This is a genomic window from Sphingobium boeckii (assembly GCF_014199215.1).
Lineage (GTDB): Bacteria > Pseudomonadota > Alphaproteobacteria > Sphingomonadales > Sphingomonadaceae > Sphingobium_A > Sphingobium_A boeckii.
In genome coordinates, this window is the sequence record NZ_JACIJC010000005.1 from 512,796 (window position 1) to 603,200 (window position 90,405).

86 protein-coding genes and 5 tRNA genes (1 of these 91 cut by a window edge) are annotated in these 90,405 nt (G+C 62.0%); 26 read left to right on the forward strand and 65 right to left on the reverse strand.

The window, feature by feature from the left end; all coding sequences use genetic code 11:
• From FHS49_RS17000 to FHS49_RS17040, 9 genes are all read right to left on the reverse strand, one after another.
• A protein-coding gene (locus FHS49_RS17000; RefSeq protein WP_246350886.1) for a TonB-dependent receptor crosses the window boundary here: on the reverse strand, positions 1-1,790 show its 5' portion. Its footprint begins 592 nt before the window's first position; the window shows 1,790 of its 2,382 coding nt (coding positions 1-1,790); the start codon lies at positions 1,788-1,790; its stop codon lies off the left edge, out of view.
• 16 nt (positions 1,791-1,806) lie between these two features.
• The gene (locus FHS49_RS17005) at positions 1,807-2,211 is read right to left on the reverse strand and encodes a DUF2946 family protein (protein ID WP_184020837.1); all 405 of its coding nucleotides are present in this window, start codon (positions 2,209-2,211) and stop codon (positions 1,807-1,809) included.
• Between the two features lie 49 nt (positions 2,212-2,260).
• Positions 2,261-3,070, reverse strand: a complete 810-nt coding sequence (locus FHS49_RS17010) for a class I SAM-dependent methyltransferase (protein ID WP_184020839.1) — start codon at positions 3,068-3,070, stop codon at positions 2,261-2,263.
• A 59-nt stretch (positions 3,071-3,129) separates the two neighbouring features.
• Positions 3,130-4,452, reverse strand: a complete 1,323-nt coding sequence (locus FHS49_RS17015) for a cytochrome P450 (RefSeq protein WP_184020841.1) — start codon at positions 4,450-4,452, stop codon at positions 3,130-3,132.
• Between the two features lie 91 nt (positions 4,453-4,543).
• Positions 4,544-5,896, reverse strand: coding sequence for a metal-dependent hydrolase family protein (locus FHS49_RS17020; protein ID WP_184020843.1), 1,353 nt, complete (start codon positions 5,894-5,896; stop codon positions 4,544-4,546).
• A gap of 110 nt (positions 5,897-6,006) precedes the next feature.
• Positions 6,007-6,083, reverse strand: a tRNA-Met gene (locus FHS49_RS17025).
• Positions 6,084-6,143: 60 nt separating this feature from the next.
• Complete coding sequence (locus tag FHS49_RS17030; protein ID WP_184021269.1) at positions 6,144-6,662, reverse strand: 2'-5' RNA ligase family protein; 519 nt, start codon at positions 6,660-6,662, stop codon at positions 6,144-6,146.
• Entirely contained in the window at positions 6,659-8,572 is a 1,914-nt protein-coding gene (locus tag FHS49_RS17035) for a potassium transporter Kup (protein ID WP_246350969.1), read from the reverse strand. Before FHS49_RS17035 ends, FHS49_RS17030 begins: the two co-directional genes overlap by 4 nt.
• A 141-nt stretch (positions 8,573-8,713) precedes the next feature.
• Positions 8,714-9,154, reverse strand: a complete 441-nt coding sequence (locus FHS49_RS17040) for an Lrp/AsnC family transcriptional regulator (protein ID WP_425502710.1) — start codon at positions 9,152-9,154, stop codon at positions 8,714-8,716.
• Positions 9,155-9,286: 132 nt separating this feature from the next.
• Between FHS49_RS17040 and ald the strand changes: the two genes are divergently transcribed.
• Complete coding sequence (ald, locus tag FHS49_RS17045; RefSeq protein ID WP_184020849.1) at positions 9,287-10,384, forward strand: alanine dehydrogenase; 1,098 nt, start codon at positions 9,287-9,289, stop codon at positions 10,382-10,384.
• Here the strand turns inward: ald and FHS49_RS17050 are convergent.
• The 22 genes from FHS49_RS17050 to FHS49_RS17155 form a co-directional block, all read right to left on the reverse strand.
• A complete protein-coding gene (locus FHS49_RS17050; protein WP_184020851.1) occupies positions 10,381-11,052 on the reverse strand; it encodes a tetratricopeptide repeat protein in 672 nt (223 codons plus the stop codon). The genes ald and FHS49_RS17050 overlap by 4 nt on opposite strands.
• The gene (locus tag FHS49_RS17055) at positions 11,052-11,432 is read right to left on the reverse strand and encodes a cytochrome c-type biogenesis protein (RefSeq protein WP_246350891.1); all 381 of its coding nucleotides are present in this window, start codon (positions 11,430-11,432) and stop codon (positions 11,052-11,054) included. Before FHS49_RS17055 ends, FHS49_RS17050 begins: the two co-directional genes overlap by 1 nt.
• A gap of 47 nt (positions 11,433-11,479) precedes the next feature.
• The gene (locus FHS49_RS17060) at positions 11,480-12,031 is read right to left on the reverse strand and encodes a DsbE family thiol:disulfide interchange protein (RefSeq protein ID WP_184020854.1); all 552 of its coding nucleotides are present in this window, start codon (positions 12,029-12,031) and stop codon (positions 11,480-11,482) included.
• Positions 12,024-13,949: a heme lyase CcmF/NrfE family subunit gene (locus FHS49_RS17065; protein ID WP_184020856.1), complete on the reverse strand. Its 1,926-nt coding sequence runs from the start codon at positions 13,947-13,949 to the stop codon at positions 12,024-12,026. The genes FHS49_RS17060 and FHS49_RS17065 overlap by 8 nt, the downstream gene beginning before the upstream one ends.
• Positions 13,946-14,377 (reverse strand): cytochrome c maturation protein CcmE, encoded by a 432-nt coding sequence (gene ccmE / locus FHS49_RS19700; RefSeq protein WP_184020858.1) that lies wholly within the window; start codon positions 14,375-14,377, stop codon positions 13,946-13,948. Before ccmE ends, FHS49_RS17065 begins: the two co-directional genes overlap by 4 nt.
• On the reverse strand, positions 14,374-14,616 hold the full coding sequence (locus tag FHS49_RS19705) for a hypothetical protein (protein WP_184021299.1): 243 nt from the start codon (positions 14,614-14,616) through the stop codon (positions 14,374-14,376). The genes ccmE and FHS49_RS19705 overlap by 4 nt, the downstream gene beginning before the upstream one ends.
• Positions 14,613-15,329, reverse strand: a complete 717-nt coding sequence (ccmC, locus tag FHS49_RS17080; RefSeq protein WP_184020866.1) for a heme ABC transporter permease CcmC — start codon at positions 15,327-15,329, stop codon at positions 14,613-14,615. Before ccmC ends, FHS49_RS19705 begins: the two co-directional genes overlap by 4 nt.
• 130 nt (positions 15,330-15,459) lie before the next feature.
• Positions 15,460-16,482: a phosphatase PAP2 family protein gene (locus tag FHS49_RS17085; RefSeq protein WP_184020868.1), complete on the reverse strand. Its 1,023-nt coding sequence runs from the start codon at positions 16,480-16,482 to the stop codon at positions 15,460-15,462.
• Positions 16,483-16,571: 89 nt separating this feature from the next.
• Positions 16,572-17,621 carry a Glu/Leu/Phe/Val dehydrogenase dimerization domain-containing protein gene (locus FHS49_RS17090; protein ID WP_184020870.1) on the reverse strand — a complete coding sequence of 350 codons (1,050 nt, stop codon included), beginning with the start codon at positions 17,619-17,621 and terminating at the stop codon, positions 16,572-16,574.
• A gap of 90 nt (positions 17,622-17,711) precedes the next feature.
• Positions 17,712-17,788: transfer RNA gene (locus FHS49_RS17095), tRNA-His, on the reverse strand.
• An 88-nt stretch (positions 17,789-17,876) separates the two neighbouring features.
• Positions 17,877-18,596 (reverse strand): type II secretion system protein N, encoded by a 720-nt coding sequence (gene gspN, locus FHS49_RS17100; protein ID WP_184020872.1) that lies wholly within the window; start codon positions 18,594-18,596, stop codon positions 17,877-17,879.
• Entirely contained in the window at positions 18,593-19,075 is a 483-nt protein-coding gene (gene gspM, locus FHS49_RS17105) for a type II secretion system protein GspM (protein WP_184020874.1), read from the reverse strand. The genes gspN and gspM overlap by 4 nt, the downstream gene beginning before the upstream one ends.
• The gene (gene gspL / locus FHS49_RS17110) at positions 19,072-20,178 is read right to left on the reverse strand and encodes a type II secretion system protein GspL (protein ID WP_184020927.1); all 1,107 of its coding nucleotides are present in this window, start codon (positions 20,176-20,178) and stop codon (positions 19,072-19,074) included. The genes gspM and gspL overlap by 4 nt, the downstream gene beginning before the upstream one ends.
• Positions 20,175-21,152, reverse strand: coding sequence for a type II secretion system minor pseudopilin GspK (gene gspK, locus FHS49_RS17115; protein ID WP_184020930.1), 978 nt, complete (start codon positions 21,150-21,152; stop codon positions 20,175-20,177). The genes gspL and gspK overlap by 4 nt, the downstream gene beginning before the upstream one ends.
• On the reverse strand, positions 21,149-21,856 hold the full coding sequence (gspJ, locus tag FHS49_RS17120; protein ID WP_343053010.1) for a type II secretion system minor pseudopilin GspJ: 708 nt from the start codon (positions 21,854-21,856) through the stop codon (positions 21,149-21,151). The genes gspK and gspJ overlap by 4 nt, the downstream gene beginning before the upstream one ends.
• The gene (gspI, locus tag FHS49_RS17125) at positions 21,853-22,296 is read right to left on the reverse strand and encodes a type II secretion system minor pseudopilin GspI (RefSeq protein WP_343053011.1); all 444 of its coding nucleotides are present in this window, start codon (positions 22,294-22,296) and stop codon (positions 21,853-21,855) included. Before gspI ends, gspJ begins: the two co-directional genes overlap by 4 nt.
• The gene (locus FHS49_RS17130) at positions 22,283-22,813 is read right to left on the reverse strand and encodes a GspH/FimT family pseudopilin (RefSeq protein WP_184020933.1); all 531 of its coding nucleotides are present in this window, start codon (positions 22,811-22,813) and stop codon (positions 22,283-22,285) included. The genes gspI and FHS49_RS17130 overlap by 14 nt, the downstream gene beginning before the upstream one ends.
• On the reverse strand, positions 22,788-23,171 hold the full coding sequence (gene gspG, locus FHS49_RS17135) for a type II secretion system major pseudopilin GspG (protein ID WP_246350894.1): 384 nt from the start codon (positions 23,169-23,171) through the stop codon (positions 22,788-22,790). The genes FHS49_RS17130 and gspG overlap by 26 nt, the downstream gene beginning before the upstream one ends.
• 146 nt (positions 23,172-23,317) lie before the next feature.
• Positions 23,318-24,544: a type II secretion system inner membrane protein GspF gene (gspF, locus tag FHS49_RS17140; protein ID WP_184020939.1), complete on the reverse strand. Its 1,227-nt coding sequence runs from the start codon at positions 24,542-24,544 to the stop codon at positions 23,318-23,320.
• The gene (gene gspE, locus FHS49_RS17145; protein ID WP_184021280.1) at positions 24,537-26,042 is read right to left on the reverse strand and encodes a type II secretion system ATPase GspE; all 1,506 of its coding nucleotides are present in this window, start codon (positions 26,040-26,042) and stop codon (positions 24,537-24,539) included. The genes gspF and gspE overlap by 8 nt, the downstream gene beginning before the upstream one ends.
• Before the next feature lie 47 nt (positions 26,043-26,089).
• The gene (gspD, locus tag FHS49_RS17150; RefSeq protein WP_184021283.1) at positions 26,090-28,330 is read right to left on the reverse strand and encodes a type II secretion system secretin GspD; all 2,241 of its coding nucleotides are present in this window, start codon (positions 28,328-28,330) and stop codon (positions 26,090-26,092) included.
• Positions 28,330-29,127 carry a type II secretion system protein N gene (locus FHS49_RS17155; RefSeq protein WP_343053012.1) on the reverse strand — a complete coding sequence of 266 codons (798 nt, stop codon included), beginning with the start codon at positions 29,125-29,127 and terminating at the stop codon, positions 28,330-28,332. Before FHS49_RS17155 ends, gspD begins: the two co-directional genes overlap by 1 nt.
• 208 nt (positions 29,128-29,335) lie before the next feature.
• Between FHS49_RS17155 and FHS49_RS17160 the strand changes: the two genes are divergently transcribed.
• A complete protein-coding gene (locus FHS49_RS17160) occupies positions 29,336-29,986 on the forward strand; it encodes a prolyl hydroxylase family protein (protein ID WP_184020945.1) in 651 nt (216 codons plus the stop codon).
• Between the two features lie 59 nt (positions 29,987-30,045).
• Here FHS49_RS17160 and FHS49_RS17165 read toward each other — a convergent pair whose 3' ends face one another.
• The 9 genes from FHS49_RS17165 to FHS49_RS17205 form a co-directional block, all read right to left on the reverse strand.
• Positions 30,046-32,721, reverse strand: a complete 2,676-nt coding sequence (locus FHS49_RS17165; protein WP_184020947.1) for a TonB-dependent receptor domain-containing protein — start codon at positions 32,719-32,721, stop codon at positions 30,046-30,048.
• Positions 32,722-32,797: 76 nt separating this feature from the next.
• Positions 32,798-34,273 carry a hypothetical protein gene (locus FHS49_RS17170; protein ID WP_343053013.1) on the reverse strand — a complete coding sequence of 492 codons (1,476 nt, stop codon included), beginning with the start codon at positions 34,271-34,273 and terminating at the stop codon, positions 32,798-32,800.
• A gap of 299 nt (positions 34,274-34,572) precedes the next feature.
• Complete coding sequence (gene mdoH, locus FHS49_RS17175; protein WP_343053014.1) at positions 34,573-36,468, reverse strand: glucans biosynthesis glucosyltransferase MdoH; 1,896 nt, start codon at positions 36,466-36,468, stop codon at positions 34,573-34,575.
• A gap of 154 nt (positions 36,469-36,622) precedes the next feature.
• The gene (locus tag FHS49_RS17180; protein WP_184020953.1) at positions 36,623-38,143 is read right to left on the reverse strand and encodes an OpgD/OpgG family glucan biosynthesis protein; all 1,521 of its coding nucleotides are present in this window, start codon (positions 38,141-38,143) and stop codon (positions 36,623-36,625) included.
• A gap of 109 nt (positions 38,144-38,252) precedes the next feature.
• Entirely contained in the window at positions 38,253-38,669 is a 417-nt protein-coding gene (locus tag FHS49_RS17185) for a DUF2147 domain-containing protein (RefSeq protein WP_184020956.1), read from the reverse strand.
• 67 nt (positions 38,670-38,736) lie between these two features.
• Positions 38,737-38,811, reverse strand: a tRNA-Val gene (locus FHS49_RS17190).
• A 228-nt stretch (positions 38,812-39,039) separates the two neighbouring features.
• Positions 39,040-39,312 (reverse strand): HU family DNA-binding protein, encoded by a 273-nt coding sequence (locus tag FHS49_RS17195; protein ID WP_184020959.1) that lies wholly within the window; start codon positions 39,310-39,312, stop codon positions 39,040-39,042.
• Positions 39,313-39,465: 153 nt separating this feature from the next.
• Positions 39,466-41,871, reverse strand: a complete 2,406-nt coding sequence (lon, locus tag FHS49_RS17200) for an endopeptidase La (RefSeq protein ID WP_184020962.1) — start codon at positions 41,869-41,871, stop codon at positions 39,466-39,468.
• Positions 41,872-42,006: 135 nt separating this feature from the next.
• On the reverse strand, positions 42,007-42,933 hold the full coding sequence (locus FHS49_RS17205) for a hypothetical protein (RefSeq protein WP_184020964.1): 927 nt from the start codon (positions 42,931-42,933) through the stop codon (positions 42,007-42,009).
• Between the two features lie 228 nt (positions 42,934-43,161).
• Between FHS49_RS17205 and FHS49_RS17210 the strand changes: the two genes are divergently transcribed.
• A complete protein-coding gene (locus FHS49_RS17210) occupies positions 43,162-43,896 on the forward strand; it encodes a hypothetical protein (protein WP_184020966.1) in 735 nt (244 codons plus the stop codon).
• Between the two features lie 42 nt (positions 43,897-43,938).
• Here FHS49_RS17210 and clpX read toward each other — a convergent pair whose 3' ends face one another.
• From clpX to FHS49_RS17235, 5 genes are all read right to left on the reverse strand, one after another.
• Positions 43,939-45,210 carry an ATP-dependent Clp protease ATP-binding subunit ClpX gene (gene clpX, locus FHS49_RS17215; RefSeq protein WP_184020968.1) on the reverse strand — a complete coding sequence of 424 codons (1,272 nt, stop codon included), beginning with the start codon at positions 45,208-45,210 and terminating at the stop codon, positions 43,939-43,941.
• Positions 45,211-45,308: 98 nt separating this feature from the next.
• Positions 45,309-45,977, reverse strand: a complete 669-nt coding sequence (clpP, locus tag FHS49_RS17220) for an ATP-dependent Clp endopeptidase proteolytic subunit ClpP (RefSeq protein WP_184020970.1) — start codon at positions 45,975-45,977, stop codon at positions 45,309-45,311.
• Between the two features lie 121 nt (positions 45,978-46,098).
• Positions 46,099-47,076: a glycosyltransferase family 2 protein gene (locus FHS49_RS17225; RefSeq protein ID WP_184020973.1), complete on the reverse strand. Its 978-nt coding sequence runs from the start codon at positions 47,074-47,076 to the stop codon at positions 46,099-46,101.
• The gene (tig, locus tag FHS49_RS17230) at positions 47,077-48,651 is read right to left on the reverse strand and encodes a trigger factor (protein WP_184020975.1); all 1,575 of its coding nucleotides are present in this window, start codon (positions 48,649-48,651) and stop codon (positions 47,077-47,079) included.
• Between the two features lie 68 nt (positions 48,652-48,719).
• A tRNA-Leu gene (locus FHS49_RS17235) sits at positions 48,720-48,804 on the reverse strand.
• Positions 48,805-48,915: 111 nt separating this feature from the next.
• Between FHS49_RS17235 and FHS49_RS17240 the strand changes: the two genes are divergently transcribed.
• Positions 48,916-49,074: a hypothetical protein gene (locus FHS49_RS17240; protein ID WP_184020977.1), complete on the forward strand. Its 159-nt coding sequence runs from the start codon at positions 48,916-48,918 to the stop codon at positions 49,072-49,074.
• 3 nt (positions 49,075-49,077) lie between these two features.
• Here FHS49_RS17240 and gatB read toward each other — a convergent pair whose 3' ends face one another.
• From gatB to FHS49_RS17265, 5 genes are all read right to left on the reverse strand, one after another.
• Positions 49,078-50,562, reverse strand: coding sequence for an Asp-tRNA(Asn)/Glu-tRNA(Gln) amidotransferase subunit GatB (gatB, locus tag FHS49_RS17245; protein WP_184020979.1), 1,485 nt, complete (start codon positions 50,560-50,562; stop codon positions 49,078-49,080).
• Between the two features lie 25 nt (positions 50,563-50,587).
• Positions 50,588-51,154 carry a serine O-acetyltransferase gene (locus FHS49_RS19920; protein ID WP_343053015.1) on the reverse strand — a complete coding sequence of 189 codons (567 nt, stop codon included), beginning with the start codon at positions 51,152-51,154 and terminating at the stop codon, positions 50,588-50,590.
• On the reverse strand, positions 51,135-52,622 hold the full coding sequence (gene gatA / locus FHS49_RS17255) for an Asp-tRNA(Asn)/Glu-tRNA(Gln) amidotransferase subunit GatA (protein ID WP_184020981.1): 1,488 nt from the start codon (positions 52,620-52,622) through the stop codon (positions 51,135-51,137). Before gatA ends, FHS49_RS19920 begins: the two co-directional genes overlap by 20 nt.
• A gap of 121 nt (positions 52,623-52,743) precedes the next feature.
• Complete coding sequence (gene gatC, locus FHS49_RS17260; protein WP_184020983.1) at positions 52,744-53,031, reverse strand: Asp-tRNA(Asn)/Glu-tRNA(Gln) amidotransferase subunit GatC; 288 nt, start codon at positions 53,029-53,031, stop codon at positions 52,744-52,746.
• Positions 53,032-53,106: 75 nt separating this feature from the next.
• Complete coding sequence (locus tag FHS49_RS17265) at positions 53,107-54,897, reverse strand: DUF4153 domain-containing protein (protein ID WP_184020985.1); 1,791 nt, start codon at positions 54,895-54,897, stop codon at positions 53,107-53,109.
• Between the two features lie 144 nt (positions 54,898-55,041).
• Here FHS49_RS17265 and FHS49_RS17270 point away from each other — a divergent pair, with 144 nt between their 5' ends.
• The 3 genes from FHS49_RS17270 (at position 55,042) to FHS49_RS17280 (ending at position 57,009) form a co-directional block, all read left to right on the forward strand.
• Positions 55,042-56,154 (forward strand): DUF3089 domain-containing protein, encoded by a 1,113-nt coding sequence (locus FHS49_RS17270; RefSeq protein WP_184020988.1) that lies wholly within the window; start codon positions 55,042-55,044, stop codon positions 56,152-56,154.
• A gap of 118 nt (positions 56,155-56,272) precedes the next feature.
• On the forward strand, positions 56,273-56,731 hold the full coding sequence (ruvX, locus tag FHS49_RS17275) for a Holliday junction resolvase RuvX (protein WP_184020991.1): 459 nt from the start codon (positions 56,273-56,275) through the stop codon (positions 56,729-56,731).
• A complete protein-coding gene (locus FHS49_RS17280; protein WP_184020994.1) occupies positions 56,731-57,009 on the forward strand; it encodes a DUF1294 domain-containing protein in 279 nt (92 codons plus the stop codon). The genes ruvX and FHS49_RS17280 overlap by 1 nt, the downstream gene beginning before the upstream one ends.
• Here the strand turns inward: FHS49_RS17280 and FHS49_RS17285 are convergent.
• A complete protein-coding gene (locus tag FHS49_RS17285; protein WP_184020997.1) occupies positions 57,006-57,248 on the reverse strand; it encodes a DUF6894 family protein in 243 nt (80 codons plus the stop codon). The two genes, FHS49_RS17280 and FHS49_RS17285, sit on opposite strands and share 4 nt — an antisense overlap.
• A gap of 150 nt (positions 57,249-57,398) precedes the next feature.
• Here FHS49_RS17285 and FHS49_RS17290 point away from each other — a divergent pair, with 150 nt between their 5' ends.
• Entirely contained in the window at positions 57,399-58,388 is a 990-nt protein-coding gene (locus FHS49_RS17290) for an aspartate carbamoyltransferase catalytic subunit (RefSeq protein ID WP_184021000.1), read from the forward strand.
• Entirely contained in the window at positions 58,385-59,608 is a 1,224-nt protein-coding gene (locus FHS49_RS17295) for a dihydroorotase (protein ID WP_184021012.1), read from the forward strand. The genes FHS49_RS17290 and FHS49_RS17295 overlap by 4 nt, the downstream gene beginning before the upstream one ends.
• A 36-nt stretch (positions 59,609-59,644) precedes the next feature.
• Here the strand turns inward: FHS49_RS17295 and FHS49_RS17300 are convergent, their stop codons facing one another.
• The 3 genes from FHS49_RS17300 to FHS49_RS17310 are packed head-to-tail and all read right to left on the reverse strand — an operon-like array spanning position 59,645 to position 62,356.
• Complete coding sequence (locus tag FHS49_RS17300; RefSeq protein ID WP_184021014.1) at positions 59,645-60,964, reverse strand: SPOR domain-containing protein; 1,320 nt, start codon at positions 60,962-60,964, stop codon at positions 59,645-59,647.
• Positions 60,965-60,996: 32 nt separating this feature from the next.
• A complete protein-coding gene (locus FHS49_RS17305) occupies positions 60,997-61,617 on the reverse strand; it encodes a hypothetical protein (protein WP_184021016.1) in 621 nt (206 codons plus the stop codon).
• Between the two features lie 16 nt (positions 61,618-61,633).
• Entirely contained in the window at positions 61,634-62,356 is a 723-nt protein-coding gene (locus tag FHS49_RS17310) for a ParA family protein (RefSeq protein ID WP_184021018.1), read from the reverse strand.
• Between the two features lie 198 nt (positions 62,357-62,554).
• On the opposite strand from FHS49_RS17310, the gene FHS49_RS17315 reads away from it, so the two are divergent.
• Entirely contained in the window at positions 62,555-63,562 is a 1,008-nt protein-coding gene (locus FHS49_RS17315; protein WP_246350897.1) for an SPOR domain-containing protein, read from the forward strand.
• Here FHS49_RS17315 and serB read toward each other — a convergent pair.
• Complete coding sequence (gene serB / locus FHS49_RS17320) at positions 63,552-64,430, reverse strand: phosphoserine phosphatase SerB (protein WP_184021021.1); 879 nt, start codon at positions 64,428-64,430, stop codon at positions 63,552-63,554. The two genes, FHS49_RS17315 and serB, sit on opposite strands and share 11 nt — an antisense overlap.
• On the opposite strand from serB, the gene miaA reads away from it, so the two are divergent.
• The 9 genes from miaA (at position 64,423) to FHS49_RS17365 (ending at position 74,770) form a co-directional block, all read left to right on the forward strand.
• Positions 64,423-65,373 (forward strand): tRNA (adenosine(37)-N6)-dimethylallyltransferase MiaA, encoded by a 951-nt coding sequence (gene miaA / locus FHS49_RS17325; RefSeq protein WP_184021024.1) that lies wholly within the window; start codon positions 64,423-64,425, stop codon positions 65,371-65,373. The two genes, serB and miaA, sit on opposite strands and share 8 nt — an antisense overlap.
• Positions 65,374-65,452: 79 nt before the next feature.
• Positions 65,453-67,201, forward strand: a complete 1,749-nt coding sequence (locus FHS49_RS17330; RefSeq protein WP_184021027.1) for an acetolactate synthase 3 large subunit — start codon at positions 65,453-65,455, stop codon at positions 67,199-67,201.
• A 65-nt stretch (positions 67,202-67,266) separates the two neighbouring features.
• Entirely contained in the window at positions 67,267-67,782 is a 516-nt protein-coding gene (gene ilvN / locus FHS49_RS17335; protein ID WP_184021041.1) for an acetolactate synthase small subunit, read from the forward strand.
• Positions 67,783-67,905: 123 nt separating this feature from the next.
• Positions 67,906-68,925: a ketol-acid reductoisomerase gene (ilvC, locus tag FHS49_RS17340; protein WP_184021044.1), complete on the forward strand. Its 1,020-nt coding sequence runs from the start codon at positions 67,906-67,908 to the stop codon at positions 68,923-68,925.
• The gene (locus FHS49_RS17345) at positions 68,883-70,064 is read left to right on the forward strand and encodes an 8-amino-7-oxononanoate synthase (RefSeq protein WP_184021047.1); all 1,182 of its coding nucleotides are present in this window, start codon (positions 68,883-68,885) and stop codon (positions 70,062-70,064) included. The genes ilvC and FHS49_RS17345 overlap by 43 nt, the downstream gene beginning before the upstream one ends.
• The gene (gene bioD / locus FHS49_RS17350) at positions 70,061-70,768 is read left to right on the forward strand and encodes an ATP-dependent dethiobiotin synthetase BioD (protein ID WP_184021050.1); all 708 of its coding nucleotides are present in this window, start codon (positions 70,061-70,063) and stop codon (positions 70,766-70,768) included. Before FHS49_RS17345 ends, bioD begins: the two co-directional genes overlap by 4 nt.
• Positions 70,765-72,009 (forward strand): adenosylmethionine--8-amino-7-oxononanoate transaminase, encoded by a 1,245-nt coding sequence (locus FHS49_RS17355; RefSeq protein WP_184021055.1) that lies wholly within the window; start codon positions 70,765-70,767, stop codon positions 72,007-72,009. The genes bioD and FHS49_RS17355 overlap by 4 nt, the downstream gene beginning before the upstream one ends.
• Before the next feature lie 239 nt (positions 72,010-72,248).
• Complete coding sequence (leuA, locus tag FHS49_RS17360; protein ID WP_184021058.1) at positions 72,249-73,913, forward strand: 2-isopropylmalate synthase; 1,665 nt, start codon at positions 72,249-72,251, stop codon at positions 73,911-73,913.
• A 119-nt stretch (positions 73,914-74,032) separates the two neighbouring features.
• Positions 74,033-74,770, forward strand: a complete 738-nt coding sequence (locus FHS49_RS17365; RefSeq protein WP_184021061.1) for a hypothetical protein — start codon at positions 74,033-74,035, stop codon at positions 74,768-74,770.
• Positions 74,771-74,837: 67 nt separating this feature from the next.
• On the opposite strand, the gene mutL is transcribed toward FHS49_RS17365, so the two are convergent.
• Positions 74,838-76,598, reverse strand: coding sequence for a DNA mismatch repair endonuclease MutL (gene mutL / locus FHS49_RS17370; RefSeq protein WP_184021064.1), 1,761 nt, complete (start codon positions 76,596-76,598; stop codon positions 74,838-74,840).
• A 151-nt stretch (positions 76,599-76,749) separates the two neighbouring features.
• Between mutL and FHS49_RS17375 the strand changes: the two genes are divergently transcribed.
• From FHS49_RS17375 to FHS49_RS17400, 6 genes are all read left to right on the forward strand, one after another.
• Positions 76,750-77,799, forward strand: coding sequence for a rod shape-determining protein (locus FHS49_RS17375; RefSeq protein WP_184021066.1), 1,050 nt, complete (start codon positions 76,750-76,752; stop codon positions 77,797-77,799).
• A 15-nt stretch (positions 77,800-77,814) separates the two neighbouring features.
• The gene (locus FHS49_RS17380) at positions 77,815-78,699 is read left to right on the forward strand and encodes a rod shape-determining protein MreC (protein ID WP_184021069.1); all 885 of its coding nucleotides are present in this window, start codon (positions 77,815-77,817) and stop codon (positions 78,697-78,699) included.
• Positions 78,696-79,208 (forward strand): rod shape-determining protein MreD, encoded by a 513-nt coding sequence (gene mreD / locus FHS49_RS17385; protein ID WP_184021072.1) that lies wholly within the window; start codon positions 78,696-78,698, stop codon positions 79,206-79,208. Before FHS49_RS17380 ends, mreD begins: the two co-directional genes overlap by 4 nt.
• The gene (gene mrdA, locus FHS49_RS17390) at positions 79,205-81,205 is read left to right on the forward strand and encodes a penicillin-binding protein 2 (RefSeq protein WP_343053016.1); all 2,001 of its coding nucleotides are present in this window, start codon (positions 79,205-79,207) and stop codon (positions 81,203-81,205) included. The genes mreD and mrdA overlap by 4 nt, the downstream gene beginning before the upstream one ends.
• Positions 81,202-82,317 (forward strand): rod shape-determining protein RodA, encoded by a 1,116-nt coding sequence (gene rodA / locus FHS49_RS17395; protein ID WP_184021075.1) that lies wholly within the window; start codon positions 81,202-81,204, stop codon positions 82,315-82,317. The genes mrdA and rodA overlap by 4 nt, the downstream gene beginning before the upstream one ends.
• Positions 82,318-82,406: 89 nt before the next feature.
• Positions 82,407-82,482: transfer RNA gene (locus tag FHS49_RS17400), tRNA-Lys, on the forward strand.
• Positions 82,483-82,862: 380 nt separating this feature from the next.
• Here FHS49_RS17400 and FHS49_RS17405 read toward each other — a convergent pair.
• The 6 genes from FHS49_RS17405 to trbG form a co-directional block, all read right to left on the reverse strand.
• On the reverse strand, positions 82,863-84,077 hold the full coding sequence (locus tag FHS49_RS17405) for a type II toxin-antitoxin system HipA family toxin (protein ID WP_246350900.1): 1,215 nt from the start codon (positions 84,075-84,077) through the stop codon (positions 82,863-82,865).
• Between the two features lie 38 nt (positions 84,078-84,115).
• Positions 84,116-84,433, reverse strand: coding sequence for a helix-turn-helix domain-containing protein (locus FHS49_RS17410; protein WP_184021081.1), 318 nt, complete (start codon positions 84,431-84,433; stop codon positions 84,116-84,118).
• A gap of 278 nt (positions 84,434-84,711) precedes the next feature.
• Complete coding sequence (locus FHS49_RS17415; protein ID WP_184021083.1) at positions 84,712-84,903, reverse strand: helix-turn-helix transcriptional regulator; 192 nt, start codon at positions 84,901-84,903, stop codon at positions 84,712-84,714.
• On the reverse strand, positions 84,900-85,157 hold the full coding sequence (locus FHS49_RS17420) for a DUF2274 domain-containing protein (RefSeq protein ID WP_184021086.1): 258 nt from the start codon (positions 85,155-85,157) through the stop codon (positions 84,900-84,902). The genes FHS49_RS17415 and FHS49_RS17420 overlap by 4 nt, the downstream gene beginning before the upstream one ends.
• A 9-nt stretch (positions 85,158-85,166) precedes the next feature.
• On the reverse strand, positions 85,167-86,378 hold the full coding sequence (locus FHS49_RS17425) for a TraB/TrbI/VirB10 family type IV secretion system protein (protein WP_184021089.1): 1,212 nt from the start codon (positions 86,376-86,378) through the stop codon (positions 85,167-85,169).
• Positions 86,375-87,229 carry a P-type conjugative transfer protein TrbG gene (gene trbG / locus FHS49_RS17430; RefSeq protein ID WP_343053017.1) on the reverse strand — a complete coding sequence of 285 codons (855 nt, stop codon included), beginning with the start codon at positions 87,227-87,229 and terminating at the stop codon, positions 86,375-86,377. The genes FHS49_RS17425 and trbG overlap by 4 nt, the downstream gene beginning before the upstream one ends.
• Between trbG and FHS49_RS19715 the strand changes: the two genes are divergently transcribed.
• Complete coding sequence (locus FHS49_RS19715) at positions 87,123-87,347, forward strand: hypothetical protein (protein WP_246350978.1); 225 nt, start codon at positions 87,123-87,125, stop codon at positions 87,345-87,347. The two genes, trbG and FHS49_RS19715, sit on opposite strands and share 107 nt — an antisense overlap.
• Here FHS49_RS19715 and trbF read toward each other — a convergent pair.
• The 3 genes from trbF to trbJ form a co-directional block, all read right to left on the reverse strand.
• The gene (gene trbF, locus FHS49_RS17435; RefSeq protein WP_184021096.1) at positions 87,337-88,143 is read right to left on the reverse strand and encodes a conjugal transfer protein TrbF; all 807 of its coding nucleotides are present in this window, start codon (positions 88,141-88,143) and stop codon (positions 87,337-87,339) included. The two genes, FHS49_RS19715 and trbF, sit on opposite strands and share 11 nt — an antisense overlap.
• Before the next feature lie 4 nt (positions 88,144-88,147).
• Positions 88,148-89,458 (reverse strand): P-type conjugative transfer protein TrbL, encoded by a 1,311-nt coding sequence (trbL, locus tag FHS49_RS17440; RefSeq protein WP_184021099.1) that lies wholly within the window; start codon positions 89,456-89,458, stop codon positions 88,148-88,150.
• Between the two features lie 120 nt (positions 89,459-89,578).
• On the reverse strand, positions 89,579-90,253 hold the full coding sequence (gene trbJ, locus FHS49_RS17445) for a P-type conjugative transfer protein TrbJ (RefSeq protein ID WP_184021297.1): 675 nt from the start codon (positions 90,251-90,253) through the stop codon (positions 89,579-89,581).
• Between the last annotated feature and the right edge of the window lie 152 nt (positions 90,254-90,405).

Genomic DNA, 90,405 nt, shown 5'->3' on the forward strand with positions numbered 1-90,405 from the left:
GAATGCCCCTTGGTCAGCCGGTAGCTGGTATTGACGATGGATTGCAGCAGGATCGACGAGACCGGGGTCACTGCAGTGGTATATTGGGCATAAAGCGTCAGCCCCGGCGTGACATCATAGGTCGTGCCCATGCGCCAGGAAAAGGGCTGATAGGTGGGCGCGCCGCGCGTGACCACGCCACCCGCATTCAGATTGGTGATCAAGCGCGTCAGATCGATATGATCATAGCGCGCGCCCCCCACGATCAGCCAGCGCGGCGTGATGTTCAGCGCATCCTCGGCAAAGATTGAAGCGGTCTTGAGCCGTGAGTCATAGATGACATTGGTGGTGGTATAGGCGCTGTTCCCCGTCGGAAAGAGGCCGACCGTCGGATTGAACGGATCCACTGCGGCGACCGCACCCACCGGGCTTTGCTGCCGCGGATTGATGAAGTCCGTGTCATTATATTCGCCGCCCAGGCTGAAACGGTTGCGTAGCCCGCTGATCACGCTGTCATTGGCGATCACGAGCCGCTCATTCCAGAATCGATGATCATGATAGATGCGCTGGACCGAGCGGGCGAAGCTGCCTTCGGGAAAAGCGGCCGTCGGGGCGACGAAATTCTGGTCCCCGCTCAAAACGAAATCACGTTTTGCCCGATACCAGGTAAAATCATTGGTAACCGACCAGCCGCCGCCCATGGCATAGTCGATCCGCGCGCGCAGCGTGGTTTCGTGCGCACCGGAATATGCTCCTTCGGGATTGTAATTGCTGTGTCTCAGCGCCTTGTCGATCACCAGGCTGTTGGTCGCGTTTTGCAGCGCGCCGCTGGGGTTGCGGGCCACTGCCGCGGAGACCAAAGGTACGCCCTGATAGGATGAGTCATAGCGGTCGTCATAATGATCGACCGCGAGCAGGATCGACACGGTGGATGCAGGCTTGAACAACAGGCTGGCCGTCAGCCCCGCAGACCGGGTCTCATTGTCATCGACATCATAAAGGCTGTCCGAATGCAGATAGCTTGCGTCGGCGCGGAGCGCGACGGTGTCCGAGAGCTTGAGGTTCACACCGCCGGCGGCGGTCAGCGTGTTGAAACTGCCATAAGCCAGCCGCCCATCCAGATGATCACCCTCCAGGCTCGGCTTGCGCGTCACCTTGTTGATCACGCCCGCCAATGCGCCTTCGCCGTAAAGCACCGATGCCGGCCCCTTGATCACTTCGATCCGGTCGAAATGCCAGGTGTTGGTGTCCCGCTGCACCACGGTCGATGTGGATATGCGCACGCCATCCTGCAGGATCGAGACCGCCCCGCCCGAAAATCCCCGCAGCGAAACAACCGCGGGATTGCCCGGCACATTGCCGGAGACCGCGCCGACCACCGCGTTGAATGCCTCGCGGGCCGTCCGCAGCCCCTGGATCTGCAGATCTGCCTGAGTCAGTGTTTCGACGGTCGCCGGTGTCTCGCGGATGGTCAGGGCGAGGCGGCTGCCCGTCTGCGTCCTGGTGTCGAGCTTGAGCTGATCGCGCTGCGCAGTGACGATGATGGCATCGGCATCCCCGTCTTCGGCCGCGACCGGCGTTGCAATGATGAGTGCAGACATGGCCGTCGTGGCCAGAGCAATTTTGAACATGGCATTCCCTTTGGATGGGCGCGCCGTCGCGCCCGGATCATCGGGCGACGGCGAAGACTGGCGATAGGGGTGAGCGATCATGCGGATGGCGGCGATGAAGGCGCCGCCATCCGCAATCGCGGGCGTGGAGAAGATCTGATCCGGCGTGGCGCGACACCAGGCGATGCGCGTCAGCGGCAACCAGCGCCGCGGCGGATCAGGCGGTCGCGGGAGGTCCGCGTAAAGGAGGTCGCAGCCGGGTGTCGTGTGAGCGGCTGGGTCGCAGGACGACCCGAAAGGCGATCAACCCGATGAAAGCGAGCGCCAGAGCGAGCTGGATCGGATCGGCGGCGGCAAGGCTGGGCGTCCAGAGTCCCGCAAAAGCGCAGGGCTGATCGGCCTGCTTCTGCTCGGCCGGCGGGTCCGTCTCGCCCGCCATGCCGGGGATGGACACGGCCACGGTCTGCAGGCCCATGCCGGTGCAGATCTGGACGGTCATGACGCCGCCGGATACCAACGGCATGAAGCCTGCCGGCATGAGCAGCTTCATCATCAACGCCATCGCCACCAGCCAGGAGGCCAGCAGCCGATGCCGAAGGATTTGGTGGCGAAACGAATTCACGCGCCGCCCCTAACCGGATCGAACATGAATGTCATCCGTGATCGTCGGATCAGGCCTGCACGATCACCTTGAGATAGGTCGCCGGAATGACCGTGCTATTCGCACCGCCCTGATTTTGCGCTTCAAACAAGGCCGCAAGTTCATCCCGAAGTTGGTCGGCCAGCCCCTTTTGCGCCGCCGCCTCGAACGCGTTCATGGTCGGCCCATAATAAAGGCGGAATGTATCGAGCAGATCGGTCGGCGGGCCGGGATGGCGAAAGACATAGCTTGCGCGCTCGCAACCGACATTTTCGGCCGCAACCCCCGCCAAACCGAAACGCTCCCGCACCACATCCTCCATCCCCCAGGTGACGGGGCTGATGAAGCCTTCGGGCGGCGGCGGGGTATAGGCCGCGCTGATTTTCAGGATCTGGGCGACCAATGTGGGATCGCCGGGGATCCAATTGCCCATCACGATGCGCCCACCCGGGCGCGTTACCCGCACCATTTCGCGCGCGACATCGTGGGGACGCGGGGCGAACATCGCGCCGAAGATGCTGACCACGCGATCGAAGCTGTCGTCGGGCACCTGTTCGAGATGGGAGGCGTCACCTTCCTGAAAGCGCAGGTTGGCGAGGCCAGCCTGGGCCGCGCGGGCATTGCCGGCCGCGACCAGATTGGCCGCGATATCGATGCCGGTGACATTGGCACCGCGCCGCGCTGCGGGCACCGCGGTCGTCCCATCGCCGCACCCCAGATCGAGCACATCCATGCCCGCGCCGATCCCCAGATCATCGATCAGCGCTTCTCCGCTTTCGCGCATCGTTGCTGCGATCTGCGTGAAATCGCCCTTTTCCCACAATGCCTTGTTCGGGTTCATCTGCGGTCTCCTTCAGCCGGCGCCAGTCTAGCATATTCAGGCGGAATCTCCACATGGGCTCATTCGGCAATCGGATCGAACTCCAGATGCAAATTGCGCAGCGCGCGCAGGATATAGGTCGGCTCATATTCGAAGCTGGGCTGTCCGGCTGCACCATGATGCGCTGGCGAGAGGCGGATATTGTCGAGCCGTGCCAGCAGCCGCTCGATGCTCACGCTCACCTCCCTGCGCGCGAGTGGCGCGCCGATGCAGGTGTGCGCCCCGCGCCCGAAAGCGAGATGCTCTTTCGCGCGCGGACGGTCCATGTTGAACACGCCGGGATCCTCGAAGCGGCGCGGGTCGCGGTTCGCCGCCATGTGAGACAGGAGGATGGTCGTCCCCGCCTTGATCTCCAAGCCGCCCAGCATGGTGGTCTTCTGGCACAGCCGCCCGCCGCTCTTCACCGAACCGTCAAAGCGCAGCAATTCCTCGATAAAGGCCGGAATGCGTTTGGGGTTCGCGCGCAGATCCACCTGAATGTCGGGTCGGGTCGCAATTACGCGGAAGGCATTGGCGAGCAGCCGATTGGTGGTATCCTGTCCCGCACCAAATAGGAACGCGCCTAAAGCCGTGAGATCGACCAAAGTGGGGCGTGACCCATCAGGGAATTTCGCCAGGGCCAATCGGGTCAAGATGTCGCCCTCCCCCGTCGCGCCGGCGAACATCCGCGTCACGGGCCGCAGCAACGGGTGATGCACCAGCCGGCGCTTGGCGATGTAGCCGAATAAGGTCTTGCCGATCGAGACGAGCGGGTTTTTCATCATGTCCTCGGGGGTCGCGCCGATCACCGCGGGCACGGCGTCCTTCAACAGATCGCGAAACTGTCGCCGCCCCTTTTGCGGGATGCCGAGCAAATCGGCGATGATCAGCGTGGCATAAGGCCCACCATATTGCTGGACCAGATTGACCCGGCCATCGCCGATGAACTCGTCGATCAGCGCATCGGCGGTGTCGCGCAGCGGCGTCTCCATCGCTTTCAGCCTGCCCGGCGTGAAGAGCGGCGCGATGATCGAGCGCAGATTGGAATGGCGCACGCCCTGCTCGGTCACCACCTGATCGGCAAATGGCATCTTGGGCCGCGCGGCTTCCAGTTGCGCGGTGATATCATCGCTGGTGACCTCGAAGGGCACGCCCGGGATCGGTCCCGTTACGGCATTGATGCTCGAGAAATGCTCGGTATCGAGCATCACCTGCACCGTCTCCTCATAGCCCGTGACTGCCACGACATTACGATGCGGCAATCGCGTCACCGGCCCCTGACCACGCAGGAAATCGAAATAGGCGTGCGGATCATCGACCAGCGCTACATCCGCATAGAAATCGGCCGTTTGATAGTCCGTCATGCCAAGATCCCATAGTTTATGATACACGATGGATCATAAACTATGGGATTGGTTTCATTTGTCAACGCGCGCCCTCTCGCGGGGCGGCGGGTCAGTCCGCCGGAAAAGCCTGGCGCTTGCCCGCGGCCTTGTGAACCACCCCGTGGCGCATGACGAAATCCACGGTCTCCATGCGAGTCACATCGTCCAGCGGACTGGCGCTGATCGCGATGATATCGGCATCCTTGCCCGTCTCGATCGTCCCGATCGCCGATTCCCGCCCCAGCGCTTCCGCGGCATTGACCGTTGCCGCCTTGAGCGCGGCGGCCGGCGTCATCCCGGCCTTTACCATCAGCGCGAACTCCCGCGCATTCTCGCCATGTTTGGATACTCCGGTATCGGTGCCGAAAGCGATCTTGACGCCCGCGGCGATCGCCTTGGAATGGCTGGCGAATGCGGCCGCCGCCGCTTCCTCCGCTTTGGGGATCACGGCGGGCGGGAGCAATCCGGCGCGTGCCTGCTCGAGCGCGGCGCGCGGGGCGAGCATAGTGGGCACCAGCCAGGTGCCGTTCGCCTTGAACAACTGGATCGCTTCATCGTCGATGAAGGAGCCGTGATCGACGGTGTCGACATGCGCCTTGATCGCCGCCTTGGTGCCGGCAGCGGCGTGGCTGTGCGTCGCCACCTTGCGGCCGAGGCCGTGCGCGGTGTCAATGATCGCCGACATTTCCTCGTCGGTCATCGCGCGGCCAAGTCCACCCGAGATATTCGACAGCACGCCGCCCGTGGACATATATTTGATCACTTGCGCACCGAGCGCCACCTGCTGGCGCACCGCGCGGCGGCAGTCATCGGGGCCGTCGCAGGTGTTGATCTGATGCTGATGAAGTGCCTCGGCGAAGGATTCAGCCATCCCGTTCGTCCCATCGGCATGGCCGCCCGAAACGGAAATGCCGCTGCCCGCATTGATGATCGTCGGCCCGGCCACATCGCCGCGCTCCACGCCTTCACGCAGCGCCCGCATCCCGCGCGGACTGCCGCCGAGATCGCGCACGGTCGTGAAACCCGCGTCCAGCGTTATGCGCGCGTTGGACACGGCGAACAGCATATCGTCCGCGTCATCGCGGTTGAGCGCCGTCAGCCGGTCCCGCATCGGATCGCCGCCAATGCCCCAGAGATGGACGTGCATATCGACCAGGCCCGGCATCACGAACTGGTCCTTGAGATCGATCACATGGGCGCCCGCCTCCGCGTCGACATAGCCGTCGCGCACCGCGGTAATCTTGTCGCCGCGGATGATGATCGTGCTGGGGCCGCGTGGCGCCTTGCCAGGTTGTGCGAGCAGTGCGCCGGCATGGATCACGGTCAGCTTCTGGCCGGCCTCCGGCGTTGCGGGCACCGTGGTCTGTGCGCAGAGCGATGTCGCACTGAGCATGGCAAAGGTAATGGCGGCAAATCGGCGCATGAATGGCTCCCTTTTTTCGGTTGCGACAAGACTATGCGCACCGCCAAAAGACCGCCACTGATTTCGCCAGGCCTTTAACAGCCCCAGATTTTCCGCAAATTTCAGGGATATGGTAGCGGAGGAGGGACTTGAACCCCCGACACCCGGATTATGATTCCGGTGCTCTAACCAGCTGAGCTACTCCGCCCCAAGGGGCCGCGGCATCTGTGCCGCGAAGGCGCGCGTATAAGCAGCGGTGCGATTCCGGTCAACCAAAAGCATGACGCGAAAGCGCTTCCCATGGCCCGCCACGATAATACCAGGCGGCCAGCCCGCGGATCGCCAACGGGCGCGGCGTAAAACCAGCCTGCAGATCGCGTTGCAGGGCACGGGCGTCTTCCGGCGTCACCTTGTTCTGGATCGTGACATGCGGCCGCCAGCCCGCCTGATCCTGCGGCGTGAGTAGAGTCGAAAAGCGCGCAGCCAAATCGGCGCGGATATCCTCCAGCGCGGGGGATTCAATTCTGAACGCCGTGCCTCGGCCCAGGTTCATGAGGCCGGCGATGCGGGCGACGGGCGCTGGAATGCCGCGCGTCGCCCGCGCGAGGCACGCGCGCAATTCGCCTTCGATCGAGGGCGGCAAATGATGAAACAGCGTCAGATGGGCGGGGATCACATTGCGCTCAGGCGGAAAATGCGCGCGCCGCAAGCCATCGAGCCACGCCAGATCAGCAGCCGCAAAGATCGCGGATACGATGATCGGCGCAGGGACGGACGGCGTGACTATATCTCGACCTGACTGCCCAGTTCGACCACGCGATTCGTCGGCAGCTTGAAGAAATCCATCGCGCTTTCCGCATTGCGCATCATCCAGGCGAACAGCCGTTCGCGCCACAAGGCCATGCCGGGCCGCTCGGAGGGCAACAGCGTCTGCCGCGCGAGGAAGAAGCTGGTGTCCATCATCTTGAACTCCGCGCCGCATCCGGTGACGAGCTTGAGCGCGGCGGGCACATCGGGCTCCTGCATGAAGCCGAATTTGATCACGAGACGATGGAAACCCTGCCCCAGATCCTCCAGCATACAGCGTCGCTCGATCTCCACATAAGGGACGTCCGCAATCTTCACAGTGAGCAGGATCACGCGATCGTGCAGCACCTTATTGTGCTTGAGGTTATGCAGCAGCGCATGGGGTACGCCATCGGCGGTGGAGGTCATGAATACCGCGGTGCCCGGTACGCGCGTGGCCGAACTGGCCGCGGAGGTGATGAACACCTTGATCGGCATCGCCGCCTCGCGCAGTCGCTCGATCATCAGCTTGCGGCCCTTGGCCCAGGTGGTGAGCATGGTGAAGGCAAACAGGCCGACCAGCAGCGGGAACCACCCGCCATCGGGCACCTTGGTAAGATTGGCGGCGAAATAGGCCAGATCGACGATGAAGAACACCGTGATCGCCAGCGCCGCGACGAAGCGATTCCAATGCCACAGGCTGAACAGGACCACCGCGAGCAGGCAGGTATCGATGAACATCGCGCCAGTCACCGCAATGCCGTAAGCGGCCGCAAGATTGCTGGACGATCCGAAGAACAAGACCAGCAGGATCACCATCACGCACAAGGCCCAGTTGATCGCAGGGATATAGATCTGCCCCGCCGCGCTCGCGCTGGTGTGCAAGATGCGCAGGCGCGGCATGAAGCCGAGCTGGATCGCCTGCTGCGTCAGCGAGAAAGCGCCGGAAATCACGGCCTGGCTGGCGATGATCGTGGCCATCATGGCGAGCAGAACCAGCGGCAGACGAAAGGCTTCGGGTGCGAGCAGGAAGAAGGGATTCTTGATCGCTTCCGCAGCGCCTGCGGGCTCCAGCGACAGGATCATCGCCCCCTGCCCCAGATAATTCAGCATCAGGCCGGGCAATACGAAATATAGCCAGGAAACACGGATCGGGTTGCGCCCGAAATGCCCCATATCGGCATAAAGCGCCTCGGCCCCGGTCACAGCGAGCACGACCGAGCCGAGCGCCAGAAAACCCGCCAAAGGATCATCGGCGAAGAAGGTGAAGGCATAATAGGGATTGAGCGACCACAGCACCGTGGGATTGCCGATGATGTGCATCACGCCGAGCACGGCGAGCACCAAGAAGTAGATGACCATCACCGGGCCGAAAAGCTGGCCGACCTTGGCGGTGCCGCGCGCCTGGATCCAGAAGAGTCCGATCAGGATCGTGACGGAAATGGGCAAGACCAGCGGGCCGAATCGCGGATCAACAGTGGTCAGGCCTTCCGAAGCCGACAGCACCGACATCGCCGGTGTGATCATGCTGTCACCGTAAAAAAGCGCGGTGGCGAACACCCCGAGCATCACGATGGGCGTGGACCAGCGCTTGCCCTCCGTCTGTCGGTTGATCAGCGCCAACAGCGCCAGGCTGCCGCCTTCGCCCTTGTTATCGGCGCGCATGATGATCGACACATATTTGATCGAAACCACGATCATCATCGACCAGAAGATCAGGCTCAACACGCCATAGATATGGAGTTGATCGGGATCGAGCGGGTGATGACCGGTAAAGGTTTCGCGGAAGGCGTAGATCGGGCTGGTGCCGATATCGCCGAAAACGATGCCGATCGCCGCCACCGCCAGCTTCGCCAGAGGTTGATCATTATGCGGCTGGGAAAGCTCGCTCGCCTCCCCGTCCGTTGCCATGTCCGTAGATGATGAGGTCATCGAGCTTTCAATTCGCTCGGTGCGTCAGAAAAATGGCCATCAAGACCCACTCTCGCTCGCCCGGAATGGGCGTGGGCGGCGCACTACCACTGTCCGTGCTGCACAGCAATATGCAGCGGATCAATCACCCGAGGCCAGCGTGCGTATCGTGAACTGGGTGACCAGACGATGAACGCCAGGCAAGGCGGACAGGATTTCGCGATGAACCCGCTCGTAACTGTCATCCTCGCGCACCAGAACCTTGAGCAGATAATCGGAAACGCCGCTCATCAGATGCGCCTCGACCACTTCGGTGGTGCGCGGCAATGCAGCTTCGAATGCCATCATCGTCGCCTGGCGCTGATCAACGAGCGTCACCGATACGAAGACGGTGGAAGGATTGCCCTTGGCCTCGCGCGACAAGCGGGCACCATAGCCCAGGATCAGACCAGCATCCTGCAGCGCGCGGGTGCGTCGGTGCGTTGCCGAGGGCGACAGCCCCACCAGCGCACCCAGTTGCTCGCTCGTCATCGCGGAATCACGGGACAATTGAGCAAGAATTTTGCGATCAATCGGATCTATTTGCATGATTTTCCTGATATCACGCCAATTATGAAAAACAATCCCGCTCGGCGCGCGTCCCGGGGCGATATTTGCAAGCACTTCCCGCGCCTTTTGCGATAGTATCCGTTGCAACGATCTATGGAGAAAATCATGCGCGTCGGTGTTCCCAAGGAAATCAAGAATCACGAATATCGCGTCGGATTGACCCCGCCGTCGGTGTCCGAACTCGTGGCTGCCGGTCATGACCTGATCATTCAGGCCGGTGCCGGCAGCGGCATCGATTTTTCCGATGCCGATTATGTCACCGCCGGTGCACGCATCGTCGGCACCGCCGCCGAAGTCTTTGCGGAGGCGGACATGATCGTGAAGGTGAAGGAGCCCCAGCCCGTCGAGATCGCGATGCTGGAGCCCCGGCATGTGCTGTTCACCTACCTTCATCTCGCCCCCGATCCCGAGCAGGCCGCGGGACTGATGAAATCAGGCGCGACCTGCATCGCCTATGAAACGGTGACGGCGCGCGATGGCTCGCTGCCTTTGCTCAAGCCCATGTCCGAAGTGGCGGGGCGCATGTCGATCCAGGTCGGCGCGCATTATCTGGAAAAGGAACAGGGCGGCCGCGGCGTGCTGCTCGGCGGCGTTCCTGGCGTGGCACCGGCCAAGGTCGCGATCCTCGGCGGCGGCGTTTCGGGCGTGAATGCCGCGCAAATGGCAGTCGGGATGCGGGCGGACGTCACGATCTACGACATTTCGAACCAGCGCCTTGCCGAACTGGACATGTTCTTCTCAAGCCAGATCAAGACGGCCTATGCCTCCAAGGCGGCCATCGCCGCCGCTGTCGCCAATGCACACCTTGTGATCGGCGCCGTGCTGGTGCCGGGTGCCGCCGCGCCCAAATTGGTGACGCGCGATATGCTCAAGACGATGAAGCGCGGTTCGGTGCTGGTGGATATCGCGATCGACCAGGGTGGATGCTTTGAAACCTCGCACGCCACCACGCATGACGATCCCGTATTCACCGTGGACGGCATCATCCATTATTGCGTGGCCAACATGCCCGGCGCGGTGGCGCGCACCTCCGCCTTCGCGCTGAACAACGCCACACTGCCCTTCGCGCTCCGCCTCGCCAATCTGGGTGCAGAGGCGGCGATGCAGGCCGATCCGCATCTGGCGGCGGGGCTCAACGTGTCTGGTGGCAAGATTCGCCATCGGGCTGTGGCGGAAGCGCTCGGCTTGCCGTTCGAAGGCTAGGGTCTGAGAGCCGGTTCCGGGGTGGCGGGGCCGGTAACCGGCAAGGGCGGCAATCCCATCTCCGTCCTGAGCCGCGAGACGCGCTGCTCGAGATCGGCGTGCCAGGGCGCGTCTCTGGGCGTTGCCGCAAGCTGATCGGTCCACACTTGCAGCGCCTTGTCCGGCTGCCCTGCTTGCAATAGCGACAGGCCAAGATAGAAAGGCGGCCCCGGATGTTGCGGCTGGAGCTTCAGCGCGCGCTCGAACGCGAACTGCGCCGCGGGGGACATGATGCCGTTGCCGTGATTGAGCAAGGCGCTGCCAAGCCCGGTCCAGAGCGTCGCGTTGTTCGGATATTCCTTCACCGCGCCACGCATCACATTGACCGCATCGCGTGTGGAGCCATAGCGTGCGTAGGCATCCGCGGTATCCAGCCACTGCGCTTCGCCGCTGAAACGTCCGGTCATGTTTTTGCGTTGCTCGACCAAGGCTGGATCGACCTCGGCATTCTTGGATTTCTGCGCGATCGGGCTGCCCGCCTGCGCCGGATGCCCTTGCCAGGCATATCCCGACAACCCGAGCAGTAGCGCCGCGCCCACCAATTCATAACTTTCACGCGGCAAGCGCCCGATCTTCCATAGCGCGCCAGCGGCGACCAGCGCCATCGCCACGATGATCAGCCAGCCCATCAGGATTTCCTCTTGCGGAAACGTCCGCGCGCAAGCAGCCAGCCGAGTCCTATCAGGATGATCGGTGCGAACCAGAGCGGCCATGTGCGCGCCGATAATGGCGGATCATAGCTGACCCATTCGCCATAACGCTCGATCATCCAGGCGCGGATCTGATCCGGGCTTTCCCCCGCCGCGATCCGGGCGCGCACCATCGATCGCATGTCGCCCGCAATCTCGGCATCGCTGTCCGCAATCGCCTGCCCCTGGCAGACCACGCAGCGCAAAGTCTCCATCAGCGCCAGCGCCTTGGCCTCCTGCGCGGGATCGGCCAGTTGCGTGTTGGCATATTTCGCCGCAGGCATCAGCGAATCTGCGCGCAGCGCCCCGGGCATAGCCATCGCTGCGAGTAACAACAGCACGGAGGCGCGGAGGAAAGGCCCTACAGTCATTGTGCTTCGCGCAATTTCTGGAGGATATTGGGAATATCCTCAGGGCGGATATCGCCGATATGCTGATGCCGGATCACGCCCTGGCCGTCGATCACGAAGGTCTCCGGCACGCCGGACGAGCCCATGGCGAGTTGCACGGCGCTATCCACATCGGAGCCGATGCGCTGATAGGGATTGCCATATTGCTGGAGGAAGGCGGCGATGTCCTCGGGCCGGTCGCGGATCGCGATCGCATCGATCGGCACGCCCTGGCGGGCCAGTTGCTCCAAGATCGGTGCTTCCGCCTTGCAGGGAATGCACCAGCTTGCGAAGATGTTGAGCAGCCGCGGCTGACCTTGCGCGAAGTCCCCGTTGGTCAGAGGCTGCTGGCCCGGCAGCGCTGCGGGCAAAGCGAATTGCGGCAGCGGCTTGCCCACCATCTTGGAATCCACCACGCGCTCGGCCGGATTGAACAGCCCGTGCATCACCACGCCGAAAAACAAGGCGAACAGCGCGAGCGGCACCCACAATATCAGGCGGCTGACCTTTTTGGGCTGTGGCTCAGCCATAGAGCTTCCTGTCCAGTAATTTGCGCTCGCGGCGCATATGGCCGATCAGCGAGAGCAATCCGCCCAGCGCGATCAACACGCCGCCGAGCCAGATCAACGTCACCCAGGGCTTCCACCACAGACGCAATTGCCACCGACCCTGCTCATCCGCTTTGCCCAATACGGTGTAGAGCTGGCCATCGAACACCGTTTTGATCGCGGCCTCGCTCGTCTCGGTCGGCGGCGAAGGGAACATGCGCGCTTCGGGCTTCAGGATGAAGGGTTTGCCATCGCCGCGGGTCACGGTGAGCGTCGCTTCAAGCGCGGTCCAATTCGGTCCGGCGATCGGCGCGACGCCATCCAGCCGCACCGCGAACGGCCCGACATGCTCAGTCTCGCCCAATCTGGCGGCCACCAGCGTTTCCTTGGTAAAGGCGCTTTCGCACGCCATGCCCGCAAGGCTGACCGCAATGCCCAGATGCGCGATCACCATGCCATAGGTGAACAACGGCGTCCGGCGCAGATTGCGCTTCCACAGCGGCGCCACGCTGGCCGCGCCGACGCCCAATGCGAGCACGAGGCCGAGCAACGGAAAGATTCCGATCCCCGGTGCCATCGCCAGCACGGCGGCCAATGCGAGCGCCGTGATCAGAATGGGCAGCGCCAGCCGCTTCGCGAGTGGTTTGAGCGTATCGCGTCGCCATTTGAGCAATGGCCCCACCGCCATGATCGCAACCAGGATCAGCGCCAATGGCCCAGCGGCGGCATTGAAATAGGGCGGGCCGACCGAGAGCTTGTCCCCCGTCACCGCTTCCACGCCCAGCGGATAGAGTGTGCCGATCAGCACGATGCCAAGAATGGCCGACAGCAGCAGATTGTTCGCCACCAATGCCCCCTCGCGGCTGACCGCTTCGAAGGTGGAACCTTCACGCACGGTGCCCACGCGAAAGCCGTAAAGCGCCATGGCACCGCCGATATAGATGACGAGCAGGGCCAGAATGAAGCTGCCGCGCGTCGGATCGACCGCGAACGCGTGGACCGAGGTCAGGATCCCCGATCGGACAAGGAAGGTGCCGACCATCGACATGGAGAAAGCGACCACGGCAAGCATCACCGTCCAGGCGCGGAGCCCGTCGCGCGTGGCCAGCACCGTCACCGAATGCAGCAGAGCGGTGGCCGCCAGCCAGGGCATGAGCGAGGCATTCTCCACGGGATCCCAGAACCACCAGCCGCCCCAGCCGAGTTCGTAATAGGCCCAATAGCTGCCCGCGGTGATGCCGAGCGTCAGGAACACCCAGGATATCAGCACCCAGGGCCGCATCGCGCGCGCGAAATCGGCACCCACATCGCGGGTTACCAAAGCGCCGACGGCAAAGGAGAAGGCGATCGAAAGCCCGACATAGCCGAAATAGAGCGTGGGCGGATGGAAGGCGAGCCCCGGATCCTGCAACAGCGGGTTCAAGCCCTGCCCCTGCGCCGGCGCGGGATCGAGCCGGGTGAAGGGATTGGAGGAAAAAAGCAGGAAGGCATAGAAGCCGATGCCGATGAAGGCCTGCGCCGCCAGCGTGGCCATCAGCGTGCGTTCGTCCAGCCGCCGTTCGAACAGCGCGACCGCTGCACCCGCAAAGGCCAGCACCGCCACCCAGAGCAGCATCGAACCCTCGTGATTGCCCCAGGTGCCTGCGAATTTATAAAGCCAGGGCTTGTCCGAATGGCTGTTCAGCGCGACCAGCTCGACCGACATATCGGAGCGCAGGAACAGCCAGATGAGCATGACGAAGGCGATGGCCGTGAGCAATCCTTGCACCACCGCGACCGGCCGCACGGCCCCAAGCAGCACGTCGCGTCCGCCCGTAAGCCCCGCCACGCCCAGCCCAAGCTGAAGCAGCGCGAGCGCGAACGCGAGCCACAAAGCGGCCAGTCCGGCTTCTGCGATCATTCAACCTTGCCCGTCTTGTGCTTGTCGCCTTCAAGCTGCGGCGGCATATAACGCTCGTCATGCTTGGCGAGGATATTGTCGGCGATGAAGGTGCCGCCGGCGTCGAACCGCCCCTCGGCCACAACGCCCGAATTTTCCTTGAACAGATCGGGCACGATGCCCTTGAACACCACCGGCACGGTATCCGCGCCATCGGCCACCACGAAACGGATCGTGACGCCATCGGGCTGACGAACGATGGATTTATCGGCCACCATCCCGCCCAGGCGCACCGCCTTGCCCGGCTCGATCCGCGTGCGCTTCACGTCCGCGGGCGAATAGAAATAGGCGGCCTGATCCTTCAAGGCGGACATGGCGAGCAACGCGGCACCGATGATCGCGACCAATGCGACGACGCCGAGGGTCAGCCTTTGATGCTTGGCTTTCACGCGCCTTTTCCCAAGCCAGAAGACTCCCCCATCCCGTTCGTGTCGAGCGCAGTCGAAACACCTTCGGATGTGGCGCCACTTCCCTCGACTTCGCTCGGGACAAACGGAGAAGAAGGGCGCTTCAATGCGGAGGCAAGCGCCTCGGCTTTCCGCATCGAAATGAACGCCCACAAAGTCACGCCCGCCGTGCCGATCACGGTGAGCGCATAGGCGGCGATGATGAAGGGCCAATGGTTCATGACGCGGCCATACGTTTCAGCCGCGCATCCACTTTGATCTCGGCCAGGCTGGCGCGCATCCGCATCAGCACGATCGCGCCGAACAGCAGGGTGAAGCCCAACGTCGTGAAGCCCAAAGGCCAGAGGATCGCATTGTCGATGCTGGAGCCTTGCAGCGTGATGCTCGGCCTCTGGTGCAATGAATTCCACCACACCACCGAACGGTTGATGATGGGGATGTTGACTGCACCGACCAGTCCGAAGATCGCGGTGACGCGGCTCACGCTGCCGCGTTCGTCGCTGGCATTGGCTAGCGCGATATAGCCGAAATACAGGAACAGCAGGACCAGCATCGAGGTCATGCGGCCATCCCATTCCCACCAGGTGCCCCAGGTCGGGCGGCCCCAGATGGAGCCGGTCGCCAGGCACAAGGCCGTGAACAGCGCACCGGGCAGGGCGATGGCGCGTGCAGCGATGCCCGAAAGCGGATGCCGCCACACGAACTGCATCAGGCTGGCGATGGCGAGCCCGGTCCAGCCCCCCATGCCCAGCCACGCGGCGGGCACATGGACATACAAGATCCGCACGCTCTGCCCCTGGAGATAATCGGCGGGGCTGAAATACAGGCCGGCGATCGCCCCGATCACGATCAGCAACAGCCCGCCCCACGCCAGCCAAGGCGTCAACGGTTTGGCAATGCCAAGAAAACGGGCCGGATTGGCGAAACCGTGCATCGGAGAAACGCGCTGACCTTCACTGGATTGGGCGGAAAAACCCGCCGGTCGTTACCGGCGCGCGCCTTCTGCCATCATCACCCGCTGTTGGGCAAGCGATTCAACCGGATCGCGCGTCTCCGGCCGCGATCTAGGTTGCGCGCCCCGCGATTCCGGGCTCGGGCGCATCCACCGACTTCGATCGCCCAAACCACATTTCGGCTCCACGCCAGCATAGCCCGGCAATGGCGATCGCAACCAGTCCGTCCACGGCGTAATGATAGCCGAAATGCACCGATCCGATGCACGTCAGAACGGTGAAAACGATCGCGGGCCAGAACCAGCGTGTCCGCCGTGCCGCCAAAACATAGATCATCGCGGTGGCGACGTGCATGGACGGCATCGCCGAAATGCCGCCGCCTTCTTCGGCAATCCGCTTGCCCAGCATATCGGCGAGATAGTCCTGCGTCTGGAAAACAGGGCCTTCCGGATAAAGCGCGAGCGCCGACCGCAATTCGGCAAAGCGTCCGGACAGCGCCGGATCGAACAGATGAGCGAAAACCGGCCCGGCGGCGGGGGTGACGTAAGCCAGCAATATACCGCCGACCAGCCAGGTAAGATTGAGCGCCAAAAAGAACGTGCCGGCTGCGCGTCGCGTCGCATAAATCGCCATGAATGCCTGTACGAAAACCAGTGATACGCCCCAGACAGCAGTATAGAAAAATTCCAGCCCCAGCGATCCTATGGGACCGATCGCCGCATGAGTGAGTCGCCAAGGGTCACCGCCGAAGATCGCGGCATCGAACCGTGTGTAAAATCCGTCCCACGTAAAGGACACCAGCGGCGCGATCGAAGTCTTGGCTGCCGTGAAGGCAGCGAAGAAGAGGGGCTGGATCAAGGTTGGAAGCAGCAACATTTCCGCGTGCCGCGATAACTGTGACACAATCACACGGCCCGGGCTCCTTACGCCACCAACCGCCATCGTGATCAACGCCAGCGCCATCCAGATCACAATCGAAAAGATCGACACGCCGATCGCCGGAATTACATAACCCGCTGGGAGGCCGGAGCCGTCAATATCGGCGGCGTTGGTGAGCACCAATGCCAGCGCCGTCGTGATTCCAAACACAGTCACGCTGGGCGCAATTGTGCGGCCGATCGATATCTCCTCCATGAGCAGATCATAGGAGACAAAAACCTATATTTGGAACGATCTCGTAATTAAATCGTATCCGAAATGAGTATATTAGAATTCGAAGGACGTTAAACCCGTCCGATCAGCCGTTTGGCGATCGCGTCGGCAACGTCCGACGCGGGATCGCCGCTTGCCGCGCTTTCATCCCACACCTGGTTCAGTCTTTCGGGGATGCGCTGAATGCGTTGCTCGACTTCGGCGCGGTCGCCCTGCCCCAGATACTCCAGCGCGACATTGATGATGCCGCCAGCATTGATGACATAATCGGGTGCATAAAGAATCCCGCGCGTCTGAAGCCGCCAGCCATCTTCGCGGGTTTCAAGCTGATTGTTCGCGCCACCTGCAACGACACTGGTCCTGAGCGCCGCGATGGAATCAGCCGTTAATATTGCACCTAGGGCGTTGGGGCTGACGATATCGGCCTCGATTGCGAGGATATCATTGCTATCGACCACCTGCGCGCCCAATTCGGTCGCCAGCGCCTTGGCGCGCTCGATGTTCAAATCGGCCAGCGTCAGTTTCGCGCCATCCGCCGCCAGAAGGCGCGCCAGGCCGCCGCCGACGCTGCCGACACCCTGAACTGCGATATGCACGCCGCTCATGTCCGACTTGCCCAGACCACGCAACGCCGCGGCTTTGACCCCTAGATAGACGCCATAGGCTGTCGACGGGCCAGGATCGCCACCCGCGCTGCCCTGCGCCACGGGCAGGCCCGACACATGTCTGGTGGATTTCGAGATCGCGACCATATCGGCGTCGCTCATCCCGACATCCTCGGCCGTGACATAGCGGCCACCCAGCGAATCGATCGCCGCGCCGAATGCGGCCAAAAGCGCCGGCGTTTTCTCCACGTCCGCGCCCGCCAGGATCACCCCCTTGCCGCCGCCCATGGCCAATCCGGCCATTGCGTTCTTGAAGCTCATCCCCCTCGAAAGGCGCAGCGCATCCGTGATCGCTTTGCTACTGTCGCTATAATGCCAGTAACGCACGCCCCCCGCTGCCGGACCCAGATGCGTGCTGTGCACCGCGATCACCGCGGTGAGCTGGCTTTTCGGGTCGCGAAACAGATGGACGCCCTCATGGTCGTCAAAATCAGGATATTCCCAAACCGAGGTCATGGCCGCTCCATTCGCGAAGAATATTATTACCAAAATAGATAATATAGTTTCAAGCGCGATTTCACCAGCGGAAATATGCAAGAGAGAAAGTGGGGCGACCGACGGGACTTGAACCCGCAACTTCCGGCATCACAAGCCGGTGCTCTAACCAATTGAACTACGATCGCCATGGGCCGCTCTGGGCCGGGCGCGCTCATAAGGCGCGCTGGGGGGCAGCGTCAAGCGCTGGGTTGGCCTGGGCCGTAATGCTGTGCCTTAAAACCGCCCTTTGAGCGAAAATTGATAACCCTGTGGTGTCTCCCTGAAACCCGCGCCGGCCAGCTTTGCACCCATGGCCGGATCAGCCGGACGCGCCATGAAATCCAGCGTGTAGCGGCCATCTTCGAACATTCTAAGTGCCAGCTTCTCCATGCCGGACTGACTCTGCAGCGGCAGTAGCAGCGCCCCACCGTCGCATCGGGCATTGCCGCTCAGCCCCTGCGCCAGATTGAGCCCGGCGATCTCACCGGCGAGCATCGCGCGGACCTGTCCATTCGCCTGAGTGCATTGGCCATCGACGAAGCGCAGGCTCACGTCGCTCAGGTCAAGCGTTTCCAGCGGAAGTGGCGCAAAGGCGGCCGCCACGGGAATCGCCCCCGTCATATCGTCCAGGCCGAAGCTGTTGCGCGTCACGCCGATCGCTCCCTGGATGCGGCCCGGCGCACTGCCGGCGCTGGCGATGTTCACCCGAGCCCGCGCCACAAGCAACTGGACGGGAGACAGGCCAGCCTTGAGATCGCCGACCGGCGCATCGCCCACCCGCACCTCGGCGAGCCTTCCGCTCCAGATAATGCCGCTGACGGCGCGCGCCGAGATGCCCTTTTGATCAAGGCCGAGCCAGCCCAACGCGAGGCGCATGGGGAGGAACACCACCAAAGCAATGAGGAATGCGCACAGCAGAAAGACGCTGCGGCCGAGTGGCAGGCGGATCTTCATTGCGCCGCCCTCCCCCGGAAAACGCCTTCGATATTGAGTGTTCGATCGCTGTTTGCGCGGGCGCGCAGTGTTTCGGGAAAGATGCCGCGTCGCTCCAGATCCTGCAGCCATCCGAAAAAGGCCGTTGGCCGGGCCGATGCGATGGAAAGGCTGGCCTTGTCGCGGCCCTGCGCCTCGATCTTGCCCAGCACGAACCCCACCTCGCTGGCGGATTGCCCGATTGCGGTGGCGACATCGGCGTCCAGTGCGGGTGGCACGGTCCTGCGCAGATCGCGCACGGCTTCGACCTTCGCTGCCACCTGCGCATTCTGGACCACAGCGCGGCCATGGTGTTCGCGCGCGCTGGACAGTGCATTGTCCACCGGACGGATGATCCCCAGCCACAGGATCGTGATCGCCAGCAGCGCGACCATGACCAGCATCATCCGCTGTTCGCGCAGGCTGAGGCCGGTCCACCAGAGTTTGAACGCTGCGGTCATGGCAGTTTTACCGTCATTTCGAGGGTCTGGCGGCCCGCAGCCGATTGCGGCTGGGTCGCCGTGCCGCTGAACCCCATGGCCTGCATGGCCTGCTGGAAGGCTGCGATATCGGCGGGGCTGGCGGCGGAGACGGTAATCTTCATCGAACCATCCACCGCGAAATCAAGCGCGGCCAGTTCAACATTGCCCGTGCGCCGCACCGCGGTGAACAAGGCCGCGAGACTGTTGGAGAAGCCCGCGCCGCCACCGCGATAACCGGCCAGCCGCTCATCCAGCGCGGTCACCGCGCTTTGCGTGTCTCGCGCCTCAGGCACAACGGATTGCGCCAGCGTGCGGGTCTCCCGATCGATCCGGTCTGCGTCAGCGCCATATTTGAAGATCAGCACCAGCGTGATCAGCAGCGTCGCGAGCGCGATCCCCGCACCGATCAGCACGAGCCGCTTCACCAATTTCCAGTCAATCTGCCAGCGACGGCTTTTCGCAAACGCTCCCTGCCTCAGATCGACCGGTGGATCCGCGAAGATCGAAAGCAATTCTGTTCCGATCACCACATCCGCGATCGGCGCATCGCCCGTGATCAATTCGGTCAAGCCCGGCTCATCGGCAAAGGCGCTGTCATGGCTGCGCACGATCGTCTGACCGAAGATATCGGCGCGAACATAGCCCGATTCGGGGCGCTGGACGAGCAACGAGGCCGGCACCACCGCATCAGGATCGAAGCCCAGCGCCTGCGCGCGCGCGAGCCAGGATGTCATGTGATCAACGGACACCGTCGCGATCAGCCGATCGTCCCGATCCGCCTCGTCGGCACCGATGGCGATATGCAGGCTTTCGATCGGCGCGATGCTGTTTTCCGCTGCCAACAACCGCGCCGCCGCGCGCGCCTGCGCCGGGGCGAGTCCGGGCAGTTCAGCCCAGTTGATCGTCACATCCGTGGCCGGCGCGATGGCGATCACGCGCGCATCAGCATCATCCTCTACCCGATCGATCACCAGCAGATCGTCGCCCGACGAATCGACTCCATCGGCAGAGACGCGACTCCATCCGATTGGCGAATCGGCGGCGGCGGGCAGATGGAGCAACAGGAAACGCTCAGCAATCATGAAGGATCGCCCCATTGGCGGCTCACCAGCACGGCGGGTGACAGCGCGCCGTCGATCAGCGCGGTTTCCTGCAATTCGGCATTGCCGACCACGATCATGATATCGAGGGCGAACCAGCGGGTCTTCAACTTTGTCTGCTGGTACACTTCGGCCCCCGGATTCAACGCTTCGAGCGCCGGGACTTTCCAGAAGCTCTGAACGCTCTCATAGCCACCCGCCGGCCGCTCCGCGAGCATTTTGCGCGCGCGGACCACATCCAATTTGCCCGGCAACAGCATCGCAAAGAGCGGTGCCTGATCCGGGGTGAGCGTATTGATGTTCAGCGGCGACAATTCGCTATCGGGCAGCGCGCAGATCCAGGGACGCAGCCGTTCGTAAATCTCGGGCGTGACCCCGGCCACCGCGCGCAATTCGCTGGCATCGGACATGCGCGTGTTCGCGGGGAGATAGGGCACGGCCAGGCCGCTGTAATATTCATCCTCCGCGCCGTCCGGCGCGGCGACGCCATCGGAATCGAGCCAGTCCGCCAGCGCCGCCGCGATGCGCCGGGCCATGGCGGGATTGATCTCCACCGCCTCCATCAGCGCCACGAACTGCGCGATTCCGGCGGGGCTGGGGGCGAGTTGCGTCGCCAATTGGCCGCTCGCCACGCTGTTCAGATTGAAGCAATTGCCGCCGTCACGGATGCGCGCCGTGGCGGTGCCGTCGGGGATCGGCAGGTTGAAGCGCTTGCCGTTCCAGCCCCCTGCGGTCTTGGTCTGAAGCGGATCGGCCTCCGACAGATCGGTAATCCGCATCACGGCCAGCGTTTCCGCCGCCTGTGCATAGGCGCGCGCCTGATCCAGCGCTGCGCCATTCGCCGCCAGATGCGTGGACAGTTTCAGCCGTTCAAGCGCCGATACCGCGAGCACCGAGATGATCGCCACCAGCAGCAAAACGCTCAACAGCGCCGCGCCTTCTTCCCCGCGCTTCATTGCCGATAGCCCGATCCGACCAGGAAAAGCTGACGGATCGCAGCGCCTCTGGCCGGCGTAATCATCAGTTCAACCGCGCGCGGCATCGCGTCGGTCCGCGTTGGCTCCCAGCGATCCTGCCAGTCATTATCCACGCGGAACCGCAGCTTCACCGCAGCGACATCCTTGAACAATGCTGCGCCGGGCTGGGCCGTGCCGCCATCGGGCATGGCATAGGCCATCCGCTCGATCCGGCCCGCATTGAGCCGATATTCCACCTTTTGCAGCGAAGACCGCGGGGCGTTGCCCGCATTGCTCCATCCGGTGCGGATGAGCGTCAGGAAGGGTGCACCTTCGCCGCCGCTGGTGCCCTGAAAGGCCGGCAGCCGATCGCCATTGTCGCCGCGCGTGATCCGGGGGATCGCCTGCGCAAGATCGCCGGTCAGCGCCCCCGCCAAGCGACGCACTTCGGCCATGCCATCCAGCTTGCGCTGCGCGGAGGCCTGAGCGCGCACGCTGAAGCTCAATAACGCGACCCCGGCGGAAGCCAGCATCCCGAAAATCAGCAATGAAACGAGGAGTTCGACCAGCGTGAAGCCGTTTTCGGCGGAGCGCCGAGGGGGCGTGAAGCCGTGTTCGGTGGAACGCCGAAGGGGCGTGAAGCCGTTTTCGGCGGAACGCCAAGGGAGCGTGAAGCCGTCTCGCTGCGAGGAGCCATGAATCACTTGAGAGTCCTGACCACGGTCAGCCCGGCCAGCGTCCGCCCCGCGTCATCCGCCACCGCGATATCCACGCGAGCCACGCGGGCATCCGCGGTGCGCACGGTCTGCCGGGTCCAGCGCCAGCTCTGCCCGCCATTCACCTCTTCGCCACTGGTCTTGCCGAAGGTGGGCGCAGCGGGGTCAGTGATCGTCTCGACCGCGATGTTGCGCGCGACGGTTTGCGCCATCAGCTTTTGATCCAGTGTGAAGGTGCTCGCCATCGTTGCACCCTCAAGCCGCAACAGCGCCAGCGCGGCTAGGCTGAACACCGCCAGCGCGACCAGCATTTCGATCAACGTGAAGCCGTGTTCGGCGGAACGCCGTGAAGACCCGAGGCCGTGTTCGGCGAAACGTCGCGAAGCTGCGAAGCCACGTTCAGCAGGGGATCGATCAGAGGACGACACGGATATCTCCGTCCAGCCCGATGGCGATGCCGACGCGTTCACCGCCCCGTTTGAGCGTCAGGGTCACTGGTTCGCTCACCAGGCCTGTCGTGTCGAATATGACAGTCTTGTGGGTCTCGCGGCCCATGGCGATGCCGGTGCCTTCGCTCCAGCGCGTGCGTCCCAGCGCCTTTTGCTGGATCGGATGCCACGCACCCTGCCGTTTTTCCTCGAAACCATAGCCCAGAGGATCGACCACCACACTGGCCTCCCGCCCGTCGATCACCGCGCCGTCGCGCACGATCTGCGCGCGCGCGGCGAAACGCTCCGCTTCGTGAACCAGCTTGCCGCGGGGATCAGGCATCAGCACCACCACCGCAGCCGACATCAGCCCGATGATCACCAGCACGATCATCAGTTCGACTAGCGTGAAGCCGTTTTCGGCGGAACGCCGATGGGGCGTGAAGCCGTTTTCGGCGTAACGCCGAGCGGGCGTAAAGCCCTTCTCGTGATCAGCGCCAGTTGCCGATATCGGCATTTTCCCCCTCGCCGCCTTCTTGCCCGTCCGCGCCGAGCGACCAGATATCGAAGCTGCCGTTGCGGCCCGGCGTGGCGTAAAGATAGGGCCGGCCCCACGGATCGTCGGGCAGCTTCTTGATATAGCCGCCCTGCTGATAGAGCTGCGGCTGCGCGAGGCCGCCGGGTGCCTGGACCAGAGCGCGCAAGCCATCGGCGGCGCTGGGATAAGTGCGGTTGTCCATGCGATAGGTCTCCAGCGCCTGCTCCAGCGTGGAGATATCCGCCTCGGCCTTTTTCTGATTGGCCTTGCCGAGTTGTGGCAGCACATTGACCACCACCAGCGTCGTAAGCAGCCCGATGATAACGATGACCACCATGAGTTCGACGAGCGTAAAGCCGTCTTCATTGTGATCCCTGCGCCGGCGGGAATCCCGCTTCTTCTGGCCGAGAAGAGAAGGGATAGAAGCGGGATTCCCGCTTTCGCGAGACTGACTAATAAGGCGTAAAAGGTTCATATCTTCCCTCAGGCTCCGGCCAGCGACTGGAGTTGCAAGATTGGCAACAGGATGGATAGCACGATCAGCGCGACCACGCCGCCCATCACGACGATGATGGCGGGTTCGAGCAGCGAGAGCGCGGTGGCCGTGAAACCGTCAAATTCCCGCTCCAGATAATCGGCCGCGCGCTCCAGCATCACATCGAGCTTGCCCGCCGCCTCGCCGCTCGCCGCCAGATAGACCAGCAGGGGCGGAAACACCCCTGCCCGCTTCAGCGCGGCGGAGAGGCTACCGCCGCCGCGGATCGCCTCGACTATATCTTCGGACGCCACTTTCAGCGCGCGATTGTGGATGGTCTGACTCGTCAGAGTCAGCCCTTCCAGCAGCGGCAACCGGCTCGCGACCATCGTCGAAAGCGTCCGCGCCATGCGCGCGGCATGAAGATCGCGGATCAGCCGCCCGATCAGCGGAATGCGCAACAGTCGTCGATCCACCGCGAGACGGATCGCCGGCTCCTTGAGCGCACGCCATATCAGCGCGCCCAAGCCGGCGATCATGATCGCGAGCAACCACCACCAGTTTACGAGGAAATCGGAAAGGCCCATCACCATCCGCGTCAGCAACGGCAATTTCTGGCCGACGGTATCGAATTGCTCGACGACCTTGGGTACGACGAAGATCATCAGCGCGGTCACCACGAACACCGCCACCAAAGCGAGCACGACGGGATAGGCCAATGCGCTCGTCACCTTGCCTTTCACCTGCGCCTGGCGCTCCAGCAGATCGGACAGGCGATCAAGGATCAGCCCCAATGTGCCCGAGCTTTCGCCCGCCGAGACCATCGCACGATAGAGCGGCGGAAAGCTCTTCGCCTCCCGCCCCATCGCTTCGGACAGGCGGCGACCTTCCATCACCGAGGCATGAACGCGGATCAGCACGGCGCGGACATGCGGCTGCTCGGTCTGGCGCGAAATCGTCCGGAGCGATTCCTCCAGCGGGCTGACCTGCACCAAAGTCGCCAATTGGCGGGTGAACAGCGTCAGTTGCTTGCCGCTGATCGTGGTGCGCTTCATGAACGAGCCGGACACCAGAGGCGGCGCAGCTTGTGGGGCACCATGCCCCTCCGCGATCTTCACCACATAGAATTTGCGCGCATCAAGCCGGGCGCGCGCGTCATCCATATTGGGGGCCACAACGCGGCCGCGCTTTTCCCGGCCCGCCGTATCCAGCGCGAGATAATCGAAATCAGGCATCGACGGATTCGCGGCGCGAAATCCGGACCGCTTCCTCGGGCGTCGTCAGGCCTTCGCGCACCAGCTTGCGTGCGGCGGAGCCGAGATTGGGGGCATTGAGAAAGGCATGGCGCGCGATGATCGCTTCATCGCCGCCATCATTGATCAGGCGACGGATCGTATCGTCGATGCGGATCGCCTCGAACACGCCGATCCGGCCCTTATAGCCCGTGCCGCTGCATTTCTCGCACCCGACCGCCTCATAGATCACTGTTCCGGAATCAAAGCCCAGCAAGGAACTCACCGAACCCGAGGCCTGGACCGGTTTGCGGCAATCCTGACACAGCCGCCGCACGAGGCGCTGCGCGATCACCGCGCGCAGCGTGGAGGCGAGCAGGAACGGCTCCACCTTCATGTCGCGCATCCGCGTGATCGCGCCGACGGCATCATTGGTGTGAACCGTGGACAGCACGAGATGCCCAGTGAGCGACGCCTGCACCGCGATATCAGCAGTCTCCCGGTCACGAATTTCGCCGACCATCACCACATCGGGATCCTGGCGCAGGATTGCGCGGAGCCCAGCGGCGAAAGTGAGGCCGACCTTGGCATTCACCTGGGTCTGGCCGACGCCCTCGATGGCATATTCCACCGGATCCTCGACCGTCAGGATATTGCGCGTGCCATCATTCAACTGGCGCAGGCCTGCATAAAGCGTGGTGGTCTTGCCCGAGCCCGTCGGGCCGGTGACCAGAATGATGCCATTCGGTTCCGACAGCGCCTCACGCATCAGCGCGTCGGTATCCCCCGTCATGCCCAGCACATCGAGATCGATTCCGGCATTCTCCTTGTCGAGAATACGCAGCACCACGCGCTCTCCCGCCCGGCTCGGCAGCGTGGACACGCGCACATCGAGCAATTTACCCCCCAGCGTGAGCCCGATGCGGCCGTCCTGCGGCACGCGGCGCTCGGCGATATCAAGCCGCGCCATCACCTTGATTCGGCTGACCACCACGGGTGCCACATGCGGCGGCATCCTGAGCGTTTCCCGCAGCACGCCATCGATCCGCATCCGGATCACGAGGCCGGTTTCATAAGGCTCGATATGGATGTCGGACACGCCCTGGCGCGCGGCCTCCGCGATGATCCCGTTGATCAGCCGGATCGCGGGCGCATCGTCGGCGCTGTCGAGCAGATCGTCCGCCGTGGGGAGATCGGTCGCAATCAGATCCAGATCATCGCCCAGGCCCAGCGATCCCGCGGCCATCGCCGCCGCCTGCCCGTCCATCGCATAGCGTTCGGAGAGCAGGCGATCGAACGCCTCCACCGCCACGAACGACACATCGAACGGCTGACCGAGATAGCGCCGCACTTCAAGCAATGCGCGAGGATCGCTGCCTTCGCGCATGGCGATCACAAAGCGGCCCTCTTCCTTGCCCACCATCACCACGCCGAATTTGCGCGCGAAGCCGTAAGGAATGTTGACCAGCAAAACCGGCGACGATTCCACGACGGGCGGCATCTCCGCCGCCAAAGGGTCCGTCTCGATATCGCTGCCGCGCCCGATTTTCATCGCGGCGGCTGCCCCGAAGCCGGCAGATCGACGGGGATGATGGTTTGGGTGGTCGAGTTTCTCACCGTGGGCACGATCACCTCGAGCGGCGGGGTGATGAGATCGCCCGGCACGGAGGCGGGGATCGGCGGCGTTGCCCACAGATATTCGCGCACAAGCTCGTCCAGCGTCGGCTCCCGATCGGGGCGTTCCAGAAGCTGCTGATTGCGCGCATAGCCATAGCGTTGCTCCGCGATCCGCCGGGCGTCCGCAGCGTTGCGAATGATCGTGGGGCGGATGAAGATCATCAGATTGGTCTTGCTGCGCGTGCGCGATTTGGAGCGAAACAGCGCCCCGATGGCAGGCAGATCGCCCAGCAACGGCACCTTTTCGATCGTGCGCCGCTCGCTATCATCCAGCAGGCCGCCCAGCGCCACGATCTGCCCGTCATCCACCGTGATCGTCGTTTCGATCTCGCGCTTGTTGAGGATCAACTCGTTCGACGTGCTTGAAACCGGTCCCGCGATTGAGCTGACTTCCTGGCGGAGAAACAGCTTGATCGCGCCACCGGTGTTGATCTGCGGCTTCACTTCAAGCTGAATACCGACATTTTCACGCTGGATCGTACGGAATGCGTTGTCTAGATTGGCACCCAACGCTTCACCCGTGGTGATCGGGATTTCCTGCCCGACCAGGATCCGCGCTTCCTGATTATCCAGCGTCATGATCGACGGGGTGGAAAGGAGATTCGATTTTGTATCGCTCTTCACCGCATTGATGATCGCGCCCAGCACATTGCCATTGCCCAGATCGACGCCAAGGCCAAACAGCCCGCCCGTCGCCGCAGAGACGCTGCTCACCGCGGATTTGAGCAATTCGTCGCTGATCCCATTGCCCGTCGTGGTGGTCGTCGTCGTGCCATTATTGGTGGTCGTGGTCGTGCTTGATCCGATCCGATCGGATAGCAAAGCGCCGCCCACGGTGAGGATATTGGGTTGCGCATTGGAGAAGGGCGTGGCCACCCCGCCCCAGGGGCCGCCCGCCAAGAGCTGGACGCCCAGCTTCTTGGTCGCCGTATCCGAAAGCTCGACGATGATCGCCTCGACCAGCACCTGTTCGCGCCGCGTATCGAGCTGCCGCACGATTTCGCCCAATTGGCGCTGAATATCCTGCGGCGCTGCCACGATGATGGCATTGGCGCCTTCATAGCGCGTGACGATCGCCGTGCCGCGGCCCTGAATGCCGATCCCGCCGCCATTATTGTCACCCGATGCCATCGGCGCGGCACTGACCGGATTGGAGATCGGCGCGGCCGATGCATTGCCGCCGCCGACACCGGTGGAGCGGCTGGCGGTACTGAACCCGCCCATTGCCACGGCGGCAGACGGCTGTTGGCCGACAAGCTGCTGCAGCACAGGGAGCAAAAGCCCGGCATCGGCATGTTCCATCCAATAGACCCGCACCTCGGTCCCGCTGGCCGCGCGCGTATCCAGGTCGCGCGCAATTTCCATCAGGCGATCGACCGTCGAGGGATCGCCCCGGAAGGCGATCGAATTGCTGCTGTCGATCGCCACCACGCTGACCGCCGGACCGCCACGCACTGCGCCGCCTTCGGCACCACCGCCGCCCGAAGCCCCGCCACCGCCCACCAGTTGCTGGAGCGATGTCGCGATTTCGCGCGCGCCCGCATTCTTCAGCGCCAGCACGCGCGTCGAGGCGCTGTCCCGGTCGATCTGGCGCACCAGTTCGCGGATGCGGCGGATGTTATCGCCATAATCAGCAACCACGATCGAATTGCCGCTGCGATTGGCGGTGACCGAGCCTTCCTTGCTGACCAGGGGCCGCAAGGTGGCCACGGCTGAATCCGCGTCGATCGATCGCAGGCGGAAGACCTCGGTCACGAAACTATTCTGCGCGCTGCCCCGCGTGCCCACGCGCCCCGGCTGCGCCGCGGCGCTGTCGGATGGCTGGATCCGGAAGGATCCGCCCGCGGTCGGGATGGCGACCAGACCATTGGCGCGAAGCGTGGAGAGAAACACCTCGAAATATTCGGATTTGGAGAGCGGCCGATCGGTCACCACCGATACCTTGCCTTGCACGCGCTGGTCGATAATGAACGTCCGTCCCGTCACCCGCGCGGCATCCTGAATGAAGGCCCGGATATCGGCGTCGCGCACATTGAGCGTCTGTTGCGCCACCAGCGGCGCGCTCAGCATCAGCGCAATGGCGCTCGCAGCGCCGGCAAACTGTCTCATCATCATTTCGCAATCGTGATGGCAATGGGGACGACACCGCTGCCGCGCTCGACATTCACCGAGACATTGCTGCCCGGCTTGAGTTGCGCCGCGAGCCGCTGGGCATCATCGGGAGAGGATATCGGCTGGCCGTTGATCGCGACCAATATGTCGCCATCGCGGAAACCCGCATTGATGAACACGCCCGGATCACCCGCGGGACGCAGCACCAGACCGGTGACCCTGCCCTTTTCGGCGCGCGGCAGAAACTGGATGCTGGTGCGAATCTGATCGGCGGTCACCGGCTGACCGGCGGCCGAGGGCGGCGGGGGCGGTCCACCCAGGCGACCGCCCGGGGGCAATTCGGCCGCCGCGGGCGCCGGCACGGATTGATCGAGGAAAATCTGCTCCAGCGCGCCACCGCGATCGATCGAAACGCTGTCGAATGCCACGGCTTTCAGGATGACACCCGGCATCACCTCATCGCCCACGGCAAAGCTGTTCTGCACGCCGTCCGGACCTGCGATGATTGCCGAACCGCGGCCATTCACTTCATCCATGCGCGTGCCAAACAAGGTGAGTTGGAGCGAAGTGACGACAGCCGTGCCGCCGTCCTGAAGACGAAAAAAGGGATCGAAGCTGCGAAAAAGCTCGGCCTTGCCCGAAGTTACGCCGGAGATCCGGTCGGCCAGACGCCATTCCCCCAGTGGTCCAACCGGGGCCGCCACAGCCCAGACGAGACGGGCAAGCTGGATCGCCAGCAGCGTGAGCAGCAGAATTTCGGCAATGCTGTAGACGCTGTAGTGCGGCAATCTGCGCAACCACCTCTTCGCCCTGCCATCCAAACTCAAACGCATCTTGTTCCCCCTGGGAGACGCCGCGCCTAGCCCCCCTGTGTTAACCTTAGATGACGTTAGTGTTACCACTTTGTGGCGTCCAGCGCCGTATGCGATGAACAGCCAGTGATTTTTGGGCAAGCCCCTGTTTTTCACGCTTGATGTCCCGCGCGTCTGGCGGCTTAACCCGCGCATGGAGTCCCATCTTCCCAACGGCACCGGCCCAAAGGCCGCGGCCTATGTCACGGCGCAGCCGGGCGTTCAGCGCGTGCCCAGCCCCAAGCTCGATCTGTTCGTACAAAAGGATTTTCTCGATCCGGTCACCTGCGCGATCCTCGTGGAACTCATCGACGCGCGCCGCCAGCCCTCCACCATCGCCGACGCCAATGGCGATCCGCTCTATCGCACGAGCGAAACCTGCTATCTCGATGCTATCGATCCGCGCGTCGATGGGCTTGAGCGGCGCATCGCGGATTTCCTGGGGGTGGATCCGATCTTCGGCGAACCGCTCCAGGGGCAGCGCTATGCCGTGGGGCAGGAATTCAAGGCGCACACCGATTATTTCGAGCCGATGGGGGCCGATTTCCTGAAATATTGCGCGGAGACCGGGCAGCGCACCTGGACGGCGATGCTTTATCTCAACACGCCCGACGCTGGTGGCGCGACGCGGTTCAAGGCGATCGACAAGATCGTCCAGCCCGAGACCGGAAAATTACTCGCCTGGAACAACCAGCGCAAGGACGGCACGCCCAACCCGTCGACGATCCACCACGGCATGAAGGTCCGCGCGGGCACGAAATATGTCGTGACAAAGTGGTTCAGGGAACGCCCCTGGCCCCAATAGCCGAACGGCGCGGCTCCCAGGAATGGGAACCGCGCCGCTTGGGGGCAATGGAGGGCTGATCAGAATTTCACGCTGGCGCCCAGCGAGAAGGTGCGACCCAGCGCATAGGTGTTGATATCGACGCGGTTCGCATCGAACTGCTGATATTCTTGATATTTCGTCCGGGTCAGGTTGCGCGCTTCAAACTTCAGCTCGACCTCGGCATTGCCGATCGTGACACCCTTACGCGCTACCACATCCAAGCGGATACCCGGCTTTTCGACGATATCGGGAAGGCGCACGCCCGAGCTGATCGGACCACGATTGGTGACGCGTTCGCTGGCATAGCTGAACAGCATCGTAATCTGCGAAAGCGCCTCGGTATCTTCCAGGCCGACCTGCACATTTACCAAGTGATCGGATTGCCCGACCATCGGCGCGCCATCGCTGAACAGCAGATTGGCCTGCTGATAACGCGGTGTACCGCCCGGTTGAATGGGATCGGGCACCAGCTCGTCGCCAGCCTTGATCTTTGATTTCGTGTAAGAATAATTGCCGATCAGGACGATGCGGTGCGTGGCGAAGAAATCGCCGCCCAGCGTATCGAGCGGAATGTATTTGCGAAGCTCGATTTCACCACCCAGCAGATTCGCACTGGGCGCATTGGAAAAGCCGGTCTGCAGACGACCATCGGAGGTAAAGGTCGCAATGGCCTCGACTGGATTTTTGATCTTCTTGTAAAAGCCGGCGATGCTGAGCTGCTGGTCCCGCGCATAATACCATTCATAGCGCGCCTCGAAATTATCGAGCTTGGAATCCACCAGGAATGGATTGCCGATAAACTGGCGATCGGATTCGAAATCCTGATAGATTTGCGGTGCCAACTCGCGGAATTGCGGACGCGCCAATGTACGCGACCCATGAAGGCGCAACTGCATGTCTTCGGCGAAATTCCATGTCACCGTGGCGGCCGGCAGCCAATAATCATTGTCGAGATTGGTGCCTGTCGCCGCGCCGATCGAGGTCACCCGTTCAAGCGCGGTCTCATAGCGCACACCGACCGTGGCGCGCAGGCCGTCCATCAGTTCGGCTTCGACCTGGCCATAGCCAGCATGAATGCGCAGAGACGCATCATATTCAGCAGACCCCTGCGATGTCGACGTGTTCTGCAAAATGATGCCGTTGGTCAGGATCGTGTAGTCCGAGAGGAGATAGTCGGGACGAAGCTGGGAAACGACTGGGTTCAAAGGTGCAGCGCCGGGGCCGACATAACGGAAGGTGTAGCGGCTCGAAACGCGATCCGTATCATTATAGGCATAGCCCGCGGATACGGTGATCGGCCGCGCCGCCTGAATGGTATAGCTCAGATCGGCCGCGCCGGCCCATAAAGTTTCGCTCAAATCGCTGAAGGCAATCGATGCCGACTGCGTGCCGCTGAGCGAATTGACATAGTCATTCACCAAAGTGCTGTATTGATAGGTGAATTGCCGCTCATAGGGCGATTTGCGCTTGGTATTGGCATGACTGCCGCGCAGCGAAACATTGAAATCGCCGAATTTGAATTCACCGACGGCCTGATTGTCGATCAACTGGCGCTCGAACCAGTTGGTATTCTGTTCGATCAGGGCCGGAACGCCGGGCAGGCTCGAAATATTGGCATCCGAACCCGCGCCCAGCCGCGATTGCTTCAGCGTGTCGTGAATATAGAGGTTGGTGATACGAATCTTGTGTTCGCCAAACTCGGCACCCAAGCCAAGCAGGCCGTTTACCAGCATACGATTCTCGGTCAGCACCGTGCGGAAATCGCGCTGCACGCCGCCGTTCACGTCATCGGTGGCCTGCTGGATCGCATCGCGTGTGCGCCAGCTATTGTCGATTCCGGCTGCAGCGATGATCCCGATCCGCCCGTTGGCGATATCCTTTGCAGTACCGAAACTGAATTCACCCTTGAACTGGGGTGGAATATCACGATTGCGCTGGAGCAGCGTGGTCGATGCGTTGGAAAGCTGTGTCGCCTGTTCGGGCGTCAGCGATGTCCCGCCAGCGCCTGCTTCCTTGACGAAGCCGGGAACCTTGCGGGTGCCGTCATCATAGCCAAGCCAGTCGGTATCGCCGCCATAATAGGTATAACCCAATTTGCCCGTCGTCTCGGTATCGATCCCGATCGATCCGCCAAGCTGGAAAAAGCTTTCCTTGGGCACGGCCAAGGTCGTGAGATTGATCACGCCACCGCCGAATTCGCCCGGATAGTTCACTGAATAGCTTTTCTGCACCAAAGCGCTGGCGATGGCGTTGGTTGGAAAGATATCGAGCGGCACCACGCGACGCAAAGGCTCCGGCGAAGGCAAGGGCGACCCGTTGAGCAGCGAAAGCGAATAGCGATCACCCAGACCGCGCACGTAGACGAAGCCGTTGCCGACCACGCTCAGACCGGTGACACGCTGCAACGCGCCCGCGATGTCGCCTTCACCCGTGCGCGCGATGTCCGCGGAAGACAGCACCGAAACCACTTCGGGTGTGATCCGTGCAATATTGGGAATGAAGCGGCCCGTAACGACGATCTCGTCCCCACCGCTGCTTGCGCCGGGCGCTGAAATATCGACGGCTTCGCCGCCGTCGCTTTCCGCATCATTTTCGCCCTGCGCCTGCAGAGCCGGCTCAGCCGTCTGCGGTTCTGCGCCCTGCGCGAGCGCGGGCGGAGCGATCAGCGCCGATGTGAGCAGGAGCAGACTCCCGAAACTGAGCGGCTTCTTCATGTGACGGCTTCCCCGTTTTCTTTTAGACAATCGGGGACGGCCGTCATGACGGCCGTCCCCATGACAGTGTATGCGATCAGCTTGTTGGCAACGCCGTGCAGAGGCCGCTCGTCGTGCTGAAAGTCGCCCGGTTGGAATTGCACGTCCAGCCGCGGAACCAAGTGTCATTCGCATCCCGCACCGCGCCGATATAGCTGGTGGTGACCATGAACGACGTGCCCGTAGGGTTAAGCAGCGCTGCATTATAAGCCGGGTTGGTGGCAGCCGCACCCGCGGCATAGAAGCCGTTCTGCAATGCACCCGTTCCAAGCGCGACATTGTTCGTGCCGGCGGTGAAAAACGCAGCCTGCTGCGCGCTTGTGATGGTCACCCCCGAAGCCGCCGTTTCAGCATAAGAACTGGCGCAAGCGAAATACACCGAGTTGAACACCGGCGGACCCTGATCCTCCAATGCTGCATTGGTTGGACGGATGGTGGAAGGATCAGCTGCGCTGTTCGAGGCAATCGTGTTCAAACACGCGCCCGGGCCGGTCACGATGCCATTCACGAAGTTGAAATCAGCGCCGCCGCGGATGCGGATGGCCGCATTGGTCGCGTTGGTCGTCTGAATGAACGTGAAGTTGGCGATCCGTCCCCACTGGCGCGGCAGAGCGTCTTCCGAACCGTTGGAGTCGATCTCCATCATGTAATTGTCGGTCTGCGTGCTGTTCGGCTTCTGCGCCGCGATCACGAACTGGATGAAGCCCTGATAGCCGACATCGGTATCCAAGCTGTCATCGTCAGCGCCTGTGATCGCGAGATAGCGCATGTTGACGCGCCCACCGAAGACCTCGATGCCGTCGTCCGAGCTGTTGTGGACCTGGACATGGTCGATCTGGGTCCCCGAACCAACGCCACCCAAGGTCAATCCCTGCAATTCGTTATTGGGGCTGATCACCGTGCCAGAATAGCGGATCTGCGCATAACGAAACACGCCGCTGCTGTCGGTCGGCGTCGCGCCACCGTACAATGCGGTGCCGGTGCCTTCGACGACGTTTTCACAGCCGACGCTGCCGCCGGTGACCGTGGCATTGCAGTTGCTGATCGGTGCGCGGCCGGCCATGATGATACCGCCCCACAATCCCTGCGTATCATCGGTCACTGCGCCTGTCAGATTCTGCTCTGCGGTGAAGATGATCGGTGCCGTTTCGGTGCCTTCGGCTGCGATGCGCGAGCCACGGTTGACGATGAGGAAATCGTTATCCGCGTTGGTCGTGTTGGCATAGACCAATACGCCCGGCTCGATCGTGAGCGTCGCCGAGGCGCCGCCCGGCGCGGTGCCTGCCCCGCCCAGATCGACGCCTACATTGACGCGGCCATTGATTTCATAAGCTGTGCCGGCGCGACGCGGGAGCGTAAGAGCGCCGGAGATGAGCGACGGAATGCGGCAAGAGCGATACGCACCAATCGTACCGACATCGGACGTGCCCGTGGGGCAGTCAGCAGCGGGCGTACCCGGCGTTGGCGTCGGGGTGGGCGTTGGAGTCGGCGTGGGCGTCGGGGTTGGCGTCACGATGATGCCACCCTCGCCTGGCGATGCGACGTCATCCGCGCCGCACGCGGCCAAGGTTGCGAGTGCGCAACCGGCCAGAAGGATTCTGCTTATCCGTGTCATCGAGTGCATATGGTCTCCGCTCCGGCTGCCCGGTCTTCGTGAAAAGATCAGGGCGAGGTGCGGGCCGAATCAAAGCCCCTCTGTCACCGCCCTGCACGAGCCTCTAGGGATGGTCCGTGACAGCGTTGTGGGGGTTTTGAGACGGTTTGATGCCAATCATGTGACGATTATATGTCACACTGTCCGGGCGTCAGGCTTTACACCGCCTGCTGGCGCAACGGGGTTTCCATCGCCGGATCGCACCGGTCTTTCGACGGATTGGAGATTACACGAATGCCGAAGCCCGGCTCATCCGACACGGTTTGCGACGCTTGCGCGGCGTGCGGATCGGACGCGGGAAAAATGCCGCTCTGACCAAGCCGTTCACCGATATCATTGCGCGACGTGACCATCACGATCACGGGAGACAGGAGCAACCCGGCCATGATCGGCACGAGCCAGATCGTGCCATCCACGCCCGTGGCAAGCGCGGCGAACATCAGCGCGCCGACCCCCATATGCCAGCGATAGTCGCGCGCAGCGTCCCGCAACGATATCCCGTCCGCATCGCGGCGTTGCGCGGACCAGCCGCTGGCCTGGCCGCGCAGGATATCAATGATGGAGAGCGTCTGCGACACCATGGTGAGCGGCGCGACCAGGATGGACAGCGGCACTTCGAACATCATGCTGCGCACGATCGGGCGTGCGCCGCCAAGTCTCTCTCGCCTTTCGCGGTCCATCATCAGCAACGCGAGAGACAGGATTTTTGGCAGGAAAAGCAAAATGCCGGTCAACAGTAGCGGCCAGCCGGAAAAGCCGGGCGGATCGGTCAGTCCCAGCATATACAGCAGCGTCGTCATGGTCAGGATCGACCAGAGCGGCGCGGTCAGATAAGCGGACGCGCCCATCAAAAGCTGCAACCGGTTGATCCAGTGAAATCCGGCCCCGCCGAGCAGGCGCAGATGCTGGAGATTGCCCTGGCACCAGCGGCGATCACGCACGGCAAAGTCGCTCAAGGTCGGCGGAAACTCTTCATGGCTGCCATCGACCATCGCGATCATGTGCGCCGCCCATCCCCGGCGGCGCATCAAGGCCGCCTCCACCATGTCGTGACTCATGACATGGCCGCCAAATGGCTCAGGGCCGGTCAATTCAGGCAGGCCGCAGCTATCGGCGAAGGCCCGGATGCGCAGAATGGCATTATGCCCCCAAAAGGTCGCTTCCGCGCCCGACCACCATATCTGGCCGGCGCTGGCGATCGGACCATAAGCGGCAGAAGCGAATTGCTGCCAGCGCGCGAAGAGCGTGCGACCGTTGATCACGCTGGGGATGGTCTGGATCAGGCCGACGCCGGGGCTGCGGTCCATCATAGAGGCGAGCCGCATCATCGCCCGCCCGGTCATCAGACTGTCCGCGTCCAGCACGATCATATAATCATAGCCACCGCCGAAGCGACACACCCATTCTGCGATATTCCCCGGTTTGCGCGCCGTATTCGCCAAGCGCCGGCGATAATATAGCGGCACGGGACTGACGTGCTTCACCTCCCGATAAGCGGCATATTCCGCAGCCTCGGCCTGAACACCCGAATCGCTCAGGATGAAGAAATCGAACATGTCGCCCGCGCCAGTCTCTCCGACCGAAGCGGTCATCGTCCGGATGCGGGCGAATAAAGGCGTCACGTCTTCATTGTAGACCGGTATCAGCACTGCGGTTCGCTTGCGTGGCATCGGTGGATGGGCATTGTCGGCCGCGCCCCATCCACGCTGCCCGGCAAGCACGACAAAACCCGCTACCGCGTTGAAGAAGCCGAAGGCGATCCAGCAGAACAGGCTGAAAAATAGCAGGAACAGCCCGGCATCGAGCAAAGACGTGCCGTCTTCGGTCAATGGTCGGCCCATCTCGGAAGCGGCCAGCAGTCCCACGGCGAGGGTACCGAGGACCAGCAGCAGCCGCCTTTCGAGCATTCCTTCGGGCGAGGTCACCACCTGGCGGCCCGGCATTGGCAGCTTGTGAAACGACTGGATGGGCATATGCAAAGGAGCGCCATCGGGCAGATCGGACGGTGTCGATGATCTGCACGCACTAGTGCTGACCAGAGGGGCTGCTTTCACGGCATCAGCGGAAATCGTGTTCAGCAACGCAACCCAATCCTTGTCCAGGCGCGCATCGTGCGCAGGCCATGGCACCCTCTCCGCCGGCTGCTTACGAGCCGTTGTGTTTTTCAACCGTCCTGATGCGAAAGCGTTCCGAACTCTCCGGAAAACTTCATGAAAGCTGATAGATGAGCGTTTCGGTCAGCGCATCCCCGCCCTTCTGGAGAAAGGCCCGAATATCAACCGGTCCGTCGCGTCCGCGTTCCACATCGACGATCATCCGCCAGCAATTGACGAGACCGTCGATCGGATAGCAGCCGGTGTTGAGCAGCCTCCCATTGGCGACATCGACGACGGGCTTCACAGTGCTTCTGCCGCCAAGCCCCGCGAAACGCGGCCCTTCGAAATCGATCACTATCTTTGCGGCATTGGCCTGAGGCGGCTGCCCTGGCACACCCCCCTGCCCGGTCCAGCAATTGATGACATGCGCGACTGAAAGCGGCTCGGGCTCGGTGCCAATCCAGCGCATCCGATAGTCATAGGCCAGGCGCTGCCCCGCGCTGGCACCAGCCGCGGGTGTCCAGAAAGCAACGATATTGTCGGCATATTCGGTCGTGGTCGGGATTTCATACAGCGTCACCGCCCCGTGGCCCCAATCGCCCTGCGGCTCGATCCACAGGCTCGGCCGCTTTTCATTGAAGATCGCGTCGTCCTGATAATGATCGAATTGGCGATCCCGCTGCAAAAGCCCGAAACCGCGTGGTGCGGCGGCGGCGAAACTGTTCACCTTGGGCTGCGGCGGATTGACCAACGGCCGCCAGATGCGCTCGCCCGAAGCCATGCGGATCGCAAGGCCGTCGGAATCGTGGATCTCCGGCCGCCAGTCGCGCGCCTGCGTTCGATTGCCCTCGCCATACCAGAACATGCTGGTGAGGGGGGCGATCCCGATCCGCACCACCGACTGCCGCATATGCACGACCATGCTCACATCCTGCACCGTCTCATCGGTGCCCTGCCGGTTGATGAAGCGATAGGCACCCGTCGCGCTTGGACTGTCGAGCAAGGCGTAGACGATGATCGCACCGCCCTCCCCGCGCTCCAGCCAGAAATCCGTGAATTCCGGAAACTCCTCAGGTCCGCTCATCCCCGTGTTGATCGCCAGCCCGCGTGCGGAAAGGCCATATTGGTGGAGCGGCCCCGCGGCGCGGAAATAGGACGCCCCCTGAAAAGCCATCCAATCCCCTACACCGCCCTTGTTCATGAAGCGGAAGCCCGAAAATCCTCCGGTCTGCCCCATGGCGCTCATGGGATGGCGTGCCGGAATCTCGTAAAGCGAAGGGCTATAGGCCAGGCGCTGCGCCATGCCGGATTCGGTCACCGATATGGAAACCGGGTGTCGGGCATTCTTGGTCAGCGGGAAGAAACGGGTCGCGCTATTGTCATCATGCTCGCGCCAAAGCGCGCGATCCGCGCGAAATTGCACCTGTCCGGCGGCATCGTAATTCATCGTCTCGATCAGGGGCGACGGTTTTGGCGATGCCTGCCAGGGGCGACGGGAAAGATCGAGTGCGCGTTGCTGCAAGATATCCCAGGAAAAGGGTGTCGCTTTGCCGACCGCGGGCATCAACGCCGATGTCCGCATGGCGACGGCCAATGCTACGAGCCCGGCAATCGCTTCGCGTCGTGTCGTCATCGTCACCTCGTCAATACGCCCCAATGGGGCGCGTAGCCCAACGCATTCGCCCGCAATTGGCTCCACAGAGCCCGCCATCGCTGAGCAATCGGATCGCTGCGCAGCGCGCTTATTTCACGCGCGTCCAGATCTGCGATTTGCAGAAAAGGCCTGCAAAGAGGCATCCCGTTCCCTTGATCATATCGTTGTTCATGGCCCTGATCGTCCCGGAAAAGGTTTTGCCGATGTCCGGCACGAAGACCCGGCCGTGCCAGACTCCCTTTTCATCCTTCCTGAAATCCTCGAACAACTGCCGGCCGATCAGATTGGGTGTGCCCGCCGCGCGCGCATCGGCCTTGGCCTTGTCGCTTGCCCAGATAATCGTGCCACAGACGCTCTTTCCACACCGGTGCGCCTGGACATGGACATTGTTTTTTTTATTGCGCCACACGCCCTGCGTCAGTTGATCATCGTCTATCGCGGGCGCGGCAAGAGCGACCTGCATCAGCAAAGCCATCGCAGGGACCAATGAAAGAGTGAAACGCATCGGCTGCTCCTGGGGCACGAATCGCAACATCACAATTGTGGCGATTTGATCCTATAGGAGAAAAGCGTGGTGGGCGCGGCAAGGATTGAACTTGCGACCCCACCCGTGTGAAGGGTGTGCTCTACCACTGAGCTACGCGCCCACGCTTTTTCCGGGGAGTTGGTCACTCCTCGACGCCGCCGGTCATGGCGGAAGCGGGTCCATATCGAAGGATGATGCGCCCCGCAACAAAAAGAAAAGGCGGTGCCTAAGCCCCGCCTTGTTCAGACCGCTCTTGACCGACATCGAGGATGTCCTGCCGCCCAAAGAGAGTCGGGATGCTCATCCGGCGGGTGCCCGTAAGGACGACCCGCCGAACGAAAACATCAGATCAGTTCACAGCGTCCTTCAAGCCCTTCCCGGCCTTGAACTTCGGCTGGCTCGAAGCCTTGATGGTCATCGGCTCGCCGGTGCGCGGATTGCGGCCGGTCGATGCTTTGCGCTTCGAAACCGAGAAAGTGCCAAATCCGACCAGACGGACTTCGTCACCTTTTTTCAGAGCGCCGGTCACCGAATCGAAAACGGCTTCCACCGCTTTGCTGGCGTCGCTCTTGCTCAGGCCCGATGCATCGGCGACTGCGCCGATGAGCTCTTGCTTGTTCATGCCCTGGGAACCCCCTAGATTTGTGGTTGCTTCAATTGGTCGGCATAGTGCCGGCGCGTAGTTGAAGCCGACCATTGCAAGGCTGTCAAAGTAAAACAGTCCCAATTCGCCTATTTTCCGGGCGAAAACGGACTTTTTTTACGCTGCAACTGCTCAGTGACGAACCGCTTCTCCCTCTCCGGCGGCCACAGGGGGATGATGAGGCGGCTGCGCCGCGAGTTCATCTGCCTCGGTCCAGTCGATTGCTTCGAGCGAGTCGGTCAACGCCAGTGCCAGAACTTCATCGACATGCTTGACCGGAATGATCTTCAAACCGTCTTTGATGTTCTGCGGAATCTCGGCAAGATCCTTCTCATTTTCCGCAGGGATCAAAACCGTGGTGATGCCCCCGCGCAGCGCCGCGAGCAGCTTTTCCTTCAATCCGCCGATCGGCAAGACCCGGCCACGCAGCGTCACCTCGCCCGTCATCGCCACATCGCGCCGCACTGGAATCCCCGTCAGCGTGGAGATGATCGCGGTGACCATGCCGATGCCGGCGGATGGGCCATCCTTGGGAACAGCGCCCTCGGGCAGATGGATATGGATATCCTTGCGCGCAAACAGGCTTGGCTTGATGCCATAAGCGGGCGCGCGGGCACGCACGAAGGAAAATGCGGCCTGGATCGACTCATTCATCACTTCGCCAAGCTTGCCAGTGGTTTTCACCTGCCCCTTGCCGAGCACGGTGACCGCCTCGATCGTCAGCAATTCGCCGCCGACCTCGGTCCAGGCCAGGCCCGTCACCGCACCGATCTGATTTTCCTCTTCGCCCAGACCGTGACGGAATTTCTCCACGCCTGCGAATTCGGAGATGTTATCCGGCGTGATCGTCACGCTCGTCGCCTTGCCTTCAAGGATACGGCGGAGCGCCTTGCGCGCCAGTTTGGCGATCTCGCGCTCCAATGTGCGGACGCCCGCCTCACGCGTATATTTCTGGATCAGCGCACGGAGCCCCTCGTCCGTCAGCTCGAACTCATGATCCTTCAGGCCATGCGCCTCGATCTGCTTGGGCAGAAGGTGCATCTTCGCGATTTCGAGCTTTTCGTCCTCGGTATAGCCCTCCAGACGGATGATCTCCATGCGATCGAGCAACGGCTGCGGCAGGTTGAGCGAATTTGCCGTACATACGAACATCACGTCCGAAAGATCGATGTCGATCTCCAGATAATGATCCTGGAACTTCGAATTCTGTTCGGGGTCCAGCACTTCGAGCAGTGCCGATGCCGGGTCGCCACGAAAATCCTGACCCAGCTTGTCGATTTCATCGAGCAGGAACAGCGGATTGGACGCGCCCGCCTTTTTCAGATTGCTGACGATCTTGCCAGGCAGCGAACCGATATAGGTCCGGCGATGGCCCCGAATTTCGGCCTCGTCACGCACACCGCCGAGCGACTGGCGGATGAATTCGCGCCCGGTCGCCTTGGCGATCGATTTCCCCAGCGAGGTCTTGCCGACGCCCGGAGGACCAACGAGACACAGGATCGGGCCTTTCAATTTGTTGGTGCGTGCCTGGACCGCCAGATATTCGACGATCCGGTCTTTCACTTTTTCAAGCGCATAATGGTCTTCGTCCAGCACCGCCTGCGCCGCCGCGATATCCTTTTTCAGCTTCGATTTCTTGCCCCAGGGCAAGCCCAGCAGCACATCGAGATAATTGCGCACCACCGTCGCCTCGGCGGACATGGGGGCCATCGTCTTGAGCTTCTTCAACTCCGCGGTCGCCTTGATGCGCGCTTCCTTGGAGAGCTTGAGCGTCGCAATCTTCTGAGTGAGCTCGCTCAGCTCATCGCCGTCGCCATCGTCACCCTCATTGCCAAGCTCGCGCTGGATCGCCTTCAATTGCTCGTTCAGATAATATTCGCGCTGGGTTTTCTCCATCTGCCGCTTGACCCGGCTGCGGATTTTCTTCTCCACCTGCAGCACGCCCAATTCGCCTTCCATGAAGGCGAATGCCATTTCGAGACGCCGTGACGGATCAAGCTCGACCAGCAGCGCCTGCTTGTCCGAAACCTTGACCGAGATATTGGACGCGACCGAATCGGCGAGACGCGACGCATCCTCTATCTCGCCAAGCTGCACGGCCGTTTCGGCAGGTAGCTTCTTGTTGAGCTTGGCATAATTTTCAAACTGTTCGATCACCGAGCGCATCAGCCCCTGAACCTCGGTGCCTTCGGCCTCGCGCTCAGCGATCAGCGTCACTGTCGCAGTGGCGTGGCCCTCTGCTTCGTCCAGCGTCTCCAGCGTCGCGCGCTGCTTGCCCTCCACGAGAACGCGCACGGTGCCGTCCGGCAGCTTGAGCAATTGCAGGACGGTGGCGATGACGCCCATGTCATACAGATCGTCGCGCTGGGGATCGTCTTCCGCAGGATCGAGCTGCGCCACGAGGAAAATTTCCTTGTCCGCCTCCATCGCCCGTTCAAGCGCCACCACGGACCGGTCACGCCCGACAAAAAGCGGCACAATCATGTTGGGAAAAACGACGATATCGCGCAGCGGCAGAACAGGATAGGCTTTGGTCATAAACTCTCCGGCAGCACCCCGACGGCGCGGCTCATACCTTCTTATATGGGGTCGATCGCGATTGCATCAATCGCCATGCGTGAAAGATGAATTTCCGGCAATGGATTCGCGGTGCCTGCCAGCAGAAATTCGGGTTCAGCCGCCCATCAGCTTATAGAATCCCAGGCGGCCAGCCAAGCGGCGGATTCTGAATTTCCGCTCGAATTTCGCGCGCGGGTAAATTTCATAACCACGGCCATCGCTTTTTGCCGAAAGATCGCGCGGCTGGCTGAACAGCCCGGCCTTTTCCGCATCGACAAGCCAGGTCTTGGCCACGCCCCCTGCGTGCAGGCATTTGGCCGTCGACAGATCGATATCCTTCAAGACCGCAACGCCGCTCTTGCCGGCCTTGCGCGCCAGACGAGACGCAAGCCCGTTGTCGAAACAGCGCCAAGCCTCCGGATTGAGATGCGCGCCGCCCTGTTTCAAAGCAAGCGCCGCCCAGACGATCGACTCGACGTGCATGGAATGGGCGGGAAGATTGGCGCCGCCGATCTGCCCCAGCATCTCTTCCAGATAGTCCCAATCCACTGCCCGCGTCTGGCACACGCCGATATCGGTGTGATCCGCCATAGTCACGCCGGCCTCAAAGGCCGTCCGCACGACATCTTCTGGCAAAAGGCAATTGGGGCGCTGCCACATCAGCAAAATGCCGGTTTCAGGCGTCGGCTCAAACGCAAAACGATTGGGGAAATAGACATCGGGATCGATGATGATCATCTCGGCCCCCGGCGCGGAGAAGAGCGCCGGATCGGTCACCTTGCGCCAGCAGGGGTGGCCATTCCGGAACTCACGGATGGCGGGGTAATCAGCGAAATAAGCCTCGGCACGCCGATCGGCTTCGGCCTTGCCATGCACCTCCCAGAGACTCTCTCGCTCAGGATCGATTGATTTCAGCGCTTCATCGATCGCGCTGACGTTGTCCGGCCCGTCCGTGATGATGACAAGTCTGATAGGTTCGGCGCCGTTGCGTATCAGGCTGGCCAGGCACGAACGTGCATAGCTGAGCGAGCGAGCCCCCATGACACAATAAACGTGGCGCAAAGATCATTCTCCGAGACGAGAGGGTCGCAGCAAGGTCTAGCTTGCATTTAAGCCCTTAAACCAGAATTCTTGAACGAAATCATTGTCATTCTTGCGTATTGGCGCATTAAGCAGGGAACGCGCGTCGCGCCCTCGCTAACCGCTGAACAATGGGCGCATGGAATGATCCGGCCCTTCGGGAGACACTGATTGCCAAATGTGCTGATCATGACTGCCACGATATCGCCTCCGGCTGGAGCACCGGGATTAACCCGTATAGATCCTTCAGTCAGGCTCGAGGATTATCGCCAGGCTCTGGATCATTATCTGCAATTTATCGGTCGTGGCCTAGATCGCATCATATTTGCCGACAACTCCAATTCGGAAATAGATATCCTGCGATCATTGGTGCGGGAAAAAGGGCTGACGGATCGGATGGATTTCATTATCTATCCAGGTTTGGATTATCCGCCTGCTTATGGCCGATGTTACGGAGAAATGCGGCTTCTTGATACGGTCATGGCCAGCCAGAGTGTCCAGAATTTGCCTGACGATGCTATTTTTTGGAAGGTCACTGGTCGCTACAAAGTCATCAATCTTCAGCAAATGTTGAAAACCATTCCACGAGATACCGAGCTTTATTGCGACCTGCGCGGCGGGAAGAGCCCTTGGTTCGATATGCGCGTGATGGCATGGACCAAGGCTGGCTTCGAACGCTCGCTCAGCGGATTTTATAGCGAGATCAGGGAAGACCTCAATCGAGGCCGACCGGGCGAAGAAACTGCGTTCAATCGTATCATACCACGGATCGGCTCAACGCGGGCGCGACTGACACTGGCGCGTGAGCCGCTGATCGACGGCGTACGCGCGTTTGACAACAAAAACTGGAGCCGAGGCCGGCAACGGATTGTCTATTACATACGGCAAGCGCAGAGGCTGGCATTCGGCAAAATCATTGCCTGACGCTGACGATTGACATGGCCATCGCCAGGGTCAGGCTCGATTTCAAGCCGCGTCCCCCGCCTTCGCTTTTTCCTTCTTCGCGAAAACCCGCACCGGATCCTTGCGGCCTTCGATCACATCCTTGTCGATCATCACTTCGTCCACGCCGTCCATGCCGGGCAGGTCGAACATCGTATCGAGCAAGATGCCTTCCAGGATCGAGCGGAGGCCGCGGGCACCGGTCTTGCGATCGATCGCCTTTCTAGCGACCGAAACAAGCGCGTCATCGGTGAAGCCAAGCTTGACCTCCTCCATCTCGAACAATTTCTGATATTGCTTCACCAGCGCATTCTTGGGCTCGCCCAGAATCTTCACCAGCGCGTCGATATCCAGATCCTCGAGCGTCGCGATCACCGGCAGGCGGCCGACGAATTCGGGGATCAGGCCGAATTTCAGCAAATCTTCAGGCTCGGTAGACCGCAGGACTTCGCCGGTGCGGCGTTCATCGGGCGCGGCGACATAGGCTCCAAAACCAATCGACTTGCCCTGGAGGCGATCACCGATGATCTTTTCTAGGCCGGAGAAGGCACCGCCGCAGATGAAGAGGATGTTGGTCGTGTCGACCTGCAGAAACTCCTGCTGCGGATGCTTGCGGCCACCTTGGGGCGGCACCGAGGCAGTGGTGCCTTCCATCAGCTTGAGCAGCGCCTGCTGCACGCCCTCGCCCGACACGTCGCGGGTGATCGAAGGATTTTCGGCCTTGCGGCTGATCTTGTCGATTTCGTCGATATAGACGATCCCGCGCTGTGCGCGCTCGACATTATAGTCGGATGCCTGGAGCAGCTTGAGGATGATGTTCTCGACATCCTCGCCCACATAGCCCGCTTCGGTGAGCGTGGTGGCGTCGGCCATGGTGAAGGGCACGTCGAGGATGCGCGCGAGCGTCTGCGCGAGCAATGTCTTGCCGCAGCCGGTAGGGCCGACGAGCAGAATGTTTGATTTCGCCAGTTCGACGTCAGCGCCCTTGGCACCGTGATTCAAACGCTTGTAATGATTGTGGACCGCAACCGAGAGCACGCGCTTCGCTTGTTTCTGGCCGATGACATAATCATCAAGCACATCGCAGATTTCCTGGGGCGTGGGCACGCCCCCGTCCTTCTTGGAAACCAGGGCGGATTTGGTTTCCTCGCGGATGATGTCGTTGCACAGATCCACGCATTCGTCGCAGATGAAGACCGTTGGCCCCGCAATCAGCTTGCGCACCTCATGCTGGGATTTCCCGCAGAAGGAACAGTAAAGCGTGCTCTTGGAATCGCCGCCACTCAATTTGGTCATCTCATCATCCTTCGGCGCCGCAGCCCGGCGCCACCAGCAACACGGGCATCCTAGCCCGCGTTGCTTCTATCCTACAATGGCGAATATTCGGTATCCACTCAGGACGAGGGGGTGCCGTTCGCGGCGTCTTCGGCCACGCTGGGCCGTTTGTCGAACACTTCGTCGATCAGACCAAAGGCTTTCGCCTCATCCGCCGACATGAACTTGTCGCGCTCCATCGAGCTTTCGATCACTTCGAGCGGCTTGCCGGTATATTTGGCATAGAGCTCGTTCATCCGGTGCCGGATGCGCAGGATTTCCTTGGCCTGGATCTCGATATCCGTGGCCTGGCCCTGCGCGCCGCCCGAAGGCTGATGGATCATGATCCGCGCGTTGGTCAATGCCACCCGCATCCCCGGATCGCCCGCAGCCAGCAGGAAGCTACCCATCGACGCTGCCTGACCGATGCACACCGTCCCGACGCGGGGGCGGATATATTGCATCGTGTCATGGATCGCCATGCCCGCTGTGACGACGCCGCCGGGCGAATTGATATACATGTAAATGTCCTTCTTCGGATTTTCCGATTCGAGGAACAGCAACTGCGCGGTGATCAGCGAGGCCATATGATCCTCCACACCGCCGGTCACGAAGATGATACGCTCGCGCAGCAGCCGCGAGAAAATGTCGAAGCTGCGCTCGCCGCGATTCGATTGCTCGATAACGATGGGCACCAGACCGTCAGTGGTCGGGTCGATGAAATTTCCGGTTTCGAACGGATTGCGCATGATAGAATCTTGGTCCTTTTGCCCTCTCGGAGGGTGCAACATCGGCGTTTGATGGGATGACTTCAAGGGGCAGAGACAGCGCTACCCGGCACTTTAGGCAAGTTTACGCGAAACGAGATGCTCAACCCCAGCCCGGCGCGGGCTGACCGAGATAGGCGAGCCGCCGCACTTCGCGTCGTCCACGCACCACGGTATCGAGGATCAGGCCGCACATCCCGTTCAGCGCGGCGATGATGACAAGCCCCGTCACGCCGATCGCCGTCGGGATTCGCGGCACCAGGCCCGTCTGCATGAATGTGATCACGAGCGGGATCGACAGCAGCACCGCCACGGCGATCAAAAAAGCGCCGATCGCACCGAAAAACAGCACCGGACGCTCGATCCTGAAAAGGATGAGGATCGTATTGAGGATACGCCAGCCGTCGCGATAGGTGGACAACTTCGATTCGGAGCCTTCGGGACGTGCGATATAGGCGGTCACCACTTCGGCCACGGGCATCCGCAGTTCGAGCGCGTGAACGCTGATCTCGGTTTCGATCTCAAATCCCGATGAGAGCACGGGAAAGCTCTTCACGAACCGTCTGGAAAAGACCCGGTAACCCGAGAGAATATCACTGAAAGTGCGCCCGAATATCCAGGCCAATATGCCCGTGAGCAGCGCATTGCCGAAGCGATGCCCGCGGCGATAGGCCTCCTCGATCTCTGATTTGCGCGCGCCGACCACCATATCGAGTTGCTCGGTCCATAGCCGCGTCACGAGCTGCGGGGCCGCCGACGCCTCATAAGTGGCGTCGCCATCGGCCATCACATAGATATCGGCATCCACGTCCGCGAACATCCGGCGCACGACATTGCCTTTGCCCTGCATCCGCTCGGTCCGCACGATCGCCCCGGCGGCACGCGCCACCTCGACCGTGCGATCGCGGCTGTTGTTGTCATAGACATAGATGGTCGCGCCAGGCAGCGCCGCGCGGAAACCCGCAATCGTCTGTACGATCGCGGTTTCCTCATTGTAGCAGGGCAAGAGGACGGCAATGCGCAGCCCCTCGGGCAGGCTTGCCGCCTCGTCCCGCTGCACGCTGCCGCCCCCTGCCGCCATTTACTTCTTCGCGGCGGGCTTTTTGGCAGGTGCCTTCTTGGCAGCCGGCTTTTCAGCGGCATCCTCAGCCGTCACGTCATCTTTCTTGGCAGCAGCCTTTTTGGCGGGCTTTTCAGCCTTCACGTCATCGCCGGCAGCCGTTTCAGCGGCAGGCTTCTTGGCAGCGGCCTTCTTGGCTTTCGGCTTTTCCTCATCATGGTCATGGCCACAGCCCGGACCATGGACGTGCTTGCTCTCCGTGCCGTCATCTTCGGCTTCGATTGCGGCTTCCAGCTCGGCGCGATCGACGACGCGATCGGTGATTTCCGCCTTGGAGAACAGGAAATCGACTACCTTGTCTTCATAAAGCGGTGCCCGGAGCTGGGCAGCGGCCATCGGCTCCTGCTGGATATATTGCACGAAACGCTCGCGATCCTTGGGATCATATTGCTGCGCCGCCTGCGAAACCAGACGGTTCATTTCCTGCTGGCTCACTTCAACGCCGTTCGCACGACCGATTTCGGAGAGCAGCAGACCGAGCCGGACGCGGCGGACGGCGATATTGCGATAATCCTCGCGATCGTCTTCCATTTCCTTGAGCGCGGCGTCCTTGTCGTCTTCATGACTCGCTTCATGCTCGAGTTGCGCCCAGATCTGGTTGAACTCGGCCTCCACCATCGAGGGCGGCACATCGAAATCATGCGATGCGGCGAGCTGATCGAGCAGCTTGCGTTTCATGTGCGTGCGGGTGAGCCCGTTATTTTCCTGCTCCAACTGACCTTTCAGCAGGCCGCGGAGCTGTTCCAGGCTCTCAAGGCCCAGCGACTTAGCGAAATCCTCGTCAGCCGTCGCTTCCTTGGGCACGCGCACTTCATTGATCACGAGATCGAACGTCGCGGCCTTGCCCTTGAGATCGTCCACGGGATAATCGTCCGGGAAGGTCACATTGATCTGCTTTTCGTCATTGGCCTTCACGCCGATGATCTGATCCTCGAAACCGGGGATCAGGCGCCCGGAGCCGATTTCCACCGACATCGCTTCGCCGGTACCGCCTTCGAACGCAACGCCATCCACCTTGCCGGCGAAATCCATCACGACGAGATCGCCTTCCTTGGCCTTGTGGCTCTTGGGGGCGTCTTCAAACTGCTTGTTCTGGCCGGCCATCTTGGCAAGCGCTTCGTCGACGTCGCTTTCGGGCACTTCGATCGTCAGGCGCTCCAGCGTGATGCCGTCGATAGAAGGTGTTTCCACTTCGGGCAGCACTTCGAGCGCGACCTTGATCTCGGCATCCTTGCCGGGCTCATAGCCTTCCTGCAGCTCGACCGAGGGCTGCATCGCGGGACGCAGCTTGTTATCAGCCATCAGCTTTTGGAGACCATCCTGGATCGATCCGTTCAGCGCTTCCTGCTGCATGGCGGGGCCGTGCATCTTGCGGATCAGGTTCGCGGGAACCTTGCCCGGGCGGAAACCCGGCATCTTGATCTGCGGGGCGACCGTCTTGATCTCCTGATCGACGCGTGCGTCGATATCCTTGGCGGAGATGGTCAGGGTGTAGGCGCGCTTCAGGCCTTCGTTCAACGTCTCGACAGTCTGCATTTTTCTCTCAAACGCCTTCGTTATCATGAATGTCTCTGGCCGGCCCTGCACGCAGTCAATGGCGAATTTGGTGCGGGCGAAGGGACTCGAACCCCCACATCTCTCGATGCCAGAACCTAAATCTGGTGCGTCTACCAATTCCGCCACGCCCGCAAATGGACCGTCGGTCGGCGGCGTCTATAGCAGGAGGGAGCCGAAGGGCAAGCGTCGCGGAACCAATCCCCCCGCCCCGTGCGTTGATGTGACCTCAAGGAGACCGAAAAAATGGCGACCCAGCCCGATCCACATCCCGATAGCCCGCCCCAAGAAGCCCCCGCTTATGTGCCCGACGAAATCACGCCGGGTCAGGGCGATGTCGACTACCCTGAATCGACGCCGAGCGAGGAGCCGGGCGCACCGGGCAAGAATCACCCGGTGGAGTAAGCATCACGCAAGCGCCTTCTTGAGCAATTCGTTGACCACCTGTGGATTGGCCTTGCCCTGCATCGCCTTCATCGTCTGGCCTACGAAGAACCCGAACAAGGCTTCCTTGCCGTCTTTATACTGCGCGACCTTTTCGGCATTGGCGTCCAGAATGCCAGCGATCACGCTTTCGATCGCGCCGGTGTCGCTGGTCTGCTTCAGCCCTTTTTCTTCGACGATCTTTGCGGGATCATCGCCGGTTTCAAGCATGATTTCGAACACTTGCTTCGCAAGACTGCCCGAAAGCGTGCCATCGGCCACCAGCTTGAGCAGTTCGGCACCCTGCGCCGGGCTGACGGGACTATCCTCGATATCCATGCCGAGGCGGTTGAGCGCTCCGAAAAGATCGGAGATTAGCCAGTTGGATGCCGCCTTGGCCATCGCCTGGTCCCCGCACGCCTCCATCAGCGCCTCGAACCAGCGCGCCGTCTCGGCCTCGGCAGTCAGCACGGCAGCGGCATACGCCGTCAGGCCCAGATCGCCCTCATAGCGACGACGCTTGGCGTCGGGCAATTCGGGGAGACTCGCACGACAATCCGCCAGAAATTGGTCATCCAGTACCAGCGGCAGCAGATCGGGATCGGGGAAATAGCGATAGTCATGCGCATCCTCCTTGGAGCGCATAGAGCGGGTCTCATTCTTGTCGGGATCGAACAACCGCGTTTCCTGCACGATCGTGCCACCCGCTTCCAGCACATCGACCTGACGATTGGCTTCGATCTCGATCGTCTGCATCACATAGCGGACCGAATTGACATTCTTGGTCTCGGTCCGCGTGCCGAACGCATCGCCTGGCTTGCGCACGCTGACGTTCACGTCGGCACGCATGGAGCCTTCCTCCATATTGCCATCGCACGAGCCGACATAGCGCAGGATGGATCTGAGCTTCTTCACATAAGCCCCGGCTTCAGCGGGAGAGCGCATATCGGGCTTGGAGACGATTTCCATCAGCGCCACGCCAGAGCGGTTGAGATCGACATAGCTCTGCGTGGGATGCTGATCGTGCATCAATTTGCCCGCATCCTGCTCGATATGGATGCGCTCGATCCCGATCTCCTTGGTCTCGGCGTCCGCATCCTTCTCGTCGAGCGAGATCATGAGCCGCCCTTCGCCCACGATCGGATGATAAAGCTGTGAAATCTGATAGCCCTGCGGCAGATCGGCATAGAAATAATTCTTGCGGTCAAATCGCGACCAGGCGTTGATCTGCGCCTCGATCGCCATGCCGGTGCGCACCGCCTGACGGACACATTCGCCGTTCAGCACGGGCAACATGCCGGGCATCGCCGCATCCACCAGCGAAACCTGGCTGTTGGGCTCCGCCCCGAAATCGGTCGCCGCGCCGGAAAAGAGCTTGGCCTTGGAGGTGATCTGCGCATGGACTTCGAGGCCGATCACGACCTCCCACTCGCCCGTTGCGCCCTGGATACGATATTCGCTCACATTCATCTCCATTTTGGCCGCGCGCAGCCGCTCATCTCTTCACTATCTTGGCTGGAATGCCCACCGCAACCGCGCCCGAAGGCACGTCCTTGGTGACCACCGCATTGGCACCGATCACGGCATGATCGCCGATCGTCACCGCGCCCAATATCTTCGCGCCCGCGCCAAAGTCCACATGCCCGCCGATCGTCGCCACGCCGCCATGCCCGGTTCCGATGGTCACCTGCTGCAGGATCAGGCAATTCGGGCCGATGATCGCACCGGGATTGATGACGATGCCGTTGGGATGCGGAATCATCAGGCCGCCGCCGATCATCGAATTGATCGGAATATCCGCCCCCGTCACCGCAGACCAGAAGCGATGCCGCAGCACAGCGGCCTTTCGACACAGCGCGGCGATCGGACCTTTGATGCCAGCCCAATATTGATAGGACCGGATGCTGGCGAGCAAGGACCGCGGCGGATGCCATTGGAGCGCGCTTTTGGCTTCACGGCTCCAATCGGCCTCAATCGCGGAAATTGGCGCAACCACATCCGCAGCGCCGCCCGCCACTATCGCGTCCCATTGTTGATCATGCTCACCACCATTGCGCGGCACGCGCCGTAAAGCCGGCGCGTTCCTCGATCGCAAGGCCGGCGTTCAGCACGCCCTGTTCGTCCAGCGCCTTGCCAATGATCTGCAGGCCGAGGGGAAGCCCCTGCCCGTCCAGGCCGCCCGGCACCGACATGGCGGGCAATCCCGCCAGCGAGGCGGGCACGGTGAAGACGTCGTTCAGATACATCGCCAGCGGATCGGCCTGCTTCTCGCCCAGCGCGAACGCGGCTGACGGCGCGGTCGGTGCGAGCAATATGTCGCAGCTTTCCCAGGCCTTGTCGAAATCCTGCGAGATCAGCGTGCGAACCTTCTGCGCCTGGGTATAATAGGCATCGTAAAAGCCCGCCGAGAGCACATAGGTGCCGATCATGATCCGGCGCTTCACTTCGGGGCCGAACCCCGCGGCGCGCGTGGCGGCATACATATCCTGCAAACCAGCGCCTTCGGGCAGATCGCGCAGGCCGTATCGAACACCGTCATAGCGCGCGAGGTTGGACGAGGCTTCGGCCGGCGCGATGATGTAATAGGCCGGCAGCGCATATTTGGTGTGCGGCAGCGAAACCTCCACCACCACCGCGCCCGCATCCTTCAAAAACGCGATTCCCTGCTCCCACAAGGCATCGATCTCGGCGGGCATACCGTCCACGCGATATTCCTTTGGGATGCCGATCCGTTTGCCCTTCAAATTGCTCGACAATCCCGCATCCCAATCGGGCACGGGCAATTCGAGCGACGTCGAGTCCTTCGCGTCAAACCCGGCCATTGCCCCCAGCATGATCGCGCAATCCCTCACGTCGCGCGCCATTGGCCCCGCCTGATCGAGCGAACTGGCGAAGGCGACCGTGCCCCAGCGCGAGCAGCGCCCGTAGGTGGGCTTGATGCCGGAAATGCCGACGAAGGCCGCGGGCTGGCGGATCGAGCCGCCGGTATCCGTGCCCGTCGCCGCAGGGCAAAGCCGCGCCGCGATCGCCGAGGCGCTGCCGCCCGAAGAGCCGCCGGGCGCGAGCGGTGCATTGCTGCCATCCTTGCGCCGCCAGGGTGAAATCACATTGCCAAAGGCGCTGGTCTCGTTGGAGGATCCCATGGCAAACTGGTCGAGATTGAGCTTGCCCAGCATCCCGGCGCCCGCCGCCCAGAGATTGGCGGAAACCGTGGATTCATAGGTCGGCACGAAATTGCCGAGAATGTGGCTTGCCGCCGTGGTCGTCACGCCCTCGGTGCAGAACAGATCCTTCATGCCGATCGGCACGCCCGACATGGATTTGAGATCGCCCGAAACGCGCGCCGCGTCCGCCGCATCGGCGGCTTTCAAAGCATGATCGGGGGTTTCGACGAGGAAGGCGTTCAGCGCCTTCGCGCTCGCCACACGGTCGATAAAACCCTGCGCCACTTCGCGCGCGGAAAAGCTGCCATCGCGGACGCCGTCGCGGATCGCCGCAATGCCAAGATCGGTGAGTTCGGTGCTGCTCATGCCTTCCATCCCTTACGTGTCATTCCCGCGAAAGCGCGAATCCCGCTTTTCCGTGAAGCATCCAAAGGAAGAAGAAGCGGAATTCCCGCTTTCGCGAGGATGGCAGAAGAAAAATCACGCATCATTCGATCACCTTCGGCACTGCGAAAAAGCCATGTTCGGCCCGCGGTGCATTTGCCAAGACCTTGTCGCGCACATTGCCATCGGTGACGACATCGTCGCGCAGGCGCAGCGTATTGGGGATGACAGCGGTCATCGGCTGAACCTGGCTGGTATCCACCTCGCCCAATTGCTCGATCCAGCCCAGAATATTGTTGAGTTCGGGCACCATCGCCTCGGCATCGGCATCGCTCATTGCGATCCGGGCCAGGCTGGCGATCTTCTTTACGGTTGCGGTATCGACTGACATGTTTTTTCCGATTGCTGGGATCGGCGCGCGATCCGCGCTGCGGCTAGCATCCGCGCCGCATCGCATCAAGCATGGCTATTCGAAAACCTCGCCGGCGGGCTTGCCGCCGATGAATATCTGCCGCCGCTGAACGGTGCGCACTTCGACATCGCCCTTCTCGATCGCAGCCGAAACCGCATTCGCCCAGACCTTGCGCGCTTCCGCATCAAGGCCAAGTCGGTCCGTGGTCCATTCGGCGCCGATCAGCGTGAGCTTTACGACCTTGGGATCACAATTCTCGCTCATCTGGGACACTCTTGCGATGGACTTCGCCCCGTCGCCCGGCACGGTTTCGGCCCGGATGCTCTCCGGATCGCAATTGCGGCGCACGGTGATCGCTTCGTTTTTCGCTGCATCGAACATGACGACGCAGGCGCCGCTAGCGTCGCACACCTCCCAATCGACCAGCTTGCGCCGCAACGCATCGGGCAGAATGGCGCCCGCCGGCACGATTTTCAGCCGCTGATCCAGCGAATCAACAGCCCGTGCCTCGCGCTGCCGAGCCTCCATATCCCAACGGTCACTGGCCTTGAGCGAATTCGCCGCCGCCAGCCGGATTGCGGCATTGCCGCTTTTGGCGAGCCTCTCCGCCGCGGCCTTGCCGGGATCGCCAAATTGAAAGCGCAACGCCGCCCAGTCGAATTTTTCCGGACTGACCTGCCCGCTTTCAAGCCGCGCCACCTGATCACGGGTCGAGATCGCGTTGAAGCTCGTAATCGGCAACGCCAGAAAGAGCGCAAGCCCGCACAGCCCGAAGCCAAGCCCCAGATTGAGCCGCCGCGCCGCGGGTGCCCAGGCGGTGCGTCGGCGCAACACAGCGATCAGATAGGCCGCGCCATAGGCCAGCGCGACCGTCACGAAAACAACCGCCCAAAGCCGCTCCGGCGTAAATCCATATTGCGCGATGCGCGATCCGGTGGAGATGGCGGCAATGATCGCGAGCGGCAGCATCGCGATCGCCAGTCCCAGCGCGCCCCAGCGCAACGGCGGGAATCGCGATTCCTCGTCGTCGCTGCGCCCGATCACTGCATTGGCGAGGATCAGAGCGCCGACCACACACGACAGCAGGATCGGCGTGGTCGATCGGGTCGCCTCCCAGAGCGCGGAAAGCCCGGTAAAGGGCAGGCTCAGCAGGAACAGGATCAATCCCGCCGCCAGCACCGGTGCCAGCACGCCGAGCACCGCGACCACCACGTTGAGCAGCAACCGCACTATCCGATCCCGCTCGCGGAAGACGCCTACTGCCGCGGCCAGAGACGCGCCGATCAGCGTCATGATGAACCATTGCTCGTTCAGTGCGTCGCTGAGCAGCTTGATCTTGATCAGCGAAAACAGCGCGGCGAGCAGGAACGCCAGCAGGAAGACGATCCCGACGAAGACCCAGGATGCGAACCACATGACGACATTGGTCCAGGCATGGCCATGCACCTCGACATAAGCGAAGCGCCGCGCCCCGGCATCCCGCGCGGTCTGGAACAGCGGTGCGGCAATGGCGACCGCCAGCAATCCGCTCAGCGCGCGCCAGTTTTCCGCCGTGCGCCAGTCATCGGGCGCGCCATTCCAGTAGAAAATGAGCGCGATTACTACCGCAGCGACGCCGGAAAATGTCAGCGACCATGTCCAGCGGGCGCGTTCCAGCGTAAACGCCACCAATATCGCGAGCGACCCGATCAGCGCGGCGAAGGCGATATCCAGCGCTGATGTGGTGTGGCCGAAACTGTTCTCGCCCAGAATAAAATGGATCGACAGCCCTGCTGCCGCGCCGATGGCCGCAAGGACCCAGGGCCGCTGTGGCCAGGCGGGCTCGTCATTATGCGCGTCGGCCATGATGATCCTCCCCCCGATACGGATTGGGCTATAGCAGAGCGCCTGCAAAAAGAAGCAGCGATTGCATCGTGCGCGCCTCAAGCTATGGCAAAGAGGCTTGCAGCGCTGCGATTTTCATGCTGCACTGCACAATGGAGAGTTTGATTGGCCCGCAAGTTCCTCTATCTGATTGCGATATTGATCATGCTCGCGCTCGCCGGCACCTTCGCTTACCGCCTGTTTGCGCCGCAATTGATGCGCTTGGCGATGGTGCCCAGCGCTGGCTTCAAAGCGCTGCCCGAAACCGCGGCCAATGCTTATGCCAGCCCCATGCTGTGGCTGGCTCACCCTGGCAAGGCGACCGACAATCCTGCGCTATGGACCCCAGAGGGTTATAAAGCCGCCGCCGCGCCGGAGGCGGCGATCTTCTTTATCCACCCGACATCTTTCCTCGATCGATCCGCCTGGAATGCCCCGCTGGACAATAAGGAAGCCAATGATCGTGCGGCGCTCTTCATCCGGGGGCAGGCGAGCGCGTTCAACGAAGCCGGCGCGATCTGGGCACCGCGCTACCGGCAGGCGACCTTTGGCGCTTTCCTCACGACCAAGGCTGACGCGCAAAAGGCGCTTGATCTGGCCTATCGCGATATCGCCGTGGCCTTCGCGCAATTCCTGACGGAGGTTGGCCGCACCAGACCCATCATTCTTGCCGGACACAGCCAGGGTGCGCTGCACCTGACCCGGCTGCTCCGCGAAGAAATAGCCGGGACACCTTTGGCCAAGCGGATCGTGGCGGCTTATATCGTCGGCTGGCCGGTCTCGCGCACCACCGATCTGCCCGGCATGGGGTTGCCTGAATGCAGCGCCGCCGATCAATCCGGCTGCATCCTCGGCTGGCAAAGCTTTGCCGAACCCGCCGCACCCGAATTGATCCTGGACACCTATAACGCCAGCATTGGTTTCGACGGCAAACCCCGCGCCGGAACGCCGATGATCTGCACCAATCCGATCTCCGGCCTGCGGGGCGGCAGCGCACCCGCGAGCGCCAATCTGGGCACGCTCGTTCCTTCTACCGATCTCAAAAGCGCGAAGATCGAAAGGGCCGCTGTGCCGGCGCGCTGCGAGGATCGCGGAATCTTGCTGATCGGCACTCCGCCCGCGCTTGGCCCTTATGTGCTGCCCGGCAATAATTATCACGTTTATGACTACAGCCTGTTCTGGGCCAATATTCGCGCGGATGCAGCGCGGCGACTGGCAGCGTTCAAGGCACAGAATTAAGCTGTCATCCTCGCGAAGGCGGGGATCCCGCTTCTTCTTTATGCCGACGCGAAGGAAGAAGCGCGATTCCCGCATTCGCGGGAATGACGAGAGAGAATCCAAACGCTAAGGCCGGTCCATGATCACGCCCGACGCCGCCGCATTCCGTGAAGTCCTGCCCGATGGCGGACGCCTGATCGGGCTCGATCTGGGCACCAAGACGATCGGCACCGCTTTGTGCGACGCTGGCTGGAGCTTCGCCAGTCCGGCAGGCACGATCAAGCGCACCAAATTCACGCAGGACAAGGCCGCGCTGGTCGCGCAGATCAAGGCGCAGCAGGTCGCCGGCATCGTGCTCGGCCTGCCGATCAATCTGGATGGCAGCGAATCGCCGCGCAGCCAGTCCACCCGCGCCTTTGCCCGCAATATCGACGATCTCGGCCTGCCGATCCTGCTATGGGACGAGCGCTGGTCCACCCTCGCGGTCGAGCGGTTCATGATCGAAGCCGATCTCAGCCGTGCCAAGCGCGCCGAGCGCGTGGATACGCTGGCCGCGGCGCACATCCTTCAGGCCGCGATCGACGCGCTGGTTCACTGATGGTCTCGGCGGCGGCGGCGGCACTGTTGCTGGCCAATCTGTGGGCCTTTGCACTGTTCGGGATCGACAAGGCCCGCGCGCGAAACAAGCAACGGCGCATTTCCGAAGCCACGCTGCTCCAAGTCGCTTTTATCGGCATCTTCGGTGCGTATGCGGGCCGCAGCCATTTCCGGCACAAAACCCGCAAGCAGGGTTTCTCGACACGCCTTCATCTGATCGCGATGGTCCAGTTCGGCATGGCAACGGGGCTGGCCTGGGCTTGGTTCAGCCAGCGCTAAAGGCCGGTGACCACCACCGCATCCTTGAACGGCATCGCCATCACCATGGTCCCTTGGGCATCATGCACTTCGATTCTGCAGAGCAGACATAACCGCCCACCCTCGATCTCACCCGCCATGATATTGCGCGCCAGACGAAGCGCCTCGACCTGCGCGGCGGAATCGTCCAGCAACTCTTGCCCCTCCACATCGGGCGTAATCGTTCCGCACTCATGAAGGTGGAAGAAATAGCGTGGCATATGATGCCCATAGCCAAGCCCGAACCTGACGCCTAGATCGAATTTGATCCGCAGCGAGCTTGTTTTAATTCAAGATCTAGTCGCTCTGATGAAAGCGTTTCCCGGTTACCGGTTGAACTCCGGCGCGGCTCGCTTTATGCGCGGCTTTCAATGTCATCGTCACGCACTTCCCCGTCCACCGGCCTCACCGGTGCGGCGCAATTTCCGCACAGGCATCTGACCGGCATTTCCGGTCTCCAGCCCCATGAAATCGCATTTCTGCTCGACGAAGCCGAGCAATGGGTGGATCTCAACCGCTCCGCCTCCAAGCATGACGACCGATTGGCTGGCCTCACGCAGATCAACGCATTTTTCGAAAACAGCACCCGCACCCTGCTGTCGTTCGAGATCGCCGGAAAACGGCTGGGCGCTGACGTTGTCAACATGCACGCCGCGCAATCCAGCGTGAAAAAGGGCGAGACGCTGATCGACACCGCAGTGACGCTGAACGCCATGCGCGCCGACATCATCGTGATTCGCCATTCCAGTTCGGGCGCGGTGCAGTTAATCGCTGACAAGGTGGATTGCCCGGTGTTGAATGCCGGCGATGGCTGGCACGAACATCCCACCCAGGCATTGCTAGACGCGCTCACGATCCGACGCCGTTTCGGCACGATCGCCGGCCTCAAGGTCGCGATCTGCGGCGATGTGCTCCACAGCCGCGTCGCGCGCTCCAATATCCTGGCGCTGACGGCGCTCGCCGCAGAAGTCCGCGTGATCGCGCCGCCGACGCTGACGCCGACCGCCATCGAGCGCATGGGCGTCACGCCCTACACCGATTTCAACCAAGGCATTGCCGGCGTCGATGTGGTCATGATGCTCAGGCTGCAGAATGAGCGTATGAATGGCGGCTTCATCCCCTCCCCCCGCGAATATCATGCGCTTTACGGGCTCACCCCCGAGCGGCTGGAAAAGGCCGCACCCCATGCGCTCGTCATGCACCCTGGCCCGATGAACCGCGGCGTCGAAATCGATTCGAGCGTGGCGGATGATCCCAAGCGCTCAGCCATCACCGAGCAGGTCGAAATGGGCGTCGCCGTCCGCATGGCCTGTCTGGATGTGCTTACCAGACGCCGGCGCGGCGTGGAGGGCTGGGCATGAGCTTTCGCGCGATCATCAATGCCGAAATCGTCTCCGGCCTGTCTGCGCCTTATCGCGGCGATATCCTCGTCAACGAAGGCACGGTCCAGCAGATCGGCGCGATCGATATTCCCGCCGACGCCGAAATCCTCGATGCAAAGGGCAAACTTGTCGCGCCCGGGATCATCGATCTGGGCGTGTTCGCGATCGACAAGCCGGCCTTTCGCGCGGGCGGAATCACCCGCGCCGCGCTGATGCCCGATCAATCGCTTCCGCTGGACGATCCCGGCCTGATCCAGCGCGCCGCGGCTTCCGGCAAGCCGGAAATATGGGTTCACCCCATGGCCGCCGCCACGCGCGGCCTGAAGGGTTTGGAAATCGCTGAATTCGCGCTGATGCAGATGGACGGCGCGGTGGCGGTATCCACCGGACGCGGATGGATTGCCGATTCGGGTGTGATGCAGCGCGTGCTGGCTTATGCAGCGCCGCTCGGTCTCACCGTGATCGCCCATGCCGAAGATGACGGACTGACCCGGGGTGCCGTCGCCACAGCCGGCGAAACCGCGACCCGGCTCGGCCTGCCTCATGCGCCCGCCATCGCCGAAGCCATGGCGATCAGCCGCGACGTCTATCTCGCCGAACTCACCGGCGCGTCGATCCATTTCCGGCAGGTGACAACGGCGGCGGGTTTCGCCGCCATCCGGGCCGCCAAGGCGCGCGGCGTCAAGGTCTCTTGCGGCATCACGCCCGCGCATCTCAATCTGTCCGACATCGCCATGTCCGATTTCCGCACGTTCGCGCATCTTTCGCCCCCCTTGCGCGACGAAAGCGATCGTCAGGCGGCGCTCGAAGCGATTGCGGATGGCACGATCGACGTACTGTGCTCGGGCCATGATCCGCGCGGCCCCGAAGACAAACGCCTGCCCTTTGCCGATGCCGCGCCGGGCATGGCGGGCGCGGAGACGCTGCTCGCATTGTCCCTCGGCCTCGTGCGCGATGATCTGATCGATTATGCCCGGCTGTTCGCTTTGCTCGCGGCCAATCCGGCGACGATCCTTGGGATAGATGCGGGCGTCCTCGCGGTCGGTATGCCGGCCGATCTCATCATTCTCGATCCCGGCGCGCCCTGGAAGATCGACACCGCCCGGCTCGCGGCGCGCGCGGGCAACACCCCGTTTGACGGTCTGCCCGTGCAGGGCAAGGTGTTGCATATGATGAAGGGCGGCCAGCTCATAAGCTGACCGCCCTTAATCGGCACTCTCTCCAATGCCTGTTTATCAGCGTGCAGCGATCCTGACGCCGCTTATACGCTGCGCCCACAATGCGGGCGTCTCATCGGTGGCGGCGCGCACGAAACATGTGCCGCCCTTGGCTTTCACCGCAGCACAGACCCGAGCCGCATCCTGCCGCGTGGCGAAGCCGCCGACGGCAGCACGGTGCAGCGTGGCATTGCCAGCGCGATAGGTGGTGCCGTTCGCGGTGTTACTCGACAGGCCGAAGCGGCCAACAGCGCCCTTCCAGGCGGCTTCCGCACGCGCCTCGGTCGAAAAGGCACCAAGCTGGACAACAAACTGGCCGGCAGTGGCGCGTGGCGCGCGCGCTGCATATTGTGGCTTGATCGGCGTGCTGACATAGCGGGCCGGCAAAGGCTGCAACACCTCACGGCGCGGCGCGAACAGCACTTGCTGAAGATTGGTCGTCCGGGCCATTTCACTCACAGGCGCAGGCTCCGCAGCGGCGTAAGTCACTGGAACGGCTGTTTCCACCGGGGCCTGGGGTTCAACGGCGGCCATTTCCACGGCGGGTTCAGCCACGGGCGCTGCCTCCGCAATCTGCGCAGACGGCGCGGTGTTCAACGCCAGGCGCTGTGGTTGCCCGGCATCGCGCACGGGATTGACCCCGAGCAATGATGCCACCTGCTCCCAGCTATTGCGCGGATTGGCGAAGCCGGCCCACATCAGCATACGGCGATCGAGTTGATCGGCCGGAACATCCTGCGCCGCGATGGCGCGTGCCTGACGCCATTGCCCGGCCAGCGCATGAGACAGCGCCAGATTCTGACGGACCTTGGCCGAAGCGCCCTGTTCGCGCGCCGCTGCATCCAGCAATGTGATCGCCGCTTGCGTATCCCCCGCCAGCGCCAGCGCCAGGCCGTGATCGGCCGGCGCGACGGGCACCCGCGAAGCATTGAGCGTTTCCAGCCCCTTTTCCGGTTCACCCAGCGCGATCTGCACCAAGGCCAGGCTCAGCGTCGCGCGACCGTCTTCGGGATTGAGCGTCAACGCATCCTTGAACGTGGTTTCAGCGGAAAAAAGCCGACCGCCCTGAAGATAGGATTGCGCGAGCAGCGCGCGATAGGCCGCATTGCCGGGCTCGGCCTCGACCGCCTGTTCGGCCGCGGCAATCGCCTTCACGCTATCCTTGGCTTTCAGCGCCTTTTGCGCCTTGGCCGCAGCATCCACCGCGCTCTTCTCCATCTTGCTGGTGTCATTGGCGGATGCGAACCCGCTGATGATCCCCATCGGATTCGGCGTCACCAGCGTTCCGCCCAATACCAGGGCCGATGCGGCAAGTTTGAAAACGGTCGTGGATTTCATCGGACTACCCCCTAAAGACACAGACATGCAGATCAGACGCCCGCCGGAACCTTGCGGACAAGTTCGTCGATCTCGGGAAAACTGCTCAGATAATTATCCAGCGCCTCGGTCACGATGGCTTGCGCGGAATCGCGCGTGATCGCGCAGGCCAGGCGCAGTTTGAGATGCCGCTCCGGATCCATTCGCAGCGTAAACGCCGCCTTGGTCTTGCGACCTTTGGCGGCCTTTTTGGCGCGGGCGATTGCAACGGTCGGCAATGGGCGCGGCGCAGCCGGCAGGGCTTTTGCGACCTGAGCCTTGGCCTTGGGATGAATTTCCTGCCCGGGCATTGTCGTCGGTGCTTCGAACGCTTCGAATTCCGTAACGGGATGCGGCAGATCCATATCCTGTGGCGCGCCGAATTCTGCCTCCAGGATTTCACGCTGCCGCATGACCTCTGGCACCTCCGGCACGAAGCCGTTCAGATGTTCATCGGCATGGATATGGAGCGGACGGGGAATTTCATGCCCCATGTCGTTCCAGCCGAGATCTTCATGGCCACCCATTGGATTGGGAAAGCCGGCAAAGCCCTGGGGCCGCATGGCGGGGCGGGCCTGGCCCTTGCGGGCCAGCAGGCTGGATGAGAGAGATGCGAGGGGCTTTGCTTCAGCCATAGTGATTCTCCCTGCTTTACTGACCGACGACGCGACGGCCGAAGCCGCCCATCGGACGCTGGGACGCCATCGCCATGCTGCCGCTCGCCGAGGGCGCGCTGAAGACGGTGCGACGGAAATTCTTTTCGAGACGATCCGAGATGTAGGACCAAAGCTCGCGGACTTCATTGGCCGACCGGCTCTTGGGATCGCATTCCATCACCGTGCGGCCATCAATCATCGAGGCAGCGAAATCGGTGCGATGATGCAGCGTGACAGGGGCCACAGTGCCATGCTGGGAAAGCGCCACCGCGGCTTCATAGGTGATCTTGGCCTTGGGCGTCGCGCCATTGACCACGAACAACAGGGGCTTGCCGGCGCGATCGCACAGATCGACCGTGGCACCCACGGCGCGCAGATCATGCGGGCTGGGGCGCGTGGGGATCACGATGAGTTCGGCCACCGCGATCACGCTCTGGATCGCCATGGTGATCGCAGGCGGCGTATCGAGCACCGCCAGCTTGAAGCCCTGTTGCCGCAGCATTTCCAGATCGGAGGCAAGCCGCGCAACCGTGGTCTGCGCAAAGGCGGGCAATTCCGCATCGCGCTCATTCCACCAATCCGCCAGAGACCCCTGCGGATCGATATCGATCAGCACCACCGGCCCTGCCCCGGCAAGCTGCGCCTGAACGGCCAGATGGCCGGACAAGGTCGTCTTGCCGGACCCTCCCTTTTGCGATGCCAAAGCCAAAACGCGCATAGTGTCCCCTCGGTTCGAAACCCGTCTCGTTCGGGCAATCGCATGTCGGGGCTAAAATCTGGTTAACAGCCGGCGCGAAACGGATGTGACTGTCCCGTTTCCAAACAGCCTGAATTTTCTGCTAATCCTCATTTAACGAACATGCTCTAACCGGCTGGAATGGCGGGATGTCGAGTCCCGGTTGCGGAAGGCGATGCGATGAGGCGGGCGGCAATGGAACTGGGAGCGGCTTTCACGCTGGGGCTGGCATTTCTGCCGCTTACCGCATCTGCCGATGTGGAGAGCGGGATCGCGGCGTGGGAGCGCGGCGAATATGAAGCCGCGGTCAGGCAATGGCGTCCGCTGGCGCAGAAAGGCGATGCCGACGCCCAGTTCAATCTGGCGCAGGCCTACCGCCTAGGCCGCGGCGTTCCCGCCGATGTCAAACAGGCCGAAGGCTGGTATGCCCGCGCGGCAACTCAGGGCCACCCCGACGCCGAAGACTATTATGGCCTGTCGCTGTTCGAGAGCGGAAAGCGCGCCGCGGCCATGCCCTGGATCCAGAAATCAGCAGCCCGCGGCGATCCGCGTGCGCAATATGTATTGGGTACGGCGCATTTCAACGGGGATTATGTCTCCAAGGATTGGGTGCGCGCCTATGCGCTGACCACCCGGTCCGCCGCCAGCGGCTATCCCAAGGCGGCGCCTGCACTGCGCGAAATGGACCGGTTCATTCCGCTGCGGCAGCGCGAGGACGGGATTGCGATGGCGCGCGCCATCGAAACCCGTGCCATGCGGCCGCAGATCATGGCGACTGTCGATCAGCCTATCAAACCCGCGGCGATCCCGCCTTCGCAGCCGTCCATCGGCGCGCCCTATCCCGAACCTGGAAGCCCATCGACCTCGTTGCCTGCCAAAGCCCTGCCCAAGCCGGTCCCCACAATCCCGGCCAAGCCGATCCCGGCAATACAGCCTGCGACCGGTGGAAAATGGCGCATCCAGCTCGGTGCATTCGGCAATCCGGACAATGCGACCGCGCTCTGGTCGTCGCTCGAACGCAATGTCGATGGCCTGAAAGCACTGCAGCCCTATCTGGTGAAAAGCACGGACGGAAAGATCACCCGGCTTCAGGCCGGTCCGTTTGCGAAGCAAGGTGATGCGGAAAAGCAATGCGGACTGATCAAAAGCGCCGCACAAAATTGCCTGATCGTAAAGCCTAGCCCGTAACCCAATGCTTGCGCGCGATGCCCTGCGCATAAAGCAAGGTCGTGAGATCCCCATGCACGATCCGCGCATCCGCCGCTGCCGCCGCTTTCTCCTTGGCATGATAGGCGATGCCGAGCCCGGCGGCCTGCAGCATTGGAATATCATTCGCCCCGTCGCCCACGGCCAGCGCACGATCGGCGGTCTGGCCACGCACATTCAACGCTTTCTCCAGCGCCTCGCGCTTGGCTTCCGCGCCCACGATCGGGCGGCGGACGGTGCCCGCCAGCGCCGCGCCGTCAATCTCCAATATGTTAGACAGCGCATCATCAAAGCCGATCTCCCCGGCCACGGGATCCGCGAAATGCGTGAAGCCGCCTGAAACGAGCAAGGTATACGCCCCCCGCGCCTTCATGGTGCGAACCAATGTCTTGGCACCGGGCATCAGCGTGACCCGCTCGTTGAGGCAGGTCTCCAGCGTGCGCACGTCGAGCCCTTTCAGCAGCGCCACCCGCCCATCCAGCGCCGCCTCGAAATCCAGCTCGCCCCGCATCGCGCGCTCGGTCACGCCCGAAATTTCTGCGCGCAACCCCGCATAACCGGCGAGTTCGTCGATGCACTCCACCGTGATCATCGTCGAATCCATGTCGGAGATCAGAAGTTGCTTTTCACGGCCCTCAAGCGGCTGGACGATCACGTCCACGCCGGCGATCGCGCCTTCGAGCACGGCGCGCGCATCCTCGGGCGAAGACGCGAACAGCACGTCGCAGGCAGTGTCCGCATCGAGCCATACAGCCTCGCCCGGCGCGCATCCCGCAGCCGCCAGTCGCGCTTGCGCGTCAGCAATGTCGCCGGACGACAACCCGTCCGCTATCAGCGTGGCAATGAACAAGACTCGAACCCCTCATCCCAGGAAGGTGGCGCTCATCGCAGGGCCGACCGCCAGCGGCAAGTCGGCATTGGCAGTCCGCCTCGGGCAAACCATGCCTTCGGTGGTGATCAATGCCGATTCCATGCAGGTTTATGCCGATCTGCATATCCTGTCCGCCCGGCCCGGCAAGGCGGAGATGGGTGGAGTCCCCCATGCACTATTCGGCCATATCGACGGTGCCGATGCCTGTTCCGCCGCGCGCTGGGCCGCCGAAGCGCGTAACGAGATCGCCAAGGCACACGCGGCGGGGCTGCTGCCGATCCTGTGCGGCGGCACCGGCCTGTATCTCCGCACATTGCTCGATGGCATCGCGCCTGTGCCCGATATCGACCCTGTCATTCGCGCCGCGGCCCGCGCGCTCCCCGTGCTGGAGGCGCACCAAGCGCTGACCCGGGAAGATCCCGCAGCGGCCGAAAAACTCTCTCCCAATGACACCACCCGCGTCGCCCGCGCGCTCGAAACCATTCGCTCCACCGGCAAGCCGCTGGCGACGTGGCAAGCGGACAGGATTGGCGGGATTGCGGACGCCATCGATCTTGTCCCGCTCATCCTGCTGCCGCCACGCGATTGGCTGTTCGAACGGATCGAACGCCGCTTTGCGCAGATGGTGGATCAGGGTGCCGAAAATGAGGTAAGAACCCTGCTCGCGCGCCATCTCGATCCGGCGCTGCCGGCGATGCGCGCGATCGGCGTTCCGGAAATCGCAGCCTTTTTGAAGGGCGATCTCTCGCGCGCTGCGATGATCGAACGCGGCATGATCGCCACGCGCCAATATGGCAAACGGCAATATACCTGGTTTTCACGACAGACCCCTTCGGACTGGAATTGCCGCAAAACGCAACTCAGTGATTCAAATCTGGATGAATTAGCAATAATATTACGCGATACGGTGTTGACAGGTTAGTTTGTTATCTTTAGCGAGCCATCCTTGCCTTTGGGGTGCTGCGGCGCAACAAGGGCCGCGTTTTTTTGGAGGAAGTGTGATGACTGCGGAAAAGTCCGGTGCGGACATATTGGTCGAGGCGCTCACCGATCTGGGCGTCGAGATCGTGTTCGGCTATCCCGGCGGCGCGGTGCTCCCCATTTATGACGCGATCTTCAAACAGACGCGCATCAAGCACATCCTCGTGCGCCACGAACAGGCAGCGACCCATGCGGCGGAGGGCTATGCCAGGTCCACGGGAAAGCCCGGCGTCGTGCTCGTCACCTCCGGCCCCGGTGCCACCAATGCGGTCACCGGGATTACCGATGCCCTTATGGATTCGATCCCGATGGTCGTCATCACCGGGCAGGTCGCGACGCATCTGATCGGCACCGACGCTTTTCAGGAAGCCGACACCATCGGCATCACGCGTCACTGCACCAAGCATAATTATCTGGTGAAGTCGCCCGACCGCTTGGGCGATGTTATCCATGAAGCCTTTCATATCGCCACATCGGGCCGCCCCGGCCCGGTCGTGATCGATATCCCCAAGGATGTTCAGGTCGCGACGGCCAAATATCGCAAGCCCGGCGCGATCCAGCACAAGACCTATCGTCCGCAGGTGAAAGCCGATCAGTCGCTGATCGAATCCGCGGTCGAGATGCTGGCCGCCGCCGAACGCCCTGTGTTCTACACCGGCGGCGGCGTGATCAATGCCGGCCCCGCTGCGTCGCAGATCCTGCGCGAGCTGGCGCGGATCACGGGCGCGCCGGTTACGTCGACACTGATGGGACTCGGCGCCTTTCCCGCCTCGTCCGATCAGTGGCTGGGTATGCTGGGGATGCACGGCACTTACGAAGCCAATTATGCGATGAACAAAGCCGATCTGATCATCGCGCTCGGCAGTCGCTTCGACGATCGCGTCACCGGTCGGCTCGACGCCTTTGCGCCACATGCCAAGAAGATCCACATCGATATCGATCGCTCGTCGATCAATAAGACCGTGCGGGTCGATCTGCCGATCATTGCCGATGTTGGTCGCGCGATGGAGGATATGGTGCGAGTCTGGAAAGGCCGCCAGCATCAGAAGAACGACCTGTCCGCCTGGTGGAAGCAGATCGAGGAATGGCGCGCCAAGAAGTCGCTTTATTTCCCGGCTTCGACCAAGGAAATCATGCCGCAACAGGCGATCAAGAGCCTGTGGGAAGCCACCAAGCACCGCAATCCGATCATCACCACCGAGGTCGGCCAGCATCAGATGTGGGCCGCCCAGCATTTCAATTTCGAAAGCCCCAACAAATGGCTGACCTCGGGCGGTCTCGGCACGATGGGCTATGGCCTGCCCGCTGCAATCGGCGCGCAGCTCGGCAATCCCAATGCGCTGGTGATCGATATCGCGGGTGAAGCCTCGATCCAAATGAACATCCAGGAACTGGCCACGGCCTCGCAATATCGTCTGCCGGTGAAGCTGTTCATCCTGAACAATGAATATATGGGCATGGTCCGCCAGTGGCAGGAACTGACCTATTCAAGCCGCTATTCCGAAAGCTATTCCGAAAGCCTGCCCGATTTCGTCAAGCTGGCCGAAGCCTATGGCTGGACCGGGCTGCGCGTGGAGGATCCCGCCGATCTCGATGCCTGCATCCAGTCGATGATCAACACCGATGGCCCGGTATTGGTTGATTGCCGCGTGGCTAAGCTCGCCAATTGCTTCCCGATGATCCCCTCGGGCGCAGCGCACACCGATATGATGCTTCATTCAGATAATGTATCTGGCGAAATGGACGACGAAGCCAAGGCGCTGGTGTGATGAAGATCGGTGCTTTTATCGAATGCAAGCTGTGGCTTCGCCCAGCACAAACGGACATCTGAACAATGCACATCAAGGAAGAAACGAAAGAGCGGCATACGCTCTCCGTCATCGTGGACAATGAACCGGGCATCCTCGCCCGGATCGCCGGCCTGTTTACCGCGCGCGGCTATAATATCGAGAGCCTGACGGTCACCGATATCAGCGAGGATGATCTGATCAGCCGGATCACGATCGTCACCTCCGCCTCGGCGGATGTGATGGATCAGATCATCGCGCAGCTCGAACGCCTGGTGCCTGTGCACAAGGTGGTCGATCTGACCGCGCTTGGTCCACATGTCGAACGTGAACTCGCACTGGTGAAAGTGGGCGGCACGGGGGATCACCGGATCGAGGCGCTGCGCCTGGCCGATGTCTATCGCGCCCGCGTGGTCGATGCGACCACGTCGAGCTTCATCTTCGAAGTCACCGGCGGCACCGAAAAGATCGACACCTTCGTTTCGCTGATGCGTGAGGTCGGCCTGATCGAGGTCGCCCGCACCGGCATCGTCGCCATTTCCCGCGGGAAAGAAGCGGCCTGAGAATTTAGTGTAACCACCCATTGTCATCCCCGCGAAGGCGGGGATCCCGCTTTCTAGATGCACGACGAAAAAGCGGGATTCCCGCGTTCGCGGGAATGACGAGCCAATAAAGGAAGATACCCAATGCGCGTTTATTATGACCGAGATGCCGATCCCAAGCTGATCGCATCCAAGAAGATCGCCATCGTTGGCTATGGCTCGCAAGGTCATGCCCATGCGCAGAATCTGCGCGACAGCGGCGTGGCCGATGTGGCTATCGCATTGCGCGAAGGTTCGGCCACCGCCAAGAAGGTGATCGACGCCGGCTTCGCAGTGAAGTCCAATGCAGAGGCAGCCGCCTGGGCCGATATCGTGATGTTCCTGGCCCCCGACGAACATCAGGCCGCGATCTATGCTGCCGACTATCACGAGAATATGAAGCAGGGTGCCACGCTGGCCTTCGCGCATGGCCTCAACGTCCATTTCGGCCTGATCGAGCCGCGCGAGGATCTCGACGTGATCATGATCGCGCCCAAGGGTCCGGGCCACACCGTCCGCTCCGAATATGTCCGCGGCGGCGGCGTCCCCTGCCTGATCGCGATCCATCAGGACAAGAGCGGCAATGCGCATGACATCGGCCTTGCCTATGCGTCGGGCGTCGGCGGCGGCCGCAGCGGCATCATCGAAACCAATTTCAAGGAAGAGTGCGAAACCGATCTGTTCGGTGAGCAGGCCGTCCTCTGCGGCGGCATCACCCACCTGATCCAGGCGGGCTTCGAGACGCTGGTGGAAGCCGGCTACGCCCCCGAAATGGCCTATTTTGAATGCCTGCACGAGACCAAGCTGATCGTCGACCTGCTCTATGAAGGCGGCATCGCCAACATGCGCTATTCCATCTCGAATACCGCCGAATATGGCGACATCGTCACGGGTCCGCGGATCATCACCGACGAGACCAAGAAGGAAATGAAGCGCGTGCTGGAAGATATCCAGTCCGGCCGCTTCGTGAAGAACTTCGTGCTCGACAACCGCGCCGGCCAGCCCGAGTTGAAGGCCTCGCGCAAGGCGGCCGCCGCGCATCCGATCGAAAAGGTCGGCAGCGAATTGCGGGCGATGATGCCATGGATCGGCAAGAACGCCCTGGTCGACAAGGCGAAGAACTGATCTCCCGCTTTCCCGATCACGAACAGCAATTGAGCGCGCTGCAGGCGGATGACCGTCTGCGCGCGCTCAAATCGCGTGACGGGCTGGATTTCGCCTCCAACGACTATCTTGGCCTCGCGGATTCGCCGGAATTGCGTGAGGCGCTGGTGGAGGGCGCGCAGCTTGGGTTGCCCGCGGGTTCGGGTGGTTCGCGGCTGTTGCGTGGCAATCATCCCGAGCATGAAGCGCTCGAAGCCGATGCGGCGCGCCATTATGGCAGCGAAGCCGCCTTGTTCTTTTCCACCGGTTTTGCCGCCAATGCCGCGCTTTTCGCTACCTTGCCGCAGCGCGGTGATCTGATCGTCCATGACGAACTGATCCATGCCAGCGCGCATGATGGGATGAAACTCGGTCGCGCTGAACGACGCCCCGCCAAGCATAATGATCCGGGCGCCTATGAGGATGTCATCCTCCACTGGCGGAAATCCGGTGGTCTGGGCCGCGTGTGGATCGCGGTCGAAAGTCTTTACAGCATGGACGGCGATCGCGCGCCGATCACCGCGCTCTCTGAAATCGCCGCGCGCCATGATGCCGTGCTGATCGTGGATGAAGCTCACGCTACTGGCGTGTTCGGCCCCGAAGGCCGCGGGTTGGCCGCCGGGATCGCGGGCGATGAGAATGTCATCACGCTGCACACCTGCGGCAAGGCGCTGGGCTGCGAGGGCGCGCTGCTCTGTGCACCCCGCGTGATCATCGATTTCCTGATCAATCGCGCGCGCCCCTTCATCTTCTCCACCGCCCCCTCCCCGCTGATGGCGCATCTCGTCCGCCGCGCGATCACCTTGACCACCGATCGCCCCGAACGGCGGATGCGGCTTGATGGGCTGGTCGCTCATGCGGAAGCCAAATTGCTCGACCGCCTGGGTGTGCATCCCACTGGATCGCAGATTATTCCGGTCATTCTCGGCGACAATGGCCGCACGATGGAAGTGGCCAGTGCGCTCCAGCACGCCGGGTTCGACGTGCGCGGCATCCGCCCGCCGACCGTGCCGATCGGCACCGCGCGCCTGCGCCTGTCGATCACGCTCAATGTCACCGCCGCCGATATCGATGCCCTGGTCGCCGCGATGGAAAAGGCGATGGCGCGCCTTCCGGCATGAGCAGGCGCTTCGTCATCACCGCGACGGATACCAACGTCGGCAAGACGATCTTCTCCGCCGCTTTGGTGCAGGCGCTCGGCGCCAGTTACTGGAAGCCGGTCCAGGCGGGGCTCGACGAAGAAACCGATACCGAAGTGGTGGCGCGATTAACCCGTCATCCTCGCGAACGCGGGGATCCCGCTTCTTCCTTTTCTTCCGGCGCCGAAGCAAAGCTGGATTCCCGCCTGCGCGGGAATAACAAAGAGGGTTGGATTCATTCAGAATCCTATCGTCTCACCCTCCCCGCCTCACCTCACCTTGCGGCCGAGTATGACGGGATTGCGATCGATCCGCTCACCCTCGATCCGCCAACCACGTCCGGCCCGCTGGTCATCGAAGGCGCGGGCGGCGCACTGGTCCCCGTCACGCGCGACACGCTGTTTGCGGATATCTTCGCGCGCTGGCAGATCCCGGTGATCGTTTGCGCACGCACCGGTCTCGGCACGATCAATCACACGCTGATGACAATCGAAGCTCTGAGACATCGCGACATTCCCATCCACGGCATCGCGTTCATCGGGGACGCCATGCCGGATAGCGAGGCGATCATCCCGGCCCTTTCCGGCATTCGCGCGCTGGGCCGTCTGCCGCGCCTCGATCCGCTGACATCTGCAGCACTCGCTACCGCCTTCGCTGTACATTTCGATCTGGGGGATTTCGCATGAGCGCAGTCTGGCATCCCTTCACCCAGCATGGCTTGCAAGAACCGATCCCGCGCATCGCGCGCGCGCAAGGGGCCGCGCTTTATGCCGAGGATGGCACGCGCTGGATCGACGCGATCTCATCCTGGTGGGTCACCACCCATGGCCACAACAACCCCCGCATCATGGCCGCGATCCGCGCGCAGACCGAAAAGCTCGATCAGTTGATCTTTGCGGGCTGGACGCATGAACCCGCCGAAACGCTGGCCGATGCGCTTGTGGAGATCACCCCCGAACCGCTCACCCGCGTGTTCTTTTCGGACAGCGGCTCGACCAGCGTCGAGGTCGCGCTGAAGATGGCGCTTGGCTATTGGGCCAATATCGGCGCGGCGCGCAGCCGCATCCTCGTGATGGAACATAGCTATCACGGCGATACCATTGGCGCGATGTCGGTGGGCGCACGCGGCGTGTTCAACAAGCCCTATGATCCCCTGCTGTTCGATGTCGGCACCATTCCCTTTCCGGCTGCGGGGCAGGAACAGGCCACGCTCGACGCGCTGGAAACCGCCTGCCGCGACCATCCTGCCGCGTTCATCGTCGAGCCGCTGATCCTGGGCGCAGGGGGGATGCTGATCTATCGCGCGGAAACCCTAACCGCGATGCGACACATCTGTGCGCGTTATGGCGTCCTGTTTATCGCTGACGAAGTGATGACCGGATGGGGCCGCACCGGCACGCGCTTCGCCTGCACACAGGCCGGCATCGCACCCGATCTCATGTGCCTGTCCAAGGGCCTGACCGGTGGTGCACTGCCCTTGGCCGTCACACTTGCCACCGAAGATATCTTCGCCGCGCACTATTCACAGGATCGCGCCAAGACCTTCTATCATTCGAGTTCCTACACCGCGAACCCGATCGCCTGCGCCGCCGCCAATGCCAATCTCGATATCTGGCGCGACGAACCCGTGCAGGACCGGATTGATGCGCTGGCCCACCACCAGTCACGCCAGCTCGCGCGCTTCGATGGCGACCCCCGCATCACTGGCCAGCGTCGGCTCGGCACGATCACCGCGATGGATATCGTGGTGCCGGACGGCGGCTATCTCTCCAATCTCGCACCGCGCCTTTCCGCGCATTTCCGGGAGCGCGGCGTGCTGCTGCGGCCGCTCGGCAACACGCTCTATGTGATGCCGCCTTATTGCATCGAAGACGCCGATCTGGTGCACGTCTATGACACCATATCCGATGGGCTCGATCGGGTGTGATGCGGGCGGCCAGAACATGTCAGGAAAGGGTTTGCACTGGACAGACGCGCCGTTTCGCGTCATGGCGCGCTCATGACTGCGCACCGCGCCCTTCTAATCCTTCGACTTACGCGCCCTTAGGCGCGACGATTTCGTGCGGCCCTGCGAGGCTGCATCGACCGCCTAAGGGCTGATCACCGAAACCGATACAACCCGCTCGCTCCGTCAGGGATGCGCGCGAAGCCGATGAGACTAGACCCATGTTACGCGATCCTTCCATAAAATACCGTCCCTTCCCTCAGGTCGATCTGCCCGATCGGCAATGGCCATCGCAGACGATCACCAAGGCACCACGCTGGCTCTCCACCGATATGCGCGATGGCAATCAGGCGCTGATCGATCCGATGGACAGCGAAAAGAAGCAGCGTTTCTTCGATCTGCTGCTCAAGGTGGGCGTGAAGGAGATCGAGGTCGGTTTCCCCAGCGCCGGCGCGACCGAATTCGATTTCATCTCGGGCCTCGTCCAGAATGGCAAGATCCCCGATGACGTGATCGTCCAGGTGCTCACCCAGTCCCGCCGCGATCTGATCGAAACCAGCTTCCAGAGCCTGAAGGGCGCAAAGCAGGCGATCGTGCATCTCTACAATGCGGTGTCCCCGGCATGGCGGCGGATCGTCTTCAACATGAGCCAGACCGAGGTGAAGGACATCGCCATCACCGGCGCGAAGATCCTGCGCGACGAAGCCGCAAAACAGCCCGATACGGACTGGCATTTCGAATATTCGCCCGAAACCTTCTCCACCGCCGAACTCGATTTCTCGCTGGAAGTCTGCAGCGCGGTGATGGATGTGCTCAAGCCCACGCCAGGCAAGCCGATCATCTTCAATCTGCCCGCTACGGTGGAGGCGGCCACGCCCAATATCTACGCCGATCAGATCGAATATTTCGGGCGCAACATCCCCAATCGCGACAGCGTGGTGATCAGCCTGCACACGCATAATGACCGCGGCACCGGCGTCGCGGCGACCGAACTCGGCCTGCTCGCGGGCGGCGATCGCGTCGAGGGCTGCCTGTTCGGCAATGGCGAGCGCACGGGCAATGTCGATCTGGTGACGGTCGCGCTCAACATGTATACGCACGGGCTGGATCCAAAGCTGGACTTTTCCGATATCGACGAGGTCATCAAGACGGTCGAATATTGCAACGCCCTGCCCGTCCATCCGCGCCATCCTTATGCCGGCGAACTGGTGTTCACCGCCTTTTCCGGCTCGCATCAGGATGCGATCAAAAAGGGTTTCGCGGCACAGGAACAGCGCAACGATCAATATTGGGACGTGCCCTATCTGCCGATCGACCCCAAGGATCTGGGTCGCGATTATGAAGCGGTGATCCGCGTCAATTCGCAATCCGGCAAGGGTGGCGTGGCCTGGGTGCTTGAGCAGGACAAGGGTCTGAAACTGCCCAAGAGGATGCAGGCCGATTTCAGCCGCGTCGTGCAGGCGCTGGCCGACGAGACCAGCCGCGAACTCAACGCCGCGGACATCTGGGGTGCCTTCGGCCAGCATTATCATCTGGCCGACGATCGCCCCTATGAACTGGTCGATTATGATGAAGCCCGCGGCCAGGTCGGCGGCGAGCGCGTGTTCGCCGGCCGCATCCGCCTGAATGGCGAGGAACGCTCGGTCAGCGGCCGGGGCAACGGCCTCATCTCCAGCGTGATCGCCGCGCTGCGCGACGAGACCGGGCTTGAGCTGGAAGTGCTGGATTATCAGGAACACGCGATCGGCCACGGCGCCGATGCGCAGGCGGCCGCCTATGTCGAGTGCAGGACGGCCGATGGCCGCACCGTGTTCGGTATCGGTATGGATGAGGATGTGGCGACGGCATCTGTTCGTGCCGTGCTGAGTGCCGCCAACGGGGCGTAACGCTTTAGATTTTCTTTTATCCAAATAGTCAATAACATCAAAATTCCTATGCTATGTAAATAACGTTGGGGAGGTGCTTTGGTATGGTAACGCGAGTTGTCCTAGCAATAATTGGTATCATGCTGACTTCCTGCAGTTCTGAAAACCCTCCCACTAACGTCGTCGTTGATTCCAATGAAAAGACAGCAGAGATGCTGCCTGTGCAGGATCAACATAATTATATCGAGCGTGAAAAATACACTTACTTTTACGCGACTGCCATTTCCGAAGAGGATCGGAAGCAGGGTAAGGTCGTAGGAAAAATTCTTGCTTTTCAATATCTCGGGTTGAGGAACGGCACGCACAATTTAGCAAGTCTCGACGATCAGGGTCGTCGTCTATATACATCCGAATGTTCCGTCCCATGCCGCGTAATCAAAAACAACGCTGGTGGTCGAATTGATCGAACACCATATGAACCTGATTCTGTTATCGGGTCCGCTTTTGAGGACGCAATCAATGGCCGATTAGAGGTTTGGAAAAACGATATTCAAAATCAACTCAAAAACAAAAATCGATATGTGCAATTGCTACCGCAGAGTTTACCGGTAGCTTTTCTAGGCGAATGGAACACAAATCTCCAAGATTGCGGAACTGGCCGGAATGAATCCCGCCTCGTTATAGCGCCTGATAAGCTGCAGTTCTACGAGAGCGACGCGAACGTAAAAAGCATTAAAATCCATAGTTCACGCTCTATTACCATAGAGGCTTCGTTTTCAGGCGAGGGTGAGCTATGGAACGATACATTTGAGATGGTTCTTTCCCGATCAGGAGATGATCTGACCATCGAAGACAATACCAGGCACAAATGCAATTAGCTTAATTTTGGCCGTTCCCTATTCTCATGTTTGCAAACCTACACCGCCACCGCAATGAGTTAGTCGCTCACTTCCGCCCGAACAGCTTTTCGATATCCCCATGCGCCAGCTTCACCCAGGTCGGCCGCCCGTGATTGCATTGGCCGGAATGCGGTGTCACTTCCATTTCCCGCAGCAATGCGTTCATTTCCGCCACCGACAGCACCCGCCCTGCCCGCACGGATCCGTGACAGGCCATCGTCGCGGCGACATGATCCAGACGCTCTTTCAAGGACAAGGCTTCGTCATAAGCCGCGAGTTCATCGGCGAGATCGGTGATCAGCCCCCTGGTGTCGCCGGCCCCTAACAAAGCCGGCGTCGCGCGAACCAGCATGGCGGCGGGGCCGAACCGTTCCAGTTCAAGCCCCAGTTCGGCCAGTTCCACGATCCGCGCCTCGAGCCGGTCGCAGGCGCTCTCGTCCAGTTCGACCACTTCGGGCAGCAGCAACGCCTGGGATTTGACTGTGCCGCCCTCCACCGCGCGCTTCATCCGCTCCAGCACGAGCCGTTCGTGCGCCGCGTGCTGATCGACGATCACCAGCCCGTCCTCGGCCTCGGCCACGATATAGGTCTTGGCCACCTGCCCGCGCGCGACGCCCAGCGGATAGCTGATCGTTTCCGGCGGCGGGGTCCAGGCGGGTTCGGCGCGGCCCATCGGGGCTGGCGGGGTGATAAAGCTGGCGCGGCGATCCCACACCTGATGCTGCACGGGGGCAGCGGGCTGATGCGGTGTCGGCATACCGAAATCCAGCGGCTCGCTTTGCCATTTGCCAAGCGCGCCTAAGGACGGCCGCTGCGCGCTGCGATGCCCGGCCTCGTCCAGCGCCCGGCGCAGGCCGCTCACGATCATCCCGCGGATCAGCGCGGAATCGCGAAAACGCACCTCGGTCTTGGCAGGATGCACATTCACATCCACCGCATCGGCGGGCACTTCGAGAAACAGCGCCACCACCGGATGCCGGTCCCGCGCCAGCACATCGGCATAGGCGCCGCGCACCGCACCGACCAGCAATCGATCCTTCACCGGGCGGCCGTTCACGAAGAGATATTGGTGATCCGCAACCCCGCGGTTGAATGTCGGCAAGCCGGCGACCCCGCCCAACCGCACGCCCTCACGCTCGAAATCAATGCCTACACTATTGTCGATCAGCGCCCTGTCGGTCAGCGCGGCCACGCGATCGGGGCGGCTCTGATCGCCCTGCACCGAGAGCGCCTTGCGCCCCTCATGTTCCAGCGAGAAGGCGATATCGGGCCGCGCCATCGCGAGTCTTTTGACCACATCCACGCAGGCCGCATATTCCGAGCGCGCGGATTTCAGGAATTTGCGCCGCGCCGGCACTTTCTCGAACAATTGTTCGACTTTGATCCGCGTGCCAGGCGGCAAGGCAGCCGGCCCCTCACCCTCAAGCCTGCCATTGTCCACGATGCGCGACCAGCCATCCGCGCCGCGCACCCGGCTTTCCAGCGTGAATCGGGACACGCTGGCGATCGAGGGCAGCGCTTCGCCCCTGAAACCGAGCGTCGAAACCGCCTCGATCGCATCATCTGGCAGCTTGGATGTGGCATGACGCTCCAGCGCCAGTGCCATTTCGTCGCGTTCCATGCCGCATCCATCGTCGCTCACTTCGATCAGGTCGATCCCCCCGCTCTCGATCCGGATGGTGATTCGCGTGGCCCCCGCGTCGATTGCGTTCTCGACAAGCTCTTTCAGGGCGCTTGAGGGCCGTTCGACCACTTCCCCTGCGGCGATACGATTGACGAGATGTTCGGGCAGACGGCGTATTGACATGGGAGCCGGTCTAGCCCAATCGACGGCATCCCGCGACCCGGCGTTTACGAAATATCTGGTGCCCACAGATGGTCTGCGAGCGCCGCGGCGGAAGATATTGACAGGATCGCACTCCCATGCGGTCCGCAGGAGCAGGTCTGGACCGGACGGAATGTCGTTTTTTTCTCGTTTGAACTTCTTCAAGATGATGTCGCATGACATGGCGATCGATCTCGGCACTGCCAATACGGTGGTTTATTTGCGAGGGCGCGGCATTGTTCTTAACGAACCTTCGGTCGTCGCGATCGAAACCATCAATGGCGTGAAGCGCGTCAAGGCCGTCGGTGACGACGCCAAGATGATGATGGGCAAGACCCCCGGCAGCATCGAGGCTATCCGTCCCTTGCGCGATGGCGTGATCGCGGACATCGACGTGGCCGAGCAGATGATCAAGCATTTCATCCATAAGGTCCACGGTCAGCGTCGTTTCCCTTCCTGGCCCGAGATCGTGATCTGCGTGCCCTCGGGTTCCACCTCGGTCGAGCGCCGCGCCATCCGTGACGCCGCTTCGAATGCCGGCGCATCGCAAGTGTGGCTGATCGAAGAGCCGATGGCCGCCGCGATCGGTGCCGACATGCCCGTGACCGAACCCATTGGCTCGATGGTCGTCGATATCGGCGGCGGCACCACCGAAGTTGCCGTATTGTCGCTGCGCGGTGTGGCTTATTCCACATCGGTGCGCGTCGGCGGGGACAAGATGGACGAGGCGATCGTCTCCTATGTTCGCCGCAACCACAATCTGCTGATTGGCGAAGGCACGGCAGAGCGGATCAAGAAGGAAGTGGGCGTGGCCAAGGTGCCGCTGGATGGCATCGGCAAGACGATCCACATCAAGGGCCGCGATCTCGTCAACGGCGTGCCCAAGGAAATCACCATCAACCAGGGCCAGATCGCAGAAGCGCTGTCCGAACCCGTTGGCACCATCGTCGAGGGCGTGCGTATCGCGCTGGAAAACACCGCGCCTGAACTGGCAGCGGATATCGTGGACCAGGGCATCGTGCTCACCGGCGGCGGCGCGCTGCTGCAGGGGATAGACGAGGTTCTGCGCGACGAGACCGGCCTGCCGGTCACGGTGGCGGACGATCCGTTGACCTGCGTCGCTCTGGGGACGGGCCGCGCGCTGGAAGATCCTGTCTTCCGCGGCGTGCTGCTCACCGCCTGATCCGGAGCCGGCATCATGGCGCCGCCCAAAAACCGGCGCCCCGGTTTTTCCCGTAAGGCGCAATATGGTCTCTTCGCGAGCTATGTGATCGCCGTCGCCGGTGCATTGGTGGGGCTTTTGCTGCTCGTCACCGCATGGGTCGATCCAGCGGGCCATAATGCGATCCGCAGCCTGCTCTCGGATATCACGTCGCCGGTGTCGCGCGTGCTGACCACCGTGGTGCGCGGAACGGGATCGGGCGGCGACTCGATCGCCGAATATTTCCGTGCCGGTTCCAAGAATGCTGAACTCCGCGCCGAACTCGACACCGCCCGTCGCCGCCTGACCGCAGCGCGCGCCACTGAATATGAGAATAAGCGCCTCAAGAGACTGCTGGCCATCCGGGAAGGCGATCCGGCCGCGATCGTCACCGCGCGACTTGTCAGCTCCTCGGCGACCAGCACGCGGCGGTTCGCCATACTCGACGCCGGCGCGTCGAGCGGCGTCGCCAACGGCCAGCCGGTGCGCGGACCGGATGGGCTTGTCGGCCGCGTCGTGGAGACCGGCCGGATTACCGCGCGCGTGCTGCTGATCACCGATACCGGCAATGTCGTCCCCGTGATCCGGATCAGCGACGGACTGCCCGCCATCGTCACCGGCAATGGCGAAGGCACGGTGGAAATTCGCGCGCTCACATCGGGTGCCAACGTGCTGCGCATCGGCGACGTGTTCGTCACATCGGGCACGGGCGGCGTCTATCCGCCCCAGATTCCGGTCGCGATCGCCACCACGACCTCGGGCGACGCCGCGGTCGGGCGTGTTCTCGCCGATCCCTCGCGCCTGGATTATGCGATCGTCCAGCCCATCTTCCAGCCGCTCGCCGCCGCGCCGCCCGCCGCGGTCGAGGGCGCGCCGGAATGAACCCGCGCATTCGTTCGGAGCGCGAATTGCAAGCCGCGCGGATGCGCGGTCAGATCCTGCCCGTCGTCACCACATTGGCGGGATCGCTCGCCGTGCTGCTGCCCTTCATCGCTGAATCCCCCTCGCTGCCGCCTTTCGGCTTCATGATGCTCCTTTCCTGGCGACTGCTGCGTCCCGAATTATGGCCGGTGTGGATCGGCCTGCCGCTTGGCCTGTTCGATGATCTCGTCTCCGGTCAGCCGATCGGCAGCGCGATGATGCTGTGGACGCTCGCGCTGCTCGTGCTCGATCTGATCGATCAGCGGCTGGTGTGGCGCGATTACTGGCAGGACTGGCTCATGGCCGCAGCCTTGATTATAGCAGTGCTCCTGGGGGGGCTGATCACCGCCAATGGGGCGGGCGGCGAAGGACATGTGTTGCTGATCGTGCCGCAAATTCTGGTATCCATCCTGATCTTCCCTGTCGTCGCGCGGGTCTGCGCGCTGCTGGATCGCTGGCGACTCTCGTGAAAAGACGTCAGACCCGGATCATCTCCGAAGCGTCCCAATCGATCACGTTCAGCCGCCGCGCGCTCTTTCTCGGCGGGGCGCAGGCGGCGTTGGGTGTCGTGCTGGCCACGCGCATGGGCTGGCTCTCGATCGCGCAGAACGAGCATTATGAGTTGCTCGCCGAAAGCAACCGTCTCAATCTCACGCTGATCCCGCCCCGCCGCGGCTGGATCGTCGATCGCTACAACAAGCCGATCGCCATCAACCGCACCGATTTCCGTGTCGATCTGATCCCCGATCGCGTGGCCGACGGTCCCGGCGCGGTCAATGCGTTGGGCGATCTGCTCGGGCTTGATGATGATGAGCGCAAGCGCATCCTCGATGAACTGGATGATGCCGCAGGGTTTCAGCCCGTCCAGGTGGCCGAAGGGCTGACCTATGATCAATATGCCGCGATCAGCGTGCGCCTGTCCGATATGCCCGGCATCGCGCCGGCGCGCGGATTTTCCCGCTTCTACCCCGATGGCGCTGCGGTCGCGCATCTCGTCGGTTATGTCGGCGCAGCATCGGCCAAAGATTATGAAAAAAAGCGCGATCCGCTGCTGATCACGCCGGGCTTCAAGATCGGCAAGGATGGCATCGAAAAGATGCTCGATGGCCCCATGCGCGGCAAGCCCGGCGCGCGGCGCACCGAGGTGACCGCGCGCGGCAAGCTGGTGCGCGAACTCTCCAGCGTGGCCGACGTTGCCGGGCGCACCATTCCGCTCACGGTAGATGCGGGGCTTCAGGCCTTCGCCGCACGCCGCCTGGGCGATCAATCAGGCTCGGCGGTGGTGATCGATTGCCTGACCGGCGGCATTCTCGCGCTGGCCTCAATGCCGGCTTATGATCCGAACAGCTTTTCGGACGGCATCAGCCATGATGAATGGGATATGCTCTCGGGCAATGATCATATCCCGTTGCTCAACAAGTCCCTGCAAGGCCTTTACCCGCCGGGATCCACGTTCAAGCCCGTAACCTCGCTGGCCTTGCAAAAGGCCGGGATCGATCCGGAGGAGATCGTTTATTGCAACGGGGGTTATCAGCTCGGCAATCGACGCTTCGCCTGTCTCGGGCGTCATGGCCCGATGAACATGTACCGCGCGCTTGCGAAAAGCTGTAACACCTATTTCTACACGCAGGGCCGCAAGACGGGCATTCAGGGCATTGCAGACATGGCCCGCCTTCTCGGCATGGGGGCCGATTACCCGCTGCCCATGCCCTCCCAGAAATATGGGACGGTTCCCGATCCCGCATGGAAACAGAAACGCTACAAGCAGGAATGGAGCCAGTCCGACACGCTCAACACGGCGATCGGCCAGGGCTATCTCCAGGTCAGTCCGCTGCAACTGGCGCTGATGGCGGCGCGGGTCGCATCGGGCCGGGCGCTCACGCCCAAGCTGCTGCGCCGGAACAATGAAAAGCCCGACCCCCTGCTGGATATCCCCGCGGAGCATTTCGCCGCCGTCCGCCGCGGGATGGATGAAGTGGTCAATGAAGGCGGGACCGCGGGGCGCAGCCGTCTGCAACTCGATGGCATCCGCATGGCGGGCAAGACCGGTACGGCGCAGGTGCGCAAGATCGCCGGATCCTCGCGCGGCGGGTCGAATGTTCCGTGGAAATATCGCGATCACGCGCTGTTCGTCGGTTTCGCGCCCGTGGACAATCCGCGTTACGCCATCGCCGTGGTGATCGAGCATGGCCTGCATGGTTCCAGCGCGGCAGCGCCGGTCGGCAGCGATTGCTTCCTCTATCTCTTCGATCCAGCCAAGGCGATGGAGAAGCTCGCAGGGCTCGAAGCCGGATGGGGCGGCGACATCAACACGCGCATGGCGGCAGCCCGCGTGGGCTATAAGGCAGCCAAGGCGGGCGTGTTGCCGCCTGCACCCCAAGCCCCGGCGGCTTCCAATGCCGCCGCACCCGCCGCCCCGCGGCCAGCCCCCACCCAGAATGCGACCGAACCGGAGCCGCCCGAATGAGCGGTCCTTCCATGATCCCCGCCCCGCTCGCGCAGCTCCCGTGGAAACTGCTCTTCCTGGTGATGGCGATCGGCGGCTTTGGCCTGGTGGTGCTCTATTCGGCCGCAGGCGGGCATCTGAAGCCTTGGGCGATGTCGCAGGGCATCAAATTCATGGTTTTCATCGTGATGGCGCTCGTCATCGCACGCATTCCCGAGCAGATATGGAAAGCGGCGGCGTTTCCGCTCTACGGGGGGATCCTGATCCTGCTGCTGCTCGTCGAAATGCTCGGCTTCGTGGGCGGGGGAAGCCAGCGGTGGCTCGATCTCGGCATTATCCGGCTGCAGCCGTCCGAATTGATGAAGCTCGCCATCGTCCTCGCCGTCGCGCGCTTCTACGATATCCTGCCCGCCGGGCAGATCCGGAGCTGGATCGCGATCTGGCCCGCCGCATTGCTGATCGGAATCCCTGCCCTGCTCGTGATGGTGCAGCCCGATCTCGGCACCGCGCTGATGATCATCGCAGGCGGGCTGACCGTGATGTTCCTCGCCGGCCTGCCCTTGCGACTCTTCGTCGGCGGCGTCGCCGCGCTGGCGATCATCGCGCCCCTCGCCTTCTTCTTCGGGCTGCATGATTATCAGCGCAATCGCGTGCTGATCTTCATGGATCCCGAAAGCGATCCGCTCGGCGCGGGCTATCACATCAGCCAGTCCAAGATCGCGATCGGCTCCGGCGGCATTTTCGGCAAGGGCTTCCTGAACGGCACGCAGAGCCATCTGGATTATCTGCCCGAAGGCCACACCGATTTCGTCTTCGCCACCATGGCGGAGGAATGGGGGCTGGCCGGCGGCGTGCTGCTGATCACCGCGTTCATCCTGGTCGTCCGCTGGGGACTGCGCGTCGGCCAGCGCGCCAACAGCCGCTTCGCGCGCCTCGCCGCCTGCGGCCTCGCCACCACGATCTTCTTCTATGTCGCGATCAATCTGATGATGGTGATGGGCCTCGCCCCCGTCGTCGGCATCCCGCTCCCGCTATTCAGTTTCGGCGGGTCGGCGATGATGACGGTGATGATCTGCATCGGCATTCTGATGGGCATAGAGCGCAGCAATCGAGGCCGCAGCCGATTCGATTGATTTCCTGTTTGCACTCCGGCGAATCCCATGGTAGCGGGCACGCCTCTTGAACGGACGGCTCTCCAAACCGCTCCGATCGCAAGACGGATGGACGCATAGCTCAGTTGGTAGAGCAGCTGACTCTTAATCAGCGGGTCCTTGGTTCGAGCCCAAGTGCGTCCACCAAAAACTTCAATAAAATCAATGCTCTACATTAGGAGCGAAGTTCAAAAATTTTCATCTTGAGATTTTTCATCGCTGTGGGCCACGCTGTGGGCCACAAAACTATATAATATGAAATGTCGTGTTCAATCGTCCGTATCGACGCGAGTGATCAACTAGAGAGCAATTGGTCCACTCGACGGGGCAGATCACCCTCCCTCACAAAGCGGCGGTGACAGGGAAGCTCAATTTGCAGGGGGATTAGCCCAGCCACACCTTTTCTGATGAACAAGCGCGGGTCGTCGCCAATCTCGACCAAGCTTATCAAGTCAGGATTGAGAGCGATCGTGCGATCAGTTACTGGGAGAGCAAAGCATTACGACGCCGCAACGATAACGGAATCTTCATCCGAAAACTTTGTCGATCCCTGCCAAGCGTGCGGTGATCTCATTGAGGGAAGCACTAACCGCAAGCTCCTCGGCATGCCGTGGCCAGTCGGCGATACTCGCACGGACGGCGTCAATCATCTGTGAGACCGCAACTTCCGAAAACCCGTGACGCTTGGCGAGGCGCAACACATGATCGCGTGTCGGAGTCCGCCCCTCTCCTGCCACTGCCAGATAATGCTCCCCGCCCGGACCGCTGGAGTAAGTCAAGTCATAGGCCGGCGCGAGCCGCCATTCGCTATCCGCATCGAGCAGGAAACTGTGTTGACGTGTGTGATCGTCCCGGTTGCATGCCAGGATGTTGAATAGCATGCGCCGGAACGCCTGCTCGAGGTCGCCGGCATGGCGGGTGATGCCATGCACTGCGCGAAGGAAGCCGTCATAATCGATACTCGGCATGTGCGAGGGTGCTTCGATCGCGCCGGCAAGGGAGACCATGTGGAGACGGCGCGCCGGCACAGGTCTGTCAAAACGGCGCGTGGCAAAATAGCCTGAACCTTCCTTAGCCGGCAGCACGCGTGAAGTTGCCATGGTTATACCAGCGGCGCGTGCCATTCGGGCATAGGCTTCCTCGACCGGGCCGATGTCCACTGGATCGGCCAGCGCACGGAATTTCACGATCCAGCTTTCGAAACTACCGCCAGACTCGTCTTCCGCGAGGCAGACCTTACCGTCCGGTGAAAAGCCGATGTGAACCTTGGGTCGCGCACCGCCCGACGCTCCCGCCAGAGTTGCGAGCGTGTCAGCGAGGCTTGCCTCCTCGCCCAACAGGATCGAATGCGACTGCGCGGCCAACTCGTCTAGATCGAGCGTCTGCACATCCTCGTTCGGCGTGGTGGCCGGGGCATAGACGAGCGCCCCACGCCCCCGGTGACCAACGAGAGCAAGGCGATCAACCCCGTTCAGATCGTCCCAGCGGAACCCAAGCTTGGCCAGTCGCCGCTTCATCACGAGAGCGCCCCAACCCTCCGGCAAGCTGTCGGCGAGAAAGCCGTGCAAACCATCGAAATCGTTCGACCGCGCTTCCAGCAATCCCCGCTCGACTGGGTAGAGCGCGGGGGCGATCGGCATTCCGCTTGCAATGATTTCAGATGACCATTCAAGTTGCGCGCGCGTCCGGGCCATCGCCAGCCGACCAACTGGCTGAACATTATCGGATTCGTCGAGCCACATTCCAACCTTCAGCGGCGAGCCTGGGGCAAGCTTCATTGTCATACGCGCCGGGGAGCCCGCGCCCGACGTTTGATCATGTCTCGCTCTGTAGCCTGTTGGCGTTCGAGTAAGGCATCCATGCTGCTTGCCGAAGGTTCGGGGAACAGAGTTTTCAGGCCCTCTTCGCATCGCAGAGCAATTGCGGCACGAACCAGATCGTCTATCGACGCTTTGCCCTCGGCTTCAAGTCGCCTCCAAGTACGGTAGGATATACCAGACCGTTCCGCGACTTCCGCTTGCGTCCAGCCCAATATGAGCCGCCGCGATCGAATGCGGGCGCCAATGGCTTGCGCAAGTTCAAAAGGAGTTTCAAACACTGTCCGTATATGGACGATTATGTCATATGTGTCAATTCTATCGTTCTTATGAGGACATTTAGATAAATCGCTAGTGGAAGCTCGATGCCCGGAATGCCGCGGAGAACATTATCCCATTCAACAGCATATTGAAACGAGATGGACTTCAACATGACCTTGAGCGCCATCCTAGACAATGACGACCGTCCAACATTGTTGAAGGGCTTCGCCGCGGTTATTCAACGTCTCATTTTCGGGGTGCATGTGCCGCCGTTAGCAATCGCCGCAGTTCCCAGCATTCAGTCTGATGCTCGGAAACGTTCAATCCACGCTGTGATTTGGGATTCGTACCATCCCGAACAATTTTCGCTGATTTTCAACGGCTTCGGAAAGCGTCCGCGACGGATGTTCCTGTAGAGGGTCGCTCTGCTGAAACCAACCCGGTCGAGAACTACGGCGATACGCAATATTCTTTCGGGAGGCGCATTCATAATGTGGCTCCTTTGCTCTGATCGGCGATCACTTTCGAATGCTTGTTACGACGGATTTTTACAAATTCACGGTCGCTTTCGAGAAAAAGAGAAAGCATAGCCGGAATCAGCTCAGCGACGGCTTCCTGACGTCCGTAGGTTGTCGCATAGAGCTCCGCATAATCCGTGAGCGCATCATTCAGATCCGGCGGAATTGACAGCGTCACCTTTACCGGCGTGCGTTCTGGCAGCCGTGGAAGTTTCAATTGTCCCATGCAGGCTTCCTATCCATTCCAGGGTTTCAGGATCAGGTCGCGATGCACCATAAGACGCGCGGGCGCGCCGGGTCGGATGGTGATCGTCGGCTGGATATTGAGATTGCGCGACGTGATCTGCTCGCCCGCCCGAGACACATCACTCTGCGACGAAAGCCGAATAGCTTGCACCAGATCGCTGTCCCCAGAAAACACGAGATCCGAGCCCACACCCAGCAATGTGGACAAAGCGATGCCCTTGAGCAGCGTCCAGGTATGAAAATCCACCTTGTCTGCCAAGCCTGAATAACCCGAAGGGTCGGTGGCCGGGGCGTTGTCGATCGCCAACGAACTCCCATCGGGCAGGATCAACCGCTGCCAAACCAGCAGCGCCCGCTTCTGGCCGAATGCCACCACACTGTCATAGCTGCCAATCAGGCGGGCGCCCTGCGGAATCAGGAGATACCGTCCGGTTGCACTGTCATAGACCTGTTCGGTCACCTGGGCCGTCACAATGCCCGGAAGATCCGACCTGAGGCCGGTAATCAAGCTCGCCGAGATGATCGACCCGGCGGAAAGCGTGTAGGGCGAGATCAGTGGCGTCAGCGCGTGCGGATTAATTGCCCCCTTCCCGTTCGCCGTCGCCGCAAAATCGGCCTTGCGCTGCTGGGCATTGGGATCCCGCTCGGGATCGAGTGCTACGGTGGATGCTATGGACGCTTGCCCAGCAGGCCGATTGGATTCACCATCCGGGTCGCGGCCCACATCTCCCGGCTGGCGTGATCCGAACATGAGACCGGATTCGCGTGCAGATTTCTGGTCGGAAAGGCGGTTGTCGGGCTGGGCTGGCACATGCTGACCGCCGCCGACTGCGCCGTCGCCCGGCATTTCGGTCGCCATCTCACGCTGGTGCGCGAGGATCGGCCGCCCCAGGTCGCCGGGAAGTGGCGGCCCCAGCTGGGGAATCTGGTCATAGCCGGAAGGCAGCGCATTGACCGTATCCGATGACGAGGCCGCGGGCTCCGCGCGAGGCTCTCCCTGACGGGCCGCCATGAACGATGCCGGTTTCAGTGACATCCATGCCACGCCGACCAGGCTGACCGATGCGAAAGCGGCGATACCGACCACCATGCCGCGCTTGAAACGGATGGCACGTGCCGGGCTCGCGCGCAGCACCAGCGTTTCGGGATCGAGCTTTTCTGGCATCCCAGGCACGGGATCGGGCTGCTGGGTGCCGCTCATCGTGCTTTCCGATTCAATGTAACGGCCCCGGCATCGAGCCGGGTGATTCGCACGACCTGTTGATCCTTCAGACCGAGCCGCAACTCAGCGGCGTCGAAAATGCGATCGACGATGTAATGACGGCCGTTCATCCGATAATTGACGAGTTGCGCCTGCCCCTTGCCGTCCACAATGAACAGCGGCGGCGCTTCAACGGTGGTCACTTCTCTTGCAAATTCGATGAAAATCTGCCGGCCATCGTCAAAGGCGCGTAAGGGCCGCCATGACGGCCTGTCGCCGGAAATCGCGTAATTGAAGCGGAGGCTAGCAATATCGAGACCCGCAGCCACCGGTTTCGCGGCCTCGGCTTCTGCTGCCGCGCGCTTCAGCGCGATCAGCGCGTCGTGCGGATAGGTCCAGGACAGCGAGGCCGTGGCTGCGCCCGCGGTGCTGATCAACGACAGATGATAGGTCCGCCGATCGGTGGTGACCACGAGATTGGTCCTGAGGCCCGGTGCGAAAGGCTTGATCAGGATGTGCGTGCGCTTGCCCGCCCCTGCCCCACTGCTGGTGTCGCCGATCACCCAGCGGACCGTATCACCGCTGGCGACCGCCCCCAGAATCTCCCCGGGCTGCAATGCGATGTCGGTCACACGCTCTGGCGCGGCATAGACCTGGTAGATCGCACCCTCGCTGAACGGATAGACCTGGGCTGCATTGATATAGGCGTGCGCTGCCGGCACGACCGTGGCAGCGCGATTGGCCATGGCGATGCCAGCAACCGGTGAGCTGGGTCGCGGTCGCGCGGGTTTTCGCGCCAATCTCCGAACCGGTTTCACGTGCGGCGCGGATTTGACTGCAACCGTCCTCACGGCGGCCGAACTTTCCCTGGCAATTGCAGGTTTATGGGGCGGCGGCCCATCGGCGGCGATCAGCGCCAAAGCCGATATGCACATCAGCGGCATGGAAAGACGACGGGTCATGGCTTGATCTCCTGGGACTGAGGCATTGGGGGTGGAACAGCATCGGAAACTGGATCGAGCGGCTCCTGAATGAGCGCTGGCGATGAGGATGCTGGCATCGGGCGCTTCGCCACCACCGGCGCTTCGAGCTCCCGGCTCCAGTCGATGGCATCGACATAGAGGCCGAGCGGATTTTTCCTGAGCGTGTCAGCCGAGGCCGGCGGCCGAATCGCGACCGTGACCATGGCCGTCCATCGAGACACGCCCGCCTCGCTCCCATTGTCATAGGCCGTCTCGCGCCATTTGACCTGAAACGAGCGTTCCGAGGCCCGCACCACGCTCGTGACCTGAACCGACACCGCCTTCTGGCCCACATTGGCAAATGGATTGGCGGCACGGGCATATTCCCCGATGAACTGCGCGCCACGCTTCGTGGCAAAGTCATAGGCTGACAGCCAGTCCTCACGCATCAAGATTGGATCGAGCGATATGGATCGTACATTCCTGATAAATTTCGCCAGATGCCAGGCGATCTGGGGATCACTGGGTGTGAATGCCGCTTCTGCCTCGGTGACCGCCCGCGCTTCACCAAACCGATCGACCTCGACCACATAGGGGATGACCCGGCTTTGCAGCGACTGCCAGATCAGCGCCATCGACATAGTGGTCGACACGAGCAGGCCGCCAAAAGCCATGTATCGCCAGTTCCTGGCCTGGACGCGAGCCGAGCCGATCCGCTCGTCCCAGAGCTGGCCAGCGCGTTGATAGGGCGTTTCAGGTTGGGGAGATTGTCCGTAACGCTGGACCGCGCGTTTGAAGATCATGGGCTTAATCATCCTTTTCCTTGATGTCGGGGGTTGCCGACGCCCCGCCGCGATCGCCTTCCTTCAGGCTCTGCAGCGCGGCGTGACGGTGATGGCGGGCGGTCTGCTTGCCGTGGAGCGCCTGCGCCCATGCGGGGGCCTCGCTGCCTGACGGCACGCCGGATCCCGTCGACGCAGGCGCGGCGTCGGTCTTCGCCATCGCATTCCAGGCGGCAGTGCGTCCGGATTCGACCGCTTCGCCAAATCCGAGCGCGCTGGATGCCTTCTGCCGCATCGCACCGCCCGCAGCCTGCGCCACGCCGCCGAGACCGGCGGCGACGGACGGCGAGGCAGCGGTCTCATTGCCCAAGCGGTAAGCGGTCGAAGCCGCCGAACCCATCGACGTCCCTGCCCTGACCGCCGCTAGCGCGCCGCCCCCTGCGGCGCGTGCAGTTCCGGCGGCCGCCATGCCGCCGACCGCAGCAATGCCGGCGGCACCGACCGTCGTGCCGAGCGCCGCGCCGGCGCCGAGTTGCGGTGCACCGGCGACGAGGCCGGAGGCGATACCGGGTGCGAAAATGCCGAGACCGAATAGCGAAAGCGCTGCAAGCACAAGGCTCATGGCCTGGCCAATATCGGGCTCCTGCCCCTGCAAAGCGCTGACGAACTGGGCAAAGAAATTGGAGCCGATGCCGACGATAACCGCGAGCACCATCACCTTGATGCCGGACGAGACCACATTGCCGAGCACGCGCTCGGCCAGGAAACTGGTCCGGTTCCACAAAGCAAACGGCACGAGGATGAACCCTGCCAGCGTAGTCAGCTTGAACTCGATGATCGTCACGAACATCTGCACGGCGAGAATGAAGAAGGCGATGATGACGAGCGCCCAGGCAAACAGCAGGACGACGATCGTCAGGAAATTGTCGAAGAAGCTGGTAAACCCCATCATCTCGGAGGCCTGTTCCAGCAGCGGCCATCCCGCCTCGAACCCGATGCCGGCCAGGCGCCCGGGTTTGAGCAGATCGTCCGCCGACAGCGCGCCACCGCCCGCGGTCAGGCCTGCAGCGGCAAAGGACTTAAAGATGATGTCGGCAAGCGTGGAGAAGCTGTTCAAAATGAACGCGAACGCACCGATGTAGAGGATCTTCTTGAGAAACCTCCCGATGACGTCCTGTTCACCACCCATCGCCCAGAACAGGCCAGCCAGCGTGATGTCGATGCCAATCAGCGTCGTGGTCAGGAAGCCGACGTCCGGCCCGAGCAGGCCGAACCCGCTGTCGATGTAGGTGATGAACGCCTGCATGAAGGCATCGATGACGTTGAGATCATTCATAGGGTCATGTTCCGATGGATGAAGGATGTCGCGGAGCCCCGGCGGTGCTTGGGGGACGACAGAGCTCCGCGACGAGACAGCGCACCGGCCGGGGAAGGACGGGACCGGCGCTGTCTCAACTCAATCCGGGGTGTAGGCCTTGCCGGATCCCAGAAACTGCTTCGTGGCGGTGCGCGCTTCGGCCTCGGCCTGGACACGCCGCGCCTGCTCGATCGCTTCCGCGCGATATTGGGCGGCCATCAGGCTCTGGATCTGAAATTGCTGCTTGGCGGTGAGCGCGAGCAATTGATTGGTGGCCTGTTGCGCCTGCAAGCCGCCTTCAGCGCCTTGGCTTTTGGCAACGATGGCTGCGAGCGCAGTCGCATCTTCGCGCACATTGCCGACGACCTGTGCTTGTACGGTCATGGTCTGGCGGAAGGCCGCCATCGCAGTGTCGAGGCGCGACCGTGCCCCCATCACGCGCTGATCACTGCGCAGCGCCTGTTCGAAATTGGTGCGGAAGAGTGTGCGGAACTGATCGTCGACCCGGTCGATATCGAAATCCACGCCCTGCGCCTGCCGCATCAGCCGATCGATCTGCTGGAGCTTTTGCGTGAGTTGCTGAAGTTCGGGAAAATCGATCTTCGTCAGATTCTTGGCCATGCCGGTCAGCATCGCCGCTTCATTCTGGAGCGACTGCATCTGCTGATTGATCTGCTGGAGCGTGCGCGCCGCTGTCAGCACATTCTGGGCATAGTTGCTGGGATCGAACACCACGATGGCGTGCACCGGCGTGACCGGGACCGTCAGCGCCATGACGAGCGCGCCAGTCGATGCCAGCGCCAGCGCACCGGACACGAGATATTTGCGAAGTGTGTTGATTGCCGCTGAGAAGTGACCCGGGGAAGCCAGTAATTTCCACTGAGAAGTGACCCATGTTTGAACCCGTCCCTGGCTTTGATGAGCGG

Bases quoted from the DNA above. Each gene is read 5' to 3' on its own strand.
- FHS49_RS17010 (WP_184020839.1), bottom strand. From the start codon at position 3,070: ATGAACCCGAACAAGGCATTGTGGGAAAAGGGCGATTTCACGCAGATC.
- FHS49_RS17015 (WP_184020841.1), bottom strand. From the start codon at position 4,452: ATGACGGACTATCAAACGGCCGATTTCTATGCGGATGTAGCGCTGGTC.
- FHS49_RS17020 (WP_184020843.1), bottom strand. From the start codon at position 5,896: ATGCGCCGATTTGCCGCCATTACCTTTGCCATGCTCAGTGCGACATCG.
- FHS49_RS17035 (WP_246350969.1), bottom strand. From the start codon at position 8,572: ATGGCAACGGACGGGGAGGCGAGCGAGCTTTCCCAGCCGCATAATGAT.
- ald (WP_184020849.1), top strand. From the start codon at position 9,287: ATGCGCGTCGGTGTTCCCAAGGAAATCAAGAATCACGAATATCGCGTC.
- FHS49_RS17050 (WP_184020851.1), bottom strand. From the start codon at position 11,052: ATGGGCTGGCTGATCATCGTGGCGATGGCGCTGGTCGCCGCTGGCGCG.
- FHS49_RS17055 (WP_246350891.1), bottom strand. From the start codon at position 11,432: ATGGCTATGCCCGGGGCGCTGCGCGCAGATTCGCTGATGCCTGCGGCG.
- FHS49_RS17060 (WP_184020854.1), bottom strand. From the start codon at position 12,031: ATGGCTGAGCCACAGCCCAAAAAGGTCAGCCGCCTGATATTGTGGGTG.
- FHS49_RS17065 (WP_184020856.1), bottom strand. From the start codon at position 13,949: ATGATCGCAGAAGCCGGACTGGCCGCTTTGTGGCTCGCGTTCGCGCTC.
- FHS49_RS19705 (WP_184021299.1), bottom strand. From the start codon at position 14,616: ATGAACCATTGGCCCTTCATCATCGCCGCCTATGCGCTCACCGTGATC.
- ccmC (WP_184020866.1), bottom strand. From the start codon at position 15,329: ATGCACGGTTTCGCCAATCCGGCCCGTTTTCTTGGCATTGCCAAACCG.
- FHS49_RS17085 (WP_184020868.1), bottom strand. From the start codon at position 16,482: ATGGAGGAGATATCGATCGGCCGCACAATTGCGCCCAGCGTGACTGTG.
- FHS49_RS17090 (WP_184020870.1), bottom strand. From the start codon at position 17,621: ATGACCTCGGTTTGGGAATATCCTGATTTTGACGACCATGAGGGCGTC.
- gspN (WP_184020872.1), bottom strand. From the start codon at position 18,596: ATGAAGATCCGCCTGCCACTCGGCCGCAGCGTCTTTCTGCTGTGCGCA.
- gspM (WP_184020874.1), bottom strand. From the start codon at position 19,075: ATGACCGCAGCGTTCAAACTCTGGTGGACCGGCCTCAGCCTGCGCGAA.
- gspL (WP_184020927.1), bottom strand. From the start codon at position 20,178: ATGATTGCTGAGCGTTTCCTGTTGCTCCATCTGCCCGCCGCCGCCGAT.
- gspK (WP_184020930.1), bottom strand. From the start codon at position 21,152: ATGAAGCGCGGGGAAGAAGGCGCGGCGCTGTTGAGCGTTTTGCTGCTG.
- FHS49_RS17130 (WP_184020933.1), bottom strand. From the start codon at position 22,813: ATGCCGATATCGGCAACTGGCGCTGATCACGAGAAGGGCTTTACGCCC.
- gspG (WP_246350894.1), bottom strand. From the start codon at position 23,171: ATGGTGGTCATCGTTATCATCGGGCTGCTTACGACGCTGGTGGTGGTC.
- gspF (WP_184020939.1), bottom strand. From the start codon at position 24,544: ATGCCTGATTTCGATTATCTCGCGCTGGATACGGCGGGCCGGGAAAAG.
- gspE (WP_184021280.1), bottom strand. From the start codon at position 26,042: ATGCCGCCCGTCGTGGAATCGTCGCCGGTTTTGCTGGTCAACATTCCT.
- gspD (WP_184021283.1), bottom strand. From the start codon at position 28,330: ATGATGAGACAGTTTGCCGGCGCTGCGAGCGCCATTGCGCTGATGCTG.
- FHS49_RS17160 (WP_184020945.1), top strand. From the start codon at position 29,336: ATGGAGTCCCATCTTCCCAACGGCACCGGCCCAAAGGCCGCGGCCTAT.
- FHS49_RS17165 (WP_184020947.1), bottom strand. From the start codon at position 32,721: ATGAAGAAGCCGCTCAGTTTCGGGAGTCTGCTCCTGCTCACATCGGCG.
- FHS49_RS17180 (WP_184020953.1), bottom strand. From the start codon at position 38,143: ATGACGACACGACGCGAAGCGATTGCCGGGCTCGTAGCATTGGCCGTC.
- FHS49_RS17185 (WP_184020956.1), bottom strand. From the start codon at position 38,669: ATGCGTTTCACTCTTTCATTGGTCCCTGCGATGGCTTTGCTGATGCAG.
- FHS49_RS17195 (WP_184020959.1), bottom strand. From the start codon at position 39,312: ATGAACAAGCAAGAGCTCATCGGCGCAGTCGCCGATGCATCGGGCCTG.
- lon (WP_184020962.1), bottom strand. From the start codon at position 41,871: ATGACCAAAGCCTATCCTGTTCTGCCGCTGCGCGATATCGTCGTTTTT.
- FHS49_RS17205 (WP_184020964.1), bottom strand. From the start codon at position 42,933: ATGGGGGCTCGCTCGCTCAGCTATGCACGTTCGTGCCTGGCCAGCCTG.
- FHS49_RS17210 (WP_184020966.1), top strand. From the start codon at position 43,162: ATGACTGCCACGATATCGCCTCCGGCTGGAGCACCGGGATTAACCCGT.
- clpX (WP_184020968.1), bottom strand. From the start codon at position 45,210: ATGACCAAATTGAGTGGCGGCGATTCCAAGAGCACGCTTTACTGTTCC.
- clpP (WP_184020970.1), bottom strand. From the start codon at position 45,977: ATGCGCAATCCGTTCGAAACCGGAAATTTCATCGACCCGACCACTGAC.
- FHS49_RS17225 (WP_184020973.1), bottom strand. From the start codon at position 47,076: ATGGCGGCAGGGGGCGGCAGCGTGCAGCGGGACGAGGCGGCAAGCCTG.
- tig (WP_184020975.1), bottom strand. From the start codon at position 48,651: ATGCAGACTGTCGAGACGTTGAACGAAGGCCTGAAGCGCGCCTACACC.
- FHS49_RS17240 (WP_184020977.1), top strand. From the start codon at position 48,916: ATGGCGACCCAGCCCGATCCACATCCCGATAGCCCGCCCCAAGAAGCC.
- gatB (WP_184020979.1), bottom strand. From the start codon at position 50,562: ATGAATGTGAGCGAATATCGTATCCAGGGCGCAACGGGCGAGTGGGAG.
- gatA (WP_184020981.1), bottom strand. From the start codon at position 52,622: ATGAGCAGCACCGAACTCACCGATCTTGGCATTGCGGCGATCCGCGAC.
- gatC (WP_184020983.1), bottom strand. From the start codon at position 53,031: ATGTCAGTCGATACCGCAACCGTAAAGAAGATCGCCAGCCTGGCCCGG.
- FHS49_RS17265 (WP_184020985.1), bottom strand. From the start codon at position 54,897: ATGGCCGACGCGCATAATGACGAGCCCGCCTGGCCACAGCGGCCCTGG.
- ruvX (WP_184020991.1), top strand. From the start codon at position 56,273: ATGATCACGCCCGACGCCGCCGCATTCCGTGAAGTCCTGCCCGATGGC.
- FHS49_RS17280 (WP_184020994.1), top strand. From the start codon at position 56,731: ATGGTCTCGGCGGCGGCGGCGGCACTGTTGCTGGCCAATCTGTGGGCC.
- FHS49_RS17285 (WP_184020997.1), bottom strand. From the start codon at position 57,248: ATGCCACGCTATTTCTTCCACCTTCATGAGTGCGGAACGATTACGCCC.
- FHS49_RS17290 (WP_184021000.1), top strand. From the start codon at position 57,399: ATGTCATCGTCACGCACTTCCCCGTCCACCGGCCTCACCGGTGCGGCG.
- FHS49_RS17295 (WP_184021012.1), top strand. From the start codon at position 58,385: ATGAGCTTTCGCGCGATCATCAATGCCGAAATCGTCTCCGGCCTGTCT.
- FHS49_RS17300 (WP_184021014.1), bottom strand. From the start codon at position 60,964: ATGAAATCCACGACCGTTTTCAAACTTGCCGCATCGGCCCTGGTATTG.
- FHS49_RS17305 (WP_184021016.1), bottom strand. From the start codon at position 61,617: ATGGCTGAAGCAAAGCCCCTCGCATCTCTCTCATCCAGCCTGCTGGCC.
- FHS49_RS17310 (WP_184021018.1), bottom strand. From the start codon at position 62,356: ATGCGCGTTTTGGCTTTGGCATCGCAAAAGGGAGGGTCCGGCAAGACG.
- FHS49_RS17315 (WP_246350897.1), top strand. From the start codon at position 62,555: ATGAGGCGGGCGGCAATGGAACTGGGAGCGGCTTTCACGCTGGGGCTG.
- miaA (WP_184021024.1), top strand. From the start codon at position 64,423: ATGAACAAGACTCGAACCCCTCATCCCAGGAAGGTGGCGCTCATCGCA.
- FHS49_RS17330 (WP_184021027.1), top strand. From the start codon at position 65,453: ATGACTGCGGAAAAGTCCGGTGCGGACATATTGGTCGAGGCGCTCACC.
- ilvN (WP_184021041.1), top strand. From the start codon at position 67,267: ATGCACATCAAGGAAGAAACGAAAGAGCGGCATACGCTCTCCGTCATC.
- ilvC (WP_184021044.1), top strand. From the start codon at position 67,906: ATGCGCGTTTATTATGACCGAGATGCCGATCCCAAGCTGATCGCATCC.
- FHS49_RS17345 (WP_184021047.1), top strand. From the start codon at position 68,883: ATGGATCGGCAAGAACGCCCTGGTCGACAAGGCGAAGAACTGATCTCC.
- bioD (WP_184021050.1), top strand. From the start codon at position 70,061: ATGAGCAGGCGCTTCGTCATCACCGCGACGGATACCAACGTCGGCAAG.
- FHS49_RS17355 (WP_184021055.1), top strand. From the start codon at position 70,765: ATGAGCGCAGTCTGGCATCCCTTCACCCAGCATGGCTTGCAAGAACCG.
- leuA (WP_184021058.1), top strand. From the start codon at position 72,249: ATGTTACGCGATCCTTCCATAAAATACCGTCCCTTCCCTCAGGTCGAT.
- FHS49_RS17365 (WP_184021061.1), top strand. From the start codon at position 74,033: ATGCTGACTTCCTGCAGTTCTGAAAACCCTCCCACTAACGTCGTCGTT.
- mutL (WP_184021064.1), bottom strand. From the start codon at position 76,598: ATGTCAATACGCCGTCTGCCCGAACATCTCGTCAATCGTATCGCCGCA.
- FHS49_RS17375 (WP_184021066.1), top strand. From the start codon at position 76,750: ATGTCGTTTTTTTCTCGTTTGAACTTCTTCAAGATGATGTCGCATGAC.
- FHS49_RS17380 (WP_184021069.1), top strand. From the start codon at position 77,815: ATGGCGCCGCCCAAAAACCGGCGCCCCGGTTTTTCCCGTAAGGCGCAA.
- mreD (WP_184021072.1), top strand. From the start codon at position 78,696: ATGAACCCGCGCATTCGTTCGGAGCGCGAATTGCAAGCCGCGCGGATG.
- rodA (WP_184021075.1), top strand. From the start codon at position 81,202: ATGAGCGGTCCTTCCATGATCCCCGCCCCGCTCGCGCAGCTCCCGTGG.
- FHS49_RS17405 (WP_246350900.1), bottom strand. From the start codon at position 84,077: ATGTGGCTCGACGAATCCGATAATGTTCAGCCAGTTGGTCGGCTGGCG.
- FHS49_RS17415 (WP_184021083.1), bottom strand. From the start codon at position 84,903: ATGAATGCGCCTCCCGAAAGAATATTGCGTATCGCCGTAGTTCTCGAC.
- FHS49_RS17420 (WP_184021086.1), bottom strand. From the start codon at position 85,157: ATGGGACAATTGAAACTTCCACGGCTGCCAGAACGCACGCCGGTAAAG.
- FHS49_RS17425 (WP_184021089.1), bottom strand. From the start codon at position 86,378: ATGAGCGGCACCCAGCAGCCCGATCCCGTGCCTGGGATGCCAGAAAAG.
- FHS49_RS19715 (WP_246350978.1), top strand. From the start codon at position 87,123: ATGGCGATGCCAGCAACCGGTGAGCTGGGTCGCGGTCGCGCGGGTTTT.
- trbF (WP_184021096.1), bottom strand. From the start codon at position 88,143: ATGATCTTCAAACGCGCGGTCCAGCGTTACGGACAATCTCCCCAACCT.
- trbL (WP_184021099.1), bottom strand. From the start codon at position 89,458: ATGAATGATCTCAACGTCATCGATGCCTTCATGCAGGCGTTCATCACC.
- trbJ (WP_184021297.1), bottom strand. From the start codon at position 90,253: ATGGCGCTGACGGTCCCGGTCACGCCGGTGCACGCCATCGTGGTGTTC.